The sequence below is a fragment of the Rhizobium sp. BK456 genome, from assembly GCF_014194045.1.
Taxonomy (GTDB): domain Bacteria; phylum Pseudomonadota; class Alphaproteobacteria; order Rhizobiales; family Rhizobiaceae; genus Rhizobium; species Rhizobium redzepovicii.
Map to the genome: position 1 here is coordinate 883772 of NZ_JACIAO010000001.1, position 111601 is coordinate 995372.

114 protein-coding genes and 2 tRNA genes are annotated in these 111601 nt (G+C 61.9%); 54 read left to right on the forward strand and 62 right to left on the reverse strand.

Annotated elements, in window-relative coordinates:
- The first annotated feature begins 3 nt into the window (after positions 1–3).
- Positions 4–1188, forward strand: coding sequence for an O-succinylhomoserine sulfhydrylase (locus FHX03_RS04660; RefSeq protein ID WP_183852753.1), 1185 nt, complete (start codon positions 4–6; stop codon positions 1186–1188).
- Positions 1189–1440: 252 nt separating this feature from the next.
- The gene (gene apaG / locus FHX03_RS04665; protein ID WP_003588769.1) at positions 1441–1833 is read left to right on the forward strand and encodes a Co2+/Mg2+ efflux protein ApaG; all 393 of its coding nucleotides are present in this window, start codon (positions 1441–1443) and stop codon (positions 1831–1833) included.
- A 388-nt stretch (positions 1834–2221) separates the two neighbouring features.
- Here the strand turns inward: apaG and FHX03_RS04670 are convergent, their stop codons facing one another.
- The 4 genes from FHX03_RS04670 to FHX03_RS04685 form a co-directional block, all read right to left on the reverse strand.
- A complete protein-coding gene (locus FHX03_RS04670; protein ID WP_183852755.1) occupies positions 2222–2809 on the reverse strand; it encodes a hypothetical protein in 588 nt (195 codons plus the stop codon).
- 117 nt (positions 2810–2926) lie between these two features.
- Complete coding sequence (locus FHX03_RS04675; protein WP_183852757.1) at positions 2927–3919, reverse strand: Hsp33 family molecular chaperone; 993 nt, start codon at positions 3917–3919, stop codon at positions 2927–2929.
- An 87-nt stretch (positions 3920–4006) separates the two neighbouring features.
- Positions 4007–4921: an ornithine carbamoyltransferase gene (argF, locus tag FHX03_RS04680; RefSeq protein ID WP_003588772.1), complete on the reverse strand. Its 915-nt coding sequence runs from the start codon at positions 4919–4921 to the stop codon at positions 4007–4009.
- Between the two features lie 36 nt (positions 4922–4957).
- Positions 4958–6157, reverse strand: coding sequence for an aspartate aminotransferase family protein (locus FHX03_RS04685; RefSeq protein WP_097624773.1), 1200 nt, complete (start codon positions 6155–6157; stop codon positions 4958–4960).
- Positions 6158–6582: 425 nt separating this feature from the next.
- On the opposite strand from FHX03_RS04685, the gene FHX03_RS04690 reads away from it, so the two are divergent.
- The gene (locus FHX03_RS04690) at positions 6583–7116 is read left to right on the forward strand and encodes a GcrA family cell cycle regulator (protein WP_097624772.1); all 534 of its coding nucleotides are present in this window, start codon (positions 6583–6585) and stop codon (positions 7114–7116) included.
- A gap of 277 nt (positions 7117–7393) precedes the next feature.
- On the opposite strand, the gene phoB is transcribed toward FHX03_RS04690, so the two are convergent.
- The 7 genes from phoB to phoR form a co-directional block, all read right to left on the reverse strand.
- A complete protein-coding gene (gene phoB, locus FHX03_RS04695) occupies positions 7394–8077 on the reverse strand; it encodes a phosphate regulon transcriptional regulator PhoB (protein WP_003570612.1) in 684 nt (227 codons plus the stop codon).
- 137 nt (positions 8078–8214) lie between these two features.
- Positions 8215–8928, reverse strand: a complete 714-nt coding sequence (gene phoU / locus FHX03_RS04700) for a phosphate signaling complex protein PhoU (RefSeq protein WP_025415264.1) — start codon at positions 8926–8928, stop codon at positions 8215–8217.
- A gap of 44 nt (positions 8929–8972) precedes the next feature.
- Positions 8973–9788, reverse strand: coding sequence for a phosphate ABC transporter ATP-binding protein PstB (pstB, locus tag FHX03_RS04705; protein WP_049732262.1), 816 nt, complete (start codon positions 9786–9788; stop codon positions 8973–8975).
- A gap of 15 nt (positions 9789–9803) precedes the next feature.
- Positions 9804–11126, reverse strand: coding sequence for a phosphate ABC transporter permease PstA (pstA, locus tag FHX03_RS04710; protein WP_183852759.1), 1323 nt, complete (start codon positions 11124–11126; stop codon positions 9804–9806).
- Positions 11123–12604, reverse strand: coding sequence for a phosphate ABC transporter permease subunit PstC (gene pstC / locus FHX03_RS04715; protein ID WP_183852761.1), 1482 nt, complete (start codon positions 12602–12604; stop codon positions 11123–11125). Before pstC ends, pstA begins: the two co-directional genes overlap by 4 nt.
- A 168-nt stretch (positions 12605–12772) precedes the next feature.
- Positions 12773–13807, reverse strand: a complete 1035-nt coding sequence (locus FHX03_RS04720) for a substrate-binding domain-containing protein (protein WP_097624769.1) — start codon at positions 13805–13807, stop codon at positions 12773–12775.
- 295 nt (positions 13808–14102) lie between these two features.
- On the reverse strand, positions 14103–15326 hold the full coding sequence (phoR, locus tag FHX03_RS04725; protein WP_183852763.1) for a phosphate regulon sensor histidine kinase PhoR: 1224 nt from the start codon (positions 15324–15326) through the stop codon (positions 14103–14105).
- 241 nt (positions 15327–15567) lie between these two features.
- On the opposite strand from phoR, the gene ppk2 reads away from it, so the two are divergent.
- Positions 15568–16449 carry a polyphosphate kinase 2 gene (ppk2, locus tag FHX03_RS04730; protein ID WP_097624767.1) on the forward strand — a complete coding sequence of 294 codons (882 nt, stop codon included), beginning with the start codon at positions 15568–15570 and terminating at the stop codon, positions 16447–16449.
- Positions 16450–16511: 62 nt separating this feature from the next.
- On the opposite strand, the gene FHX03_RS04735 is transcribed toward ppk2, so the two are convergent.
- Positions 16512–17711, reverse strand: a complete 1200-nt coding sequence (locus FHX03_RS04735; protein ID WP_183852764.1) for a regulator — start codon at positions 17709–17711, stop codon at positions 16512–16514.
- Positions 17712–17997: 286 nt separating this feature from the next.
- Between FHX03_RS04735 and FHX03_RS04740 the strand changes: the two genes are divergently transcribed.
- The 5 genes from FHX03_RS04740 (at position 17998) to FHX03_RS04760 (ending at position 22154) form a co-directional block, all read left to right on the forward strand.
- Positions 17998–18957, forward strand: coding sequence for an NAD(P)H-dependent flavin oxidoreductase (locus FHX03_RS04740; RefSeq protein ID WP_183852765.1), 960 nt, complete (start codon positions 17998–18000; stop codon positions 18955–18957).
- Positions 18958–19078: 121 nt separating this feature from the next.
- A tRNA-Thr gene (locus tag FHX03_RS04745) sits at positions 19079–19154 on the forward strand.
- Positions 19155–19358: 204 nt separating this feature from the next.
- Complete coding sequence (locus tag FHX03_RS04750) at positions 19359–19832, forward strand: hypothetical protein (protein ID WP_183779273.1); 474 nt, start codon at positions 19359–19361, stop codon at positions 19830–19832.
- Between the two features lie 235 nt (positions 19833–20067).
- Positions 20068–20445, forward strand: a complete 378-nt coding sequence (locus tag FHX03_RS04755) for a hypothetical protein (RefSeq protein ID WP_183852766.1) — start codon at positions 20068–20070, stop codon at positions 20443–20445.
- Positions 20446–20663: 218 nt separating this feature from the next.
- Positions 20664–22154 (forward strand): MDR family MFS transporter, encoded by a 1491-nt coding sequence (locus FHX03_RS04760; protein ID WP_097624762.1) that lies wholly within the window; start codon positions 20664–20666, stop codon positions 22152–22154.
- Between the two features lie 19 nt (positions 22155–22173).
- Here FHX03_RS04760 and FHX03_RS04765 read toward each other — a convergent pair whose 3' ends face one another.
- Positions 22174–22563, reverse strand: coding sequence for a nuclear transport factor 2 family protein (locus tag FHX03_RS04765; RefSeq protein ID WP_097624761.1), 390 nt, complete (start codon positions 22561–22563; stop codon positions 22174–22176).
- Positions 22564–22683: 120 nt separating this feature from the next.
- On the opposite strand from FHX03_RS04765, the gene FHX03_RS04770 reads away from it, so the two are divergent.
- Together FHX03_RS04770 and FHX03_RS04775 are read left to right on the forward strand one after the other, a co-directional pair.
- On the forward strand, positions 22684–23145 hold the full coding sequence (locus FHX03_RS04770; protein WP_097624760.1) for a MarR family winged helix-turn-helix transcriptional regulator: 462 nt from the start codon (positions 22684–22686) through the stop codon (positions 23143–23145).
- 5 nt (positions 23146–23150) lie between these two features.
- Entirely contained in the window at positions 23151–23582 is a 432-nt protein-coding gene (locus FHX03_RS04775; protein WP_183852962.1) for a GFA family protein, read from the forward strand.
- A 49-nt stretch (positions 23583–23631) separates the two neighbouring features.
- Here FHX03_RS04775 and FHX03_RS04780 read toward each other — a convergent pair whose 3' ends face one another.
- Complete coding sequence (locus tag FHX03_RS04780; RefSeq protein WP_183852767.1) at positions 23632–25641, reverse strand: ABC transporter ATP-binding protein/permease; 2010 nt, start codon at positions 25639–25641, stop codon at positions 23632–23634.
- Positions 25642–25929: 288 nt separating this feature from the next.
- Positions 25930–26829, reverse strand: a complete 900-nt coding sequence (locus tag FHX03_RS04785) for a GntR family transcriptional regulator (protein WP_097624757.1) — start codon at positions 26827–26829, stop codon at positions 25930–25932.
- A 289-nt stretch (positions 26830–27118) separates the two neighbouring features.
- Between FHX03_RS04785 and FHX03_RS04790 the strand changes: the two genes are divergently transcribed.
- From FHX03_RS04790 to FHX03_RS04820, 7 genes are all read left to right on the forward strand, one after another.
- Positions 27119–28621: a UxaA family hydrolase gene (locus FHX03_RS04790; RefSeq protein WP_183852768.1), complete on the forward strand. Its 1503-nt coding sequence runs from the start codon at positions 27119–27121 to the stop codon at positions 28619–28621.
- 87 nt (positions 28622–28708) lie between these two features.
- Complete coding sequence (locus FHX03_RS04795) at positions 28709–29728, forward strand: aldo/keto reductase (RefSeq protein WP_183852769.1); 1020 nt, start codon at positions 28709–28711, stop codon at positions 29726–29728.
- A 9-nt stretch (positions 29729–29737) separates the two neighbouring features.
- The gene (locus FHX03_RS04800; RefSeq protein ID WP_097624754.1) at positions 29738–30184 is read left to right on the forward strand and encodes an RbsD/FucU family protein; all 447 of its coding nucleotides are present in this window, start codon (positions 29738–29740) and stop codon (positions 30182–30184) included.
- Positions 30185–30392: 208 nt separating this feature from the next.
- Positions 30393–31382 (forward strand): ABC transporter substrate-binding protein, encoded by a 990-nt coding sequence (locus tag FHX03_RS04805; RefSeq protein ID WP_097624753.1) that lies wholly within the window; start codon positions 30393–30395, stop codon positions 31380–31382.
- Positions 31383–31490: 108 nt separating this feature from the next.
- The gene (locus tag FHX03_RS04810) at positions 31491–33044 is read left to right on the forward strand and encodes a sugar ABC transporter ATP-binding protein (protein WP_097624752.1); all 1554 of its coding nucleotides are present in this window, start codon (positions 31491–31493) and stop codon (positions 33042–33044) included.
- A 120-nt stretch (positions 33045–33164) separates the two neighbouring features.
- Positions 33165–34139 (forward strand): ABC transporter permease, encoded by a 975-nt coding sequence (locus FHX03_RS04815; RefSeq protein WP_097624751.1) that lies wholly within the window; start codon positions 33165–33167, stop codon positions 34137–34139.
- Positions 34140–34202: 63 nt separating this feature from the next.
- Positions 34203–35222, forward strand: coding sequence for a zinc-binding alcohol dehydrogenase family protein (locus FHX03_RS04820; RefSeq protein WP_183852770.1), 1020 nt, complete (start codon positions 34203–34205; stop codon positions 35220–35222).
- Between the two features lie 329 nt (positions 35223–35551).
- On the opposite strand, the gene FHX03_RS04825 is transcribed toward FHX03_RS04820, so the two are convergent.
- Both FHX03_RS04825 and FHX03_RS04830 read right to left on the reverse strand, forming a co-directional pair.
- Positions 35552–36280: a copper homeostasis protein CutC gene (locus FHX03_RS04825; protein ID WP_183852771.1), complete on the reverse strand. Its 729-nt coding sequence runs from the start codon at positions 36278–36280 to the stop codon at positions 35552–35554.
- Positions 36277–37509, reverse strand: a complete 1233-nt coding sequence (locus tag FHX03_RS04830) for a LysR family transcriptional regulator (protein ID WP_183852772.1) — start codon at positions 37507–37509, stop codon at positions 36277–36279. Before FHX03_RS04830 ends, FHX03_RS04825 begins: the two co-directional genes overlap by 4 nt.
- 444 nt (positions 37510–37953) lie before the next feature.
- Between FHX03_RS04830 and FHX03_RS04835 the strand changes: the two genes are divergently transcribed.
- From FHX03_RS04835 to FHX03_RS04860, 6 genes are all read left to right on the forward strand, one after another.
- Positions 37954–38862: an ABC transporter substrate-binding protein gene (locus FHX03_RS04835; protein WP_097624747.1), complete on the forward strand. Its 909-nt coding sequence runs from the start codon at positions 37954–37956 to the stop codon at positions 38860–38862.
- 86 nt (positions 38863–38948) lie between these two features.
- Positions 38949–40115 (forward strand): ABC transporter permease, encoded by a 1167-nt coding sequence (locus FHX03_RS04840; RefSeq protein ID WP_183852773.1) that lies wholly within the window; start codon positions 38949–38951, stop codon positions 40113–40115.
- Positions 40112–41056 (forward strand): ABC transporter ATP-binding protein, encoded by a 945-nt coding sequence (locus FHX03_RS04845; RefSeq protein ID WP_097624745.1) that lies wholly within the window; start codon positions 40112–40114, stop codon positions 41054–41056. The genes FHX03_RS04840 and FHX03_RS04845 overlap by 4 nt, the downstream gene beginning before the upstream one ends.
- Complete coding sequence (locus tag FHX03_RS04850) at positions 41053–41802, forward strand: ABC transporter permease (protein ID WP_097624744.1); 750 nt, start codon at positions 41053–41055, stop codon at positions 41800–41802. Before FHX03_RS04845 ends, FHX03_RS04850 begins: the two co-directional genes overlap by 4 nt.
- A 47-nt stretch (positions 41803–41849) precedes the next feature.
- Complete coding sequence (locus FHX03_RS04855) at positions 41850–42245, forward strand: VOC family protein (protein WP_097624743.1); 396 nt, start codon at positions 41850–41852, stop codon at positions 42243–42245.
- Between the two features lie 84 nt (positions 42246–42329).
- The gene (locus FHX03_RS04860; protein ID WP_183852774.1) at positions 42330–44783 is read left to right on the forward strand and encodes a glycoside hydrolase family 2 protein; all 2454 of its coding nucleotides are present in this window, start codon (positions 42330–42332) and stop codon (positions 44781–44783) included.
- Between the two features lie 205 nt (positions 44784–44988).
- Here FHX03_RS04860 and FHX03_RS04865 read toward each other — a convergent pair whose 3' ends face one another.
- Entirely contained in the window at positions 44989–45381 is a 393-nt protein-coding gene (locus FHX03_RS04865) for a PRC-barrel domain-containing protein (protein WP_003588818.1), read from the reverse strand.
- A 58-nt stretch (positions 45382–45439) separates the two neighbouring features.
- Positions 45440–45640, reverse strand: coding sequence for a hypothetical protein (locus tag FHX03_RS04870; protein ID WP_183852776.1), 201 nt, complete (start codon positions 45638–45640; stop codon positions 45440–45442).
- On the opposite strand from FHX03_RS04870, the gene FHX03_RS04875 reads away from it, so the two are divergent.
- The 3 genes from FHX03_RS04875 (at position 45630) to otsA (ending at position 51296) form a co-directional block, all read left to right on the forward strand.
- Positions 45630–47330: a long-chain fatty acid--CoA ligase gene (locus FHX03_RS04875; protein ID WP_183852778.1), complete on the forward strand. Its 1701-nt coding sequence runs from the start codon at positions 45630–45632 to the stop codon at positions 47328–47330. The two genes, FHX03_RS04870 and FHX03_RS04875, sit on opposite strands and share 11 nt — an antisense overlap.
- A gap of 492 nt (positions 47331–47822) precedes the next feature.
- The gene (gene pgi, locus FHX03_RS04880; RefSeq protein WP_183852780.1) at positions 47823–49448 is read left to right on the forward strand and encodes a glucose-6-phosphate isomerase; all 1626 of its coding nucleotides are present in this window, start codon (positions 47823–47825) and stop codon (positions 49446–49448) included.
- A gap of 438 nt (positions 49449–49886) precedes the next feature.
- Complete coding sequence (gene otsA / locus FHX03_RS04885; protein WP_183852782.1) at positions 49887–51296, forward strand: alpha,alpha-trehalose-phosphate synthase (UDP-forming); 1410 nt, start codon at positions 49887–49889, stop codon at positions 51294–51296.
- Between the two features lie 299 nt (positions 51297–51595).
- Here the strand turns inward: otsA and FHX03_RS04890 are convergent, their stop codons facing one another.
- From FHX03_RS04890 to FHX03_RS04900, 3 genes are all read right to left on the reverse strand, one after another.
- Positions 51596–52522: a carbohydrate kinase family protein gene (locus tag FHX03_RS04890; RefSeq protein ID WP_097624738.1), complete on the reverse strand. Its 927-nt coding sequence runs from the start codon at positions 52520–52522 to the stop codon at positions 51596–51598.
- A gap of 62 nt (positions 52523–52584) precedes the next feature.
- Entirely contained in the window at positions 52585–53274 is a 690-nt protein-coding gene (locus tag FHX03_RS04895; RefSeq protein WP_097624737.1) for an orotate phosphoribosyltransferase, read from the reverse strand.
- Positions 53275–53345: 71 nt separating this feature from the next.
- Positions 53346–54002 carry a TetR/AcrR family transcriptional regulator gene (locus tag FHX03_RS04900; RefSeq protein ID WP_097624736.1) on the reverse strand — a complete coding sequence of 219 codons (657 nt, stop codon included), beginning with the start codon at positions 54000–54002 and terminating at the stop codon, positions 53346–53348.
- Positions 54003–54102: 100 nt separating this feature from the next.
- On the opposite strand from FHX03_RS04900, the gene FHX03_RS04905 reads away from it, so the two are divergent.
- Complete coding sequence (locus FHX03_RS04905; RefSeq protein WP_183852784.1) at positions 54103–54585, forward strand: DUF1772 domain-containing protein; 483 nt, start codon at positions 54103–54105, stop codon at positions 54583–54585.
- Positions 54586–54819: 234 nt separating this feature from the next.
- On the opposite strand, the gene FHX03_RS04910 is transcribed toward FHX03_RS04905, so the two are convergent.
- From FHX03_RS04910 to FHX03_RS04940, 7 genes are all read right to left on the reverse strand, one after another.
- Complete coding sequence (locus FHX03_RS04910) at positions 54820–55356, reverse strand: glyoxalase superfamily protein (protein ID WP_097624734.1); 537 nt, start codon at positions 55354–55356, stop codon at positions 54820–54822.
- 201 nt (positions 55357–55557) lie between these two features.
- Positions 55558–56736, reverse strand: coding sequence for a GGDEF domain-containing protein (locus tag FHX03_RS04915; protein WP_183852786.1), 1179 nt, complete (start codon positions 56734–56736; stop codon positions 55558–55560).
- A 180-nt stretch (positions 56737–56916) separates the two neighbouring features.
- Complete coding sequence (gene pyrC, locus FHX03_RS04920) at positions 56917–57957, reverse strand: dihydroorotase (RefSeq protein ID WP_097624732.1); 1041 nt, start codon at positions 57955–57957, stop codon at positions 56917–56919.
- Positions 57958–58030: 73 nt separating this feature from the next.
- Positions 58031–58663, reverse strand: a complete 633-nt coding sequence (locus FHX03_RS04925; protein WP_097624731.1) for a nucleoside triphosphate hydrolase — start codon at positions 58661–58663, stop codon at positions 58031–58033.
- A complete protein-coding gene (locus FHX03_RS04930) occupies positions 58660–59442 on the reverse strand; it encodes an ATP-binding cassette domain-containing protein (protein WP_097624730.1) in 783 nt (260 codons plus the stop codon). Before FHX03_RS04930 ends, FHX03_RS04925 begins: the two co-directional genes overlap by 4 nt.
- Before the next feature lie 2 nt (positions 59443–59444).
- Positions 59445–60509, reverse strand: a complete 1065-nt coding sequence (locus FHX03_RS04935) for an ABC transporter permease (protein WP_064836250.1) — start codon at positions 60507–60509, stop codon at positions 59445–59447.
- A 156-nt stretch (positions 60510–60665) separates the two neighbouring features.
- Positions 60666–61685 (reverse strand): sugar ABC transporter substrate-binding protein, encoded by a 1020-nt coding sequence (locus tag FHX03_RS04940; protein ID WP_097624729.1) that lies wholly within the window; start codon positions 61683–61685, stop codon positions 60666–60668.
- A gap of 225 nt (positions 61686–61910) precedes the next feature.
- Between FHX03_RS04940 and FHX03_RS04945 the strand changes: the two genes are divergently transcribed.
- Together FHX03_RS04945 and FHX03_RS04950 are read left to right on the forward strand one after the other, a co-directional pair.
- Positions 61911–63158 carry an ROK family transcriptional regulator gene (locus tag FHX03_RS04945; protein ID WP_097624728.1) on the forward strand — a complete coding sequence of 416 codons (1248 nt, stop codon included), beginning with the start codon at positions 61911–61913 and terminating at the stop codon, positions 63156–63158.
- Positions 63142–63618 carry an RbsD/FucU family protein gene (locus tag FHX03_RS04950; RefSeq protein ID WP_097624727.1) on the forward strand — a complete coding sequence of 159 codons (477 nt, stop codon included), beginning with the start codon at positions 63142–63144 and terminating at the stop codon, positions 63616–63618. Before FHX03_RS04945 ends, FHX03_RS04950 begins: the two co-directional genes overlap by 17 nt.
- A gap of 14 nt (positions 63619–63632) precedes the next feature.
- On the opposite strand, the gene FHX03_RS04955 is transcribed toward FHX03_RS04950, so the two are convergent.
- The 6 genes from FHX03_RS04955 to FHX03_RS04980 all read right to left on the reverse strand — a co-directional run bounded on the left by FHX03_RS04955 (position 63633) and on the right by FHX03_RS04980 (position 69131).
- Complete coding sequence (locus FHX03_RS04955) at positions 63633–64856, reverse strand: FAD-dependent oxidoreductase (protein WP_183852788.1); 1224 nt, start codon at positions 64854–64856, stop codon at positions 63633–63635.
- Position 64857: 1 nt separating this feature from the next.
- Positions 64858–66081 carry an Atu1372/SO_1960 family protein gene (locus tag FHX03_RS04960; RefSeq protein WP_183852790.1) on the reverse strand — a complete coding sequence of 408 codons (1224 nt, stop codon included), beginning with the start codon at positions 66079–66081 and terminating at the stop codon, positions 64858–64860.
- Positions 66082–66098: 17 nt separating this feature from the next.
- Positions 66099–66758, reverse strand: a complete 660-nt coding sequence (locus tag FHX03_RS04965; RefSeq protein WP_097624724.1) for an amino acid ABC transporter permease — start codon at positions 66756–66758, stop codon at positions 66099–66101.
- Positions 66755–67414 carry an amino acid ABC transporter permease gene (locus tag FHX03_RS04970; protein ID WP_183852791.1) on the reverse strand — a complete coding sequence of 220 codons (660 nt, stop codon included), beginning with the start codon at positions 67412–67414 and terminating at the stop codon, positions 66755–66757. The genes FHX03_RS04965 and FHX03_RS04970 overlap by 4 nt, the downstream gene beginning before the upstream one ends.
- A gap of 5 nt (positions 67415–67419) precedes the next feature.
- A complete protein-coding gene (locus FHX03_RS04975) occupies positions 67420–68172 on the reverse strand; it encodes an amino acid ABC transporter ATP-binding protein (protein ID WP_097624722.1) in 753 nt (250 codons plus the stop codon).
- A gap of 80 nt (positions 68173–68252) precedes the next feature.
- Entirely contained in the window at positions 68253–69131 is an 879-nt protein-coding gene (locus FHX03_RS04980) for an ABC transporter substrate-binding protein (protein ID WP_097624721.1), read from the reverse strand.
- Between the two features lie 162 nt (positions 69132–69293).
- Between FHX03_RS04980 and FHX03_RS04985 the strand changes: the two genes are divergently transcribed.
- From FHX03_RS04985 to FHX03_RS05000, 4 genes are all read left to right on the forward strand, one after another.
- A complete protein-coding gene (locus FHX03_RS04985) occupies positions 69294–70349 on the forward strand; it encodes a GlxA family transcriptional regulator (RefSeq protein ID WP_183852792.1) in 1056 nt (351 codons plus the stop codon).
- Positions 70350–70520: 171 nt separating this feature from the next.
- On the forward strand, positions 70521–71102 hold the full coding sequence (locus tag FHX03_RS04990) for a TetR/AcrR family transcriptional regulator (RefSeq protein ID WP_183852793.1): 582 nt from the start codon (positions 70521–70523) through the stop codon (positions 71100–71102).
- A complete protein-coding gene (locus FHX03_RS04995) occupies positions 71099–71461 on the forward strand; it encodes a nuclear transport factor 2 family protein (RefSeq protein WP_183779248.1) in 363 nt (120 codons plus the stop codon). The genes FHX03_RS04990 and FHX03_RS04995 overlap by 4 nt, the downstream gene beginning before the upstream one ends.
- On the forward strand, positions 71454–71834 hold the full coding sequence (locus FHX03_RS05000) for a TfoX/Sxy family protein (RefSeq protein ID WP_183852794.1): 381 nt from the start codon (positions 71454–71456) through the stop codon (positions 71832–71834). Before FHX03_RS04995 ends, FHX03_RS05000 begins: the two co-directional genes overlap by 8 nt.
- A gap of 38 nt (positions 71835–71872) precedes the next feature.
- Here the strand turns inward: FHX03_RS05000 and FHX03_RS05005 are convergent, their stop codons facing one another.
- The 9 genes from FHX03_RS05005 to FHX03_RS05045 form a co-directional block, all read right to left on the reverse strand.
- Positions 71873–72910 (reverse strand): 4-hydroxyproline epimerase, encoded by a 1038-nt coding sequence (locus tag FHX03_RS05005; protein WP_183852795.1) that lies wholly within the window; start codon positions 72908–72910, stop codon positions 71873–71875.
- Between the two features lie 53 nt (positions 72911–72963).
- Positions 72964–74214 (reverse strand): NAD(P)/FAD-dependent oxidoreductase, encoded by a 1251-nt coding sequence (locus tag FHX03_RS05010; RefSeq protein ID WP_183852796.1) that lies wholly within the window; start codon positions 74212–74214, stop codon positions 72964–72966.
- Positions 74215–74296: 82 nt separating this feature from the next.
- Positions 74297–75574, reverse strand: a complete 1278-nt coding sequence (locus FHX03_RS05015; RefSeq protein WP_097624714.1) for an alpha/beta hydrolase — start codon at positions 75572–75574, stop codon at positions 74297–74299.
- Positions 75575–76167: 593 nt separating this feature from the next.
- On the reverse strand, positions 76168–77049 hold the full coding sequence (locus tag FHX03_RS05020) for an aldo/keto reductase (RefSeq protein WP_097624713.1): 882 nt from the start codon (positions 77047–77049) through the stop codon (positions 76168–76170).
- 212 nt (positions 77050–77261) lie between these two features.
- Complete coding sequence (locus FHX03_RS05025; RefSeq protein WP_183852797.1) at positions 77262–77897, reverse strand: TetR family transcriptional regulator; 636 nt, start codon at positions 77895–77897, stop codon at positions 77262–77264.
- 19 nt (positions 77898–77916) lie between these two features.
- Positions 77917–78588, reverse strand: a complete 672-nt coding sequence (locus tag FHX03_RS05030) for a class I SAM-dependent methyltransferase (RefSeq protein WP_097624711.1) — start codon at positions 78586–78588, stop codon at positions 77917–77919.
- Positions 78589–78871: 283 nt separating this feature from the next.
- Positions 78872–79168 carry a hypothetical protein gene (locus tag FHX03_RS05035; RefSeq protein ID WP_097624710.1) on the reverse strand — a complete coding sequence of 99 codons (297 nt, stop codon included), beginning with the start codon at positions 79166–79168 and terminating at the stop codon, positions 78872–78874.
- Between the two features lie 154 nt (positions 79169–79322).
- Entirely contained in the window at positions 79323–79694 is a 372-nt protein-coding gene (locus tag FHX03_RS05040) for a cell surface protein (protein ID WP_183852799.1), read from the reverse strand.
- Between the two features lie 191 nt (positions 79695–79885).
- Positions 79886–80206 (reverse strand): hypothetical protein, encoded by a 321-nt coding sequence (locus tag FHX03_RS05045; protein WP_097624708.1) that lies wholly within the window; start codon positions 80204–80206, stop codon positions 79886–79888.
- Positions 80207–80476: 270 nt separating this feature from the next.
- Between FHX03_RS05045 and FHX03_RS05050 the strand changes: the two genes are divergently transcribed.
- A complete protein-coding gene (locus FHX03_RS05050; RefSeq protein WP_183779232.1) occupies positions 80477–81226 on the forward strand; it encodes a class I SAM-dependent methyltransferase in 750 nt (249 codons plus the stop codon).
- Between the two features lie 30 nt (positions 81227–81256).
- On the opposite strand, the gene FHX03_RS05055 is transcribed toward FHX03_RS05050, so the two are convergent.
- Positions 81257–81844 carry a hypothetical protein gene (locus FHX03_RS05055; RefSeq protein WP_183852801.1) on the reverse strand — a complete coding sequence of 196 codons (588 nt, stop codon included), beginning with the start codon at positions 81842–81844 and terminating at the stop codon, positions 81257–81259.
- A gap of 269 nt (positions 81845–82113) precedes the next feature.
- Between FHX03_RS05055 and FHX03_RS05060 the strand changes: the two genes are divergently transcribed.
- A complete protein-coding gene (locus FHX03_RS05060; RefSeq protein WP_183852803.1) occupies positions 82114–83583 on the forward strand; it encodes a hypothetical protein in 1470 nt (489 codons plus the stop codon).
- 33 nt (positions 83584–83616) lie between these two features.
- On the opposite strand, the gene FHX03_RS05065 is transcribed toward FHX03_RS05060, so the two are convergent.
- Positions 83617–84225: a pyridoxamine 5'-phosphate oxidase family protein gene (locus tag FHX03_RS05065; RefSeq protein WP_183852805.1), complete on the reverse strand. Its 609-nt coding sequence runs from the start codon at positions 84223–84225 to the stop codon at positions 83617–83619.
- A gap of 8 nt (positions 84226–84233) precedes the next feature.
- Complete coding sequence (locus FHX03_RS05070; protein ID WP_183852807.1) at positions 84234–84938, reverse strand: SDR family oxidoreductase; 705 nt, start codon at positions 84936–84938, stop codon at positions 84234–84236.
- 116 nt (positions 84939–85054) lie between these two features.
- Between FHX03_RS05070 and FHX03_RS05075 the strand changes: the two genes are divergently transcribed.
- Positions 85055–85930: a LysR substrate-binding domain-containing protein gene (locus FHX03_RS05075; protein ID WP_183852809.1), complete on the forward strand. Its 876-nt coding sequence runs from the start codon at positions 85055–85057 to the stop codon at positions 85928–85930.
- Positions 85931–85957: 27 nt separating this feature from the next.
- On the opposite strand, the gene FHX03_RS05080 is transcribed toward FHX03_RS05075, so the two are convergent.
- The gene (locus tag FHX03_RS05080) at positions 85958–86254 is read right to left on the reverse strand and encodes a hypothetical protein (protein ID WP_183852811.1); all 297 of its coding nucleotides are present in this window, start codon (positions 86252–86254) and stop codon (positions 85958–85960) included.
- A gap of 15 nt (positions 86255–86269) precedes the next feature.
- Positions 86270–86449 carry a hypothetical protein gene (locus FHX03_RS05085; protein WP_097624700.1) on the reverse strand — a complete coding sequence of 60 codons (180 nt, stop codon included), beginning with the start codon at positions 86447–86449 and terminating at the stop codon, positions 86270–86272.
- Positions 86450–86661: 212 nt separating this feature from the next.
- Here FHX03_RS05085 and FHX03_RS05090 point away from each other — a divergent pair, with 212 nt between their 5' ends.
- From FHX03_RS05090 to FHX03_RS05100, 3 genes are all read left to right on the forward strand, one after another.
- Complete coding sequence (locus FHX03_RS05090) at positions 86662–87183, forward strand: hypothetical protein (RefSeq protein WP_097624699.1); 522 nt, start codon at positions 86662–86664, stop codon at positions 87181–87183.
- 129 nt (positions 87184–87312) lie between these two features.
- Positions 87313–87558 (forward strand): DUF982 domain-containing protein, encoded by a 246-nt coding sequence (locus FHX03_RS05095; RefSeq protein ID WP_025415228.1) that lies wholly within the window; start codon positions 87313–87315, stop codon positions 87556–87558.
- A 366-nt stretch (positions 87559–87924) separates the two neighbouring features.
- A complete protein-coding gene (locus FHX03_RS05100; protein ID WP_097624698.1) occupies positions 87925–88350 on the forward strand; it encodes a hypothetical protein in 426 nt (141 codons plus the stop codon).
- Between the two features lie 55 nt (positions 88351–88405).
- Here the strand turns inward: FHX03_RS05100 and FHX03_RS05105 are convergent, their stop codons facing one another.
- The 4 genes from FHX03_RS05105 to FHX03_RS05120 all read right to left on the reverse strand — a co-directional run bounded on the left by FHX03_RS05105 (position 88406) and on the right by FHX03_RS05120 (position 93094).
- Positions 88406–89062, reverse strand: coding sequence for a DNA methyltransferase (locus FHX03_RS05105; RefSeq protein WP_097624697.1), 657 nt, complete (start codon positions 89060–89062; stop codon positions 88406–88408).
- Positions 89063–89217: 155 nt separating this feature from the next.
- A tRNA-Arg gene (locus tag FHX03_RS05110) sits at positions 89218–89294 on the reverse strand.
- Between the two features lie 122 nt (positions 89295–89416).
- A complete protein-coding gene (locus FHX03_RS05115) occupies positions 89417–90937 on the reverse strand; it encodes an ATP-binding protein (protein ID WP_097624696.1) in 1521 nt (506 codons plus the stop codon).
- 159 nt (positions 90938–91096) lie between these two features.
- The gene (locus FHX03_RS05120) at positions 91097–93094 is read right to left on the reverse strand and encodes a methyl-accepting chemotaxis protein (protein ID WP_097624695.1); all 1998 of its coding nucleotides are present in this window, start codon (positions 93092–93094) and stop codon (positions 91097–91099) included.
- A 414-nt stretch (positions 93095–93508) separates the two neighbouring features.
- Between FHX03_RS05120 and rpmH the strand changes: the two genes are divergently transcribed.
- The 3 genes from rpmH to yidC are packed head-to-tail and all read left to right on the forward strand — an operon-like array spanning position 93509 to position 95859.
- Entirely contained in the window at positions 93509–93643 is a 135-nt protein-coding gene (gene rpmH, locus FHX03_RS05125) for a 50S ribosomal protein L34 (RefSeq protein WP_003570740.1), read from the forward strand.
- Between the two features lie 21 nt (positions 93644–93664).
- Positions 93665–94066 (forward strand): ribonuclease P protein component, encoded by a 402-nt coding sequence (gene rnpA, locus FHX03_RS05130; protein WP_003588909.1) that lies wholly within the window; start codon positions 93665–93667, stop codon positions 94064–94066.
- On the forward strand, positions 94066–95859 hold the full coding sequence (yidC, locus tag FHX03_RS05135; protein WP_097624694.1) for a membrane protein insertase YidC: 1794 nt from the start codon (positions 94066–94068) through the stop codon (positions 95857–95859). The genes rnpA and yidC overlap by 1 nt, the downstream gene beginning before the upstream one ends.
- Before the next feature lie 103 nt (positions 95860–95962).
- On the opposite strand, the gene FHX03_RS05140 is transcribed toward yidC, so the two are convergent.
- Positions 95963–96619: an O-methyltransferase gene (locus FHX03_RS05140; RefSeq protein WP_097624693.1), complete on the reverse strand. Its 657-nt coding sequence runs from the start codon at positions 96617–96619 to the stop codon at positions 95963–95965.
- Positions 96620–96708: 89 nt separating this feature from the next.
- Here FHX03_RS05140 and FHX03_RS05145 point away from each other — a divergent pair, with 89 nt between their 5' ends.
- The 6 genes from FHX03_RS05145 to FHX03_RS05170 all read left to right on the forward strand — a co-directional run bounded on the left by FHX03_RS05145 (position 96709) and on the right by FHX03_RS05170 (position 100598).
- Positions 96709–97341 (forward strand): TetR family transcriptional regulator, encoded by a 633-nt coding sequence (locus FHX03_RS05145; RefSeq protein ID WP_097624692.1) that lies wholly within the window; start codon positions 96709–96711, stop codon positions 97339–97341.
- A 120-nt stretch (positions 97342–97461) separates the two neighbouring features.
- Positions 97462–98115 (forward strand): ribosome biogenesis GTP-binding protein YihA/YsxC, encoded by a 654-nt coding sequence (gene yihA / locus FHX03_RS05150; RefSeq protein ID WP_003588913.1) that lies wholly within the window; start codon positions 97462–97464, stop codon positions 98113–98115.
- Positions 98116–98475: 360 nt separating this feature from the next.
- Positions 98476–98685: a cold-shock protein gene (locus tag FHX03_RS05155; protein WP_003588915.1), complete on the forward strand. Its 210-nt coding sequence runs from the start codon at positions 98476–98478 to the stop codon at positions 98683–98685.
- A gap of 131 nt (positions 98686–98816) precedes the next feature.
- Positions 98817–99041 (forward strand): hypothetical protein, encoded by a 225-nt coding sequence (locus FHX03_RS05160; protein ID WP_097624853.1) that lies wholly within the window; start codon positions 98817–98819, stop codon positions 99039–99041.
- A 44-nt stretch (positions 99042–99085) separates the two neighbouring features.
- Positions 99086–99361, forward strand: coding sequence for a hypothetical protein (locus FHX03_RS05165; protein WP_097624691.1), 276 nt, complete (start codon positions 99086–99088; stop codon positions 99359–99361).
- Between the two features lie 160 nt (positions 99362–99521).
- Positions 99522–100598: a sensor histidine kinase gene (locus FHX03_RS05170; protein ID WP_097624690.1), complete on the forward strand. Its 1077-nt coding sequence runs from the start codon at positions 99522–99524 to the stop codon at positions 100596–100598.
- A 102-nt stretch (positions 100599–100700) separates the two neighbouring features.
- On the opposite strand, the gene FHX03_RS05175 is transcribed toward FHX03_RS05170, so the two are convergent.
- The 3 genes from FHX03_RS05175 to FHX03_RS05185 all read right to left on the reverse strand — a co-directional run bounded on the left by FHX03_RS05175 (position 100701) and on the right by FHX03_RS05185 (position 102653).
- On the reverse strand, positions 100701–101255 hold the full coding sequence (locus FHX03_RS05175) for a fasciclin domain-containing protein (protein ID WP_097624689.1): 555 nt from the start codon (positions 101253–101255) through the stop codon (positions 100701–100703).
- A 142-nt stretch (positions 101256–101397) separates the two neighbouring features.
- Complete coding sequence (locus FHX03_RS05180; RefSeq protein WP_097624688.1) at positions 101398–102117, reverse strand: anti-sigma factor domain-containing protein; 720 nt, start codon at positions 102115–102117, stop codon at positions 101398–101400.
- Entirely contained in the window at positions 102114–102653 is a 540-nt protein-coding gene (locus FHX03_RS05185) for a sigma-70 family RNA polymerase sigma factor (protein WP_183852813.1), read from the reverse strand. Before FHX03_RS05185 ends, FHX03_RS05180 begins: the two co-directional genes overlap by 4 nt.
- Before the next feature lie 143 nt (positions 102654–102796).
- Between FHX03_RS05185 and argB the strand changes: the two genes are divergently transcribed.
- Complete coding sequence (gene argB / locus FHX03_RS05190; RefSeq protein ID WP_003570750.1) at positions 102797–103684, forward strand: acetylglutamate kinase; 888 nt, start codon at positions 102797–102799, stop codon at positions 103682–103684.
- A 91-nt stretch (positions 103685–103775) separates the two neighbouring features.
- Here the strand turns inward: argB and FHX03_RS05195 are convergent, their stop codons facing one another.
- Both FHX03_RS05195 and FHX03_RS05200 read right to left on the reverse strand, forming a co-directional pair.
- On the reverse strand, positions 103776–104210 hold the full coding sequence (locus tag FHX03_RS05195) for an NUDIX domain-containing protein (protein WP_183852815.1): 435 nt from the start codon (positions 104208–104210) through the stop codon (positions 103776–103778).
- A gap of 137 nt (positions 104211–104347) precedes the next feature.
- Entirely contained in the window at positions 104348–104713 is a 366-nt protein-coding gene (locus FHX03_RS05200) for a metalloregulator ArsR/SmtB family transcription factor (RefSeq protein ID WP_183852817.1), read from the reverse strand.
- Between the two features lie 168 nt (positions 104714–104881).
- On the opposite strand from FHX03_RS05200, the gene FHX03_RS05205 reads away from it, so the two are divergent.
- A complete protein-coding gene (locus tag FHX03_RS05205; RefSeq protein ID WP_183852819.1) occupies positions 104882–105829 on the forward strand; it encodes an acyl-CoA desaturase in 948 nt (315 codons plus the stop codon).
- A 106-nt stretch (positions 105830–105935) separates the two neighbouring features.
- The gene (locus FHX03_RS05210) at positions 105936–107084 is read left to right on the forward strand and encodes an alpha-hydroxy acid oxidase (RefSeq protein WP_097624686.1); all 1149 of its coding nucleotides are present in this window, start codon (positions 105936–105938) and stop codon (positions 107082–107084) included.
- Between the two features lie 69 nt (positions 107085–107153).
- Here FHX03_RS05210 and FHX03_RS05215 read toward each other — a convergent pair whose 3' ends face one another.
- Positions 107154–107924, reverse strand: coding sequence for an isocitrate lyase/phosphoenolpyruvate mutase family protein (locus FHX03_RS05215; RefSeq protein WP_183852821.1), 771 nt, complete (start codon positions 107922–107924; stop codon positions 107154–107156).
- Complete coding sequence (locus tag FHX03_RS05220) at positions 107921–108994, reverse strand: bifunctional transcriptional activator/DNA repair enzyme AdaA (protein ID WP_183852823.1); 1074 nt, start codon at positions 108992–108994, stop codon at positions 107921–107923. The genes FHX03_RS05215 and FHX03_RS05220 overlap by 4 nt, the downstream gene beginning before the upstream one ends.
- A gap of 103 nt (positions 108995–109097) precedes the next feature.
- Here FHX03_RS05220 and FHX03_RS05225 point away from each other — a divergent pair, with 103 nt between their 5' ends.
- Complete coding sequence (locus FHX03_RS05225) at positions 109098–109811, forward strand: pyrimidine 5'-nucleotidase (protein ID WP_097624683.1); 714 nt, start codon at positions 109098–109100, stop codon at positions 109809–109811.
- 131 nt (positions 109812–109942) lie between these two features.
- Positions 109943–110578 carry an EF-hand domain-containing protein gene (locus FHX03_RS05230; protein ID WP_097624682.1) on the forward strand — a complete coding sequence of 212 codons (636 nt, stop codon included), beginning with the start codon at positions 109943–109945 and terminating at the stop codon, positions 110576–110578.
- A 92-nt stretch (positions 110579–110670) separates the two neighbouring features.
- On the opposite strand, the gene FHX03_RS05235 is transcribed toward FHX03_RS05230, so the two are convergent.
- Positions 110671–111537, reverse strand: coding sequence for an LOG family protein (locus tag FHX03_RS05235; protein ID WP_183779192.1), 867 nt, complete (start codon positions 111535–111537; stop codon positions 110671–110673).
- Positions 111538–111601 lie beyond the last annotated feature (64 nt).

Below are 111601 nucleotides of genomic sequence, written 5' to 3' on the forward strand. Positions count from 1 at the left end.
GGCATGAGCAAGACCTGGCGCCCGGCAACCCAACTCGTCCACGGCGGAACCTTGCGTTCGCAATATGGCGAAACATCCGAGGCAATCTATCTCACGCAGGGCTTCGTCTATGAGACGTCGGAGGCGGCCGAAGCCCGCTTCAAGGGCGAGACGGACGGCTACATCTACGCCCGCTACGGCAGCCCGACCAACGACATGTTCGAAAAGCGCATGTGCATGCTCGAAGGCGCCGAAGACGCCCGCGCCACCGCTTCCGGCATGGCGGCCGTCAGCGCGGCCATCCTCTGCCAGGTCAAGGCTGGTGATCATATCGTTGCCGCGCGCGCCCTCTTCGGCTCCTGCCGCTGGGTGGTGGAAACTCTGGCGCCGAAATACGGCATCGAGTGCACGCTGGTCGACGGCCGTGATCTGGAAAACTGGGAACAGGCGATCCGGCCGAACACCAAGGTGTTCTTCCTGGAAAGCCCGACCAACCCGACACTCGAAGTGGTCGATATATCAGGTGTCGCCAGGCTCGCCAACCAGATCGGCGCCAAGGTCGTCGTCGACAATGTCTTTGCGACGCCGCTCTTCCAGAAGCCGCTGGAACTCGGCGCCCATATCGTCGTCTATTCCGCCACCAAGCATATCGACGGCCAGGGCCGCTGCCTCGGCGGCGTCGTGCTTGCCGACAAGGACTGGATCGACGAGAACCTGCACGACTATTTCCGCCACACCGGCCCGGCCATGTCGCCGTTCAACGCCTGGACGCTGCTGAAGGGCATCGAGACGCTGCCGCTGCGTGTGAAGCAGCAGACGCAGAATGCCGCGAAGATCGCCGATTTCCTGGCTGAGCAGAGCAAGGTCGCCAAAGTGATCTATCCCGGCCGCAAGGACCATCCGCAGGCCGACATCATCGCCAAGCAGATGACCGGCGGCTCGACCCTCGTCGCCTTCGAGCTGAAGGGTGGCAAGGAGGCGGCCTTCGCGCTGCAGAACGCGCTCGAGATCATCAAGATTTCCAACAATCTCGGCGACAGCAAGAGCCTGATCACCCATCCTGCGACGACGACGCACAAGAACCTCACGGAGGAGGCGCGCGCCGAACTCGGCATTTCCCCGGGCACGGTCCGCCTTTCGGCCGGCATCGAGGATACCGACGATCTGATCGAGGATTTCGCCAAGGCGCTTGCCAAGGTCTCGGCCTGATCCCACCCATGGCGGCCGGACCCCTCGGGGGTTCGGCACGCCACGATGTGATAGGCCGGACCTCACTGCGGTCCGGCCGGGGAACAAGTTCGGCGGTGCCGGCGTTCGGAAGTGAAATTAACACTGTCAATTAGGCTTAACGATCGAAACAGCTTGGATCAGGACCGTTTTAGTCACGATCAACGTTCCGTTTCTTGACGGACAGCGCCTCTTATAAGATACGGGTAACATATCTTGACTAAGGTGCAAGGCATGTATCGCGCCCTCACAAAAGATATCGAAGTCGTCGTCGAGCCATTCTATCTGGAGGAGCAATCCGATCCAGAAGACGATCGCTATGTCTGGGGTTACCGGATTGTCATCAGCAACAATTCCGCCATCGCGGTTCGCCTGGTCAACCGCTACTGGAATATCACCGACCAGAACGGACAGGTGGACGAGGTGACCGGCCCCGGCGTCGTCGGCGAACAGCCGCGTCTCAGCCCCGGCGACACCTACGAATACTCCTCCGGCTGCCCGCTCGACACGCCGTCCGGCCTGATGTTCGGCCATTACCAGATGGAAACGGATGAAGGCGAGATGTTCGATGTCGACATTCCCGCTTTCTCGCTGGATTCACCGGGGCTGTTGCGCGTGCTCAACTGACGGGTTGCTTGTCAGTTCGAACGCGAACGCCGTGCTTGCCGCATGGGTCCTCGGGTCAAGCCCGAGGACGACGGAGGGTGGGGCAACGACCGGCAAGAGGCGAGCGGCCGGCAGCAAATTCATCAAAAGTGTGCAGCGGTTTTGTTGGATGTGGGTTCGCTTTACGTGCTTCTTACGCAAAATCGTTTGCGCATTTTGCTGGAATTCCGAGACGTCCCGCCTCTTGCCGCTCGTTTCTCCCAACGCTCCGTCGTCCTCGGGCTTGACCCGAGGACCCATGCGGCAAGCACTGCGCTCGGACGCGGCCGGCTGCAGCCTTCCAGTCAGTACCAACATGGGCGCCGTACCCCCCGCCGTGGATCCTCGGGCTTGCCCAGTCAGCAATCAACTAAAGGTCAAAAAGATCCGAGGCTTGGGTGCCTGGCTTTGATTCGAACGGATCTTTTGATTGTGGCGGCCCCGGCTGTTTCATGACCGCATCGTTTACCGCCTTTTGGCAAGCGAGCAACTCATCCGCTGCCCTCTCGGAATCTTTCAAACCGAGGGCAACAATCTCTTTTCCGTTAAAGCGGGCGCGGAAACTCAGTTTACCAGCGAACTCCTCAATCAAGTCGGTATCGTCGGTATCGATCCACAATGATTTGAGGCCATCGAGATCAAGACCTCTCGCATCAGCCGTCCATCGAGACTGGTCTAACGAGAGTTCGATGGGATAATGCTTACCTTTCTCCAAGGATTTCCAGTTCGGATTTCCAAGCAGAATGTACAGAGGTTTGTCCTTTTTTCGGAAATTGAAACCGAGACGAAAAATGGTGTCATCATCAAAGGAAGTCAGAACAAAACAGCCATTGTCTAAAGTCGGGTCGACAGCCACGGTCCAGCCCCCGACCTCTTTCCATTGGATTGCCTTATCATCAGCCAAGCCAATTCGTGGCATCGCAGCCATGAGTGCGACTACGACATAAAAAATACGCATGAAGTCCCCATCCCCGAACCAATTGGATAATTGGTGCACAGTGACTACCGAAAGTCGAGTCACCGTGCTGCATCATCGCTAATCTTTTGTATTCGTTCTGTGCGTGCTCAACCGCGCCTATTCGGCCGGCTGAAGTTCGGCCGGCTCGAAGCGGTAGGTGGTCGAGCAGAATTCACAGGTGACTGCGATTTCTCCGTCTTCCTGGCTGGCCTCGATCTCCTCGGCGGTAAAGCCTTTCAGCACGCCCTTGATCTTGTCGCGCGAACAGCTGCAGCGGTCGAAGACCGCCCGCGGTTCGTAGACGCGGACGCCGCGTTCGTGGAACAGGCGAAACAGCAGCCGCTCGGTGCCAACCAGCGGGTCGGTCAATTCATCGGCGTCGATGGTCTCGACCAACGATCGGGCTTCGGTCCAGGCGTCGTCCTCACCATGCGGGCGGCCGCCGGTGTCGCCGTCGCCGCCGTGGAGATCCGGCTGGCGCATGCGCTCCGGCGCCTCAGGCAGGAACTGGGCGACAAGGCCGCCTGCCCGCCAGCGATGGCGCGGCTTGCCGGCATCGTCGCGGTCGAAGAGTTCGGCCGCGGCCAGGCGTACGCGCGTCGGGATCTGCTCCGACTGGCGGAAATAGACGCCGGCGATGTCCTCGAGCGAGGTGCCGTCGAGTTCGACGATGCCCTGGTAGGGCTGGCCGAACTTGCCCTGATCGATGGTGAAGGCGAGCACGCCCCGGCCGAGCAGCTGCTCCGGCTCGGTTTCCCCAGCTTCAATGGCCTTGTTGAGCAACGCCTGATCGAAACGGGCATAGGCGCGGACATTTTCCGGCGTCGAGAAATCGGCGACGAGAAGGTCGACCGGGCCATCGCCCTTGGTCTGCACGGTGAACTTGCCGTCGAATTTCAGCGAGGTGCCGAGCAACACCGTCAGCACCACGACTTCGGCAAGCAGCCGGGCGACGGGTGCGGGGTAATGATGGCGCTCGAGGATCGCGTCGAGCATCGGGCCGAGCTGGACGGCGCGGCCGCGCACGTCCAGACCCTCCACCTGGAAGGGGACGACATGGTCATCGCCGGCGAAATCGAACTGGCCGAGGGCGGCTGCAGCTTCTGCCATGGATTCACTCCTAGTTTTCAAGCGAAAGGACAGGGTGCCCTTCGCTCGCGCGGCCGCGCGTTTTCACACGCGGCGTCCGATTGTGGTTCAGATCGCGCCCAGGCACCAAGCAAGAATCGACTTCTGCGCATGAAGACGGTTTTCCGCCTCATCGAAGACCACGGATTGCGGGCCGTCGATCACCTCGTCCGTCACTTCCTCGCCGCGATGCGCGGGCAGGCAATGCATGAACAATGCATCGCTGCCGGCCTTGGCCATCAAGGCCGCGTTGACCTGATAAGGCTGGAAGACGTTGTGACCCCGGGCCCGATGTTCCTGATTCATGGAGACCCAGGTATCGGTCACCACGCAATCGACGCCGTCGACCGCACGGTCGGCATCATGGCAGAGCATGATTTCGGCGCCCTCATTGCGGGCCCAGTTCAGATAGTGATCCTTGGGCTCCGAACCAAGGGGCACGGCCATGTTCATGCGGTAGCCGAAACGCGCCGCCCCTTCGACCAGCGAATGCAGCACATTGTTGCCGTCGCCGGTCCAGGCGATGGTCTTGCCCTTGATCGGGCCGCGGTGCTCTTCGAACGTCATGATATCGGCCATGATCTGGCAGGGATGGGTGTCATCCGTCAGCGCATTGATCACCGGCACGGTCGCATGCTCGGCAAGCTCCTTCAGCCTGGAATGTTCGGTGGTGCGGATCATGATCGCATCGACATAACGCGACAGCACCTTGGCGGTGTCGCCGATCGTCTCGGCGCGGCCGAGCTGCATCTCGGTGCCTGATAGAAACAGCGTTTCACCGCCGAGCTGGCGCATGCCGACATCGAAGGAGACGCGGGTGCGGGTCGACGGCTTTTCGAAAATCATCGCCAGCATCTTGCCGGCGAGCGGCTTGTCGCCCTTGCCGGCCTTGAAGGCCTGCTTGCGGGCGAGCGCATCGTTCATGATGGTTCTGAGGTCGGCTGAGGTGACCGCCGAAAGGTCGAGGAAATGTTTAGGAGCCATGTTCTTACCTGTCGTGCGCCCGCAGGCGCAATCCTTTCAAGCCGTCTTCTTGACCTTGGAGGCGCGGATGCTCTCGGCGGCGCGCTCGATGCGGGCAAGGCCCTCGCGGGCTTCCTCGGCGGTGACGACGAGGGGCGGAAGAAGGCGGATGACGTTGTCGCCGGCGGGCACGCCGAGCAGATGCGCGGCGCGGATCGCCTGCAGCAGTTCGGCTGAAGGAACCGCCGCCTTGACGCCGAGCAGCAGCCCCTCGCCTCTGATATCCTCGATCACATCGGGATAGCGGTCCTTCAGCGAGGCCAGTCCCTGACGGAAGACGAGTGCTACGTCGCGCACCTGCTGGAGGAAGCCATCGGCGAGGATGATGTCGAGCACGGCACCGCCGACGGCCATTGCGAGCGGATTGCCGCCATAGGTCGAGCCGTGCGTGCCGGCCTTCATCCCGGAGGCGGCCTCAGCGGTCGCAAGGCAGGCCCCGAGCGGGAAACCGCCGCCAATGCCCTTGGCGACCGCCATGATATCGGGCGTGATGCCCGACCATTCATGAGCAAAGAGCTTGCCGGTGCGGCCGACGCCGGTCTGGACCTCGTCGAGGATCAGCAGCAGGCCGTTTTCGTCGCAGAGCTGGCGAAGCGCCTTCATGAACTCAGGCGTGGCCGGGCGGACGCCGCCTTCGCCCTGCACGGGCTCGATGAGAATTCCAGCCGTCGCATCGGTGATGGCGGCGCGGACGGCTTCGATGTCGCCGAAGGCCACCTGATCGAAGCCCGGCGCCTTGGGGCCGAAGCCTTCGAGGTATTTCTCCTGGCCGCCGGCAGCGATGGTCGCGAGCGTGCGCCCATGGAAAGCGCCTTCGAAGGTGATGATATGGAAGCGCTCGGGATGGCCCTTGGAAAACTGGTAGCGGCGCGCCGTCTTGATCGCGCATTCCAGCGCCTCGGCGCCTGAATTGGTGAAGAACACCTTGTCGGCGAAGGTGGCGTCCGTCAGCCGCTTCGCGAGGCGCTCCTGGCCGGGGATCTCATAGATGTTGGAGAGGTGCCAGACCTTGTCGGCCTGTTCCTTCAGCGCGCCAACCACATGCGGGTTGCTATGGCCGACCGAGGTGACGGCGACGCCGGCGCCGAAATCGAGATAACGCTCGCCGCCTTCGGTGATCAGCCATACGCCCTCGCCTCGCTCGAACCGCAGTGGGGCACGAGAATAGGTGTCATAAAGCGGCGCGGCTTCAGCCATGGCGCGGGTCTCCCGATCAGCGTTGTCAAACATGGGACTCCGGCTAAGAAAACCAGGCCCGAAAAATCAAAAATGCCGCCTTGCGGCGGCCAGCGGTACTATTTCCTTTTCGCGCTGCAATGTCAACAAAACTGCGCCCTTAGCGCATGCAGCAAGCTTGTACAGCGGTGTTTTCGGCCTTCAACAGGCAATATTGCAGAAATGCCACGCAGCGGAAGCAAGTTGGGGAAAACTCCGAATTCGATTCATCCTGATTCATGCGACTCTTGTCACGGAGTCAGGCTCACACTAGGTTAAAGTTCAATTACTAGACTGCATGCGGCGGAACTAGTCACCAAAATTGATCAAGCGTTTCTTGTTTCGGAGGCTTCCGGGACAACGGTGAGGGATTCTGCCATCACCAACGCAGAAGGTGGAGACAGGGCATGAACTGGACAGACGAGCGGGTCGAGAAACTCAAGAAGCTCTGGGCCGAAGGACTGAGCGCCAGCCAGATCGCGGCGCAACTTGGCGGTGTCAGCAGAAACGCTGTGATCGGCAAGGTTCACCGGCTGAGCCTTCCCGGCCGCGCCAAGGCCGGCGGCACGGCCGCCGCGGCGCGCACGCCGAAACGCAATACATCGGCACCGCGCGCACCGAACTACGCCTCGCGGATCGCTACCCGCACCGTTACCCGCCAGCAGGGCGCGACGATGCTGAAGGAAGAGATCGAGATCGAAACGGTCGAGGAAATGGAATACGTGCCGAAGGGCAACGTGGTCGTGCCGATCTCGCGCCGCCTCGGCCTGACGGAACTGACTGAACGCACCTGCAAATGGCCGGTCGGCGATCCGCTGAAGGACGACTTCCACTTCTGCGGCTGCGAATCCCCCGACAACTCGCCCTATTGCAGCTATCACCAGAAGCTCGCCTACCAGCCGGTGAACGAACGCCGCCGCGCCGCCGCGCGGGCGAGCTGAGCGGGCGACATTGCAGAGAATTCGAAAACGGGCCGAGTGGCCCGTTTTTTTATGCGAGTGGGCTGGGTGTGGCTGCCCCTCATCCGCCTGCCGGCACCTTCTCCCCGCTTGCGGGGCGAAGGGGATATGCCGCGACCTCTCGGTCCCTCTCCAACGTCACGTAGGACACGTCTCCTCGCCCCGTTTAAGGGGGTCCGAAGGACGGGTCGAGACGAGTGGCTCGACCCCGGTCGGGTTAGAGTGAGGGGCCGACACCGGCACAAAAGATGGAAACCCCTCAGGCTTCCATCGAATAGCCGGCGCCGCGGACGGTGCGGATGACGTCTTGCATGTTGGAGAAGTTCAACGCCTTGCGCAGGCGGCCGACATGGACGTCGACGGTGCGTTCGTCGACATAGATGTCGTGGCCCCAGACGCCGTCGAGGAGCTGCGAGCGGGAGAAGACCCGGCCGGGCGACGACATCAGGAATTCCAAGAGGCGGAATTCGGTGGGGCCGAGGCGGACTTCGCGGCTCTTGCGGTGGACGCGGTGGGTTTCGCGGTCGAGTTCGATATCGCCGCATTTCAGCACGGTCGACAACACCTCGGGGCGGGCGCGGCGCAGCATCGCCTTGACGCGGGCGACGAGTTCCGGGGTCGAGAAAGGCTTGACGACATAATCGTCGGCGCCCGTCGACAATCCGCGGACGCGCTCGCTCTCCTCACCGCGCGCCGTCAGCATGATGATCGGCAGGCGCTCGGTTTCCGGTCGCATGCGCAGTCGCCGGCAAAGTTCGATGCCGGAGACGCCGGGCAGCATCCAGTCGAGGATAAGAAGGTCGGGCGTGCGCTCCTGAAGCCTGATTTCGGCCTCGTCGCCACGAAGGATGGTATCGACCTCGAAGCCCTCAGCTTCGAGATTGTAGCGAAGAAGCACGCTCAGGGCTTCCTCGTCTTCAACAACTGCAACTCTCGGGATCATGCGTGTCGGTCTCCTCGCGCATGATCCTTAAACCGGGGGTGATTTAAGCAATGCATCCTGCGCAAATTCACAAAAATTGGCTGCGACCTTTTCGCGCGCCCCACATGGGCGCGCGCGCAATCGTCTGGTTTAGGCGGTTATTCCGTGACCGCGCCGACGGTGTTGGCGCTGTCGTCCTTCGGACGGTCGCCTTCCGGCTGTGCTCCGGTCGCCATGTAATAAATGGTCTCGGCGATGTTGGTGGCGTGATCGCCGATGCGCTCGATGTTCTTGGCGCAGAAGAGAAGATGCGTGCAGCTGGTGATGTTGCGCGGATCTTCCATCATGTAGGTCAGGAGCTCGCGGAACAGCGAGGTGTACATCGCGTCGATCTCGTTGTCGCGCTCGCGGATCGCACTCGCCTTGTCGGCGGCGCGTGTCGTGTAGACGTCGAGCACTTCCTTGAGCTGGACGAGCGCCAGCTCGGACAGATGCTCGAGACCGCGGGCGAGCTTGCGCGGGACGCCGGTACTCTGCACGGCGATGACGCGCTTGGCGGTGTTCTTGCCGAGGTCGCCGACGCGTTCGAGATCGGCGGCGATGCGGATCGAACCCATGATTTCGCGCAGGTCCGAGGCCATCGGCTGACGGCGGGCGATGGTGACGATCGCCTTGTCGCCGATTTCGCGCTCGGCGTGATCGAGGATCACGTCGTCGGAAATCACCTTCTGGGCCAGCGCGGTATCGCCGTTGACCAGCGCCCGGACGGATTCGGCGACCATCTGCTCGGCCAGGCCGCCCATTTCGGAAATCCGCCTGGACAGGAACTTCAGATCATCATCATAGGCAGAATAAATATGTGTCGATGCCATGGGGCTTTATCCTCGAATAACGGGAAGGCTTGGTGACGCCAAAATCAGCCGAAGCGACCCATGATGTAGTCCTGGGTGCGCGGATCGTCGGGATTGGTGAACATCTTATCGGTGTCGTTCTCCTCGACCAGATTGCCGAGGTGGAACATGGCGGTGCGCTGCGAGACGCGCGCGGCCTGCTGCATGGAGTGGGTGACGATGACGATCGTATAATTCTCACGCAGTTCGTGGATCAGCTCCTCGACCTTGGCGGTGGCAATCGGGTCGAGCGCCGAGCAGGGCTCGTCCATCAGGATGACTTCAGGGCTGACGGCGACGGCACGCGCAATGCAGAGGCGCTGCTGTTGGCCGCCCGACAGACCGGTGCCGGATTCATGCACCCGGTCCTTGACCTCGTTCCAGAGGCCGGCGCGCTGCAGGCTGGTCTCGACAATCTGGTCGAGATCGGCCTTCGACTTGGCCAGGCCATGGATGCGCGGGCCGTAGGAGACGTTTTCGTAAATCGTCTTCGGGAACGGGTTCGGCTTCTGGAAAACCATGCCGACGCGGGCGCGAAGTTCGACGACGTCGATATCGGGATCATAGATATCGTCGCCGTCAAGGGTGATCTTGCCGGCGACGCGGCAGCCGTCAATCGTGTCGTTCATGCGGTTGAGGCTCCGCAGGAAGGTCGACTTCCCGCAGCCGGACGGGCCGATCAGCGCGGTTACGGTGTTTTCGCGGATGTTCAGGTTCACATCGAAAAGCGCGCGCTTCTCGCCGTAATAAACCGAGACATCCTGACCGATCATCTTATACGGGACGTTGCTCATCTTCTGATCCAGCGCCTTTTCAACTGCAGCTTCCGTCAACATGTTCATGATCTGTAACTCCGTTTACCAGCGGCGCTCGAAGCGACGACGCAAGAGGATGGCGCCCATGTTCATGACGATCAGGAACAGGAGCAGGACGATGATGGCACCCGAAGTACGCTCGACGAAGGCACGTTCGGCCTCGTTCGCCCACATATAGACCTGCACCGGCAGAGCCGTCGAGGGATCGAGCGGTGTCGTCGGCGCGTTGGCGACGAAGGCGACCATGCCGATCAAGAGCAGCGGCGCGGTTTCGCCGAGCGCATGCGCCAGGCCGATGATCGTGCCGGTGAGGATGCCGGGCATGGCGAGCGGCAGAACATGGTGGAATACCATCTGCATCTTCGAGGCCCCGAGGCCAAGCGCTGCGGCGCGGATCGACGGCGGCACGGCGCGCAGCGCGGCGCGCGTCGCGATGATGATCGTCGGCAGGGTCATCAGCGTCAGCACCAGGCCGCCGACCAGCGAGGCCGAACGCGGCAGGCCGACGAAGTTGATGAAGACGGAAAGGCCGAGCAGACCATAGACGATCGAGGGAACCGCGGCGAGGTTGTTGATGTTGACCTCGATCAGATCCGTCAGCCTGTTCTTCGGCGCAAACTCCTCGAGATAGATCGAGGCGGCAACGCCGATCGGCAGAGCCAGCACCAGCACGATCAGCATCAGGTAGAGCGAGCCGATGAGCGCAACGCCAAGGCCCGCGGCCTCCGGACGGCTGGAATTGCCGTTGACGAAGAGGCCGGTGTTGAACTGCTTGTGCAGAGCGCCGCTCGCCTTCAGCTCGTTCATCCAGCCAACCTGCTTGTCGTTGACCTTGCGGTTCTTCTCATCGACCGAGAGGTCGATCTGGCCCTTGTTGGCGCTGTCGACGTTGGCGTCGGCGAGCACGGTGACATTGACGGTCTTGCCGATGATCGACGGGTCGGCGACGACCATGTCGCGCAGCTGGATCGGCGCACCCTTGGAAAGCATGGCGGATGCATCGCGCACGTCAGGCTTGCTCGAGGCGTTGATGTTCAGGTGCTTGACGATCGCATCGCGCAGCAGAACCGGATAATTGGCGGCAACCAGCACCGAAGGGTCGGTCGCACGCTTGTTGCTAGGGTCGATCGTCTTCTCGGAGAATTCGATCGGCAGGGTGATCGCCGTCTGCTGGAAGGCGGTGTAGCCTTTGCCGATCACCGTCCACAGGAGGATGAACAGGAAGACGAGACCGAAGCTGATGGCCGCGATGCCATAGGCCTGGAACCGGCGCTCGGCGGCGTAGCGGCGCTTGATGCCGATATCGCGGCGCGCCGGAGCCTTGGAGATGGTGACGCCTGTTGTGGGAGAAACAATATCCGTCATTCGTACTGCTCCCGGTATTTGCGCACGATGTAGAGCGCATAGATGTTGAGGCAAAGCGTGATGCAGAACAGGGTGATGCCGAGGGCAAAGGCAACCAGCGTCTGCGGCGAGGTGAATTCGAGGTCACCCGTCAGCTGATTGACGATCTTGACGGTCACCGTCGTCATCGGCTCGAAGGGGTTGATCTGGATGCGGGCGGCGACACCGGCGGCCAGCACGACGATCATGGTTTCGCCGATGGCGCGCGAGGCCGTCATCAGCAATGCGCCGACGATGCCTGGCAGAGCGGCCGGCAAGACCACTTTCTTGATGGTTTCGGAGCGTGTGGCGCCGAGACCGAGCGAACCGTCACGCAGCGCCCGCGGCACGGCGGTGATGATGTCGTCCGACAGCGAGGAGACATAGGGGATCAGCATGATGCCCATGACGATGCCGGCGGTCAGGACGCTCTGCGCCTGGATGAAGTTGGTGTAGCTGCCGGAGAGCAGGCCGCTGATCTGAGCGGAGAAATCGCGCAGGAACGGGCCGACGGTGACAAGGGCGAAGAAGCCGTAGACGATCGTCGGAATGCCGGCGAGCACTTCGAGCAGCGGCTTTGCGACCCCGCGCAGCTTCGGCGAGGCGTATTCGGCCATGTAGATGGCGGCGAAGAGGCCGACGGGAACGGCGACCAGCATGGCGACCAGGCCGATATAAAGCGTGCCGAGCAGCAGCGGGATGAGGCCGAACTGGCCGAAGGACGAGCTGCCGGCACCGGCAAAACGCGGATCCCAGACGGTGCCGAAGAAGAAGTCGGCGGCAGGAACGACGGCAAAGAAGCGTGCTGCTTCCGACAGCATGGAAAGCACGATGCCGATCGTCGTCAGGATGGCGATCGAAGAGGCGAGCAGCAGGCCCCAGAGTATGACGCGCTCGACCCGGTTGCGGGCGCGGAAGCGGGGCGCAATCGCGCGCAGCGCATAGAAGGCGCCGGCAACGGCGAGAGCAAAGACCACCGCCGTCATGGCGAGGCGGCTGGTCATGCTCATGGTGTTGAGCTTTTTGGCGGCGTCGAGCATGTAAGGCTGCGGCTGGCCGGCAAGCGGCACGCCCTTCTCGCTGAGCTTGGCCTGCAGGGCGGCCGGATCGCCGGCGACCGCTGCGGCTTCGTCCGCGCTCAGCATCGTCAGGCCGCGGGCAACGGTTGCCACCATCGAATAGCCGAGATCCTGCTCGACGGCGGCTTGCGCCTTGACGTCGGCAGGGAAGCCACTGCGAACCGAGGTCTGGATGATGCCGGGGCTGACAGAAAGCCAGACGCAAAGCACGATGAGGGCGGGAAGAACCGCCCAGATCGCCGCATAGGCGCCGTAATAGGCCGGCCGTGAATGCAATGCGGAGGATCTGCCTCCGGCAAGTGCTGAGGCCCGGCTGCGCGCGACCAGATAGGCGGCGGCGCCGATCACCACAAGGCACAAAAGTATGATGGATGTGCTCATTCGTTACGTCCCCAGGCCCGTAGCCCCCAAAGCCCGGCAGCCTCATCAGCCTGCCTTCAGCTTCCAATCATGCGGAATGAATTCAACCCTGCAGCACCGGAAACGCCGGCGCGCAAAGGGAAAAGGCAATGCCGGCGCGGGCTTTGCAGCGCCGCGCCGGCAAAGTCATCACATAGATTTACCGGCTTCGACGTCCTTGCGGATCGCGTCACGCTCGGCATCCGGAGCGGCAACCAGGCCGTATTCGACGAGCGGGCTGTCGGGGCCGATCATCTGGTCGGATACGAAGAAGTTGACGTATTCCTTCAGGCCCGGAACGGCGCCGAGATGTGCCTTCTTGACGTAGAAGAACAGCGGGCGGGAAACCGGGTAGGTGCCGTTGGCGATCGTTTCCGTGGAGGGAACGATACCGCTCATGCTGGCAACCTTGAGCTTGTCAGCATTGTTTTCATAGAAGGAAAGGCCGAATACGCCGACGCCGGTCTTGTTGGCGGCGATGCGGGCGAGCGTTTCCGGATAGTCGCCGTCAATGTCGACAGCAGCGCCGTCCTTGCGGACTGCGACGCAGGCCTTCGTCTGAGCGGCCTTGTCGGCGATTTCCTTGGCGATCACGTCGAGTGCGCCAGAGGCCTTGCAGCCGGCAGCGAGGACGTTCTGTTCGAAGACTTCGCGGGTGCCGTGCTTTTCGCCCGGGATATAGGCAGCGATATCAACAGCCGGAAGCTTCGGGTTGACGTCCGACCACTTCTTGTAGGGGTTGGCGACGAGCTTGCCGTCGACGACGACCTGGGCTGCGAGGGCCTTGTAGATGTCTGCGGGAACGTAGGCGACATCCGGGTTGGACGAGTCGGTTGCGAAGACGATGCCGTCATAACCGATCTTGACTTCCTGAATGTCCGTCACGCCGGCAGCCTTGCAGGCTTCGGCTTCGTTCTTGTTGATCGGACGCGAAGCGTTTGCAATGTCGATGGTGTCTTCGCCAACGCCCTTGCAGAATTCCTTCAAACCAGCGCCCGTGCCGCCGGATTCAACGACCGGCGTCTTGAAGTTGGTGAAGGTTTCGCCGAAGGACTCGGCAACGATCTTTGCGTAAGGCAGGACGGTGGACGAACCAGCAACCTGAATCTGGTCGCGGGCGACGGCAGCGCCAGCGAAAGCGGCGGTTGCAGCGAGCGCGGCAACGGTGAGCTTGAAGGTGTTCATTAGAAATCTCCCGGCATTGGGCTTGTGTGTGTGCGGCCTTCAGAGAGGCCCTCGCAGTGCCTTTTTTCATCGGCGAGACTCTCTTAGCGCTGTAAGCACCGTCCTTTTATGTCAAAGGCGTGAAACATTTGTGACAGGTTAAGTATTTGATATAAAATATAAATTTTAAAATGGTCCGAACACATGCGTCAACAACGCCATGAACTTTGAGCGCCACTCCACTTTGTGTTGCAAAATCTACCTCAGCATCATTATGGCGAGCCGGGTAGAAGGCACCGCGGACAGGCAATGCGCATTAAAAGCGGACCGTAAAATCGGTGCCCTTGCCGACCTCGGACTTGACGATCAGCCGCGCCCTGTGGCGGGTGAGGATGTGCTTGACGATGGCAAGGCCGAGGCCGGTGCCTTTTTTCGATCGGCTGTCCTCGATGCTGACGCGATAGAAGCGCTCGGTCAGGCGCGGCACATGTTCGGCCGGGATGCCCGGGCCCTGGTCGACGATGCTGACCTCGACAGGCTGGCCGGCGCCGTTCTTCAGCCAGACGTCAACGGTCTTGCCCTCCTGGCCGTATTTGCAGGCATTTTCTATCAGGTTCTCGAAGACCTGGACGAGCTCGTCGCGGTCTCCCAGCACCTCGACCTTGCCGTCGGGCAGATGCAGGTTGATGTCGACGCCGACATCGCTTGCCAGCGGCACCAGCGCATCTCTGACATGGCCGAGCAGCGGCACCAGGTCGATCTTTTCATCCGGCGCGATGTGCGATTTCAGCTCGAGGCGCGACAGCGACAGCAGGTCGTCGACCAGCCTGCTCATGCGCGTCGTCTGATCGAACATGATGGCGAGAAAACGCGCCTGCGCCTTCAGATCGTTCTTCGCTGGCCCCTGGATGGTCTCGATGAAACCGCGCAGCGAAGCAAGCGGCGTGCGCAGCTCATGGCTGGCATTGGCGACGAAATCTGACCGCATGCGGTCAATGCGGCGGACCTCCGAAATATCGCGGAAGGAAAGGATGAAATACCGCTCATGCGGCCCGCCGTCGGCCGCGAATTCGACGGGGGCGCTGCGCACGATATAGACTCGCTCGGAGGGCAGCCGCTCGGCATGCTCGATCTGGTTCGGCGCGTTGGTGGCGATGGTTTCGCGCACCATGTCGAGCACGCCGGGCGAACGCATGCGGCCCGATATATGGGCGCCGAGCGCCACCTCGCCGAAGGCCTTTTCGGCAGCGCGATTCTGGAAGAGCACCGAGGCGTCGTCCGACAGCACCATGACCGGGATATCGAGGCCGGAGAGCGTGGCGGAAACCTCAGGCAGGCGGCTCGGCGGCACCTGCGGCTTGATTTCAATGGGCTCGGCGGGTTCGTCCTTGATGACGGGCGCCTCATTGAAAAGCGCGGTGACGATCATGACAAGCAGGAGGCCAAGCACAACCCACTTGTTCATGCCGGCGGCAAGCGCGGCGAGCGCGCTGAGGATCGCCGCCAGCAGCACTGGCCGCTCGCGCCGGATGCGCGCCAACAGGCTCTTTCTCCACGGAGTTTCGTCTTCCAAGTGCCCTCGCGGCGTCGATTCGTTTTTCTTAGTATTGAACTCTGCCTGATAGCGGCAATTCATGACAGAAGTTTTCGGCTGCCGCGTCTCAAGCGAAAGGCCGCAGTCGAAACCCGCGAAAAATTATCGGCCGAATGCGAAAGATTTGATTTCCAACGGTAAATATGTTCGCCTGAGAGAAAGAACCGATCGGGCTTAGGAGGAGCATATGGCCGAGACCGTCGAAAGCAGGGCCGTGGAGCTGGAGATCCGCGGAAAGAAACGCACCTTCGATGTCGACGATCCCGTCCTGCCGGACTGGGTGGATGAACACGCGCTGGAATCCGGCGACTTTCCCCACAAGAAGAAGCTGAAGGAAGAGGACTATGTCGAGCAGCTGGAAAAGCTGCAGGTGGAACTCGTCAAGGTACAGTTCTGGCTGCAGGCATCAGGTAAGCGGGTGATGGCGCTGTTTGAAGGGCGGGATGCGGCCGGCAAAGGCGGCGCGATCTCGGCCTCCTCGGAGAATATGAACCCCCGCCTTGCCCGCGTCGTGGCGCTGACCAAGCCGACCGAGCGCGAACAGGGGCAATGGTATTTCCAGCGTTATGTCGCGCAGTTCCCGACCGCAGGCGAATTCGTGCTATTCGACCGCTCCTGGTACAACCGCGCCGGCGTCGAGCCGGTCATGGGCTTCTGCACGCCGCAGCAATACGAGGATTTTCTCAAGCAGGCACCACAGCTCGAAAAGATTATCGCCCATGAGGGCATCTTCTTCTTCAAATTCTATCTCGATATCGGCCGCGAAATGCAGCTGAAGCGCTTCCACGACCGCAGGCACGATCCGCTGAAAGTCTGGAAACTGTCGTCGATGGATATCGCCGCACTGACGAAATGGGACGACTACAGCGAAAAGCGCGACCGGATGCTGAAGGAAACCCATACGGATTTCGCGCCTTGGACTGTGATCCGCGCCAACGACAAGCGGCGGACGCGCCTCGAACTCATCCGCCACATGCTGAACAGAATGGATTATGACGGCAAGGACAGACAGGCGCTCGGCACGGTCGACGAGCAGATCATCGGCTCAGGGCCTGGCTTCCTGAAGTAGGCGGCGAGCCGGAGCCACCGGCTTTGCCGAGGCTGGGGCCATCGGCTTTGCCGAGGCTGGGATCATTGCCCCGGCAGGATGCGGATGGCGAAGAGGTTGATGCCGCGCGCCTTGCCGTCGAGATCGCTGTTGATCGTCAGCGTGCCCGGCGCATTCGGCGCCAGTGAACGGTCGAACTTCACCTGCAGCAGCGCATCCGACTTTTCGCGGGTGACGTTGAAGCGATGGCGGGCGCAATTGCCGAGCGACTGGAAATTGCATTCGACGGTGACCTGCGTCGGCTCGTCGGTTGTGGATTGCAGCGTCAGCGCGATGGTCGAGGATTTGCCGGCAAGCTGCTGCAGCACCGAGGCGGGAACGCTGATCGAGATATTGCCGTCGGCCGCACCACTTTGCGAAATCAGGCGGACGGCGGGGCCGTCATTCTCGGCGATCTTTTCGGTGCGCGCCCGCGGGCCGCTCTGGACCTTGTCGGCGTCATCGGGCTTGAAGACGGGGATCCAATCGGCCGAAAAGCTGTTCTGCGGATCGATGGTCACCGGCTCGTCGGTATGAGGGGCCGCATTGCCGGCGCTGTCGTCATTGCCGGTGAAATCCTCCGGCTGGGTGCTCGCCGGCGGATTGGCGACGCTGGTGTCGCGCTCGGCGGCCGTCAAAAGCAGGCCCGACGTATGCGCCCACCAGGCGCCAATGCCGATGAAGGCGAGCAGGACGCACCAGACGAGAAGCCTGGAAAAGAACTTGCGCGGCTTGCGGCGGCCTGCCGCCCGCTCCGGGCGGAAATCCATGTCGTTGGCGCGCTGGCCGCGGGCAAGCCGCTCCTCGCCGACGGGGGCGGCAGCGAGATGGTCGGCACTGCCGGCACGCACGTTGTCGAGGCTGAAATCGTCGCCGCGGCTATGGACTACCTCGGGAGCACGAGTCTCGCCGGTGGCCACGGGGCTGTCGATATGGTTGTCGATATCACCCGCATCAGCTTGATGGACCGGCGGCGCCGGCATTTCGACGACGGGCGGCACCGGCACCTCAGGCGGCCTCTGGCGCGGGTGAAGGCGGTCGCGCTCTTCGCTTTCGATGGCGTGGATCGTGCTTTCCAGGCGATGGCGATGATGGGCGACCACCTCGGTATCGGTAATATCCTGCTTGCGCAGGCCGGCTTCAAGCGCCTGGCGGGCCGACTGATAGATCCTCGCTCGAACCTCCGGATTGTCGCGATCGGAATTATCGAGCGCTGTTCTGATGGCCGTTTCTAATCCGCTCACTTCAAGTCCTTCACCTTGAACCCGGCATCGGACTGCAATCCCCGCCGTTCTCCATCAAAATTCGGTAGCGGCAAGCGCGTCAAACCGCAAGCCTTGCAGGCCCGGCTGCAGCGGATCGGCGGGGATAATCGCGAGGTTTCACCGCTTGCGGACCTTATTCTAATGGCTCTGTCGGCTGCATATATTCCGGCAGAAATCGACGAAGGCGTGGCAGCCGCTCTTTTATCGCCTTTTCTTCTCTGTTAAGAGATTGACGTTTTCGTAAACGTCAATGGATGCATGAACCATGGCCCTGCCCCCGATCCTGAGGGATAAATTGAGACTGCCGGTCATCGGCTCGCCGCTGTTCATCATCTCGCATCCCAAGCTGACGCTGGCGCAATGCAAGGCGGGTGTCATCGGCGCGTTTCCGGCGCTGAACGCCCGGCCGGAGAGCCAGCTCGACGAATGGCTGGCCGAGATCACCGAAGAGCTCGCCCGCCACGACGCCGCCCATCCCGACAGGCCGGCCGCCCCCTTTGCCGTCAATCAGATCGTCCATATGTCGAACAAGCGTCTGGAGCACGATCTGTCGCTCTGCGTCAAATACAAGGTACCAATCGTCATCTCCTCGCTCGGCGCCGTGCCCGAGGTCAACGCCACCGTGCATTCCTATGGCGGCATCGTGCTGCACGACATTATCAACAACCGCCACGCCCATTCGGCAATCCGCAAGGGCGCCGACGGGCTGATTGCGGTGGCGGCCGGCGCCGGCGGCCATGCCGGCACATTGTCGCCCTTTGCGCTGATCCAGGAAATCCGCGAATGGTTCGACGGGCCGCTGCTGCTTGCCGGCGCGATTTCCACCGGCGGCGCCATCCTCGCCGCAGAGGCGATGGGCGCCGACATGGCCTATATCGGCTCGCCCTTCATCGCCACTGAAGAGGCGCGCGCCACCGAGGCCTACAAGCAGGCGATCGTCGAAGGCGCTGCCGGCGATATCGTCTATTCCAACTATTTCACCGGCGTGCACGGCAACTATCTGAAACCCTCGATCGTGGCTGCCGGCATGGACCCGGACAACCTGCCCGCCGCCGATGTCTCGAAGATGGATTTCGAGCAGGCGGTCGGCGGCGCCAAGGCCTGGAAGGACATCTGGGGCAGCGGCCAGGGCATCAGCGCTGTCAAAGCCGTCGAACCGGTTGCCAAACTCGTCGACCGGCTGGAGGCCGAATATAAGGCCGCCCGCGCCCGGCTGGCACTCTGAGGGCAGTCTTCCACACCCTGCCCTCTTTTTTGCCAAAGCCATGACAGAGCGCTTGAAATCTTCGGACAATGGCTGTATCAGCGCCATGCAAATCGCGGGCCGCATGCTTCGGCCGTGAAATGCCGCTTTAGCTCAGGTGGTAGAGCACATCATTCGTAATGATGGGGTCGCAGGTTCGAGTCCTGCAAGCGGCACCATTTTTTCCTCAATCGCGTGCTAACAACCTCCATTATAAGCCCCTTTTAATATCCTGCGTCCACCTTTAGCTACGTTTGGGCGCTCGGCAGGCAAGCTTCGACAGGTGGTGGGCATCTTCTCTCAACGCGGTCGGGCTGCCCTTCAGTTCGCATGAGCGGCTGGATGTCGATCGAGCGCGTGCAGGCCAGCAATTAGGAGGATTTATGCGGATATCGCTTTTGAGTATGGTAGTTTTCACCTTTGCTATGTCCTCGGCACAGGCCGAGGATTTCCCTCTTGCCTCATGTGCTGGGTGGGACGGAACGCTGGTCAGCAGGACCGGCACCGATTCACGCGCTGCGGTTATGGAAGGGAACGTCAATCAGGCCAACTTTCAGGAATATTGCGAGCGAGATCCGGGATACGAGACGGTCGCACATGGCGGGAAACTGACTGTTGAGCAGTGCGTGGCGATGTATCTGAAGGAAAATGGCAAAGACACTTACCGTTCCACCGCCGATTGCCGCAAGGGCACCCTGTCCTTCGTTCCTCCTGGCGGAGAACCGCTGCGGGCCACTTTCCCATTACCGGAGGATGCAGATGTGTCGTGCTCCTCAGGCATGCCGCCGCTGATCAAGCAGTTCACGATGCTTTGCCCTAAGGCGGCGCGAAAGTTTAAAATGCTGCAGGGCGAATGACTGTCCTGCGTAGGCTATAGATTCATTGAGCTGCCGGGTAGGCATAGACGGTCGGGATGGTCACGATCAGCGCCCCTAGCCGGCGCCTCGGATTGCTGAGGGCGGCATCGTTGATCAGCCAGGGATGACGGGCTGCATGATGAGCAGGTGAAGCGGCCGCGCGACCAATTCCGCTCGGAACAATGCCGCCGCCGAGCCGGTTCTCCCCTTGAGACAAACGAGCATGGAGAACATCATGTCCTGCAAACTCATCGCAATATCCCTCCTTTCCATCAGCCTTGCCGGCTCGACCATGGCGCAGACGGCTGGTGGTGCAAATTCCAGCGGGCGGCTTTCGGTGGCGCCTGTTATCGGCGGCTCGGCAAGTTCCGGCTCAGGCTCGGCGGGCACCGGATCCGGCGGCACTGGTTCGGCGGGCAGCGGTTCCGTCGGCACCGATACCGGCACCACCGGCAGCACGAGCGGCAATGCCACGGGCACTGGCGGCGTCGAACTCAACATCGACCGCAGCACGATCAATCCCGGCGGGGTCAATCCTGATCTCAAGCCGACGCCGGGTTGCACCGCCGGCTCCGGGGATACCGGCTCGGGCGGCGAGGCCTGCCCGCAGTGAGGATAGGGCGGATGTCCGCCTGATTGGATAAGGGCCTGGGGCTGGGCGCCGGGCCTTCGTTTCGCTGCCGTCAAACCGCATAAGACAACGGTTGCCGTGAGAACTGCTTTACCGGCCGGTTTCCAGGACGTAATAGTACCACATCCCTCCGCAAGCGGCGATCGCCCTGCCCAGCCTGCCGTTTTCCGGCATCTGCGGAGCACCCGAAGAGGATCGTCATGTCGAATGCAGCGCATCGCTCGAACCGCGTGCTTGTCGTCGCCACCATCATGCTCGCCACTTTCATGGTGGCGATCGAGGCGACGATCGTGGCGACCGCGATGCCGCGCATCGTCGGGGAGCTCGGCGGCTTTTCCTATTACAGCTGGGTGTTTTCAGCCTTCCTGCTGGCACAGTCGACGACCACGGTTATCTACGGCAAGCTTTCCGACATCTTTGGGCGCAAGCCGGTGCTGATCGGCGGCATACTGATCTTCCTGGTCGGCTCTTTGCTCTGCGGGCTTGCCTGGTCGATGATGTCGCTGGTGCTGTTCCGGCTGCTGCAGGGGCTGGGCGCCGGGGCCATCCAGCCGGTGACGACGACGATCATCGGCGATCTCTTCAAGCTCGAGGAGCGCGGCCGCGTCCAGGGCTTCATGGCGACCGTCTGGGCGACATCGGCCGTCGTCGGGCCGCTGGCCGGCGGCATCATCGTCGACAATATCTCCTGGGCCTGGATCTTCTGGATCAACCTGCCGATCGGCGTCATCTCAATCATCGCCTTCATGCTCTTCCTGAAGGAGGACGTGGCGCACAAGCAGGCAAAGATCGATTACCTCGGCTCGGTGCTGTTTTCGATCTCGATCGTGGCACTTCTCGTCATGCTGACGGAAACCGATGCCAGCGCCTGGATCCTGCTGTCGCTTTTCGCCGTCTTCGTGGTCTCGGGCATCCTTTTCCTGGCCCAGGAGAGGCGGGCGCCGGAGCCGATCATCTCGATCCCGCTGTGGAGCCGAAGGCTGATCGCGACCAGCAATGCGGCGACGCTGCTGGCCGGCATGGCGCTGATCGGGCTTTCGACAATCCTGCCGCTCTATGTGCAAGGCGTGCTCGGCCGCTCGCCTCTTGTCGCCGGCTTCACGCTCACCATGCTCGTCGTCGGCTGGCCTTTGGCGGTGATGCTCTCCGGCCGTTTCTACAGGGCCTTCGGCATCCAGCGCACCTTGCGCGTCGGCAGCCTGATGTTTCCCTTCGGCGCCTGTTTCCTGTTGTTCCTGACCCCCGACAGTTCGCCGATCGTTGCCGGCGCCGGCTCCTTCTTCATGGGCTTCGGCATGGGTCTCATCAGCCTCACCAGCATCGTGCTGGTGCAGGACAGCGTCGAATGGTCGATGCGCGGCAGCGCCACTTCGTCGATCATCTTTTCCCGCAGCCTCGGCAATACGCTCGGCGCCACCGTGCTGGGCGCCATCCTCAATGCCGGCATCAATCATTATGCGGGCGGCGAGGCGGCGGCCGGCCTGCATGCCGCGCTGAACCAGCCGACCGGGCTGTCGGCGCTCGCCGCCGACCCGGCGATCCGCGCCGTCTTCAATGCGGCGCTGCATTGGAGCTTCTGGGGCGTTGTGGTCGTCGCGGTGCTGACCTTCGTCACCACCTGGCTGATCCCGGTCGCGCATGGCCGGAAAAGCGGGGGCGCGGCTGTCGCAAGCGAGGCGACCTCGCATTAAACGATTCGGCTCTCGACGCTCAAGCCGGGCCTGACACGCCATCCCGGATATCGAAGCGAATAATCTTATCTGCTTCGATGCGGAAGACATGCGTGACGATCTTGTCCCGCAGGCCGTGGGTTTGCCCCTGCAGCGGCCGGCTGTCCAAGTCGAAGACCGACTGGATCACCTCGACGGCAAGGGCGCCGTCTTCGGTTTTTTCGAATGCGACCGGCTCGACATGCGGACTGATGACAGCCCACTGACGAGTCCAATAATCGCGCACGGCCTCACGGCCATGGATATGGCCGCCCTCCATGCCGTTGGCCCAGGTGACATCATCAGAAAGGACGGCAAGGACCGCGTCGATGTCTCTCGCATTGAAGCTGGCATAGATGCGCTTGATCATTTCGATGTCATTCTGCGGCATATCGCTTCCCCGATGGTGATTGAAACATTCGGTGTCGAAACGGCATTGTCGAAGACCGCTCATGGAGATATATACGTACATATATATCTTGTGGTCAAGCGCATGAGAACGGGGAAGCAGATGGGCGAAGACGTGCTGTCAACACCGGGGCATCTCATCAGTCTTGCGGCGCGGGGCTTTGCTCGGCTGAGCGAGATGCGCCTCAAACCGCTCGGCTTCGGTGTCGGCCAGTTGCCGGTGCTAGTGGCGCTTGGAGATGGCACGGCAAGCACGCAGCGAGACCTCGCCCGCTTTGCCAGGGTCGAGCAACCGCCGATGGCACAAATGCTCGCCCGCATGGAGCGGGACGGCTTGATCGAACGGACGCGCGACCCGGCTGACGGGCGCAGCAGCCACATCGTGCTGACGAAGGCGGCGCGGGAAGGCATGCCGGAAGCTGTTGCGGCCTTGTTCCAGGGAAACAGCGAGGCATTGGCAGGGTTTACGGAGGCGGAAGCGGCACAGCTCGTCGATCTGCTCAAGCGGCTGATCGACAATCTGGATCGGATTGCCGGCGCGGAGGCTTCGGCGGGCGAGCGGTAACCGCCATATCCTGGGCACAGAATTATAGGCAATATGGGACTTATGAGAGGAACGCTTATGCACAAGGATCCTGTTTGTGTGGCGCCGTAACTTTTGAGATCGAGGGCGGTTTGCAAGCGCCAGACGCCTGCCACTGCTCCAAATGCCGAAAACAATCCGGGCACTTTTTCGCTTCAACCGACGTACCTCGACGTCAGATCACGATCCAAGGAGACAAACATATCACCTGGTATCAATCCTCGGAAAAGGTGAGGCGTGGATTTTGCACGATATGCGGATCATCTTTGTTTTGGGATCCACCGCATCGAGACTGGATTGCTGTCGCGATGGGTGCATTTGATAGCCCGACCGAAACCAAACTAAAAATGCATATCTTTGTCGCTGATAAGGGCGACTACTACGATATCACCGACAACCTCCCCCAGAATGAGCAATAGAAAACGAAGGCCCACCGGGCACCGCGACCAAGCGAAAGCCAGGTTCTCTTCAGGGGCTGCGCGTCTTGTTCGAGGCCGTGCGGGCCTTTCGCGGGGAGCGACGGTTCTCTAGAACGCGTGACAGCAAGTTCCGTTTTCTCTTGCGCTTGATGAGGTCGATATCGCTGACGAGCTTTGCGCCGCCCTCGCGCCGTTCCAGGGTGATCTTGCGGCTATGGAAGACTTCGAGCTCGGCGCGATGCGCGACGCTGATGATGGTCACCTCCGGCAATTCATGGATCACCATCTGCATCATCTTATCCTGGCTCTTTTCGTCGAGTGCCGAGGTCGCTTCATCGAGCACGATGATATCCGGCGTATGCAGCAGCAGGCGCGCAAAGGCGAGCCGCTGCTTTTCGCCGCCCGACAGGGTCTGGTCCCATGGCGCGTCTTCCTCGATCTTGTCGTTCAGGTAAGCCAGTCCCACCTTGTCGAGGGCCGCCTTGATCTCATCGGACGTCCAGCTATCGGCAGCGCCGGGATAAGCGACTGCGCGGCGCAGCGTCCCGGAAGGAATGTAGGGTCGTTGCGGCAGCATGAACAAGCGGCGGTCGGCGTGGAAATTGACGCTGCCGTCACCCCAGGGCCAAAGACCGGCGATGGCCCGCACCAGCGTGCTCTTGCCAGAACCGGATTCTCCGGAGACGAGCACCCGCTCGCCGGGTTCGATCGCCACCCGGGTTTCCGTGACCACGGCGGTGCCGTCGTCGAGCGAGACGGAGAGATCGTTCAGGCTGAGCATCGCCTCGCCTTCCGTTTCGCCGCGCTTGATGCGGCCGAGCGCGTCGCTCTGTTCGGCCCGCTCCAGCCCGTCGAGCGACATCATCAGCGACGCGATGCGGCGGGCGCAGGCGTTCCAATCGGCAAGGCGGGGATAGTTGTCGACCAGCCATCCGAACGCGCCCTGGACGATGGCGAAGGCTGAGGCTGCCTGCATGACCTGTCCGAGCGTCATGCTGCCTTCGAGAAATTTTGGAGCGCACAGCAACACCGGCACGACCGGGGCAATCAGCATGGATCCATGCGACACCAGCGTCGTGCGCATGTGCTGGCGGGCAAGCAGCGCCCATTGCCCGAGCACATTGGCGAAGGTCTTGTGGAGGTCGTTGCGCTCCTCCTCTTCGCCGCCGAGCAAGGCTATGCTCTCGCCGTTTTCGCGCACATGCGTCAGCGTATATCGAAATTCGGCTTCGGTTTGATTTTTGGCCTCGGAGACCTGGACGAAACGGCGGCCGATGAATGCCATCGAACTGGAGGTGATTGCGGCATAGAGGACTGCGGTGACGACGAGAAAGCCGGGAATGGTGACGGTGAAGCCTGCGATCGGCAGCGTCAACGCCCCGCCGATCGTCCAAAGCACGACAATGAAGGTGGAGGCCGCCAGGAATGCGGAAATGACCCCGGCGATGAAATCGACAGGGGCTTCGGTGGCAATCCGCAAATCCTCCGAAATACGCGCTTCGGGGTTCTTGTGGTCGCCGCCGATCAGGTTCAGCTGATAATAGCGGCCGTTTGCCAGCCAGCGTCCGATGACGGCGGTCGTCAGCCAGGACCGCCAGCGGCGCTGGATCATCATGCGAAGCGCGACCTGGGTGGTGACGACCGCGACGGTGCCGAGCACCAGCGGCACGAAGACGGCGCTCAGAAAATAGACGGTGCCGGCATCATGTCGCTCGATGGCATCGAAAATCCCCCGATTCCACAGATTGATTCCATATTGGAAGCCGACATTGATGCCGATCAGCGCCAGCAGCCCGAGTGTGCACGGCCAGGCGAACTTGTCGCCGCCGCGGCCCCAGTAATGGCGCGCGCTGATCCAGAAACGCTTGAGCAGATACTTCTTGCGCGCCTGCTCCGCCTCCTCGGGCGTGAGTTCCGGACCGGGTTCGACGACATCTGGAGGTGGAAGATCTGGCGGCGGCACGGCCTCGGCAGTCGATGGCTTATCCTCGGCCGTCGTCTCGGAACCCTGCGGTTCGGTGTCGTCGACCGATTTCGGTTTAAGTTTTGCGCCGCTCATAAGCACGATAACGGCTTATGGATCAGAAGGTTTCATCGTGCCGAAGTTTGGCGTTGTGCCGTATGGCCCCTCATCCGCCCCTGCGGGCCACCTTCTCCCCGTTGGGGAGAAGAGGGAGCAAGATGCGCCGACACTGCCCAAACGAACGCGCCTGTCCAAAGACACCCCATTCAATGGAATCGTTGGCGAAGCGGCATTCTCCCCTCTTCTCCCCAGCGGGGAGAAGGTGACCCGAAGGGTCGGATGAGGGGGCTGCACGGCACGCCCTTTGTCGATTTTCGCTTACGCTCAGCCACTGTCGGTCGCCATCTGCGGCAGGGATTGCAGCAGGGTCTGGCGGGCGGAGCGCAGGTGGATGCGGCAGGCTTTCTCGATTGCGGCCTGGTCGCCGGATTCGAGCGCTGCGATGTAATCCAGATGTTCGTGGATGGCGCGCTCGTTGCGTTCGCGGGCGGCGGTCTTGTTCCACTGGTAGTGATAGTGGAAGACGATGGCGATGGCGTCGTAGAAATCGGCGATGAAGCGGTTCTTCGAGGCGCGGTGGATCAACAGGTGGAAGCGTTCGTCGAGGACGGAGAAATCCTTGAAGCGCTGGTTGATGTCGGCAAGCATGGCGTGATGTTCGTCACGGATGGCGGCGAGATCGGTCCAGGCCTGGCTGTCCCTGGCAAGCCGGCCGAATTCGGCAGCGGAATGCAGCTCGAACATCTCGCGCACATCGGCCAATTCGAGGGCGAATTCGCGGGTGAAGCCTTTCAGCGTCCAGTGGCTGTTCGGCCGTTTCTCGATGAGGCCGAAGCGGGAAAAGCGGATCAGGAACTCGCGCACGCTTGTCGTGCCGGTGCCGATCTCGCGGGCAAGTTCCAGCTCGTTGATCTGCATGCCGGGGGCGGCATCATCGGCAAGGATGCGCTGCATGAAGCTGCGCTCGATGATGTCATGCAGGGAGTCGGTTTCTTCGGAGGGAAAGAGGTCGCGGTCTGTGGGCTGGCGCAGTACGATCTTCTGGCGCTTGTTCCAGCGGATGATGCCTTCCTCGCTGAGGCGGGTCAGGATGGCGCGCGCGGTGGAGCGGCTGACGCCGAGCTGGGCGGCGATCTCCGGCTCAGAGGGCAGTGCGGTATCCGTGCGCAGAGCCACGGCATACCTGTTGTAGGCTTCCTTGAAGACCGTATTCTGCCTTGCCACCAGACCCCCGCTTTCCGCCCTCGTGCGCAATCGCCTCTGCATAGCAGGGCAAACAGACCGGGGCTTGTTCAAACGACCTTTAGCTTATTTCCAGTCGCCTGCGGCTCATTGCCTCCCTCGTCCACAGGATCAATATTCCCGTTGACTTGAAAATGTTTATTGTAGATAAAAAACAAAATCAATGCGCATTCGCCGGTGCAGCGAGTGTTTCCTGAATTCAAGAGTTGGAGCATGATGTCGTCCGAAAACCGCTTAGATTTTTCGGTGTCATGCTCTGGGGAGAAGAGACTTGGACAAACTGCCTTGGATCATCCTGTCGGCCGGTGACAATGTCGCGGTCGCAACGGCGGCCATCGCGCCGGGTTCGACGGTTGCCGGCATTGAAACCCGTGAAAAAATCGACCCCGGCCACAAGGTGGCGATCACCGATATTCCGCTCGGCGCCGCCGTGGTGAAATACGGACAGGCGATCGGCCGCACGACGGCGGAGGTCAAGGCCGGCGACCATGTGCACAGCCACAATCTGCATTTCGAAAACGACCGGCTGGCTGCGACCGCCAATTCGGCGCCGGAGACAGCGTCGAGCGAAGACAAGGCGCGCACCTTCATGGGCTATCGCCGCGCCGACGGGCGGGCTGCAACGCGCAACTATATCGGCATCATCGCCAGCGTGAACTGTTCCACCACGGTCTGCCGGGCGATCGCCGACGAGGCGAACCGGACAATCCTGCCGCATTATGACGGCATCGACGGCTTCGTGCCGATCGTGCATGACCAGGGCTGCGGCATGAGCTCGACCGGCGACGGCATGAACGTGCTGCACCGGACGCTGGCCGGCTATACAAGACATGTGAATTTCGGCGGCGTGCTGATGATCGGCCTGGGTTGCGAGGTCAACCAGTTGACGCTTTACGGCCAGAGCGGTGCGGGTGCCTCCAAGCGGCATTTCAACATTCAGGATGCCGGCGGATCGCGCCGCGCGGTCGAGCGGGCCATGGGCATGCTGCGCGAAATCGCGGCCGACGTCGGCAGGGAAAAGCGTGTGCCGATGTCGGTCAGCGAGATCATCATCGGCTTGCAATGCGGCGGCTCGGACGGCTTTTCCGGCATCACCGCCAATCCGGCGCTGGGTGTCGCGGCTGATCTGCTGGCAGCCGCCGGCGGCACGGCAATCCTGTCGGAAACCTCGGAAATCTATGGCGCCGAACATCTGCTGCGCAGCCGCGCCGTCAGCGACGAGGTGGCCAAGAAACTCGACGAGAAAATCGCCTGGTGGGAGGATTATGTCGCCCTGCACGGCGCCTCGCTCGACAACAACCCCTCACCCGGCAACAAACGCGGCGGCCTCACCACCATTCTGGAAAAATCGCTCGGCGCCGTCGCCAAGGGCGGCCGCTCGCCGCTGACGGCGGTTTATGGTTATGCCGAGCGGGTCACCGCCCCCGGCCTCGTCTTCATGGACACTCCAGGCTACGACCCGGTCTCGGCAACCGGCCAGGTGGCCGGCGGGGCGAACATGATCGCCTTTACCACAGGCCGCGGCAGCTGCTTCGGCTGCCGGCCGGCGCCGTCGCTGAAGCTTTCCAGCAATTCGGCCCTCTATGCCTCGATGGAAGAGGATATGGACATCGATTGCGGCACGATCGCCACCGGTGACGCGACGATCAGCGGCAAGGGCCGCGAGATCTTCGAGCTGATCGTCGACACGGCCTCCGGCAAGAAGACCAAGAGCGAACTCTTCGGCTATGGCGACAATGAATTCGTGCCCTGGCATCTGGGGGCTACGCTCTAGTCCTTTGTTTTACGCAATTCCCGGAAAGCCCGCTTCGCGGTTTCCGGGAATGGCCAGAGAATTTCACGTTCTTCGCCAGGAGGCATGATGAAAACGAGACGGATCGGCAAGACCAAGCTTGAGGTGACCGAAATCAGCTTCGGCGCCGCAGCGCTCGGCGGCCTCTACCGCGCCTGCCCGCGCCAGCAGGCGATGGACACGCTGCAGGCGGCCTGGGACAGCGGCATCCGCTATTTCGACGTGGCGCCCTGGTACGGGCTCGGCCTGGCCGAACGCCGCGTCGGCGATTTCCTGCGCGACCAGCCTGATGGCTCATACGTGCTGTCGACCAAGGTCGGCCGGCTGCTCAGGCCGGTGCCGACCGGAACCGTGCCCGATTACAGCTATGTCGATCCGCTGTCCTTCGATGCCGATTACGACTATTCCTATGACGGCATCATGCGCTCGGTCGAGTTCAGCTATGCACGCCTCGGCCTCAACCGCATCGACATTCTCTACGTCCACGATATCGGCGTCTATACGCATGGCGCGGCGAAGAATGCCGTCTACCAGAAGCAGCTGCTCGATTCCGGCATCAAGGCGCTGGAAGAACTGAAATCCTCGGGCGCGATCTCCGCCTTCGGCCTCGGCGTCAACGAAGTGCCCGTCTGCCTCGACGTCATGCGCAACGCCGATCTCGACTGCATTCTGATGGCCGGCCGCTACACCCTGCTCGACCGCTCGGCGGTCGCCGAACTTTTGCCGCTCTGCCGGCAGAAGGGCACGTCGCTGGTCGTCGGCGGCGTCTTCAACTCAGGCATTCTCGCCACCGGCCCGGTGCCCGGTTCACATTTCGACTATATGCCGGCCGATGACGAGGTGCTTGCCAAGGTCGGCGCCATGGAGGCGATCGCCAAGCGCCACGGCGTGCCGCTGGCAGCACCCGCCCTGCAGTTTCCGCTGCTCGAACCGATCGTCGCATCGGTGCTGATCGGCACGGCCAAACCGTCGAGCCTGACGCGCAACGTGGAAATCGTCGAACCACGGCTTGCCGACGAGATCTATACCGAATTCGAACCCTATACGCTGGTCGCGCCGCCGCTCGGCGCCGAAGCGGTCCGAGTCTGAGGAGACATTATGCTGAAGGGTATTCATCCGCTGCTCGGCCCCGACCTGCTCCATGCGCTGAAGACGATGGGGCATGGCGACGATATCGTCATTTCGGACGCGAATTTTCCCTCAGGCTCGATGGGCCCGCCGGTCATCCGCGCCGACGGCGTCAGCGCCACCGCGATGGCTGAAGCGATCCTCGCCCATATGCCGCTCGACACTTTCGTGCCGGAAGCGGCCTGGCGGATGGAGGTGGTCGGCGACCCGCACGCCATGCCGGAGGTGTGCGCCGAGTTCCAACAGATCGTTGCCAGGCGCGCCGGCGATTTTGCGATCGTGCCGGTCGAACGCTTCGCCTTTTACGCGATGGCCCGCAAGGCTGCCTATATCGTCGCGACGACGGAATTCCGGCTCTACGGCAACCTGATTTTGAAAAAGGGCGTCGTGCATCCGCATGAGGTCGATCTCGGCTGATACCTACTTTAGGTTATCGTTGTATTGAAATGAAATCAGTTGCTTGGCAGGAGTTTACCAAAGCAAAAAAGCCGGATCGGCGCTCTTGCAATTTGATTGCGCCTCAGCTAGCTTCTGCCTGCAAATGTTTTTTATCGATAAAAATCGTCCGCCTGCGTTCAGCGGCCGATTTATTCGGAGGAGAACGCATCTTGAGAGGAGAACCCTTATGACCATCATGAAATCCCTTCTGTCGCGCCGCGCCTTTACCGCGCTTGCCGGCGCTGCCGTTATCGCCACGGCGATGCCGGTCACGTCCTTTGCCGCCGATGTGACGATCCCGATCATCGTCAAGGACACGACGTCCTTCTACTGGCAGATCGTTCTGGCCGGCGCCCGCAAGGCCGGCAAGGATCTCGGCGTCAACGTGCCGGAGCTCGGCGCCCAGGCCGAATCCGACATCAACGGCCAGATCAGCATTCTGGAGAACGCCGTTGCCGGCAAGCCGGCCGCCATCGTCATCTCGCCGACCGAATTCAAGGCGCTCGGCAAGCCGATCGATGAAGCCGCCAAGTCGGTACCGATCATCGGCATCGACTCAGGTGCCGATTCCAAGGCATTCAAGTCGTTCCTGACGACGGACAACGTCCAGGGCGGCCGCATCGCAGCCGACGGTCTTGCCGCCGCGATCAAGGAGATGACGGGCAAGGAAGAAGGCGAAATCGTCATCCTCACCAATCTTCCCGGCGTCGGCTCGCTGGAACAGCGCCGCGAAGGCTTCCTGGATCAGATCAAGACCAAGCATCCCGGTCTCAAGGTCATCGCCGACAAATACGGTGACGGCCAGGCAACCACCGGCCTCAACATGATGACCGACCTGATCACGGCCAATCCGAAGCTCGTCGGCGTCTTCGCCTCGAACCTCATCCTGGCACAGGGCGTTGGCCAGGCGATCGCCGAAAACAAGCTCGGCGACAAGATCAAGGTCATCGGCTTCGACAGCGACGACAAGACGGTTGGCTTCCTCAAGGACGGCGCCATTGCCGGCCTCGTCGTCCAGGACCCCTATCGCATGGGCTATGACGGCGTGAAGACCGCGCTTGCCGTCTCCAAGGGCGAAAAGGTTCCGGAAAATGTCGATACCGGCGCCAACCTCGTCACCAAGGCGAACATGGCCGATCCGAAGATCGACGCGCTCCTGAACCCGAAGATCAAGTAATCCGACAAGAACGGGCCGCGCCGGCTTTCTAAAAACCGGCGCGGCCTTTTCCATCCATGCTATGGTTTGCCAGGGTGGAAATGAGACGACCAAGAAGAGGAGAGGTCCATGATCGGACTGGAAGAGGTCAGTCATCGCCATGATGACAGCGCCACGCTGAAAGAAGCCAATCGCATCCCGACCGGATCGCCTATCCTCGAACTCAAGGGCCTGCAAAAGAATTACGGTCATGTCCAGGCGCTGAAGCCGGCGACGCTGACCTTTCTGGCCGGAGAGATCCACGCCATCGTCGGCGAAAACGGCGCCGGCAAATCCACCCTGATCAAATTGCTCACCGGCGTCATTACCCGCACGGCCGGCGAGGTCCTGTGGTGCGGCCATCCGGTAGGACTGTCGACCCCAAACGAGGCGATCGCCCGCGGCATCAACGCCGTCCACCAGGAAGTCGTGCTCTGCCGGCACCTGACGGTCGCCGCCAACCTCTTCCTCGGCGACGAGGTCAACCGCTACGGCCTGATGCGCAAGAAGCAGATGGTGAAAATGGCGCAGGCCGTGCTCGACGATCTCGGCTTCGGCCTGCCGGCGGCCGCGCTTCTGAGCTCACTGACCATCGGCCAGCAGCAGTTGGTGGCAACCGCGCGGGCGGCAATGCGCGGCACCCAGTTCCTGATTTTCGACGAACCGACAGCCTATCTGACGCGCCAGGAATCCGCACAGCTGTTCAAGCTGATCCGCCGGCTGCAAGGCGAAGGCGTCACCATCGTCTATATCAGCCACCGCATGGAGGAAGTCTTCGAACTGGCCGACCGTGTCTCGGTGCTGCGCGACGGCACGCATGTCGGCACGCGGCTGATCGGCGAGACCAACGATGCTGAGCTGATCGCTTTGATGATCAACCGCTCGATCGAGCAGATCTACCACAAGGAAGAGATTGCGATCGGCGGGACGATCGTCGAGGTCAAGGGGCTTTCGGGTCCGGGCTTCGAGGACGTGTCGCTCAGCGTCAAAGCCGGGCAGATTGTCGGGCTCTACGGGCTGATCGGCGCCGGACGCAGCGAATTCGCGCTCGGCCTCTACGGACGCCAGCCGATCAGCGCCGGTGACATCGAATGGATGGGCAAGCGCGTCGATATCCGAAACGAACGCACGGCGATGGAACTCGGCATTGCGCTGGCGCCGGAAAGCCGGCGCGACCAGGGGCTTTGCCTCAACCTGCCGATCGGCCTCAACATCAACCTGCCGGTCTTCGGGCGCCTTAGCCAAGGACCGGTGATCAGTCATACGCGCGAAGCGGCCAATGCCGACAAGCAGATCCGCGATCTCAGCATCAAGACGCCGAGCCGGCGCGTGCCGGCCTCCAGCATGTCGGGCGGCAACCAGCAGAAGATCGTCATCGGCAAGTGGCTGAGCCACGGCGCAAGACTGTTCATCTTCGACGAGCCGACCGTCGGCGTCGACGTCGGCACCAAGGCGGAAATCTACAGGCTGTTCGCCAAGCTTCTGAAGGAGGGGGCGGGCATCATCCTGATTTCCTCCTACCTGCCTGAAGTCTACGAACTGGCCGACCGGCTGCACGTCTTCCGCGGCGGCAAGCTCGTCGCCAGCCATGATTTCCACGCGGCGACGCATGAACAGGTGCTCAGCGAAGCGATCGGCGTCTGAGCACAAGCAATTCCAGCAAAAGTGCGCTGCGGTTTTGCGTTCGGAAATTGCGTGAGAACAAAGAGATAGAGAATTTCCGTCATTCGGAAAAACGAAAATTCTCTAAGAGGGAGAAAATTCATGACTGCCACCCCCACCGAAATCGTCGCGCCGCCGCCGCGCCGGAAGATGAACATCCTGTTCGGCCTGACCCTGATCGGGTTGCTGATCTTCCTCTGGATCGTACTCGGCTTCGTCACCGCCAGCTTCTGGACGCCGCTCAACATTTCCAACCTGCTGCGCCAAGGCGCGATGACGGCAATCCTCGCACTCGGCCAGACCTTCGTCATCATCACCGCCGGCATTGATCTGTCGGTCGGCGCGATCGTCGGCTTTTGCACCGTCATCATCGCCTGGCTGTTGCAGGCGGGGGTGCCGCTCTGGGGAGCGATCGTGCTGACGCTCGCCATCGGTGTGGCGATCGGCGCCTTCCACGGTTTCGGCATTGTCCATATGGGCCTGCCGCCCTTCATCATCACGCTGGCAACGCTGACATCGCTGCGCGGCATTGGCCTGCTGATCACCAACGGTTCGACGATCAGCATCACCGATGAGGGTTTCAGCAATTTCGCCCGCGCCGATTTCCTCGGCATTCCGAGCCTGTTCTGGATGGTCATCCTGGTGGCGGTGCCATCCTTCGTCTTCCTGCATCTCAGCCGCTGGGGCCGTTATCTCTTCGCCGTCGGTTCGAATGCGGAAGCTGCCCGCCTTTCCGGCGTCAACGTCAAGGGCATGATCTACCTCGCCTATATCCTGTCGGCCGGCTTTGCCGCCTTCGTCGGCGTGCTGCTCGCCTCGCGCATCGCCATCGGCAATGCGACGCAGGCCGACGGCTGGGAACTGCAGGCGATCGCCTCCTCGGTCATCGGCGGCACCAGCCTGTTCGGCGCGGTCGGCTCGGTGCACGGTCCGCTGATCGGCGCCTTCATCCTCGCCACCATCAACAACGGCGCCAACCTTCTGAACGTCAACTCCTTCTGGCAGCGCATCATCACCGGCCTCTTGATCATCGTGATCGTCTTCTTCGACCAGCTGCGCCGCCGCAAGAGCAATTGAGAAACTCAGAGAAGCCGGTCGCACAGGCCGGCTTCTTCAATTTCCAGGAATGCGAGATCTGTCATGAAAGCAGTTGTTTGCCGCGAACCCGGCGTGCTCGAGATCGTCGAGCGGCCATCTCCCGCCGCACCGGCGCCCGGCTGGGTGCGCCTGGCGGTCAGCCATGTCGGCATCTGCGGCACGGATTATCATATCTTCGAGGGCAAACACCCTTTCCTCGAATATCCCCGGGTGATGGGGCACGAGATCTCGGCGACGGTCATCGCAGCCGGCGACGGCGTAACGCTTGCGGCCGGCACACCTGTTATCGTCAACCCCTATCTCTCCTGCGGCCAATGTGTCGCCTGCCGCCAGGGCAAGCCGAATTGCTGCACCAACATCAAGGTGCTCGGCGTCCATACCGACGGTGCCTTCTGCGAGGAGATTTCTGTTCCGGCAGGCAATCTCTATCCCGCCAAGGGCCTCAGCCTGGAGGCGGCGGCGACAACGGAATTTTTGGCGATCGGCGCCCACGCGGTGCGCCGCTCGCTGGCCGGCGCCGGCGCGCGCGCCCTCGTCATCGGCGCCGGCCCGATCGGCCTCGGCGCGGCGATCTTCTCGCGCATTGCCGGTCACGAGGTGACGCTGCTCGATACCAGTGCCGAACGACTGCAGATGGCATCGGAGCGCTTCGGCTTTACCTCCGGGATCGTCGCCGGTGAGAAAACCTTAGAGGCTGTGCGGGAAAAAACCGATGGCGACGGTTTCGACGTCGTCTTCGACGCCACCGGTTACGGCCAGTCGATGGAAAAAGCCTTCTCCTTCGTCGCCCATGGCGGCGCATTGGTGCTGGTCAGCGTCGTCAAGGACGATATCCGCTTCTCCGACCCGGAATTCCACAAACGCGAGATGATGGTCATCGGCAGCCGCAACGCCACCCGCGTCGATTTCGAGCATGTGGTCGATTCGATCGCCAAGGGGCTGGTGCCGGTGGATAAACTGATTACCCACCGGACGGCGCTGGCCGATACGCCGCAAGATCTGGCGCGCTGGGCGCATGAGAAGAGCGGGTTGATCAAGGCGGTGATCAGGGTTGGAGATTAGGGTAAGACGGTAGCATGCACGTGGAGTGCGTCGTGGATACTCGGGTCAAGCCCGAGTATGACGGAGGGTGGGGAAACCACGCGGCAAGGGCCGGGACGCTTGGAGCAATTCCATAAAAGGTGGGCGCCCGTTTTACGTCCGGGATGGCGTAGAAATAGGGAAAACCCGCGGTCCCAATTTGCGTGTCGTTTGGTGTCTACGGCACTTACTTGCCGCAGCGCCCACACCACACTCCGTCGTCCTCGGGCTTGACCCAAGGACCCATGCCGCAAGCACTGCATTCGCGTTTCAAAATCGCAAAACGCTTTCCGTCCGGAATTGCGGGACCGCTAACGCTCCATTGACGCAATCGCCCTGCACATCTCCCTGACCACCGCACTATCCGTCCGGTTCGCGCTTTTCGCCTCGAAACCAAAGGCGACCGCGCGGGGGTCGGCGCTTTCCACAGGTGAGCTGCAGGATCCATGGACCTCGCGGGCGCCGGTTGCCTGCAAGATGGCGGTGACATTGGCGGGGCGGATGCCGCTGCCGGGCATGATGGATATGCGGCCGGCGGCCTTTGCCGAGAGGCGTTTCAGGGTTTCGGTTCCGTCGGCCGCCTTCGGCGCGCAGCCGGATGTCAGGATGCGCTCAACGCCGAGTTCGACCGCCTGTTCCAGCGCCTGATCGGCATCCGGCACCAGATCGAACGCCCGATGCAGCGTCGAGCCGAGGCCTGTCGCATGCGCCTTCAGGCGGTGGATCAACGGCATGTCGAGCGTACCATCAGGCCGGTTGGCGCCGATGACGACCCCGGCTAGGCCTGCGGCGCGCACGGCGTCGATATCGAGCATCATCGCTTCCTCGTCCGCCCTGTCGAAGATGAAGGGACCGGCATGCGGGCGGATCATCGCGTAGACGCGAATACGCGCCCTGGCGGCGATCCGCATCAAGCTCGGCAGCGGCGTCAGACCGCCGAGCTCCAGCGCCGAACAAAGCTCGATGCGGTCGGCGCCGCCCTCGATGGCGGCGGCGAGGCCATTGGCGCTATCCACGCACACTTCCAGCAGGATCGTCATGCCGCGCTCTCCCTAACTCTTTCGGTCTGCGCGACAGGCTCAGACGTGATTCTCGCCGCCGCCTCGATGATGACGGCGCAGGCATCGGCGGCGGCTTTGCGATGATTGAAGGCGACGTGATAGGACATCGGCAGATGTTCGTCGAGATTGACGATGCGCACCTTGTCGGCGATCGGCATGGCGCTGACGCGGCCCAAGAAGGAAACGTAGCCGTGATTGGCGACGAGGTCGACGATCACGGGCAGCGAATCCGCCGCAGTGATATCCTGGCTGCGGAACCGCCGGTTTGGGCCACGCTCATAGCTGAAGGCCATGGCAGCGTGGCCGAGGCCGGTGCGCGGGCTCGGCATGCAGATGGCATGGCCGGCGACGAGATCGGCGACATTCGTTTCGGTGCTATCCGGCGGCGCGATCACCACCATGTCGGTCTGCAGCAGCTCGCGATGGCGGAAGCTTTCCAGCCCGAAGACCGAATCCAGGATGGCTACATCGATGCGGCCACTCTTTAGCGCCTCGCGCAGATCGTCGGCGGTCATCGAGACCAGCGATATCGCATTGTTGCTGCGCCGCGCATTCCATTCCGAAACCAGCGAACCCAGGCAGCGCGCCACCCAGCTTTCCGATCCCGTGGGGATGATCGAGCCGATGCGCAGCGACCGGGCGGTGCGCCGATATCGCTCGTCGGCCGAAGACTTCAGATCGTTCCAGGCCTGGCTGATCGCCGTGAAGACCTGGTAGGCGCGCCTGCCCTCCTCCGTCAGCACCGAGCCCTGCGCCTGCCGCTCGAACAGGCGGCCACCCAAAAATTTCTCCAGATTGGCAAGCTGAAGCGAAAGCTGCGGCTGACCCAGGCGAAGACGGCGGGCGGCGCGATTGATGCTGCCCTGATCGGCGACTTCGAGAAAGCGCTCCATCGTGACGATCTTCAGGGGAATGCGCGATGCCCAGGCCTCGTGGGCATCGGCGGCCGCAACGTCATGACCGGTGAATTGACCGAGTTCGCCGATTGCCGCCGTGATCGGCACCAGTCCCTCCAGCACCCTGCCGCTGGCGAGCAGCGTCACCAGCTCGCCGGAGGCGCGTTCCGTCAGCTTCATCGCCAGCTCTGTTTCGAGATGGCGGATGGCCGTCGAGACAGTGGAGGGCGACAGCTGGAAGCGCCGCGCGGTCTCGCGCACCGAACCGGAGGTGAGGACATGGTGGCTTATGAACAGGGCGCCGAGATGCAAAAGGGCTGGCTCCGGAAAGCGCTGGAAAAACCGGACGATATGATGTGTTCACGAAAAAAGATATCCCTGCAACGTAAGAGGCGGGCTATCGTTTCCGTCATAGAAAAATCCGGGCGGCGGCAATCCGCAACAGAGCACCGGACCACCGCGGAAACACGCAAGGGGACAAAAACAAATCGCGCCGGCCCTGGAAAAGGGAATGCGTTTCCACGCGTAGAGATGCATTCGCCGCCATAATCGTGCCGCGACTGCAAATACTGGAGGGGGCTTGCATCGATTTTTCGGGCGTGCACGCTATTTCCATGACGCACGCAATTCCGGCATGGTGGCGACGTCGTCGCGCTGGCTGGCGAACTTCTGTGCGCAGAGCTCCCGCTCGGAGCTTGCGCACCTGCATAATGCAGCAATTCAAAGTGCTAACAGTGTCAACCAAGGGGATATTCCATGCTGAAGAAACTCGCACTCGCCGTCTCGCTCTCCGCCTTCGCGGCGGGTGCGTCTCACGCCGCGGATGTCGTCGTCTCGTCGAAGATCGACACGGAAGGCACGCTGCTCGGCAATGTCATTGCGCTTGCGCTCGAAGCCAACGGCATCAAGACGCAGGACCGCATCGCGCTCGGCGCCACGCCGGTCGTGCGCAAGGCGATCACCGCAGGCGAAATCGACATCTATCCGGAATATACCGGCAATGCCGGCTTCTTCTTCAACAAGGCCGACGATGCCGCCTGGAAGAATATCGACCAGGGTTACGAGCTGGCGAAGAAGCTCGATTACGACGCCAACAAGATCGTCTGGCTGACGCCGTCGCCTGCCAATAACACCTGGGCGCTCGCCGTGCGCAGCGACGTCGCGGAACCGAACAAGCTGAAGAGCCTCACGGACTTCGGCAAATGGGTCGCCGGCGGCGGTGCCGCCAAGCTGGCGGCGTCTGCCGAATTCGTCAATTCAGCCGGCGCGCTTCCCGCCTTCCAGACGACCTACGGCTTCCAGCTGAAGCCAGACCAGATGGTCGTTCTCTCCGGCGGCGACACGGCGGCGACGATCAAGGCGGCCGCCGACCAAACCAACGGCGTCAACACCGCCATGGTCTATGGCACGGATGGCGCGATCGAAGCGGCCGAGCTCACCGTTCTCGAAGACGACAAGAACGTGCAGCAGGTCTATGCGCCGACGCCGATCATCCGCGAAGAGGTGCTGAAAGCCAATCCGAAGATCGAGGAAGTGCTCTCGCCGATCTTCAAGAGCCTGACCGCCGACGAGTTGCGCAAGCTCAATGCCAAGATCCAGGTCGACGGCGAGCCGGCGAAATCCGTCGCTGAAGCCTATCTCAAGGAAAAAGGCTTCCTGAAATAATCATCACTCGCTCCGCCCGATTGCGGGCGGAGCCCCCTCTGCTGATAGGGTTGGCCGGACGGGATTGCTCAGACAGGGTTGATTTGATGGAAGAAACCTCAGCGGTCCGCAGGCTGGACCGGCTCGGCGTGGTTCTGGTGGCGGGCGGCATTGCGGCGACGGCACTGATGCCGTTCATCTATGTCAAGGCGAACCGCATCGCCGCCGGCAAGCCGATGCTGCTGACGCAGCTTCTTCCCCAGCCTTCCGTCATCTTCCTGACCGTGCTGCTTATTCTCACGGCCTTGGCGACGCTGTTTCTCCGCAATGCTCTCGCCCGGCTCGTGATCGCCACACTCTGCCTTGCGGCGCTGGTCGTTGCGATCGGCCTCGTCTCGACGGCGGCGACACCGCCCGGCAGCACGGTGGCGCGGATGACGCCCGGCGGCGGCTTCTGGGTGCTGTTTGCGGTGATCGGGCTCGTCATCTCGGATGCGCTGGTGAAAATAAGGCTGGCGCCCTGGATGCGGGTCGCGGCCCTTGCGGGCTACACCGCGCTGCTCTTCATCTCGCTTTCCTCAGGCCTGCTCGACAGCCTGTCGATCATGAAGGAGTTCTCGACGCGGGCGCCGCAGTTCGAGACGGAAGCGATCTCGCATCTGCTGCTGGCCTTCGGTTCGCTCGCCATCGCCATCATCCTCGGCCTGCCGCTCGGCATCCTCTGCTTCTGGGTGCCGAAGCTGCGCGCCATCGTGCTGCAGGGCCTCAGCCTCATCCAGACGATCCCCAGTCTTGCGCTCTTCGGCCTGTTGATGCTGCCGCTCGGTTATCTCGCCACCCATGTGGCGCTGGCATCGGCCATCGGCATTCGCGGCATCGGCACGGCGCCCGCCTTGATCGCGTTGGTGCTCTATTCGCTGCTGCCAATCGTTGCCAACACCGTCGTCGGCCTGCAGGGCGTCGACCCCTCGGTGCGCGATGCCGCGGCCGGCATGGGGCTGACGCGCCGGCAGATCCTCACCGGCATCGACATGCCGCTTGCCTTTCCGGTCATCCTCACCGGCATCCGCATCGTGCTGGTGCAGGCGATCGGCATGGTGACGATCGCCGCGCTGATCGGCGGCGGCGGCTTCGGCATCTTCATCTTCCAGGGACTCGGCCAGACGGCCATGGACCTCGTCCTGCTCGGCGCCGTGCCGACCGTCTTCTTCGCCTTCTCATCGGCCGTCATCCTCGATGCGGTCATCGACAGTATCCGGGGATCCGCCGCATGAGCATGATCGAGATCAGGAACGTCACCAAGCGCTATGGCACGGCCACCGTCGTCGACAATGTCTCGATGCAGGTCGAGAAGGGCGAGATTACCGTCATCGTCGGTACCTCCGGCTCCGGCAAATCGACACTGATGCGGATGATCAACCGGCTGGTGCCGATCACCGAGGGCGAGATTTTCGTCGGCGGGCAGAATGTGATCGACGTCGAGGTGACGGAGCTTCGCCGCAAGATCGGCTATGCGATCCAGGGGCACGGGCTCTTCCCGCACCGCACCGTGGCGCAGAATATCGCCACCGTGCCGCAGCTTCTCGACTGGGATTCGGCCCGTATCGCCAGACGGGTCGAGGAACTGCTTGGATTGTTCAACCTCGATCCGGCAACTTTCGCCGACAAATATCCGCACCAGCTTTCCGGCGGCCAGCAGCAGCGCGTCGGGGTCGCCCGGGCACTGGCGGCCGAGCCGGAACTGCTGTTGATGGACGAACCCTTCGGCGCGCTCGACCCGGTCATCCGCGGCAAGGCGCAGGACGATCTCTTGGCGATCCAGAAGCAGTTCGGCACCACCATCATCCTCGTCACCCATGACATGGACGAGGCCTTCCATCTCGGCAACCAGATCGCGGTGATGAGCCAGGGCCGGCTGCTGCAATGCTCGACGCCGGAAAAGATCCTCACCGAACCCGCCGACCCCTTCGTCCAGCAATTGACCGGCACCTCCGACCGGGCGCTGAAGCTGATGTCGCTGCTGCCGCTGAAAGAAAGCATGGAGCCGGCCAAAAGCGGTCTCGCCTATGCCCTGTCGCAATCGCTCAGCCTGCGCGATGCGCTCGCCGAAATGATCTGGCAGGGCGTCGACGAGGCGGCGGTGCAGGATGGCGAGAAGGCGCCGGTGGGATCGATCTCGATGAGCCGGCTGCTCGAACTGGGCCGCAAGGCATGAAACTCGTCGTCGCCAATCTCTTCCGCCTGGCGGCGCTCGCCCTTCTGCTCATCCTGCTGTTCAGGACCGAGTGGCTGTCCTTCCTGCTCGTGCCGCTGACCAGCAACAATGCGCCCGCCGTCTATACGCAGAACAGCCTTGCCTCGCTCGCCGTCGGCCATCTGCAGCTGGTGATCGGATCGATTGTCTGCAGCGCCGTGCTCGCCGTTGCCGGCGGTATCTTCGTCACCCGCGAGAGCGGCGCCGACTTTCTGCCGCTGTCGCGGGCGATCGCCAATGCCGGGCAGACCTTTCCGCCGGTCGCGGTGCTGGCGCTTGCCGTTCCGGCCACCGGCTTCGGCGCCATGCCGACGCTGATCGCGCTGTTTCTCTACGGCCTGCTGCCGATCTTCGAAAACACCGTCGCCGGGCTGAAGCAGGTGTCGCCGCAGGTTCTCGACGCCGCCGACGGCATGGGCATGGGTGCCACGCAGCGGCTGTTGCGGGTCGAGCTACCACTTGCCCTGCCGCTGATCCTCGAAGGGCTGAAGGTTGCCACCGTCATCAATATCGGCACGGCGACGATCGGCTCGACGGTGGCGGCCAAGGGCCTCGGCGAGGTGATCATTGCCGGACTGATTTCCGACAATACCGCCTTCATCCTGCAGGGCGGGCTGATCGTCGGCCTGATGGCGGTGCTGATCTATGACGCCATGGGCCTTGTCGAAGCGGCGATCACCCGAAGAATCGGCTTGCGCCCGGCGTGAAAGGACCGCTACCAAGGCTGCGGTGATCGATTCCACGGGAGGACGCCATGGCGAAGATGATCCACTCGATGATCCGTGTTCTCGACGAGGCGCGCTCGGTCGAATTCTACAGCAAGGCCTTCGGCCTTTCGGTCGCCGACCGCGTCGATTTCGAAACCTTCACGCTGATCTATCTCAGCAATGCCGAGACCGGCTTCGAACTGGAGCTGACCGTCAACAAGGGCCGGACCGAACCCTACGATCTCGGTAACGCCTATGGCCATCTCGCGGTCTCGGTCGAAGAGGTGGCGATCGAGCGCGAGCGGCTGTCAAAGCTGGGGCTGAAGCCCGGTCAGCTGGTGGAGCTCAACCGCGACGGCAAGCTCTTCGGCCTGTTCTTCTTCATCAGCGATCCCGACGGCTACAAGATCGAAGTGCTGCAGCGCCACGGCCGGTTTCTCTGACCCACAATGCGCCGCGACCGATTGCGGCGCCCTTCCGACGACACCTCACCCCACAGTTTCGAGCGGCATAAATCAGGAGCCCGCATGATCGAGAAGACCACGCTGAATTCCGGCTGGACACTCCACTGCAACGATACAGGAAGGCCCGGCCTGCCGGAATCGATCCCTGCAACCGTGCCGGGATGCGTGCATCTCGACCTTCTCGCCAGCCGGCTGATCCCCGACCCCTATATCGACGTCAACGAGATCACCAACGACTGGATCGGCAAAACCGACTGGGCCTATCGCTGCACGTTCGAGGCCGCGCCTGAGGACGGCAAGATCCAGGAGCTGGTCTTCGACGGGCTCGATACCATCGCGGTGATCGCGCTGAACGGCGAGGAAATCGGCCGCAGCTTCAACATGCACCGCACCTATCGTTTCGATGTTTCCGGGCTGCTGAAAACAGGCGCCAACGAACTCACGGTCACCTTCCGCTCCGCCTATGCCTATGGCGCGGAGATGGAGAACCATTACGGCTACCGGCCCAACAACTATCCGGGACCGGGCAATCTGATGCGCAAGATGGCCTGCAATTTCGGCTGGGACTGGGGCCCGACGCTGGTGACGGCGGGCCTGTGGAAACCGGTCAGGCTGGAAAGCTGGGATCGGGCGCGGCTCGGCGAGATAAGGGTTTCGGCAAGCCTTGCCGGTGGTGACGGGCTGGTGAAGGTCCATGCCCGGCTGGCGCGGCATGGCGAGGGGGCGGCCTGCCGGCTCACCGCTACAATCGGCGACGTGACCAAAACGGTGGCGATCGGCGCCGGCGAAGACGAGGTTTCTTTCGAGCTTACCCTCCCCTCGCCGCAGCTCTGGTGGCCGCACCATCTCGGCGCGCAGCCGCTTTATTCCCTGACGCTTGAGCTCGTCGACGATGCCAGCGGCGATCTGCTCGACGCTGACGAGCGCGAGCTGGGTTTCCGCTCGCTGAGGCTCGACACCTCGGCCGACGCGCACGGCTCGGCCTTCACCTTCGTCATCAACGACGTGCCGCTGTTCATCGCCGGCGCGAACTGGATTCCCGATGATTGTTTCCCCTCGCGGGTGACGGCTGAGCGTTATGGCGCGCGGATCGAGGAGGCCAAGGCCGCCAATATCCATATGCTGCGCGTCTGGGGCGGCGGCATTTTCGAGCGCGACGAATTCTACGAAGCCTGCGACCGCATGGGCATGCTGGTCTGGCAGGATTTCCTGTTTGCCTGCGCGGCCTATCCGGAGGAGGAGCCACTGAGGAGCGAGGTCGAGGCAGAGGTGCGCGACAATGTCGTGCGGCTGATGCCACATGCCTCACTGATCCTCTGGAACGGCAACAATGAGAACATCTGGGGCTTCGACGAATGGGGCTGGCGGCCGATCATCAAGCCGGGTGAAAGCTGGGGGCTCGGCTATTATCTCGACCTGCTGCCAAGACTTTGCGCCGAACTCGATCCCGACCGGCCCTATTATCCCGGCAGCCCCTATTCCGGCTCGATGGAGATCGAACCCAATGCCGACGCCCATGGCTGCAAACATATCTGGGACGTGTGGAACGATGTCGGCTACGAGGTCTACCGCAACTATATCCCGCGCTTCTGCTCCGAATTCGGCTGGCAGGCGCCGGCCGCCTGGGCGACGATCGCCGAAAGCGTTCATGACACGCCGCTGACGCCGCAATCGAACGGCGTCTTCCATCACCAGAAGGCGACGCAGGGTAATGACAAGCTGATCCGCGGCCTCTCAGGTCACCTGCCGGAACCGCAAACGATGGACGACTGGCATTTCGCCACCCAGCTCAACCAGGCCCGCGCCATCCGCTTCGGCATCGAGCACATGCGCTCGCATCGGGAGATCTGCAGGGGTGCGGTGGTCTGGCAGTTCAACGATTGCTGGCCGGTGACCTCCTGGGCGGCACTCGATTCTGCCGGTCGCCGCAAGCCGCTCTGGTATGCGCTGAAGGCCGCCTATGATCCGCGTCTCTTGACCATCCAGCCACGCGGCGACGGGCTTTCGGCGGTGGCGGTCAACGAGAGAACGCTGTTCTGGCGGGCAAAGATCAGCGGAAGGCGTTTAAAGCTCGACGGCACTGTGTTGGGCGAATTCGAATTCTGGCGTCTGCTCTGCGACCGCTTCGCGGCGAAGGAGTTTCCGCTGCCCGAAGATATCGTCAGGCCCGGCTTACCGAACGAGGAAGTCATCGTCGTCGAGATGCTCGACAGGCGGGCTTTTCACTATTTCGTCGAGGATATCGCGCTTGCCCTGCCGGCGCCGCGGCTGAGCGTCGATGTCGCAGCGATCAATGGCGGGTATGCCGTGAAGGTGACGGCTGATAATTTCCTCAAGGATCTCTGCCTGATGGCGGATCGATTGGACCCGGATGCGGTGGTCGACACGATGCTGGTGACGCTGCTGCCGGGCGAGAGCCATGTGTTTGCGGTGAAGACGGGCAAGACGATCGTCGCTACGGAGATCACGATCGGCACAGTGCTGCGTTCGGCCAATGATCTTGTGGCGGGGCGCTGAAAAGGGCTGCCACAACATCTCGATTCCCTGAGGGTGTGCCGTGTAGCCCCCTCATCCGCCTGCCGGCACTTCTGCCGACGGGAGAAGAGGACATGCCGTGATCTCTCCGTTCCTCGCACCCTTTGTAAGGCAGGTCTTCTGCCGCCAAACAGCAAAAAGGCCCCGCATCGCACGGGGCCCTTCCAGCTCAGCCTAGCGGACGACGTTACATCCAGTAGGGCGGCACGCCATAGTAATCGTAAACTCGGCGGCCATTGTCGTTGTACCAGCTGTCGTCATCGTCCGCATAGCTCGGGGCGCCTTCGATCTGTTCCTTGGTCAGGTCGATGCGATAGCCATCCAGCTGCGTGTCGTAGTTCAGCTTTTCCCAGGGCAGCGGATAGTGATCGTGACCAATGCCGAGGAAGCCGCCAAAGCTCAGCACGGCATAGGCGACGCGGCCGTCAAGCTTGCCGATGATCAGACGTTCGATGGAGCCGATATGCCTGCCATCGGCACCATAGACACGGGTGCCTTCGACGCGGTCGCTGGCGATCAGCGAATGCGTGCTTTTGGCGTCCGGGTCACGGCGGTTGGCGTCAGTTTCCTGATTGAGCATGATGCATCTCCTTTGGGTTTCCTCGGATTGGGTATGCAAGATCAACGTCATCGCGGGTTCAAAGTTCCCGCTCTCCGGCACGATTGCGCAATCGGCGAATGTTGACGTTTACGTCAAGGTTAGTATAGCTTTCATTCGGCTTGAACCATTCGAGCAATGGCATAAGCTGCCGGACTGGAAGATGGAGGATCTTTCGGTCAATCTGCCGACCGATCGTCGGCGCGGCGGCCGCAAGGGAGAGAGACACGATGAACAGCATTTCCGTCCATCCGAACGGAGCCAAGCCTGAAAAACCCTGGCTTGCCGCCTATCCGGATGTGGTTCCGGCCGAGCTTCCGCCGCCGGAACATGCCTCGCTGGCGGAACTGCTCGAAAAATCCTGCGCCCGTTACGCCGACCGCACCGCCTTTGCCAGCATGGGCAAGGCGATGAGCTACCGCGAGCTGGAGAGTCAGACGCGCAAAGTCGCCGCCTGGCTGCAGAGCACGGGCCTTCAAAAGGGCGACCGCGTCGCGGTGATGATGCCGAACGTGTTGCAGAACCCGGTCGCCACCTATGCCATCCTCAGGGCCGGTCTCGTCGTCGTCAACGTCAATCCACTCTATACGCCGCGCGAACTCGAACATCAGCTGCGCGATTCCGGCGCCAAGGCGATCTTCGTGCTGGAGAATTTCGCCCGCACGGTGGAGCAGGTCCTGAACAAGACCGACCTTCGCCATGTCGTCGTCACCTCGCTCGGCGAAATGCTGGGGCTGAAGGGGCTGATCGTCAATTTCGCGGTGCGCAAGGTGAAAAAGCTCGTTCCCTCCTGGTCGATCCCGCAGCACAAGAGCTTCGGCCAAGTGCTGCGCGAAGGGGCGAAAAAAAACCTGCAGCCGGTCACGCTTGCCGGCGGTGATATTGCTTTCCTGCAATATACCGGCGGCACGACGGGCGTTGCCAAGGGCGCGGTGCTGACGCATGCCAATCTGCTTGCCAACAAGCTGCAGCTGTCGCTCTGGCTCAGATCGGCCTTCGAGCGCAAGAAACAGCCCGAGGTGCTGAATTTCCTCTGCGCCCTGCCGCTCTACCACATCTTCGCGCTGACGGTGAATTCGCTGATGGGCATGTCTCTCGGCGCCCGCAATATCCTGATCGCCAATCCGCGCGACATTCCCGGTCTGGTCAAGGAATTCGGCAAGTCCGATGTCCATATCTTTCCTGGCCTCAACACGCTGTTCAATGCGCTGATGAACAATGCCGAATTCGCCAAGCTCGATTTCTCCCCGCTGATCATGTCGCTCGGCGGCGGCATGGCCGTGCAGCGTCCGGTCGCCGAACGCTGGCTGAAAATAACGGGCACGGCGGTGACCGAGGGCTACGGCCTTTCCGAGACATCGCCGGTCGCCACAGCCAACCGCTTCGATTCGCCGGAATTCACCGGCTCGATCGGCCTGCCGATGCCCTCAACCGATCTCGATATCCGCGACGAAGACGGAAAATCGCTGCCGCTCGGCGAGGTCGGTGAGATCTGCATTCGCGGGCCGCAGGTGATGGCCGGCTATTGGCAGAAGCCGGAGGAGACGGCGCGGGTGATGACCGAAGACGGTTATTTCCGCTCGGGCGATATGGGTTTCATGGATGCGCGCGGCTATACCAAAATCGTCGACCGCAAGAAGGACATGATCCTGGTTTCGGGCTTCAACGTCTATCCGAACGAGATCGAGGAAGTCGCCGCCATGCATGTAGGCATCCTCGAGGCAGCCGCCATCGGCGTGCCGGACGGGCATTCGGGCGAGGCGGTCAAACTCTTCGTGGTCAGGAAGGATCCGAACCTGACGGAGGCCGAGGTGAAGGCCCATTGCATCGCCAACCTCACCAATTACAAACGCCCGCGCTTCATCGAATTCCGCACCGAGTTGCCGAAGTCGCCGGTCGGTAAGATCCTGCGCAAGGACCTGCGCGGCTGAATTTGACGATCTGATGAAATTAGAGCCTTTCCTGGTCAGATTGAAGCATTCTGTTGGCGCAAACGGAGTCGGATGGTCGACCGGCCGGCGCGCGTCGTAGCCCAGTTCTACGGCCAAGCCGGCCGGTCGATCAGCCGGCCCGTTTCAGCCAACCCTCCCGCAGATTTGCCAGGCAAATCTGCAAGACTTTAAAGCGCCGGACGCACGTATCGCTTCGCCACGGCGAAGCGGTGCGGCCGGTGGGCCGGGCATGTTTCCGCCAGGATCAGAGGCGATCGGCTCGGACGTACCTTGCGGTATGCCCATCGCCAATCGCCTCTGCCCTGACGAAAACCTGCTCCGGCAGAATGCTTCAAGCTGACTAGGAAAGGCTCTAAAAGCCAGCCGCTTGCCGCGGGTGGCTTTTTTCATATTGGAGCGGCGGCTGAACTTGATTTAGGCCCGATAAAGCGAATAGTTTCCGCAACCTTTCCGCCTCCAAAGGAGCCTCCCATGAACGCCATCGTCGAACAGCTGAAAAGCACCGCCGCCGCCACCAAGGCGACCGATCTTCGTGCGGCCTTCGCCGCCGATTCCAAGCGTTTTTCGCGCTTCTCCGTCTCGCTTGATGACCTGCTGATGGATTTTTCCAAGACGGCAGTGAACGACGACATCCTCAAGCTGCTGGTGAAACTCGCCGAAGAAGGCGGCGTCGAGAAGAAGCGCGAGGAGATGTTCTCCGGCAAGGCGATCAATTTCACCGAGGACCGCGCCGTTCTGCACACTGCACTGCGCAACCGCTCCAACACGCCGGTTCTGGTCGACGGCAAGGACGTCATGCCGGATGTCAACGCGGTGCTGGCCGCCATGGGCAAATTCGCCGGCGGCGTCCGCTCCGGTGCGCTGAAGGGCGCAACCGGGAAGGCGATCACCGACGTCGTCAATATCGGCATCGGCGGCTCGGATCTCGGCCCCGTGATGGCGACGCTGGCGCTTGCTCCCTTCCATGACGGCCCGCGCGCCCATTTCGTCTCCAATATCGACGGCGCCCATATCGCCGATATCCTCAAGCTGGTTCAGCCGGAAACGACGCTGTTCATCGTCGCCTCGAAGACCTTCACCACCGTTGAGACAATGACCAATGCGCAGACGGCGCGCAATTTCATCGCCGAGGCGCTCGGCGAAGCGGCCGTGCAGCACCATTTCGCCGCCGTTTCGACGGCGCTCGACAAGGTCGCCGCCTTCGGCATCGACAGCGCCCGCGTCTTCGGCTTCTGGGACTGGGTCGGCGGCCGCTACTCGATCTGGTCGGCGATCGGCCTGCCGCTGATGATCGCCGTCGGCCCGGAGAATTTCGGCAAGTTCCTCGACGGCGCCCATGCCGTCGACAATCATTTCCGTCAGGCGCCGGTTGCCGAAAACCTGCCGATGCTGCTCGGCCTGATCGGCTTCTACCATCGCAATGTGCTCGGTTATCCCACCCGCGCCATCCTGCCCTATGACCAGCGCCTGTCGCGCTTTCCTGCCTATCTGCAGCAGCTCGACATGGAATCGAACGGCAAGGGTGTGACCATCGACGGTACGCCGGTCGAGGGCAATTCCGGGCCGGTCGTCTGGGGCGAGCCCGGCACCAACGGCCAGCACGCCTTCTATCAGCTCATCCATCAGGGCACGAGCATCATCCCCGCCGAATTCATGATCGCCGCCAACGCCTTCGAGCCGGAGCTGCGCCACCAGCACCAGCTGCTGATCTCCAACGTTCTCGCCCAGTCGGAAGCGCTGATGAAGGGCCGCACCTTCGATGAAGCCAAGAAGCAGCTAACCGACAAAGGAATGGACGACAAGAAGGCCGATTTCATCGCCCCGCACCGCGTCTTCCAGGGCAACCGGCCGTCGATCACCTTCGTCTACGACAAGCTCACCCCTTACGCCCTCGGCCGCCTGATCGCGCTCTACGAACACCGCGTCTTCGTGGAAGGCGTGCTCTTCCGCATCAACTCCTTCGACCAGTGGGGCGTCGAGCTCGGCAAGGAACTGGCGACGGGCCTGCTGCCTGTCGTCGAGGGCAAGGAGAGCGCGGCTGGCCATGATTCCTCGACGCAGGGGCTGGTCGCAGCGCTGTCGAAGCTCGCGAAGTAAGCACTCGAGGCAGCCGCCTCATCTTAACGCAAGAGGCCGGGCAGACGTTTATGCCCGTCCTCCGACGGCCCCATTCCTGGGAGCGGCGTCCCGCGGCGGGCTGTGACCCGCGCAGGCCATCCACGGGCCGACATCGCGACGAGCGCCGACATCATCATCACAGCCGCAAATGTTGAACCGATATCAGTAGGGTCTGGTGCGCCGCCGCACAGACGCCCGTCGTGCGGAAGCGGATGAAATGTTCTTCTAATGGAAAATTATAGAAGGAATTCTTTCATTTCTCGGCAATCACCCTAGATTTAAGCAAATTCTGTGCAGGGGCTGCTTCCCAAGACATGGCCTATCAAGCCTGGGACGACGCTCCGTTCCATCACTCCCATCGGCCGATGAGCAGGCGCTTCCATAAAAAGCTGAACCGCTCTCAGGCAAAGGAACTCCATGAGCCGTCTTGTCGTCGTTTCCAATCGTGTTCCCGTGCCGAGCAAAGATGGGGGTGCTGCTGCCGGCGGCCTTGCCGTCGCGCTGCAGGCAGCCTTGCAGGAGCGCGGCGGCATCTGGATGGGGTGGTCGGGAGAGTCGAGTGGCGACAGGGAACCGGGCGCGCTGTCACAACTGCAGAAGGGCAACATCACCTATGCCCTGACCGACCTCACCGACACCGACGTCGAAGAATACTATCGCGGCTTTGCAAACCGCGTTCTCTGGCCGATCTGCCACTACCGCCTGGATCTCGCCGAATATGGCCGGAAGGAAATGGCCGGTTATTTCCGCGTCAACCGCTTCTTTGCACACCGGCTGGCGCCGCTGATCGAGCCTGATGATATTATCTGGGTTCACGATTACCACCTCATTCCACTGGCGGCCGAACTGCGCCAGATGGGGCTGAAGAACCGGATCGGCTTCTTTCTGCATATCCCCTGGCCGCCGGCGGACATTCTCGTCACCATGCCGGTCCACGAGGAAATCATGCGCGGGCTCTCGCATTACGATCTCGTCGGCTTCCAGACCGACTACGACCTGCAGAACTTCGCGGGCTATCTCAGAAGGGAAGGCATCGGCGACGACCTCGGCAACGGGTTGTTCGATTCGCACGGGCGGGTTTTCAAGGCCGGCGCCTATCCGATCGGCATCGAAACCGCTGGATTCGCCGAATTCGCCGAAAAAGCCGCAAACAACGTCATGGTTCAGAAGACCCGGCGCAGCATTGAAGGCCGCGACATGATCATCGGCGTCGATCGGCTCGATTATTCGAAGGGCATCATTGAACGGCTGGAAGCGTTCGAGCGCTTCATCGCCAGCAATCCGGCCTACCAGAACAAGGTGACCTTTCTGCAGGTCACGCCGAAATCGCGATCCGAAGTTCCCGAATACGAGCAGATGCAGAAGATGGTCGCCGAACAGGCCGGCCGCGTCAACGGCGCCATCGGCACGGTCGACTGGGTGCCGATCCGCTATGTCAATCGATCGATCAGCCGCAATGTGCTCGCCGGGCTCTTCCGCTTGGCGACGATCGGGCTGGTCACGCCGCTGCGCGACGGCATGAACCTCGTCGCCAAGGAATATGTCGCCGCCCAGGATCCGGATCGCCCGGGCGTGTTGGTGCTGTCTCGCTTTGCCGGCGCGGCCAGGGAGTTGAAGGGCGCGCTGCTGGTCAATCCCTACGATGTCGAAGGCACCGCCAATGCGATTGCGCGAGGGCTCGCCATGTCGCTTGAGGAGCGCCGTGACCGCTGGAGCATGATGATGGAACATCTGCTTTCGCACGACGTCTCGCTCTGGTGCGAAAATTTCCTGCGGGACCTGGTGACCGTTCCGAGTTCCGACCGGAGCGGGGCTGGCGTGCCCTGACCGACCAGCCGGGCGCGCCCCCGCGCTTGGCGCGAGAGACAGGATGTCGAGACGTTGCGGCATATCCTCTTCCCCCCTCGGGGAAGAAGGTGCCGGCAGGCGGATGAGGGGGCCGCCCGGCACAATATAAAACTTATCGCGAAACGCCGTGCTCTAGGCTTGAACAAGGTCGAAACGATTCCAACGCCGCCGATCCCGCAGCAGCGTTGTGAAGACCGGCTTCGCCGGCCCCTTTCATCCGCCCTACGGGCACCTTCTCCCCGCTGGGGGGAAGAGGGAATCGAGAGGTGGGCCCTGCCTTAAAGCCCGATCTCACGCGCCCAAGGCGGGTTGGCGCCGGCACGCGACACGGTGACGGCCGCCGCCTTCGCACCCAGTGTCAGGGCGTTGCGCACCGCCTGTTCGTCGAGCGAGGCGACCTGCGGCTTGGTCAGCAGGCCGTCCATCTTCAGCGAGGCCAGGACGCCGGCATCGAAGGTGTCGCCGGCGCCGACGGTGTCAACGACCGTGACGCGTTCGCTCGGCACCGTCACCTTGCGATCCCTGGTATAACCGCAGGCGCCTTCGGCGCCCTTGGTGATGACGACGAGCTTGGCGCCGTGGGCGAGCCAGTGGGCGGCGAGCGTGTCGTGGTCGCCCGAAAGACCGAACCAGTCGAGATCCTCATCGGAGAATTTCACGATGTCGGATTTTGCCGCCATGCGCTTGATGCGGGCCATATGCGCCGGCTTGTCCTTGATGAAACCGGGGCGGATGTTCGGGTCGAGCGAAATGACACGTTTGGCTGCCTCGCGGTCGAGCAGCGCTTCGTAGGTTTCGCCGCAGGGGCTCGGGATCAGGCTGATGGCGCCGAAATGCAGCGCTTCGCAATCGTCGCCAAGGGTCGGCAGGTCGGCCGTGGTGATCATGCGGCCGGCCGTGCCTTCGTCGTAGAAGGCATAGGTCGCCTGGCCGTTGACGAGCTTGACGAAGGCGATCGTCGAGGGGCGCTGGGTGATGGCGCAGGGGCTGTAATCGACATTGCTCGCCTTCAGGGTCGCAAGCAGGATTTCGCCCATCATGTCGTCGGCGATGCCGGTGAAGAAGGCAGTGGGAATGCCGAGGCGGCCGAGCGCGATGGCGGTGTTGAAAATCGCGCCGCCAGCATAGGGCGCAAAGCCCTTTTCGCCAAGGGTCGTATCCCTCGGCAGCATGTCGATCAAGGCTTCGCCGCAGCACAAAATCATCGAATTTCTCCCAACAGCACTGATATGTTCATCAACCGATTAAGCGGGCTTTTGTCAACCGCTTAGAGCGAAAGCTCGCTGACGCCACCGTTGCGTCCCGACCAGGCGAGCGGCGCATCGAGGAAAGCCTCGACCTCTTCAAGCGTCTTGTCGTCGAACAGCTGCCGCTCCTTGGCAACAGCCAAAACATTGCGCCAGGTGGCGATATGATGCAGCCGGACCTTGCCGTCGTCAAAGCGCTGTTGGCCGAAGATGCCGTAGAAGAACAGCGCAATGCCGTGATCGACAATGCCGCCCGCGGCCCGCACCGCATCGATGAATTTGAACATGCTGCCGCCGGCCGTCGTCAGATCCTCGATGACCAACACGCGCGACCCTTCCGGCATATTGCCTTCGATCTGGGCATTGCGGCCATGGCCCTTCGGCTGTTTGCGGACATAGATCATCGGCAGGCCGAGGCGGTCGGCAAGCAGGGCGGCGAAGGGAATGCCGGCGGTCTCGCCGCCGGCGATGCAATCGAACTGCTCGAAACCGGCATCGCGCAGCAGGGTGCTGGCGGCGAAATCCATCACCGTCGAGCGGATGCGCGGAAAGGAGAGCAGCTTGCGGCAATCGATATAGACCGGGCTCGCCATACCGGAGGCAAGTTTGTAAGGCTGGGCGGCATTGAAATGCACCGCCTTGATCTCCCAGAGCATCTTGGCCACCAGTTCGGCCATCACGGCACGGTCGGGAAATGTCGTCTGGATCATGCGGGCTCTCCTTCAGCTTTGTGTCACCGGCAATAGCAGCAAGAGCCCATCGTTTCCAGACGCAGGCGCGGCTATTCCAGCAACAGACGGCCGATATCGGGGCCCTGCATCTTCTTGAAGAGGGCAATCGCCGCATCGCCCTCCTCCGGATCCAGCGAAACGGCATAACGCACGGCAGCGGCGATGAGCTGCATGGTCAGCCGGGCGATCGCCAGAAGCTTGCTGCGGTCACGCTCCGGCCACAGGCGGACGAGCACGGCGAGCAATGCCTGGGCATGGAATTCCATGTCCTCGGCATCGATCTGCTGCAGCTGCTTGTCGGTATGGGTCGCATGCCAGATGTCCCGCATCACCGGCTCGCGGCGGAAAAAAGCGTAATATTCGTCGGCGATGTTGGCAAGCGCGCCGGTGAGCGCCGCAGCGTCGGTCACCTCAGCCAGTTCCGCCTCCACGCAGCGCCTGCCCTCCTCGTTGAAGCGCTCGGCCAATGTGCGGATGATCGCGCTCTTGTCGGGAAAATATTGGTAGAGCGCGCCGAAGGAGAGGCCGGCCCTTTCGACGATCTCGCTCATCTTCAAGCCATCGCTGCCATGGCTTTCGATCAGCTCGGAGGCGACGGCGAGGATCTTTTCGAAGCGGTCACGACCGCGCTGCTGGCTCGGGATCCGGCGCGGCTGGCCGGAATGCTGCTGATTGCGCCTGCGCGTTGCGACCGGCTGTTCCGACATCCCCTGCTCCTTCGGCGGTTGACAAATAAAATAAGAGAGTTTATCTCATTTTGCAAATAAGAGAGTTTCTCTTGTTTTGTTCCTTGGAAGGAGCTTCGACATGCAGTTCGTCCTCATCCTCTCGCTCGTCGCCGCAGCCATCGGCAGCGGCCTCGTCGCCGGCATCTTCTTCGGCTTCTCGACCTTCATCATGACCGCCTTCTCGCGCATCCCGGCCGAGCAGGGCATTGCGGCGATGAACTCGATCAACGTGACGATCGTCCGCTCGCCCTTCATGGCGCTGTTCGTGCCGACGGCAATCCTCTGCATCGTCATCGCAGTGCTGGCGCTGATGAACTGGCGCGGCAGCGCATCCGCGCTGATGCTGACAGGCGCCGCCCTCTATGTCTTCGCCTCCTTCCTCTCGACCATCATCTTCAACGTGCCCATGAACGATGCGCTGGAAAAGGTCAGCGGCAGCGGGCCGGAGGCAGTCGGGCTCTGGGCGACCTATCTCAGGGACTGGACGTGGTGGAACCATGTGCGGACCGTGGCCTCGCTGCTGGCTTCGATGGCCTTCGTCAGGGCGTTGATGGTCGTTTGAGAAGGCGGCATTGCGACACGTCTCTTCTCGCCAGCGGGGAGAAGGTGCCGGCAGGCGGTTGAGGGGGTGAGCGGCAAAGCCCCGAATGCACGGAGCGCACGCGAAGGGCAATAAATGCTGTGCCCGTGTAGCCCCCTCATCCGACCCTTCGGGCCACAGACCAGGGTCGAGCCACAGGTCTCGACCCGTCCTTCGGACCCCGGCTGGGGAGAGGAGGGAGTCCAGCGCCCGCGCCTATCTCTGCTCGCAAAAGGCGATGCGGTTGCTGAAGGGGTCGGTGACGGTCATCTCCAGGCCCCAGGGGGCTTCCTCCACGCCGGGCTTCATGTAGCGGTAGTCCTTGCCGGCGAGCTCGGCGTGGTAGGCCCGGACATTGGCGACGCGGACGAATGCTTTGGCGCCGGGGCTGGCGTCGCCGGAATGTTCGCTCAAGTGCAGCGCCATGCCATCGCGGGAGACCTGGCAATAGAGCGGGAAATTCTCGCCGAAGCGATGCTCCCAGTCGAGATGGAAACCGAGAAAGCCGCAGTAGAACTCCATGGCTTTCTCCACCGAGAAGATGCGGAAGATCGGCATCGGCGGCTCGATGCCGATTGCGGAGCGGGACGCACCCGCCGCATCGATCCTTGCCGAGAGGATATTCCATTGCTCGAGCCCGAATTGCCGGGCGACGATTTCGAGCGTCTCGCTGTGGGTGAGGGAAATGTCGCGGTCGGCAAGGGCCTGCCGCAACGTCTTTGCCATGAGTTTGGCATCGCGAAAATCGCGCATATGTCATCCTTCCATCGGCGGCAAACAGGACGATCAGTGCCCGCGTCTGCTGACCCGTTCGCCATCGATCGCCAAACGGCAAGGGATGTGAAGGATGGTTTGGATGCATTCACCATAACGCCAAACTGTCAAACGTCGGGCGTCGCGGGGCGGCTGGCCGCATCCGGCCAGGGGCGATACTATGAGGGGAGAGGTCAGGAATCAAGACGCCGTGCGCGACGCCTCGACCGGAACCGCCTGAAGGTGGCCGGCAAGCTCGACCCGGTTGCGGCCGCCCCGCTTGGCAGCGTAGAGCGCCTTGTCGGCGGCACTCAGCATGGCGTCGAAATCCAGGCTCTTGGCGCGCCCGGGCGCAACGCCGACGCTGACGGTGCATTTCAGCACCTCGTCATCGATATCGATCTCGCGCGCCTCGAAAGCCCTGCGGATGCGCTCGGCCGCCAGTTCGGCCCGGCCGGGCATGGTTTCCTTCAGCACCAGCGCGAACTCCTCACCGCCCAACCGTGCGGCGATGTCACCGGCGCGGCAATGGGTGGCGAGTTCGCCGGCGAAGGCCTTGATCACTCGGTCGCCGCTCGCATGGCCGAAGCGGTCGTTGACCGATTTGAAGTGGTCGATATCGAAGACGATGACGGCGGTGGTCGAGCCCATCGGGCGCGTGCCGTATTGATCGAACAGGGCGCGGCGGTTGAGCAGCCCGGTCAGCGGATCGGTGATCGCCTCGAGACGATGGCGGGCGGCAAGCCGCCACTGATGCAGCGCCAGCGACAGGGCGCCGATCCCGGTCATGCCGGCGATGCAGACGGCAAGGCTCAGATCTTCGGCCCAGTTGCTCGGCGCCTTGCCGAGCACCAGCTTGCCGTCGGAGATCAGCACGGCGGCGCAAAGCACGAAGGAGATCCCCGTCAGCGTATAGAGCGCCGTGATCCCGAGGATCGGCGCCGGCGCCTCGGCGCGGGCGAGCCAGTATTGCTGGGCGGTGGCAAAGAGCAGCAGGGCAATGGCAAGATTGTCAGCGATGAAGGCCAAGCCGTCATAACCCAATATCAGCGGCACGATGGAGAAGGTCATCGCCGCCACGGCGCGGATCGCAATGCCCGGCAAGGGCAGACGGCCGGTGAGAAACTGTCGGCCGGCACCCCAGATGGTGGCGAAACCGGCATGGAACAGTACGAAATTGGCAATGCCAAACCCTATCTCCGGCCTGTCCACGTAGGCGCTGTAGACAAAAATGCCGCTGACGACGAAGACCAGGCCGACGGTGGCGGTGAGCAGCACGGTTTCGGCTCGGCGGACGAGCCAGCCGCCCATCAAGGTCACGGCAAGGCATGCCGTCGAGACGCCGAGCGCCAGCAAGAGGGAGTTATAGTCAAGCATCATGCTTTTCAGTCTCCGCAGGTGTTTTCCCGCCGGATGATCGGCAGCCTATGTCCGCGTGAGAAATGTCTTATGCATCCGTTAACAAATGATGCATTGCACAATGAAAATGTTATGCGCCTAACGTCGGCGCACAACTTTAATGAATATTCTATTTAAAATTGATTACGCGGGCTGCAACACCTACGCCACGACGTGCCAATGCAGCGGATACATCGGATCGAACACCGTCACCGGACCGGCGCCCGTTTCTATCTTGGCGGGAAAAACGACCGGCTCGGCCTGCTTGGACAGGGTGATGCGTTCCTCGTTCGGCTGAAGCCCGTACCAGGCCGGTCCGTTGAGCGAGGTGAAGGCTTCGAGCCTGTCCAGCGCGCCCTCCTCCTCGAAGACATGCGCCAGGCAGCTCATCGTGTTGATCGAGGTGTAGATGCCGGCGCAGCCGCAGGCACATTCCTTCAGCGGATCGACATGCGGGGCGGAATCGGTGCCGAGGAAGAAGCGGGCGTCACCGCTCACGGCGGCGGCACGCAGTGCCAGGCGATGGCTCTCGCGCTTGGCGACCGGCAGGCAATAATAATGCGGGCGGATGCCGCCGACGAGGATGGCGTTGCGGTTGATGATCAGATGATGGGTGGTAAGGGAGCCGGCAAGATTGCCTTTGGCGCCTTTGATGTAATCGATGCCGTCCGATGTCGTCACATGCTCCATCGTCACCTTCAGCTCGGGCAGGCGCCGGCGCAGCGGATCGAGCACGGTGTCGATGAAGACGGCTTCGCGATCGAAGATATCGACCTCAGGCGTCGTCACTTCGCCATGGACGCAGAGGGGCAGGCCAATCGCAGCCATGCGCTCCAGCACCGGCATCGCCTTTTCCATGTCGCGCACGCCGCCATGCGAATTGGTGGTGGCGCCGGCCGGATAAAGCTTGACGGCGGTGATGAGGCCGCTCCTGGCGCCGGCCTCGACATCGTCGGGGCTCGTATGTTCGGTGAGATACAGCGTCATCAGCGGCTGGAAACGATGGCCGGCCGGCAGCGCCTTCAGGATACGCTCGCGATAGGCCGCCGCATCCGCCGTGGTGACGACGGGCGGCACCAGATTGGGCATGATGATGGCGCGAGCGAAGGTGTGGCTCGTATCGGCGATCACGCCCTCCAGCATGGCGCCGTCGCGCAGATGCAGGTGCCAGTCGTCAGGGCGGCGGATGGTGATCGTTTGCATGGCAGGCCTCCGAAGCGATGCGTCTGCGGGCCTCGATAACACTATACCTCAGGTGAAAACAATCGTCGCGGCCTTACGCCAGCGCGATCTCCAGCGTCACATCGGCCGGACGGCGGTTTTCGAGGATCAGCCGGCCGTTCGGCAGGTCGTTGCCGTAGACCTTGGCGCTGGCGGCCTCCTCGCTCAGATTATAACCGCGCCAGCGCGCCCAGAGCCGCTCCTCGAGCACCTCCATCGGCGGCGCCAGCATGATCGTGTAATCGAAGATCCCGTCGAGTTCAGCCCATTTTCCCTCTGTGAAGAGCAGATAGTTGCCCTCGACGATGATGAAACGGTCGTTCGGATCGATCGGCCGGGCCGATGCGATGGCCAGTTCGCGGGAGCGGTCGAAGACCGGCACGAGAACCTCCTGATCCGCCGGCCTGACGGCGCGGACGATATCGAGGAAACCGCGGACATCGAAGGTCTCGGGAATGCCCTTGCGGGCCAAGAGGCCGCGTTCGATCAGGATGGCGTTGTCCATGTGGAAGCCGTCCATCGGCAGGACCGCGGCGCTTTCGCCTCTGGCCTTCAACGCCGCCGCCAGATTGTCGGCCATGGTCGACTTGCCGGAACCCGGCGGGCCGGCAATGCCGATGAGGAAGCGTCTGGCATCACCGGCGCGGTTGATGACCTCGCCGGCGATTTCCTCGGTGCTGACCGTCATGCCGCAACGGGCTCCGTCGGCACTGCCTTGGCGCCGGTCATGAAGGCGACGGCGTCGGACATGGTATATTCCTTCGGATCGATCACTGTCAGGCGGCGGCCGAGGCGGTGGATATGGATCCGGTCGGCAACCTCGAAGACATGCGGCATGTTGTGCGAGATCAGCACGATCGGCAGGCCGCGGGCGCGCACGTCGAGGATCAGCTCCAGCACGCGGCGGCTTTCCTTGACGCCAAGCGCTGCCGTCGGTTCGTCCATGATGATGACCTTGGAGCCGAAGGCGGCGGCACGGGCAACCGCGACACCCTGGCGCTGGCCGCCCGAGAGCGTCTCCACCGCCTGGTTGATGTTCTGGATGGTCATCAGGCCGAGTTCGGAGAGCTTGTTGCGCGCCAGCTTTTCCATGGCCGGCCGGTCGAGCATGCGGAACATCGAGCCGAGCACGCCCGGTTTGCGGATCTCGCGGCCGAGGAACATGTTGTCGGCGATCGACAGCGCCGGCGACAGAGCCAGGTTCTGATAGACGGTTTCGATACCGGCCTCACGGGCTTCCATCGGCGAGCGGAACTGCACCTGCTTGCCTTCGAGGGTGATCACCCCCTCGTCGGGGGTGACGGCGCCTGAAATCGCCTTGATCAGCGAAGACTTGCCGGCGCCGTTATCGCCGATGACGGCGAGGATTTCGCCCGGGTAAAGATCGAAATCGGCATTGTCGAGCGCGGTCACGCGGCCGTAGCGCTTGACGAGACCGCGGGCGGTGAGAAGGGGTTCGCGAGCCATGATTACACCGAAACCTTTCTGATCCACTGGTCGATGGCGACGGCGGCGATGATCAGCACGCCTGTCAAAAGGACTTTCCATTGCGGGTCGGCGCCGAGCATATTGAGGCCCATCGACACGACGCCGACGATCATCGCGCCGAACAGCGTGCCGAGAATGGAGCCGCGGCCGCCGAAGAGCGAGATGCCGCCGATCACCGTCGCGGTGATCGCCTGCAGGTTATAGTCGGTGACCGCCGAGGACGGCGAGATCGAGCCGTTGCGGCCGATCGAAACCCAGGCGGCGAAGGCGGCGATGACACCCGAGATGGTGTAGACGGTGAGCAGCACCTTCTTGGTCTGGATGCCGGAGAGCTTGGCGGCCTCAGGATCGTCGCCGACCGCATAGACGTGCCGGCCCCAGGCGGTGTGATTGAGCACATACCAGAGCAAGAGGACGAGCAGCACCATGGCGATGACGCCGAGGGTGAGCACGGCGCTGCCGAGCCTGAAGCTCGCAGCGAAAAGATGCAGCAGCGGCGCCTGTTCGTCGACATCGGTGTCGCGGATCGTCTCATTGGCGGAATAGATGAAATTCGTCGCCATGACGATATTCCAGGTGCCGAGCGTGACGATGAAGGGCGGCAGTTTCATGAAGGCGACGAGGAAGCCGTTCAGCAAGCCGCAGAGCCCGCCGACAAGGAGACCACCGATAACGGCGATCGGCGTCGGTATGCCGTAGGTGATGGCGACATTGCCCATGATGACAGCCGAGATCACCATGATGACGCCGATCGAAAGATCGATGCCGGCGGTCAGGATGACCAGCGTCTGGGCGGCGCCGAGAATGCCGACGATGGCGATCTGTTGCAGGATCAGCGTCAGCGTATAGGACGAGAAGAACCGTCCGCCGATCGTTGCCCCGAAGATGATGATCGCCAGCACCAGCACGATCAGCGGCACGGCGGCCGGCGTCGAGTGCAGAAAATGCTGGGCGCGCTTGATCAGCGAGACGTCCTGGTGCTCGAAGGAGGCGACGCTCTTGTCGCTGCCGTCGAGGACACGTTCGAATTCCTGAGTTCCGGTCATGGTTCCTCCTCCGCATCCGTGCGCCGAACTCGCACGGGGGCCGTCACCGATATCCTTCCGGTCTATTCTGAGCCGGTTCGTGGGGGCGACGGTACATCGTCCGTCGAAAACGGCCGGGGATCAAGCCCCGGCCGCTCTAGTTTCAAGAGATTGGGCTCAGCCCCAGCACTTGTCCGTGCCTTCCTTGGTGTCGATCGACTTGACGCCGGAAACCGGCTTGTCGGTGACGAGCGAGACGCCGGTGTCGAAGAAGGACTTGCCTTCGGTCGGCTTCGGCTTTTCGCCGCTATCGGCGAACTTCTTGATCGCCTCGATGCCGAGCGACGCCATCAGCAGCGGATACTGCTGCGAGGTGGCGCCGATGACGCCTTCCTTGACCGACTTCACACCCGGGCAACCGCCATCGACCGAGACGATCAGCACGTTCTTTTCCATGCCGACGGCCTTCAGCGCCTGATAGGCGCCGACAGCGGCCGGCTCGTTGATCGTGTGGATGACGTTGATGCCCGGATCCTTCTGCAGAAGGTTTTCCATCGCCTTGCGGCCGCCTTCCTCGTTGCCGTTGGTCACGTCGTGGCCGACGATGCGCTTGTCGTCTTCGTCGCCGATCTTGTCCGGATTCTTCGGGTCGATGCCGAAGCCCATCATGAAGCCCTGGTCACGGAGAACGTCGACCGTCGGCTGCGACGGCGTCAGGTCGAGGAAGCCGACCTTGGCGTCCTTGGCCTTGTCGCCCAGCGTTTCCTTGGCCCACTGGCCGATCAGCTTGCCGGCGAGCAAGTTGTCGGTGGCGAAGGTGGCGTCGGCGGCATCGGCCGGCTCGAGCGGCGTGTCGAGAGCGATGACCAGCAGGCCGGCGTCGCGGGCCTTCTTGACCGCAGGCACGATGCCCTTGGTGTCCGAAGCCGTGAGCAGAATGCCCTTGGCGCCGTCGGCGATGCAGCTTTCGATCGCTGCCACCTGGCTTTCGCTGTCACCGTCGATCTTGCCGGCATAGGACTTCAGCGAAACGCCGAGTTCCTTGGCCTTGGCCGTCGCACCTTCCTTCATCTTGACGAAGAAGGGGTTGGTGTCGGTCTTGGTGATCAGGCAGGCGGCAACGTCCGCCGCCATGACGGGGGCGGAAAAGGTGACACCAAGCGCGAGCGCGCCGAAAGCGAGAACAGATTTCTTCATGGAACTCCTCCCAGAGTTTGCCGGCGCCGCCCGTGCGGGCCGGAATTTTAAGATATGACACTTCGCCGTGGATTGTTAAGCTTCCAAAGCCGTCCCGTGCCCTTGACGAGGGCAATTAAGAGCGAAAGAAATCGGCTTGTCAATAAATAAATCCAATTGAATTATTAATTCGATGTGGCATGCTCGATCGAATTGGGCATAGGCCAACAATCGGGAGGAGCGGCCATGTCGTCTTTGGATGGACCGGAACACACGCCGGTCCCGCCGCCAATTCTAAATCCGGCCGGAGGTGCGAACCAGGTCAGGGTCCGGGCCTATAACGAACGGCTCGTGCTGTCGCTGGTGCGTCTCTACGGTGCGCTGTCGAAGGCCGATATCGCGCGCCGCAGCGGACTGTCGGCCCAGACCGTCTCGGTGATCATGCGGGTGCTTGAGAAGGAAGGTCTGCTGTCGCGCGGGGCGCCGGTGCGCGGCCGTGTGGGACAGCCGTCGATCCCTATGCATCTCAATGCCGACGCCGTCTATTCCTTCGGCCTGAAGATGGGCCGGCGCAGCGCCGATCTTGTGCTGATGGATTTCGTCGGTCGTATCCGCATGCAGCTGCACCGCACCTATGCCTATCCGCTGCCGGAAGAAATCCTCGCCTTCGTCACCTCGGGCATCCAGGAACTCGAAGACCGGCTCGACGACAAGCAGCGCGGCCGCATTGCCGGCCTCGGCATCGCCGCCCCCTTCGAACTCTGGAACTGGGCCGAAGAGGTGGGCGCGCCGCCTGGAGCCATGGAGGTCTGGCGCGATGTCGACCTGCAGGCCGACATCGCCGCGCGCGTCTCCCATCCGGTCTTCATGCAGAACGATGCGACCAGCGCCTGCGGGGCCGAACTGGTCTTCGGTGTCGGGCCGTCCTACCCGGATTTCGTCTATTTCTTCATCGGCTCCTTCATCGGCGGCGGCATCGTGCTCAACTCGGCGATCTTTTCCGGCCGCACCGGCACGGCCGGCGCAATCGGCCCCCTGCCGGTGCGGGGAAAGAACGGCGAGACGATGCAGTTGCTCGAAATCGCCTCGATCTTCGTGCTCGAAAACATGCTGCGCGAGCGCGGCATCGATCCCGAGCCGCTGTGGTATTCGGCCGACGACTGGGTGGATTTCGGCGAGCCGATGGAGACCTGGATCCAGGATAGCGCCAAGGCGCTGGCGCAGGCGATCGTCGCGGCCGCCTCGATCGTCGATTTCAGCGCCGCCGTGATCGACGGCGGTTTTCCCCATTGGGTGCGCAGCCGCGTTGTGCAGGCCACCATCGACGAAGCCGCCAAGCTCGACCTGCAGGGCGTCGTCATGCCCGAAATCATCGAGGGCGCGGTCGGCGCCCAGGCGCGCGCCATCGGCGGCGCCAGCCTGCCGATCTTTGCGCGTTACCTCACCGACCAGAACGTACTCTTCAAGGAGGTAGACAATGCTGAAAGGACTTGATCCGCTGTTGAGCCCGGAGCTGCTTTTTACGCTTCGGGCCATGGGCCACGGCGACGAGATCGCCATCGTCGACGGCAATTATCCGGGCGTCGAACATGCGCGCCGGTTGATCCGGCTCGACGGCCACCACCTGATCCCGGTCCTCAATGCCGTGCTCAGCGTGCTGCCGATCGACGATTTCGTGCCGGAAGCGATCTTCCGCTCGACCGTCAAGGCTGAGCGCGACAAGCTCGACCCGGTGCATGAGGAGATGATCGACTGCTGCGCCCGTCACGAGCCGCACCGGCCGGTGGTGCCGCTCGTCGGCCCGGATTTCTACGGCCGGGTGAAGGCCGCCCATGCGGTGATCCAGACCAGCGAACCCAGGCTCTATGCCAACATCATCCTGCGCAAGGGCGTGATCTATCCGAAAGAACCGGGCACACCGTCGGCGGCCGGGGTGGATCCGTTCGTTTACTAGCTATCGTCTAGTCATCATCTCGTCTGTGTGGCGATCAGGTCCACCATTTTTCGGGCCGAGCCCAATGCCAAGGTCCAGCCGAGCATTCCGTGGCCGGTGTTGATGTAAACACCTTTCAGATGCTCGCAGGGCCTGATGATCGGGCGGGATGACGGGGTCATCGGCCGCTCGCCTGACCATCGCATCAGAACGACGCTGTTCTTGAAGAGGGCCGGCAGGACGCCGACGGCTGCGCCGCGCAGCGCTTCGAAACGCGCCGGGTCGAAGCCCGCGCCCGGGCGGTCCATATCGGCAAGACCGGCGACGCGGAAACGATCCCCGATCGATGCGAAAGCCAGCTTGCGTTTTACGTCGGTGAGGCTGATGGCGGGTGCGGCAGCGGTCCGCGGCACGGTCAGCGAATAGCCTCTCACCGGACGCACCGGGCGGACCTCCGGCAGCTCCGCGGCAAGCAGACGGACCTGAGCGCCCGCAGCGACGACGGCGGTATCGACCGCGAGTTCCTCCCGGTCGTCGAACCTCACGGCCGCAAGCCTGTCCGCCTGTCGTGAGAAGCCAGCCACTTTCCGGCCGAAGAGCAGCGACACCCGGTGGTGCTGAGCAATATGGTGTGTCAGCTGACGGCAAAAGCCGGCTGCATCGCCGAGCGCATCACCCGGCGTGTAGACCGCACCGGCGATTTCGCCTTGGTAGCCGGCAAGGGCAGGCTCGATCTCCTGGGCTTCCGCGCTCGAGAGCAGCTGCTGCTCGAATCCGAGTGCATTTTTCCGTGAGACGGCTGATTGGGCCGCGGCAAAGCTACGCTGATCCGGATAGAGATGCAGCTTTCCCGCAAGCCGGTAGTCGAAGGACAGACCGGTTTCCGCCACCAGCAATGCGAGTTCGCGGCGGGACTCTCCGGCGAGTTCCAGAATGGCCCGGGTATTGCTCCACCATCGCGAAAATGACGCGTTGGCGAGGAAGCGCAGCCCCCAGAGAAAAAAATCCGGGTCGAGCTGCCAGCGTATCCGGAAGGCGGGGTCGCGGCCGAGAGCGATGGCCGGCAGATGCCTGAGCAGTCCGGGAGATGCCATCGCATCGCCATAGGCCCAGGAGAGCTGCGCGGCATTGCCGGCGCTGGCGCCGCTGCCGGGTTCGGCTGCTGCATCGATAAGCGTCACATCGTGCCCTGCCTTGGCCAATAGATAGGCCGAGGAAACGCCGATCACGCCTGCGCCGATGACTGCGATGCGCGCCATGTCAGACCTCGCTTCCCACAAGCGCGGTCAGCTCGATTTCGACCGGAACGCCCCGCGGAAGAGATGACACGCCGATCGCAATGCGGGCGTGCTCCCACCGATCCGGAAACAGATCGCGCAGCAGCTCGGACGCGCCGTCGACGACCGCCCCATGGCGGGTAAAATCATCCGTTGCGGCAACATAGCCCGCAAGCCGCACGAAGCCGCGCACCTTGTCGAACCCATCACCGGCGCGCTCAAGCTGAGCAAGCAGGTTGAGAAGGCAGATCCGCGCGCATTCGCGGCCCTCCTCGATCGAGACATCCGCCCCGAGCCGACCGGTCCGCCAAACAGCTCCACCGGTCACCGGCACCTGACCGGACATGGTGACGATATTGCCGGTTCGCACAGCGCCGGCGAAAGCCCCGGGCGGTATTGCGGCTTCCGGCAAGCTGAGGCCGAGGACGGCAAGACGCCTGTGCACGGCATCGCTTGCGCTCATGCCGGGATCAGCCCTTCTGCTTTTGCCGGCTTCGGCGCTGCGCGCGACGAAAGCCTTGAGAATTTCCAGATCGAGGGCCGTCAGACGGTATTCCGGATGCCACTGGATCCCCAGGCAAAATGCCTCGGTCTCGCCCTCGAATGCCTCGATGATCCCATCGGGTGCCCGCGCGATGATGCGAAAGCGCCCGTGACCGGACAGCGCATGGCGATGCAGGCTGTTGACCCGGGTCGGCCCCGTCCCGACCCAGCCGGCAAGCAGGCTGCCGGGCTCGACGATGATCTCGTGCGCCAGTTCATCGGGGAGGTCCTGCGGGATGTGCGAAATGCCGGCGGCCGGAAGCTCGCTGAGGAACTCGCCGCCGAGGCACTCGCCGATCAGCTGCATGCCATGGCAGATACCGAGCAGCGGTTTGCCTGCCGTCATCGCCTTGGCCACCAGCTGACGCTCGAAGTCGCGGCGCCGATCGGCCACTTCGGCCCCCGGCCGGGAGCCGGTCAGGACGATCCCATCGGCAAGCGCCAGCGCCGCCTCGATGTTTTCGGCGTCATAGGGCAGGATCAGCGGCACCCCGCCGGCGCTGGTGATGGCCTCGGCATAGTTCGAGCGCACCACATATTCGCATTCCGTCGGCTGTTGCGGCGTCTCGTCGAGATCGGGCGTTATGAGAATGAGGGGGCGGGCCTTACGTGCCGGCGCGGCGGGAAACGCGGTGACCGCGGCAACGGTCATATCGGTGGTCATGGTCTGAACCTTATGATTTAGCGGGCGGGCACGGCAAGCCGGCGGGAGAAGACAGAAAACGGCCAGGCGATCGCGAAGTAGCAGAGGCCGACCGCCACATAGATCTGCAGCGGCAGGAAATACTCGGTCGCCATCGCCCGGCCGGTCAGAACCAGTTCGTTGACGGTGATCAGCGATGCAAGCGAGGAATCCTTGAGAAGCGCGACGAAGGTGACGATCATCGGCGCCAGGATGACGCGGACGACCTGCGGGAAGATGATCAGCCGGAAGCTCTGAACCGGCGTGAGACCGACAGCCAGGGCCGCCTCGCGCTGCCCCGCCGGGATCGCCTTCAGCCCGGCCCGGAAGAGTTCGGCGATCTGAGCCGCAAAACACAGCGCCAAACCTGCGATCGCCGCGCCGAAAGCATCGAAGACGATCCCAATGCCGGGCAGGCCGAAGTAAAGCAGAAACAGCACCGCGAGCAGCGGCACGCCGCGCACGACCGTCACATAAAGGGCCGCGAAATGCCGTAACGCCTGGAAATCTGATCTCTGGCACAGCGAAAGCAGCAAACCGAGCACGAGCGCCAGAGCAAAGGCACATACGGAAAGCACTGCCGTATTCACCATTGCCCGCAACAACAAGGGCAGCCATTCGCCACCATAGTCGCGGTAGGGTGCGAAAAACCCGATCATCCTTTCAGCCTCCCGTAACGTCTTTCGAGGAATCGCGTCACCTGCATCAATGGCAGGCTCAGCAGCAGATAGAGTGCCGCCGCCGTCGCGTAGATCATCGTTGTCTGGAAGGACGAGGTGACCATGGAGCGGGCGAAGAACATGATTTCAGGCGCCGCGATGGCCGAGACGACTGAGGTGTCCTTGAGGAGCTGCACCGCGTAATTCCCGAGCGCCGGCAGCGCGATCCGCATGGCCTGCGGCGTCAAAATCTCGAAAATCGTCTGGAGCGGCGTCAGACCTGCGGCAAGCGACGCCTCCGCCTGGCCCTTTGGCAAAGAGGCGAAACCAGCGCGGAAGATCGATGAGGTAATGGCTGCGCCGATCAGTCCGAGGCCCAGAATGGCGGCAGCAATCGAGGTCAGCCTCACGCCGATGCTGGCAAGCCCGAAATAGAGGATGAACAGATGCGTCAGGGCCGGCACGTTGCAGAGGATTTCGCAATAGGCGTCGATCGCCAGATTGACGACCCTGATGGCGGTGAATTGCCTGACGAGGGCAAGGAGGAAGCCGACGCCGGTTGCAAAAGCCAGCGAGGCCAGCGTCACCAAGACGGTTACCTCAAGCCCGGCGGCGAGCCCTTCAACGACGGAGAGGAATAGCGAGAATCCGCTCATGGCGCCTAGTGCCGGATCTTGTTGAGAAAGGCTTGCGTGCGTGCCTCGCGCGGCGCGGTAATGACCTGGCGCGCCGGCCCGGCCTCGACGATCTTTCCGCCGTCGAGGAACAGCACCCGGTCAGCGATGTCGCGGGCAAAGGCAATCTCGTGCGTAACGATCAGCATCGTGCGTCCTTCGGCAGCGAGCTCTTCCATCACTTTCAGAACCTCATGGACCAGTTCGGGATCCAGAGCTGAGGTCGGTTCGTCGAAAAGCATGAGTTTCGGCTTCTGGGCGAGCGCCCGCGCGATGGCCACACGCTGCTGCTGGCCGCCGGACAGCTCCAGCGGCGAGGCATCGGCGCGGTGCGTCATGTGCACTTTCGCCAACATCTCCAGGGCCAATTCGCGCGCCTCGCCGGCAGACAGGCCGCGGACCTTGCGTGCCGCGATCGCAACGTTTTCCGTCACAGAGAGATGCGGCCAGAGATTGAAGAGCTGGAAGACCATGCCCATCTCGGCGCGCTGTGGCGCAAGCTGCCGGTCTCTCATCACCTGGCCGTTGCGAACGCCGATCCGCTCGCCATCGAGGCAGATCTCACCGGCACTCGGTTTCTCCAAAAAATTCATGCAGCGCAGACAGGTCGATTTCCCGGAGCCCGAGGGGCCGATCAGGGCAATCTTCTCACCGGGCGCGACGGTAAAATCGATCCCCTTCAGGACTTCGACAGGGCCATAACTCTTGCGCAGGCCCGCCACGCTCAAAAGCGCATTCATCGCCGTTTCCTTATGCTGTTGTGTCGTGGCGAAGAGGTCGGATGAAGGCCGCTTGCCCCAGCCTTCATCCGTCAGCCCGGTCAGCCGCCGGCTGCGCAGGAGGGAAGCTTGTAATCGCCGGGGCGGTCGACGCCGGCACGGAAGTTTGCACCCACCGGCTTGAACCAGACATCGGCGGACAATCCGTAGCGTGCGCCGATCTCTTTCATCTCACAGCTCTTCCACATATCGGCGATGATCGCGTCCATCTTCTGACGCAGATCGTCGTTCTTCTGGTTGAGACCATAGACGACCTGACCGAGCCCGGTGAGCAGCGGGAAATCCGCGCTGTTATCCGTGAAGGCAAGGAAGTGCATGTTCCAATCCGGATTCTGCTTGATGGCGTAGGAAACCACCGGGGGGTCGCCGATGACGGCATCGATACGCCCGGCAATGAGATCGCGCACGGCAGCGTCGGATGTGTCGTAGAGCGAGAGCTCAATGCCCTTGATCATCTTCAGTTCCGGGACAAAGGAGAAGCCGGTGATCGTGCCGACCTTCTTGCCTTCCAGGTCGGAAAGCTTATCCCAGTTGGTCTTGTTCGATTGCATGATGCCGTTCTTGAAATAATGGATCGGTTCGGACAACGTCATGATCTTCGTACGCTTCTCGGTCCAGCCCATCGTGCCGAGCATCACGTCGACGCGACCGGATTGCACGGAGGCGATCGTACCCGACCATTCCATCAGCGCCGGCTGTATCTTGAGGCCGAGCTTGTCGGCGATGCGCTGCATGATCTCGCCATCGTAGCCGATCAGCTTGCCGTCCTGCCAGCCGGAGCCCGGCATGTCTCCCGTAAAGGCGACCGTCAGCTTGCCCTGCTCGGCAAGTTCGAATGCGTTTGCGAGCGGTGCCGATGCCATGAAGCTGCCTGCCAGCAGCGCGCACATCACCACCCTTCTCGAAAGAGAAAGTGCCATTGTTCTGATCCTTGATTTGTTTTTGGTTCCCCGGTCCGGTGGGTCTTGTCGCCGGATGTCGAGTTCGACGAGAGTGAGCTTGCCACCGAAAGGCGGCGTTGAATTTTAGAAATCGGACATTTTCTTTGAAATAGCGACATGGCTGACTTAAGGTCGGCCGCCATGAACACAGACGCCACCCCTTCAGATGCACCGGCCATCGAGCCGGACTATGTCCGCTGGCTCGACAGTTTGTGGGCCGAACGGCTTTTGGCCGCCCGAGACCGCAAGGCCGATCTCTCCATCGGTATTCTGCTCTGGCCGAGCTTCCCGATGATGTCGCTGACCGGGATCGTCGAGCCCTTGCGGCATGCCGCCGATTTCGCCGACAACTCCCGACCCCTGCATTGCCGCTGGTCGATCATGGGAGCGCCGGGCCACGTCGCGGTGGCGAGCTGCGGCATCCGCGTGCAGGCCGATGCGCCCTATATCAACCCGACGGACTTCGACTATATCGCCGTCATCGGCGGTCTCCTGCCGCATCTACGCGCGGCACCCAGCAAGCATCGCGACTACCTTCGGGTCGCCGCATCCGCCGGAGTCCCGGTGATCGGCGTCTGCACCGGCGTCTTCGTACTCGCCCAAGAAGGTCTGTTGACCGGGCGCAAAGCCTCGGTTCATCCCTTCCATGCCGAGGATTTCAAGATCGCCTTTCCGCGCCAGGCATTCTCGACGCGCGACGACTTCCTGATCGAGAACGGCCGCATCACCGTTCCCGGCGGCGTCTCGATCCTGTCGTTGATGACGGAACTCATTGGCACCCATTGCGGCCCCGACCGGGCGGCCAAGGCAGTTCACCAGCTGTCTTTGACCGAGCACAAGGGCTTGAGCGCTTTCGACCAAGGCCGGGTTTCCAGCTTTCGACATGTCGAGGATTCCCGCATTCAGCGCGCGGTCGTTTTGATCGAGAGCCGCAAGGGCCGCGACGTATCACCCGAGCAGGCAGCCAGCATGATCGGGCTGTCGCCGCGTCAGTTCGGGCGCCTGTTCCAGCAAGGCATCGGCATGACCCCGAAGCGGTTCATCATCGAGACCCGCCTGCGTTATGCCCGCTTTCTGGTGGAGAACAGCACGCTCTCGATGACGCAGATCGCCTTCGAGACCGGCTTTTCGGATGCCGCACATTTCGCAACGGCTTTCCGCCAGAAATTCAACCAGTCGCCGCGGCAATTGAGATAAGGGATTTCGATTTCGGCTACGCGGCCTATCCGCGACGGAATCCTTAATCTCGTCACGTTGCCCATCTCGTCAGCGACATCGGAGGCATGATTGGTGAAAGTTTACGAAAGGTCTTGCACTCGCATTCTTGATCGGTCATTCTAGAATGATCAATAAAGAATCGAGGCGAGTGTGGGCAGAACGCGGGAATTCGATGAGGAGGCGGTGTTGAAGGGGGCGATGCACGTCTTTCGCAAGCACGGCTATCAAGGTGCGTCGATCCGAGACCTGGAAGAGGCTACGGGCCTCAAAGGCGGGAGCATCTATCACGCCTTCGGCGACAAGGCCGGGCTCTTCGACGCGGCGTTCAGACATTACAATCGGGCGGTCCTGGAGGCGCGGCTCGAGCGATTTGCGCCGCCGGGGAGCGGCCTTAAAGGCTTGCGCGAACTGTTCCTTTCACTGCTGCATGAGCCCGACAATGGCTCCCTCGGCTGCCTGATCACCAACATGGCTGTGGAATTTGGCGGTGACGTCAAAACGCATCCCCGTGTCGAGGCAGCGCTCGGTCTTCTTCGCAGCACGTTCCGCTCGAGGCTCGGCGAGTCGTCGAATGTGGCTCGAGACGCGGACGAAGCCAAGGCGGACCGGACAGCCGTCCGTCTTCTTGCCCTCTATCAAGGCCTACTCGTGCTTATTCGCGGCGGCGAAGACAAAGCCAGCCTGCTGCAGGCGATCGAAGACGAATTCAATCAACTGGAGACACTGTTATGACGCCTGAGGCGCTATGGAATCGATATGCGGCCATCTGGTCGCTGGACGCTGACGCACGCGAGCCGGAAATGTTGGCATGCCTCGCCGACGATGTGACCTATTGCGATCCGAATGGAGCGATCGCCGGGCGAGCCGGCCTCTCGGCTTACATGGCCGGCTTCAAGGAGAGTATGCCGGCAGGCAGGTTCATAATATTGAGTGTCCTCCATCACAATGAACGTTCGCTGGCACGCTGGGAACTGCGCCACGACGACGAGACCGTCCTACAGACGGGGACAAGCTTCGCGGCGATGTCCGATGGCCGGCTCAGCGCGATCACCGGCTTCTTTGATCCTTCGGCGGGGCAGCCCCATGACTAGCGAGGCGACACGCCAGTTGGCGCTCGAATTTGCGAGCCAGATCGCCCCACCGGGCGCCATCGATGTAAGGCGGTTCTTCGGCGGATCCGCCCTCGTCCGAAACGGCGCGCAGTTCGGATTCGTCATGAAGGGCACGTTGTATCTGCGCGTCGACGCCGCAATGCGCGCGGAGTTCGAGGCAGATGGCTCAGAGCCGTTCAGCTACCGCGCTGCCGGCAGGGACGTGACGGTTCGCCGCTATTATGCGGTGCCGGCGCATGTGATCGACGATTCCTCGCTGCTGCGCAGGTGCTCGGAGCGGGCAATTGACGCGACCCCGCTGCCCGGTCGGAAACGCTCAAACGCCAACCTCGCCGGCAGCATATCTGGTTGATGCCCATATCCACCCCGGCCCATCGTGGCCTTGGGCGTTCAGATCTCTCCCGCCGACGACCCCCAGACATCCGTCAGCGCGAAGCCTGCGGGATGCGGGTCGAAGGGGTCGAGGGCCACTTGGGTCAGGCCGAAGGTGAAGCCGCGGCCGGTGATAGTGGGGATGACCGCGGGGCGGCCGGCCACCTCGGTCACCGCCTGCAGCCCGACCTCGAACTGCGAACCGATGATCGATTTCGAGGTGAAGACGTCGCCGACTTTCGCCCTGCCGCGGGCATGGAGCGCGGCGAGATTGGCGGAATTGCCGGTGCCGCAGGGCGAGCGGTCGGCCCGGCCCGGCCACATGGTGGTGCAGGTGCGCACCGTGCCGTCGGCTTCGCTATCGCGGAACATCACATAGGCAACGCCTGATATCGCCGGGATCTCGGGGTGGACAACCTTGATATCGCGGTTGATCAGCTCCTTGAGGATCATGCCGGCCTGGACGAGGCCGGCGGCATTGGCCTTCTCGATCGTCAGACCGATCTGGCCGACATCGACCAGGGCGTAAAAGATGCCGCCATAGCAGAGATCGGCCTTGATCCTTCCCCAATGCGGCGTGTCGATCTCGACGTCGAGTTCGTGCACGAAGGAAGGCACCATGGTGAGCTTGACCTTCTCGCAGCGCCCGTCGCGGCAGGTTGCTGCCGCCTTGACGAGGCCGGCCGCGGTTTCGAGCGTCACGATCGTCTCCGGCTCCTGCATCTCGACGATGCCGGATTCGAGCAAAGCCGTCGTGACGCAGATCGAGTTCGAGCCGGAGCTCGCATGCGCCTGATCCGGTTGCAGGATGATGAAGGCGGCATCCGCCTGCGGATGCCTTGCCGGCAGCAGCAGGTTGACCGAGCCGATCGGGGCGCCGCGCGGCTCCAGGCAGAGGAAGCGGCGAAGCTCGTCGCCCTTCGGATCGGTGTTCAGCCAATGCAGCTGGGCGGCGATGCTATCGCCCGGGATTTTCGGCACGCCGCCGATCGCGACGCGGCCGATCTCGCCCTCGGCATGGACATCCAGCAGCTGGATCGTGCGTTTCCATCTCATGTCGTAAACTCCAGTTCGGATGTGACGGCCGAGGCCGCCATCGACAGTAAATCCTAATATCGGTCCATGCGGAACGGGGTGATGTCGAGAGGTGGCTTGAGCCCGGTCACCATATCGCCGATCAGCCGCGCTGTCGTTGCCGCATAGGTCAGGCCGAGATGACCGTGGCCTGTCGCATAGAAAACCCCCGGCATTTTCGAGGACGGCGAAATGATCGGGATCGTATCGGGCAGCGCCGGGCGATGGCCCATCCAGTCCGTCGCCTCCTCGAGTTTGAGACCCGGTAGCGCGCGCTGGGCATGGCGCACCAGCACCCGCGGTCGGCGGAAATCCGGAGCTGCATCGAGGCCGGCAAGTTCGACATTGCCGCCGACGCGGATGCCGCCCGCCGTCGGCGTCACCATGAAGGCGCGCGCCGGCCAGATGATCGAATAGCGCATGGAGATGCCGGGTTTCATGATCTGCGTGTGATAACCGCGCTCGGTTTCAAGCGGGATCGGCTCGCCGAGCTTTTCGGCGAGGAAGCGGGTGTGGACGCCGGCGGCCAGCACGACGGAATCCGCCTCGATGCGGCTGCTGTCTTCAAGCAGCACGACGGCGGTGCCATCGCCATTGCGCTCGATATTCCGCACCATACCGGAGACGAAGGCCGCGCCCGCGGCCTTGGCCGCCTCGGCAAGTTTGACCACCAGCTGATAGGGATCGCGGATCGACTTGTTGTCGGGCAGCAGCACGGCCTTGGCGATCGAAGGGGAAAGCGCCGGCTCATAAGATTGGATGGCGCCGTTGCTCAACACTTCGAATTCGAGGCCGTAACGCTGCATCATGGCGAGATGGCCGCGGTCGGCGGCAAATTCCGCCTCGGTCTCGTAGATCGCCAGACACCCTTCCTCGGTCATCAGCTCGGGCGCGCCGATCGCCCCGAGCATCTGCCTGAAATCGCCGAGGGCGCGCTGTGAGAGGCTCATGCCGGCATCCTCGATCGCGCGGAGGCGCGACGGGCGGCCGGCCGCGAGGAAACGCAGGAACCAGGGCAGCATCTTTGCCGCATAGGAGGGCCGCAGCCAGACCGGGCCTTCGGGATCGAGCAGCCAGCCAGGCATTTTCTTCCAGGTCGAGGGGCCGGAACCGGCGACGAAATCGAGCGCGATGCTCGCCATATTGCCAAAGGAGGTGCCGCGTCCCGGCTCGCCCTTGTCGACCAAGGTCACCGCAAGGCCGCGCCGCTGCAGCTCGAAGGCGATCGAGGCGCCGATCACGCCTGCGCCGACGACAACAACCCTCTTCTTCGTCTCTTCAGCCATGCCATCAACCCACCCATACTGCAGACAGAATTGCCGTTCGCCACTCTGATATATCAGATCGGTAGTGATGCCTATGGATTTTTTACTGGCTTTCCGGCAGGCCGGCGCCGACGCTGTCGCCGACCGAGCCGACGGTATTGTCGACCGACCGGCCGAGGCGCTTCAGCTGGGCGTCGTAGTTGCGGCGGGTGCGCGGATCGAAGATGGCGATCGGCGTGCTGACGGCGACGCTGACGGCACTTCCGGCCGTCTGGGCAGCGCCCATCGCCACTGCGCCGACGGCTTCGCCGAGGCCGACATTGGAATCGGTGATCGTCTGGCCGGCAATCAGCCGGTCGCCGATCAGCTTCACCACTTCGGGGCTCTCGGCGAATTTGCCGTGGTTCAGCCGGTCGCCGCCCTTGAGCTTGGTGAGATCGAGCACGGTGATGCCGGCCGCCTCCAGCTTGCTGCGGTAGGGCTCGACCGAAGGATCGATCTGGCCGAGGCGATCGACATTGCCGGAAATGCGCCGCGACAACGCCAGAGCCCGGTCATCCCTGGAGACGAAGATGGTGAAATGCGGCCGGTCCTTGCCGAGGCTTGCGAACTGGCGGCCGAAGACGTCGACATCGAGATCCGGCGAGGCGAGGATGACGTTGTTGATCTTGGACGCGACATGACCATTGCGGATCGCCATCTGCCTGAGCGCTTCGACGGTCAGCCATGTGCCCATGGAATGGGCCATGATGGTGACGTCGCTGACGGCGGGATTGGCGGCGGTGCGGGTCAGCAATTCCTCCAGCGCGTCGCGGGAATAGTTGGTGCTTTCCTTGTCGTAATTGTAATCGAAGATGCTTGCGCGTGAGGGCCAGGTGAAGACGACGGGAGCGACGTCGGCATGCGAATCATGGACGATCTGGGCGAAGCGGTAGACGGCATCCTCATACCGATTGTTGAAGCCGTGCACGAAGACCAGCACCCGGCGGCTCTTAGGCATATGGCCCTTCAGCCAGGTCTCGCCCGCCCGCTCGCCTTCGAGCGGATCGACCGACACGGTGACGAAATCGCGTAAGGGATCGGCCGGCAGCCGCGTTGGCCATTGCACCTGGCCGACCTTGCGATTGGCCTCCGGCGGGATCGAGACATCGACGGCATTGACGGTAAGCCCGGTGCCGCGTTCGCCTGAGAAAAGCACGGCCGGATTGTCGTCGGCAGCGCGCGTTGTCGCGACGAGAAGGTCCACCTTCGACGTACCCGGGGGAACGCTGCCCGCCGCCTGCATGACGCCGACCGGCCTGCCGCCGCAGCCGGCAAGCGCGAACGCCGCGAGCAGAAGACCTGTCAGAGCCGCCCGCGGGCCGCGCCATCTGCCGATCATGACCAAACTCCAATCGGTTCGCGCACCGACAGGCGGCGCCCGTTCAAATAGGCCGACGACAGCCGCAGAGTCAAATTGCCTAGAAGGAAGAGCTTGATTGGGAAAACGAAAAGAGCCTGGCGCGGGAGGAGGTGCGCCAGGCTCTTGATCCTGACTGACAACTGGGAGGAGGAGTGTTGTCAGTCCGATGTAAGAGCGCTGGGAGGAGGAGTGCGCTGCTTACGAAGATAGTGATACCCCATTCATTTGATCGGGAACAGCGAAAATACCGCAATGCAGCATTGCACTCAGTGCAAGGCTTGCCTAGGAAACAGCAGGGAGGCGCCTCATTTTGCGGCATGTTTGACCAGGTGGTCAAAATTGTGCCGAAAAATCTTGCTGCAACTCAGAGGTCGCCGCCTACCGCTCATCCTCCCGCCCTTTCCCCTCCCCAACCCCTCCCACAAGGGGGAGGGGCTAAAGACGGTGAAGGTCTTTGTCTGTTGTTACCGTTCGACGGATTGGTGCGATCGACGGTTACTTGAAGCGGTGCAGCAAGTTGGCCCCTTCCCCTTGTGGGGAGGGGTTTTGGATTGGCTCCGCCGGTCAGCTCCTCAAGCCGCCTTAAAGACCTTCCGGCCCTCGGCATCGAGTGCGGAGAATTCCTCGTCCGACAGCGTGATATCCACAGCCGCGACGTTTTCTTCTAGATGCTTGACCTTGGAGGTGCCGGGGATCGGCAGCATCACCGGGCTGCGCTTCAGAACCCAGGCGAGCGCAATTTGGCTTGGCGCGGCATTGTGTTTCTTGGCGATCGTGTCGAGCAGCGAGCCGGGCTTGGCGAGATCGCCGGCGGCCAACGGGAACCAGGGGATGAAGCCGATATTGTGCTTGGCGCAGTAATCGAGCACGTCTTCGCTGGTGCGGTCGACGAGATTGTAGCGGTTCTGGACGGTGGCGACCTTGAAGTGCTTCGAGGCCGCTTCGATGTCGGCGACGGAGACTTCGCTCAAGCCGGCATGGCGGATAAGACCGGCATCGAGCAGCGATTTGATCGCATCGAATTGCTCCTTGGCCGGCACCTTCGGATCGATGCGGTGCAGCTGCCAGAGGTCGATCTGCTCGAGCCCCAGATTGCGCAGGCTCTTATGCGCCTGCTGGATCAGATATTCCGGGCGACCGACCGGCAGCCAGATGTCGGGGCCATGACGGGTGAGGCCGCCCTTGGTGGCGACGATGGATTTGCCGCCATAGGGATGCAGCGCCTCCTTGATCAGCCATTCGGAAATATCGGGACCGTAGGAATCGGCGGTATCGATGAAGTTGACGCCGAGTTCCGGCAGGCGCCTCAGCGTGCGGATGGATTCGGCATGATCGTCGGGCTCGCCCCAGATGCCCTTGCCGGTGACCCGCATGGCGCCGAAACCGAGACGGTTGACGGCGATCTCGCCGCCGATCTTGAAGGTGCCTGACTTGGCTGCATTATGACTGGACATGATCTTTCCTCTCCTGGTCAATGAAATCGTTAAAGTGGGTGGCGCAGCGCGGTGCCGGGTTCACCGCTCATCGGCGCGCGGTGATGATCCGCCGATCACGGTGATATCGAGACTATGGCCGTTATGACGCTTGCACATATAGGAGGGAGCCGCGGGCACGGACAGGGACGGAACCGAAAATGCCGCAGGGTGCGCGTATTGAGCGACCGACATCAAAGCCTGGTCTTCGCCTCGTCGCCGAATTCCGCCAGTATCCTCCAGAGCTCGGCGAAGATTTCCCTGGCAAAATCCTGCGGCGCGGCATCCGGCGGGCGCTGCTGCCAGAGTTCGGCCCCGACGCGCAGCGCGCCGATGACGACCGCGGCAAGAATGCGCATGCGCGACCGCTCTGCCGGATCATTTCCCTTGCGAAGAAGCAGCGCCTCGGCAAGCTTCTGCTCCAGCCTGGCATATTTCAGCTGGTCGCGGGCGTTCAGCGCCGGCGTGCGATGAATGAGTTCAGCGAGCGCCAGGCCGCGCTCGTCGACAGCGGCGATGACGGTGGCGATGATCGCCGCCTCGACCACGGCCACCAAGGGCTCTTCTGCCGGCCTTGCGGCGATCGCAGCCATCAGCCGATCGGCGAAACTATCCTGCCAGGCAAACACCACCTCTTCCTTGGAGGGGAAATAGTCGAAGAAGCTGCGTTTGGAGACGTCGGCCGCTTCGGTGATGTCCTCGACGGTCGTGGCCTCGAAGCCGCGCTGGAGAAAGAGTGTCATCGCCGCCTGCTCGATGCGCTCGCGCGTCTGCCGCCGCTTGCGTTCCCGCCTGCCTTCCCCGGTCGCCGTCCGTTTGCTGTCAGCCATGTCAGCCCGGCATCATCACTCAGCCGCCGGTTTCGTTGGAAAAAGCGGCAATATCGTCGAGTTCGGCTTCGCTCTCACGATAGCTGAAGCGCTCGCGCGACAGCTCAAGCGGTTTGCGGCGGGAAATCCTGTAGACGGAGGCCGGCGGCAGGTTGCGCACCGTGCCGCCGATGCGCACCGCCTTCAGGCCGAGACGGTCGAGGATCGGCCGCGGCACCGGGCAGCGCGGCCCATAGGTAAATTGATAGACGGCCCCGCCCGGCCGCATATAGGCGAAGGCTCCGGCCAGGATCGAGGCGATCTTGCGCGGCGACATCGATAAGAGCGGCAGGCCGCTGACAACGGCGCCGACCGGTTCGCCCTCGAAAATATCGGCATGGGCGAGCTGGGCCGCATCCATCTGCAACACACGCGCCATAGGGAAACGCGCCTGCAGCGCGGCGATGAATTCCGGGCCGTACTCGATCAGGGTCAGATCCGCCTCGCTGACGCCGCGCGTCAACAGCGCCCGGGTGAAGACGCCGGTTCCGGGGCCAAGCTCGATGATCGGCCCGTCGAGCGCGGCAATTTCACTGGTCATGATCCTGGCAAGCGAATCGCCCGACGGCGCGATGGCGGCGACACGAAGCGGGTTGCTGATCCAGGAGCGAAAAAAATGCAGGAAATCGGAGCATGCAGCCTTTGCGGTCATGACTATCCCACCTGTCTGAAATTCGATTGATTATGAAATGCGACCATCGCGGCGAGCATGGCAATTCCAAGGCAGACGCATCAAACACCTGTGCGAACAGGCGATTTGCGCGGTTTTTTCTGTCGAAATCTCTGTTGATTTTTCACTTATTGCATTTTTGCAGTTGATGCAAGATTTGTGGAAGACGGTTGTACCGGTCCCTACAGCAAAAGGCGGCCCAAAAAGGCCGCCTCCATATTGCCGACAAAGTCTGCCAACTTGGCCGCGAACGGCGGGGCGCTCGTCAATAGTTGCAGCTGGAGCTGCTCGTGGGGTTGAAGCCGAGTTTGCAATCCATGTTGAGGGGCTTCTTCGGGTTCATCATATAGTGTGTCGAACCCATGCTTTCCGCGCGCTCGCCGATCGAACCGGTCGTGCGCCTGTCATGTTCAACCTTGGTTTCCTGAGCAACCGGGCGCGCTGTCGCACCTTGCTCCGTCGCGCTCGACTGGAGGGGAGCTGCCGTGGCCGAAAAGGCAGAGAGGCCGAGGATTGCACTGAAAGCGGCGGCGGTCAGGCCGCTCTTGAAGGTCGTGGTCATAATCGTCTCCTTGGGAGGATTCAGGGAATTTGCGCCCCGGAGTTAGGAAGGCGATCTGTCACATACTACGGCGCCAAAATGGAGGTCACGGATATGTGAGCGGCCCCATGATCGAGAAAGAGGCGGCTCAGGGCCGCCTCTTTCATTTGCCGGCTCAATAGCCGTTATCACAAGGCATGCTGCCGGGACCGATCGATCCGGAAAACGTAGGGTTGCACATTTCCGGGGCTGCCGGTCTGTTCACCGGCTGGCGAACGATGGAGCCCGTGGTGCCGGCTTCGACGCCGAAGGCGGCAAGCGGATACCAGTAACCGTCGGAATGGCGGCGGGTGCCGGGGCGCTCGGTGCGAAAGCCCTGATATCCATGCCAGGACCCGGCATGTGGTTTATATTGCACCATTTTTACGGCTTGGAGATCGGGCGGCCGAACTGCCTGGACAGGTGCTGCCTGCGCCGGCGCGATCGACGCGAGGGCAAGAAAGGCACTGAGCACCGTGGTGGAAGGGGTCAGTCTGAGCGTCTTCATGATAAACCCTCCTTCGTGGATTTACCTGATGAAAATGCCTTTTCCAGCTGCCTGGTTCCTCGCTCACATGCAGCTTCCAAAACTCGTGATTGCAGGCGATCCGGCGTGACCAAAGCGCCGAAAAACGTGAAAAGTCGCGATCGGCAGACGGGCTCAAACGGCGCCAGGGTGGAAATCTGAATTCTCTGTTCTCAATTCGCGTATAATGTCCGGTAGCCTTGGCCGGAGAGGCAGGCGACATATTGCCGGTGGGCCGCAGCGCGCGCTATCGTTTCCGCCTCCAGCTCGTCGGCCTGAGCATAGCCGGTCAGCTGGGCCCGCAGCTGATACTGCTTCCTCGCCTCGTCATACATGGCGTTGCCATCGGTCATGCAGATGCCGTGCGCAACAGCAGGCGGATTGACCGGCACGCCCACCGCCAGGAGCACCGGATCATTGGCATGGTCGATGCAGCCGGCAAGCGCCGTCATCATCGCAAGGACCGCCAGAGCCCGAAAAATACCCACCATCATGCAATCCTCCGGCCGAAGCGCCTCTGAGACTCATCAGACCTGCGGGTACATCAGCAAGGTTGCGCGAAACTAAAGCATGTCGCGCAAAAGTGTGCCGCGGTTTTGCGGCAGCGACATGCGTGAAAACAAAGAGCTAAAGCGCGTCGCATGAATCAAGTTTGACGCGACGCGCTTTAGGCACACCGGCATCGAAAGTTTAAATATTGCTTAAACGTTATATTAATGCTTACTTATAGTCGCAGACGCTAATCTCTCCTGGGGAGGAAGATTATGGCTTCGCCGTGGGTAAACGATGCGCTGTCACACGCGCGGTCAGCCTTTTCCAGCAAGATCAACACGGATATTCTCGAGGTTGGCGGCGGCTCTCGCACCCATATTCCCTTGGAGGGCGCCAGATATACGGTGCTGGATATCTCGAAGGAGCAGCTCGAGAGGAACCGGGACGCTTGCGAGCGGATCCTCGGCGATGCGCAGACCATCGACTACGGAGACCGCCGCTTCGACGCCTGTGTCTTTTGGGACGTACTCGAGCATCTGGAAAGCCCGCGCGCCGCCTTGCTCAGAGCCCACGACACCCTGTCCCCCGGTGGCCTGGTCTTCGTCAAGGGCCCGATCCTGAATTCGGCCAAAGGGATCTTCACCGACCTCACGCCCTGGTGGACCCACGTCCTGTTCTACCGCTACGTGCTGCGGCAGAAAAACGCGGGAAAACCGGGTTATGCCCCGTTTCGCGTCGAGCACGCCGCAGAGGCATCGCATTCGGAGATCGCCGGGACACTGAAGGAACTCGGCATGGATATCGTCTTCGTCGGCGAATATGTGTCGACCCAGGTGCATGCGCTCAAGGACCGAATTCCTCCGCTTTATTGGCTCTATGAAGCCTTCGGCCTTCTGCTGCGCACGGTTTCGGCCGGAAGGATCGGCGGGCGGGAGACGGAGTTCCTGATCGTGGCAAAGTGCCTTCGTCCCCACCAAACTCTATATAGCACTTCGGAATCCCGAAATTGGCTGCGGCATTGAAATCCCTCAATATTTTCCGAGGGTCATAGCTCACGAAGCGCGGCGAATTTCGGGATGCCGAAGCGGTGGGATTTCGGGATTCCGAAGTGGCGTTTTTTTCTTCCGGCCGACGCGCCCGCGTTTGTCGGCGGCAAGTTTGCGGTCGGTCTCGGACCATTTCCGGCATCTATCGGCCGTGCATTGTTTCCACTCGTCGGTGGCCGGCGCGCCTTCATGGTCGCCGACAAATGTCAGGGTGAAGCGGTTGGGATGCGCGACCCCGCTGCCTGCGCGGCCGCGGCGAACTTTGACCAGCCCCTTATATGCCAATTCATCAAGCGCATCGGCGACATATTCGCCGGTGACGCCGTAGGACACGAACTGGGGATGGGTCACGACAAGCTTGCCGTTTTCCAAGGCGGCATGGGCGGTGTGTTCGATGATGATGCGGAAGAAGGCGCGGCAGGCATTGGCGCTCAATGTCGTGAATGCCGGCGATTCCAGCAACTGGATCGTCAGCCATTGCCAGCGAAGGCTGCCGTCATCGCTCCTGCCGGGCGGAGCGGTATGTTTTCGCACCATCGCCCGCGTCTTTCCGGCACTGGTTCGGCTCTTGTCGCGCGGGTTGAATTCCACCATCAGCCCCTAACCCTCGTTGCCAGCCGATCCTTCGGCAAGACTCCCACCTTGCGAGGCCGGGAATTCTGCGGGCGACAGCGGAAGTTCGTCCGGACGATCATTTCGCCAACGGGAAAAAATTTGCTCGACATTCAGCATTCCATGGTTGCAATTGCGTGCAACATATCGCAAGCACGATCCACAGGATAGGAAAATATTCTTAGTTTTGATCTTATATCACCGAGGCCTTCCTGCTAGGATCTCGGCAGGAATGTCAGAGGCCAGCCAGCATGAAATCACCGCACTGGAGAAGACTTGTCTGGTTTTGCGTCTGTGTCACGCTCTCCGGTCCGGCGTGGTCCGATGACGGCGTCACAATCCCCAGCTATGCGCCGGCGACCGGCGCCGAGCGCGGCTACAGCGTTCAGAAAGCCACCGAAAGCGATATGTCGTTCTGGTTCGACAAGCCAGGTGCCGCGGTGACGGCGCGCGGCGTATTTCGCCAGCGCATGACGGTTCTGTCGCGGGATGAAAGCGGCATGCGGGCCCGCTGGTCCCTCAACGCCGAATTGCCGGAAGGCACTGCTGGCCCTACCGACAGCTATCAGATGAACCTGCTCTATCGGAACTCCCTTGCAGTCTATGGCACCAGCACGCTCGAGCTGGAAACGGACCTGAACGGCTTTCCCACCAACCTCTTCGGCGTCGATGGGATCCTGGCGCATATGCAGGAAATGGCCGCCAATGGACCAGGTGGGACCGCGCCCGCGGAAAATCGGGTCAATGGTATCATCGGCAAGATAGAGCAAAACCCGCTGCTGATCGTCACCGCCTTGGTGCCGGAGGCGCAGCTGCTTGCGACCGGACAATTCTATCAGGATCAGGTCATGCAGATCGGGCAGCCCGCGGCGGCGTCGCGGATCGAGGATTATAGCGGCGTCAATGTCCCCGTGGCGTCGACCTGGACCCTTGAGTCCACCGACGCTGCCTCCCACACGGCAACTCTTTCCCTCTCGGAAGAATTCGATCCCGCAGTGTTGAGTCAGTCGCAGCAGCCGGCGACGGCAAAGATGATGGCGGCCTTTCCCGAGCGGGTAAAGAACCTTACCGCCGATCAGCTGGCTTCCATCAAACGCGCCGGCAAGACCCGAAGCGCCAAATTCGTCGTGTCGCTGGACGATGGTTCGGCGGTCGAAGCCACCGAGATCGTCAGCGTGACCACAGGCGGATTTACGCTGCGCACCTACACCCACATATTGCGGGACGACATGCCGGCGCGCTTGCCGCTCCCCCCCGTGGTGACGGCCAAGGTATTGCAGACGCCCGATCTGCATGTCGAGCCGCTGCCATCTGCCAAGGCCGGGCCGGGCATCCTGGACGAGCTTTCCACGCCGCCTTCGTCGCCGGAATCGCAGGAGACGGCGGTGGCGACGGAAAAAGACGGGGCTGAAGCGATCGCGCCCGTCTCGCTTGAGGTGAAGAGCGCCGAGGTCGCCCGGTCTCCCATCTCTTACGACCGGGGGCTGACTATCGTGCTCACGCCGGAAAGCACCGCCAAATTCCGCGATTTCACGCAAGCCGCATTGGGACGGCAAACGCAGTTGCTGATCAACGACCAGGTCGTCATGGAACCTTGGATGAGGGAGCCGATCATGGATGGCCACATTGTTCTGGCGGGCACCGATGGAAAAGATCTGGAAGCGATGGCGGAACAGTTGAGGGTTCCGGGAGCTTCGATCGTCGTCCGGCTGCGCCCATGAGGGTGCGCCCATTCCATATCATGGCCTCCCAGATTATGGATTGACCCATCGACAGGCGGCAAGAGCGCCCGTCTCGTCATAGGTCGACAGCGCCCTTCGATTGCCCTGCCGGCGCAACTGGAACCAGTCCAGCATGCGGGCGCGAAAGATCAGCAGGCCGAAGTGCGGCTTTCCCTCCGCCTCATCCGCAGGTTTTGGTAGAACCGCCTCATCGATCATGTCAAAACCACACTCGTCGCCGGGCGGACCGCCGGTGTAGGTCGTCCGCGTCCAGGGGGAGAGCGTGTCCCAGGCGGCGTTCGCCTGATCGCTGCCGGAGGCATACAGTTCGACCGTTCCCTGAAGGCGAAACTGCAGCCGCGTCTGCGGGCAGAAGCCGAGGACTACGACATGGGGATTTGCCGAAAGCTCCCGCCATTTCGGGCTGCGGCTATCGGTGTGAAATTCCAGAACCCGCAATGACCCGTCGGCGCGCCGCAAGACCACCATGCGCGCCTGCGGCCTCGCCTCTGAATCCACCGAGCAGAGGTTCACGAACCGGAAACCCGACTGCGGATTTGACGCAGCCGTTTCAAGCTCCCGCCATGCGGACGCGTCTATATCCGCGAGGTTCGGCGGCACGGCCTCATGATCTGTTTCCATGGCCTGACTCAGACGGAACGGGTAATGCCGCCGTCGACGCGGATGTTCTGGCCAGTGATGTAGCCGGCGCCCTCGGAGAGCAGGAAGGCGACGGTCGCGGCGATTTCCTCGGCTGTGCCATAGCGGCCCATCGGCACGCTGTCGCGCCGCGCGTCGGTGGCCGGCAGGCTGTCGATCCAGCCGGGCAGGACATTGTTCATGCGGATGTTCTTCGCCGCATAGGTGTCGGCAAAAATCTTGGTGAAGCTTGCCAGCCCCGCCCGGGCGAAGGCCGAAGTGGGAAACATCGCCGATGGCTCGAAGGCCCATGCCGTCGAGATGTTGACGATGCCGCCGCCGCCCTGGGCCTCCATGATCGGCGCGACCAGCCGGATCGGCCGCACGGCGCTGAGGAAATAGACCTCCATGCCCTTGTGCCAATCCTCGTCGGTAATTTCGAGGATCGGCGCACGCGGCCCATGGCCGGCGGAATTGACCAGCGCATCGATCCGCCCCCATCTCTCCATCGCCAGATCGACGAGCCGCTTCACATCGTCATTGACCAGGTTCGAGCCGGTGACGCCGACACCGCCCAATTCCTTGGCGAGCGCCTCGCCCTTGCCCGACGAAGAGAGCACCGCAATGCGATAGCCGTCCGCAGCCAGCTTCCGTGCGGCGGCAGCACCCATGCCGGAACCGCCTGCGGTGATGAGAGCGACTTTTTCTTTAGACATCGAAGCCTCCAATCGTTGAATTGCGAAGCAGTATGCCAGAGACAGCGCCGACTTTCGCCTCAGAAAGAAACGTGTCAGACTGTAGAAAATCTACTGGAGAGCCTCCGGAAATCTCAATGGTCCAACCCCGCCGCAAGCTGCCGCCGCTGAATGCGCTCCGCGCCTTCGAGGTCTCGGGCCGCAGGTTGAATTTCCGCACCGCCGCCGAGGAGCTGGGAGTGTCTCAGGGTGCGGTGGCGCAGCAGGTCCGCGCGCTGGAGGATCAACTCGGCCTGATGCTGTTTCAACGCCTGCCGCGCGGTCTGGCTCTGACCCCGCAAGGCGCAGCCTATCTGGCGGATGTGACCCGCGCCTTCGACACGCTCGGCGAGGCGACCGGACGGCTTCTCGCCCGGCCGGACGCCGTGACGATCAGCGTCACCCCGACGGTCGCCGCCAAGCTGCTGATCCCGCGTCTCGCCGAGTTCAAAGCCGCCCTCCCCGACGTGGAACTGCGAACGGTCGCCACCGAGGCGCTCTCGGACTTCGACCGCGATCAGGTGGACATTGCGGTGCGGCTGACCCGCGGGCCCTTCCCAGCCTCGCTGGAAACAAGGCTGCTGTTCCGCCAGGAACTGGTCGCCGTCGCCAGCCCATACCTCGTCAAGGGCCTACCCCTTCCGCTGACGGCCGATGCGCTTCGCAAGCTGCCGCTTCTGCATGACGCGGTCAGCCCCTGGCCGCTCATCCTGCGATCGCGCGAGAAGCTGCCGGGCGCGGTGTTCAACCACACCACGCTGGCCCTCGATGCCGCGCTCGCCGGCCAGGGCGTCGCTTTGGCCTGCCGGGCGTTCGTGGCGGCGGATCTCGAGGCCGGGCGGCTGGTGCAGGTGACGGATGCGACGACGCTGATCGAACCGGACTATTTCCTTATCCGCAAACGCGCGTCATCGCCGCGAAAGGCGGTCGATGCGGTATGGCACTGGTGCGCGGCGCGGCTGTCGCTGGGCTAAACCCATAAACCGACGCGAAGTCGGATTTCAATCCTTGGGTTCAGGGATCAGGCGTATCAGCGTTCCGTTAGACGCCGCGCCGCTGATTGTCGTTGCGATCTGCCGAAGCGGTCCGCGAGCGATGAGCATCTCTGGCGCAAGGTGTTTTCCGGGCCCCGGATCGGCAAAGGCTGAAAACGCGTGATCCGACTCGAGCATCGCCATGAATGATGTCGCGACGATTGCTTCGCCGCAGGCGGCGCATCGAAGAATGTACGAACCGAAGTGCACAATCGATTCTGTTTCGTCCAATCCGCACGATGGGCAAGCCAACATATTGTTCATTTGTTCACTCCAGCCCTATGAGGCGGCGGCCAGGACGATGGCGATGACGAGCAGTATGGGCCCCATCCACTTGAAGTGACGAACCAAAGGCGGATTGGCGGAGTAGCCGGGCAGCGGCAGATAACCAAAGCCGACCGAGGTCATCCACAGGCCTGCGCAAAACATGATGATTTCGTCGATATAGGCTGCGATCATGGCTCTCCCGCCGTCGTAGGGACTGTGATGCTCTGTCTCGACAAGCGGAGCCGCTCTATCCGAGCCGGACAGCGATCTCCAATTAAACATCTGGCGGCACTTTCGAAAAGACCGAAAGCTAAACCTAAGGTGGCAATGCCGTTCCGAATCCCCTAAGCATCCGGACTTATCATCGAACGCGGCCCGCTACTGCCAACTCGTGGAAATATCACATGCATAACGCCAAATTCATGCGCACCGCTGCCATCTCGCTATTCGTTGCTTTTCAGACATTTCAGGCCGAACACGCCCTGGCCGCTTCGGCCAATGAAAAGTTCTTCGATGCCGCCCTTTGCAAGCCGCCCTATTCGATAACATCGGCAACCGAAATCTATGATGCCGCGGAAGCTCTGGCCAAGCCGGACACGTCGTCGCTGGGTGCAGCGATCTACAAGATCCCGAGCCAGATCGGCCACGACGGCTTCAAGTCGACGGAGGTTTTCTTTGCCAGCAATGCGGTCGGAATTCTGGTCGAGGGCCAACGCGCTGACGATCTGGCGAAAAAATACGGGTTGAAGCCGGAGACCTCGGACCTGCTTGGAACCTCCACCAAGGGCTATGCGCGCGAGCTTCCAGCCGATCAGCAGCCTGAGCCCGGACTTGCCGGGCCTGGAAAAGTTTCCATCGCCGCCCGCCAGGGGGATGCCTTCAAAGGCAAGACATTGCTGGCGTGCGAATTCGCCCAGGATTTCTAAGAGGCGCCGCATAAGCCTGCAGTCGGCTTTGCTGAAAAAAACATCTCGCTCTAGCCGTCGCCTCGCCACGCGGGATAAACCGCCTTATGTGAGGAGACGGCAGAGAGCACGCAGCGGAGGTCCTGAGACATGCAAACCATTTGGAAGAAGCCGGTGACGTTAGCCCTTGAAGGCCCGGATCAGTGGGTGGTCATCCAGACGACCCAGGCGGCAACATGGGCGTTGATCGAAGACTGGCCGACCGAAGAGGGGCCGGCCCTGGATCGGGCCTGCGCGGTTTGCGCGGATGTCATGTCGGGCAAACGAAACCGGGAAGAGGCGCGGCAGGCCTTCATCGAGGCTGCGATCGAAGCCGGAATCCCGATCAAGGAGTAGGGCCAGGCATTTTGGACGCTGTTGGGCTTGATGCTTCCACCGAGAGGCGCGAGCCGGCGGCTTCCGGCACTGGGGCGGCTTTTGTCCTGCGGGTTGAACTCCCCTATCAGCCCCTCAGCTTGGCCGCCAGCGCCTCCTTCCGAGAAACGACAGAAGAACTCGTTTTTCACAGATGCGGAGGGAAAGACCAGGCGCCGACATTGCCAATCGCCACAATATTCTCCGGAATTCAACATTCCATGGTTGCAACGGCAAGCAATCTAGCGTAAGAACATTCCATGAACTAGGAAAAAAATCTTAGGGCATTTTTGAGGTCACCTGATCCCGTCAGACGGTGGCAGGTAATTGAAGGTGGTGGAGGCCAGGATGCGAAAGGTCGGCATGAGGAAGAAGGGCGCGATGGTCTATGGCCAGCGGCTACTGGCTTTGGTTTCGATCCTGCTGGGAAGCGCCGTCCAGGCCTTTCCCTGCGATCAGCCGGTCGTGATTTCCAACTGGTCGCTCTGTGCGACCGGCAATGTGAGCGCTGAGGGTGGCGCCGCGGATTGGAAAGTCGTTCCGGCATGGACACGCCAGAAAGCCATAAGCGCGTATTTCGGAAATGAGCCGCGGCTCTTGGCAAACCACGGCCTTTGCAACGAAAAATTCCAGCGCGTGGTTACCTGCCTGCCGGGATGGGAAATGGGCGATCCGGATGAGTGCTCATATCTGATTTGCAGTGGCTATTACTCATCCGCGTACGGCAAGAAAGAAAAGGAAGACTTTGAAAGAGATTTCCCGGCCGAGCAATAGTTTTTCGCTTGGCTGCCTTGGGGCACAGACTGTAACGGCTATCGCGGCGAACTTTTCATCCGCCTGTATTCTTGAACACGAGGCATTGGGTGAAGCGGTTGCCGCTTTCCACCGCTTCAGACCAATTCACCACAATTTCCCCTTCAAGCATCATGACCTTTGACAAAGCTCTTCCCAGATCCCAGGCAAGGGGGGAGAATTTTTCGTTGGTCAGATTATCGGCCTGAACGACAAGATAGGCATTCGTCTTCATGCGTTGGCAGATCTGGCCGTATATTTCCTGCATGCGTTTCAGATAAACGTCATAGCCGTCATAATCGGGATCGCCGTTGTAAAGCGGGTTCCATTTATGCCAATGGGGCATGTATGGTGGCGATGTGATGCAGAAATCCATCTCGGGAAGGCCGAAGGCTGCCAGCCCCGCGCTATCACCGCAGAAGAGATGATCCTTTGTCGTGATGCGTTCCCTGACCCATTCATATCTCTGCCGGTCGGCTTCTATCCCATAAGGGATTCTGCCATTCTGCTCGCAGACAAAGAAGGTCGTCCCTAAGCCGACAAAGGGATCGAAGACGGCGTCTCCTGATTTTGTGAACCGATCAAGCAATGCCGACACCAAAGCGCCGGGAAACCTTATTTCATCGCCGTTCTGAAAATCCGGCAAGGGAAACTGATGTCGGTTGGAGACGGTCAATAATTCTGAAATTGTCACGGCAAATTTCCTCCGCAGGCAACTGCCACCGGACACAGTTCCTCCGATGGGACCATAGGAAAAGATGCTGGTCAGTTACGCACAATATCAGAGAGCCACGTCAGATGACGTTGCCCATCCGGCACTGAGTGCAATTAAAGCTGCTAAAAAGGAAGTGGCGCACCCGAAGAGATTCGAACTCCTGACCCCCAGATTCGTAGTCTGGTGCTCTATCCAGCTGAGCTACGGGTGCGTGCAATTGCGGCGGTGCCGCTTGCGTGGGCGATCCTCTAAAGCGTCCTTCGGGACAATGCAAGAGCATTTCGGAAAAAATCGCGCGTTTCATAATTTGCGGCCGCGGCTTTCGAAATCCGGTCACTTCTCAAGGTGCGTCCGGCTGCGGTAATCCTCCAGCGAAACCGGGCGATCGGGAATCTCGATGCGGAACTGGGTTCCCACCGTCGGTTTTTCCACCAGCGCGATCGTGCCGCCATGGGCGAGCACCAGCTCGCGGGCGATCGTCAGGCCGAGGCCGGTGCCGCCGGAGCGGGCGGAGCCGCGGAAGGCGGCAAACAGGTTCTGGCGCGCCTTCAGCGGCATGCCGGGGCCGGTATCATCCACAGTGATGCTGACGACGCTGCCGACGCGCTGGGCGGCGACGGTGATGCGCCTGACGGCGCCAGGGGCAGCCTCGCCCGGCGCCGTCAGCGCCTGCAGCGCGTTGCGGCAGAGATTGTGGATGACCCGGAACAGCTGCTCGCCATCGGCATCGACCTTGAGATCGGCGCCGATCTGCTCGGTGAATTCGATGCCGCTTTGCGGATCGATCGCCAGCATGTCCTTGACGTCCTGGGTGAGTTCCAAAAGCGGGATATGGCGGCGGCGCGGGGCGGATTCGCTCGCCTTGCCGTAGGACAGCACCTCGGTGGTATAGCCGACGGCGCGGTCGATGGTGCGCAGGAGCTTCGGGGCGAAGCTCTTGACCATCGGATCGTCGACATCGACCAGCCGGTCCGACATCAGCTGCGCCGAGGCCAGGATATTGCGCATGTCGTGATTGATCTTGGAAACGGCGAGGCCGAGAGCGGCGAGGTTCTTCTGCTGCTTCAGCGTCTTCTGCAGCTCCATCTGCATCGAGGTGAGGTTGCGGCCGGCAACCGCCAGTTCGTCGCGGCCGCCCTCGCCGATATAAATATGCGCGGGGTTTTCCGGATCGGAGGAGAATTGCTGCATGCTGCCGGTCAGCCGGCGGATCGGGCCGATCAGGATGCGGTTGATCGCAAAGAAGATCAGCGTCGCGGTGAAGAGCGAAATCAGCACCGATAGCAGGAGAACGTTGCGGGAATAGGCAAACATCGCGGTGCGCAGCTGCCTGTCCTTCATCACCACCTCGACGCCGGTATTGGTGTCGCCGACCGGGCCGTAGACGCGGATCATCCGGCTGCCGCCGAAGATCAAGGTGTCAAGCGCATCGCGCATCGCCGTTGCCGGCGGCACGTCGGTGAGATCATAGGCTTCATCGACGGAGGTCGGCATATCGGTCGTCGCCAAGAGCCGCGAGGTGCCATCCTTGCGCAGCACGATTGCCTTGGTGCCGGTGGCCTCGAGCGTCTCCTTCTGCAGCGCGCGCGGCAGCTCGACCGGCTGCAGCCCATCGATGACGATGGCGGCGGCAGCGGCCGTGTTCAGCCTGTCCTCCAGCCAGCGTATGCGCATGCTGGCGACCGAGGGGAAGAAGATCAGGATTTCAGCGAGCATGATAAAGAAGACAGTCAGCCAGAGCAGCTTGCCCGACAGTCCGCCGAACATACCGGCAGACGGGCACGGCGCCCTTGCGGTCTCGCCGGTCGCGGGGGTTTCGGCCGAAGGATTGTCGCCCTGATCTTGTACCGGCATTTTTGTCTCGCCCGATCGGCAACCTTCCAGCCGCCTTCACCGTTGGAGCTTTATATTAGACCAAAAGGCTCCGCTTTCAAATCTTTGCGAGCAGCGTCATGTCGTCACAAAGAAACGCCGCCCGGAGGCGGCGTTTCAAAGCGCATGATCGATAACAGATCAGAACTCTTCCCAGCTCTGTTCGGCGGCGGCCGTATTGCCGCCGAAGGCGCGGGCGACCTTGGCGATCGCCCGGCGGGCGGGCGAGGCGACCGGCCTTTGCGGCTCGTTGCGGACAAGCGCCACCGGTGCCGGCGCGTCATCCGACAGCCTGAAGCGGGAGATGAGGCGGACCAGTCCGCCGGCCTCGGCCGAAAGCCTGTGCGTGGCGGCGGAGGTCTCTTCGACCATCGCGGCATTCTGCTGGGTCACCTGGTCCATCTGGTTGACGGCGGTATTGACTTCCTTGAGGCCGGTCGACTGTTCGGTGGCAGCCGTGGCGATCGAATGGATATGATCGTTGATGGCGATGACGCGGGTGCCGATTTCCGCGAGCGCCTCGCCGGTCGCCTGGACGAGTTTGACGCCGACCTGGACCTCGTCGCCCGACTTGGTGATCAGCGCCTTGATGTCCTTGGCGGCCGTTGCCGAACGCTGGGCGAGTTCGCGCACTTCCTGGGCGACGACTGCGAAGCCCTTTCCGGCCTCGCCGGCGCGTGCCGCCTCGACGCCGGCGTTCAGCGCCAGCAGGTTGGTCTGGAAGGCGATCTCGTCGATGACATTGATGATTTGGCTGATTTCGCGCGAGGCCTGCTCGATGCGGCCCATGGCTTCGACGGCGTTGCGCACGACGACCCCGGAAGCGCCAGACTTGTCCTTGGCTTCGGAGACCATGACGGTTGCTTCATGCGCCCGCTCGGTGGAGTTCTGGACGACGGCAGTAATCTGGTCGAGCGCTGCCGATGTCTGTTCGAGGGCGGCCGCCTGCTGCTCGGTGCGTTTCGACAGGTCGTCGCTGGCATTGCGCAGCTCGGCGGTGTTGCCGTTCATGGCCTCCGTCGTCTCGCGCACTTCGCGCATGGTCGCCTGCAGGGTGACGAAGGTATTGTTGACGTTCTGCTGCAACTCGGCGAAGGCGCCCTGGAAGCTGCCGCGCATCGTCTGGGTCAGATCGCCTTCGGCAAGGCTTGCGATGACGCGGCGGGTTTCGCCGATGCCGGCATCGACGCTCGACAGCAGCGTGTTGATGTTGCCAGCGAACTGGTTGAGGTTCTCGTCCTCATAGTCCTTGTCGATGCGGTGGCCGAAGTCGCCGGCCGCAGCCGCGGCGACGACGACGGACATGCTCGACTGCAGGTCGTCGCTCTTGGCGCGCATCGCCGCCTCCTGAGCGTTCAGGCGCTTGACGGCTAGGCCGTTCGCCTTGAAGACCGCAACGGCGGCGGCCATCTCGCCGATTTCGTCCTGGCGTCCGGCAAAGGGAACCTCGGCTTCGAAATTGCCGCTGGCGACCTCATTGATCGCCCGGGTGACGCGCTTGATCGGGCGGCTCAGATGGCTGGTGCCGATATAGAAGCCCATGCCGATGCCGACCGCGATGCCGATGCCGGTGATGCTGAGGACGAGCATCAGTACCCAGGTGCGGAAGCTTTCGATCTCGGTATTGACGGTTTCGAGCGCTGCCTTGTCGGTGGCGACGACCGCGTCGATTTCGGCTTGGAACGCCTTGCGGTTGGCGCGGTTGGCGTCATTGTTGCCCTGGGCGCTGGCGGCCTCGGGGCCGACTTCGGTGCCGAGACGGGCAGTCTCCATACGGAAGGTGCGGAATTCCGCAGCGCGGGCGACGAGCTTGGCGAAATCGCCCTTCTCGTCTTCCGGAACCAGCGGCGCCCAGCCCGCGATAACCTTGTCGATCTCGTCGAGGCCGGCCAGCAGGCCCTTGGCGAAGTTCGGCGTGTCCTTGATCGACTTGGCCGCATAGATGCCGCGCGCTTCCATGACCACGGCCGTGACGAAGCGGTTGAGGCGTTCGCCGGCATAGGCGCGGGCGGCAGCCTGCTCGTAAGCCGTCAGGTTGCGATTATATTCGTGCATGGCCGAGAGCGCCGTTGCGCCGATCAGAAGCGCCACCGCGCCCATCACGCATACCAACAGATTAATTTTGCCGCGGATCTTCAATGCTGTCTCCTGAGGTACGCCACTGCCTGGAAAGCAAATTCCAGCCGATGACCTGAATATCGGCGAAATTTATTAAAGTTAGATTTCCATTATTTACGATTATGGCTGGGGAAATTATCCATGTGGACCCTGGCCGGGACGCACAAAGCCCTGAAAACCGGGCGATCGGTCTGCCGCGCCGACAAATCACAACCAGTCGGCGCAGATCGAATTTATTAATACCGGAGTGCGAAAATACTTGCCGAGTTGGTGCTTGCAGCGAAATTATCCGGTATAATTGACTTTCACCGGCTTCATCCCTATAAGCCGCCGCACGTCCGGTCACTCAGCCTTTTATGGCCCGCCCGTTCGAAAAATAACGCTCCTTGCATTATGCAAATTCAAGAAGGGCCGCACTCCGCGGTGTTTAAATAAATGAAGCGTACCTACCAACCATCCAAGCTTGTTCGCAAGCGTCGCCACGGCTTCCGTGCGCGCATGTCTACCAAGGGTGGCCGCAAGGTCATCGCCGGCCGCCGCGCGCAGGGCCGCAAGCGTCTTTCGGCTTAAGGCCGGGTTGCCCGAAAAGAGATGGCGGGCGAATTGACGACCAAAAAAGAAAAACACGCTGTCGGGCGGCTGAAAAGCCGCCCGCAGTTTCTTGCCGTGCGCGAGGGCGAAAAACGCCGCGGCGGCCTCTTTCTTCTCGAAGTCCTCGACCGGAAGGAACCCGACAGCCAAGCCCGCGTCGGATTTACAGTCACCAAAAAACATGGCAACGCGGTTGAACGCAACCGCATGCGCCGCCGCCTGAAAGAGGCGGTGCGGCTTCATGCGGGGTTTGCAATGCAGCCCGGACACGACTATGTGGTTGTCGCGCGCAGGGACGTGCTTGAGGCGTCCTTCAAAGAATTGGCCGCGGAACTGAAATTTCGCGTGGAAACCAGGCCGAAACCCCGGCGCTCCGGAGACGGACGCCCCAGGAACGTATGATGGAAAAAAACCGCAATTACTTCATTGCGATCGCTCTCTCGGTGCTGATCGTCCTCGGCTGGCAGTTTCTCTATATGAATCCGCGCATCGAGGCCCAGCGCAAGGCGCAGGAAGCCCAGAAGGCGCAGCAGAAGACCGAACAGGTGCAGCAGCCCGCAGCCAACGGCGCGGCGCCGGCCCCGACGAGTGGGACCGCCCCTTCCGGTCAGGCCGTCGCCACGGCAACGCTGGAACAGGCGCTGGCAAAGAACCCGCGCGTCGTCATCGATACGCCTGCGCTTTCCGGCTCGATCAACCTCGCCGGCGCCCGGCTCGACGACCTGAAGCTCAAGGGCTATCACGAGACCGTCGACGACTCGAGCCCGACCATCACCCTGTTCAGCCCGGCGGAAACCAAGGATGGTTACTTCACCGAGCTCGGCTATATCGGCAGCGACGCCACGGGCAACGTTCCCGGCGCCTCGACGCTCTGGACGGCGCCCGAGGGCGCCAAGCTCACCGACAAGACGCCGGTGACGCTTTCCTACACCAACGACAAGGGCCTGACCTTTACCCGGACGATTTCCGTCGACGAACGCTACATGTTCACCGTCGCCGACAAGGTCGAAAATACCGGCCAGGCTCCCGTATCACTGTCTTCCTACGGCCGTGTGACGCGTTACAACAAGCCGACGACGCCCTCCGTCTACGTGCTGCATGAAGGATTCATCGGCGTCATCGGCGATGACGGGCTCGTCGAAACCAAATATACCGCCGCCGAGAAGGAAGCCGTCATGCCGCCGAAATCCACCGGCGGATGGCTCGGCATTACCGACAAATACTGGGCCGCGACGATCATTCCGCCGCAGACCTCGGCCTATGAAGCACGCTTCTCGCATTTTGCCGATGGCCAGCCGCGCTATCAGGCCGACTACAAGGACGATGCCTTCACCGTTGCGCCCGGCCAGTCGATCGAGCTCAAGAACCTCGTCTTCGCCGGCGCCAAGGAAGTGCCCGTCATCGACGGCTACGAGACCAGCTATTCGATCCCGAAGTTCGACCGGCTGATCGACTGGGGTTGGTTCTATTTCATCACCAAGCCGATGTTCAAGCTGATGGACTTTTTCTATCGCTTCTTCGGCAATTTCGGCGTGGCGATCCTGTGCACCACCATCGTCGTCAAGGCGCTGTTTTTCCCGCTCGCCAGCAAGCAATATGCTTCGATGGCGAACATGAAGCGCATGCAGCCGAAGATGGAGGAGCTGAAGGCGAAATTCGCCGATGACCGCATGGGGCTGCAGCAGGCGACCATGCAGCTCTACAAGGAAGAGAAGATCAACCCGATCGCCGGCTGCTGGCCGGTGGCGCTGCAGATCCCGATCTTCTTCTCGCTCTACAAGGTGATCTACATCACCATCGAGATGCGGCACGCGCCGTTCTTCGGCTGGATCAAGGACCTTTCGGCCCCCGATCCGACGACGATCGTCAATCTGTTCGGCCTGTTGCCCTTCGAAGCGCCGACCATTCTGCATCTCGGCGTCTGGCCGCTGATCATGGGTGTCACCATGTTCCTGCAGATGCGCATGAACCCGACCCCGCCCGATCCGACGCAGGCGATGATCTTCAACTGGATGCCGCTGGTGTTCATGTTCATGCTGGCAAGTTTCCCGGCCGGCCTGGTCATCTACTGGGCCTGGAACAACACGCTCTCGGTGATCCAGCAGTCGGTGATCATGAAGCGCCAGGGCGTCAAGGTCGAGCTGTTCGACAATCTGAAGGGCCTGTTCCGACGAAAAACGGCGCCGTCGAAATGACGCAGCTGCCTATTGCAGCAGGTTAATGTGCTACAGAAAAGCCCCGCTCCGACGGGGCTTTTCTGTTCGTATCGGTGAGCAATCACCCTGCGCCGACGCGGCTTCAACAAGCGCGCATGGAAAGCTCGATATCTTCGGAAAACGGCGTCGACATGTAACCGCGGCCAGGCGCGCGCACGTGGCCGAGGTATTCCGGGCAGGCGTCGGCATCGTCGGCGATGACAATCGCTCCCTGCCGGAGGCGGCCTTCCAAGATGTACAAAATCTCCAGATAGAGCGACTTTGCGCCGTCCATCAGGACCAGATCTATGCTGCCGGGAAGATCGGCGACGAGGGTTTCAAGCGCATCGCCCTGCCGAAACTCGACGAGATCGGCAAGCCCGGCCGCCGCAAGGTTCTGCCGTGCTCTGGAGATCTTGTCGGGCTCGAACTCGGTGGTGATCAGCCGGCCGCCGCCGTTATCGCGCAATGCGGCGGCGAGATAGAGCGTGGAAATACCGAACGACGTGCCGAACTCGACGATCTCACGTGCTCCACTGGCGCGTGCCAGCATATAGAGCAACTCGCCGGTCCTGCGCGACACGGGCAGCCACAGGTCCTTTATCAGGCCGTAGAAATTGCGGTATTCCGTCTTGCTGTGGAAGAGGCGATCCCGCTCCTCCCGCGACAGTGCCGCCAGGCCGGGGCTCGTCGCCTTGTCGGCCTGTTCGAACAAATGCTCGAGCAGCGGCGCGAGCGGTGAGGTCGTTAACGTGGTCATGGCAAATCCTTTGTCGAGAGCGTTGTTGTGCCGATCGAAAAAATACGATTAATTCGTCGCATTCGCTAATCGCATCCGGGAGCCTGGAAATGGCCGATCGCCCAAGCTCTGAAATTTCCTCACGAAAACAGCCCAAACAGGCGCGGTCGAACGAGCTCGTTTCGGCCATTCTGCAGGCTGCTGTTCAGGTTTTGGCGCAGCAAGGCGCGCACCGCTTCACCACCGCGCGCGTGGCTGAGAAAGCAGGCGTCAGCATTGGGTCGCTCTACCAATATTTTCCGAACAAGGCGGCGATCCTGTTTCGGCTGCAGAGCGACGAGTGGCGCGAGACCACCGGTCTTCTGAGTGAGATCCTCAACGACCGATCGGAGCCGCCGCTTCGCCGGGTGCGCAGATTGGTTCAGGCTTTTATTCGCTCGGAGTGCGAAGAGGCCGCCGTCCGTGTGGCGCTCGGCGACGCCGCTCCGCTCTACAGGGATGCGCCGGAGGCCCGGGAGGCGCGACAGGCTGGCGATCCGGTGATCGAGGCGTTCCTGAGGGAGGTGCTTCCCGCCCTCCCTGAGGCAGCCCGAGTGCTCGCCGGCGACGTTATGATGACAACCCTGACGACCGTCGGAAAGGATTTCTCCGAAAGACCGCGGAAGAGCGAAGACATGGAAGCCTATTCGGAGGCAATGGCCGATATGCTGTGCGCCTACCTTGTCAGCCTGGGCGCGCGATGAGACGCAGAGCCGTCAGCCGTGGGGACCGCAATGGGCTGTTAACCGCCTCAAAGCTTGACATCTCCCCTCAAAACCACGAAGCCCGGTGAAGAGACAGAACCCGGAGATTGCAGAGCCCGCATGCCCGAAACCGAAAAGCCGCTCTTCGGCCACCCATGGATCTTCATCCGCGGCGTACCCTCGCTCAATTTCCTGCCGCCGGAAGGGCCCCTGGAAGTGGCCTTTGCCGGCCGTTCCAATGTCGGCAAGTCGTCGCTTATCAATGCGCTGGTCGGCCAGAAGGGGCTGGCGCGCACGTCGAACACGCCGGGGCGAACCCAGGAGCTCAATTATTTCGTTCCGGATGGCTATTCCGGCGAAAGCGGCGACATGCCGCCGATGGCGATCGTCGACATGCCCGGCTACGGTTATGCGCAGGCGCCGAAGGAGCAGGTCGACAAGTGGACCAAGCTGGTTTTCGACTATCTGCGGGGCCGCGCGACGCTGAAGCGCGTCTATGTGCTGATCGACAGCCGCCACGGCATCAAGAAGAACGACGACGACGTGCTCGATCTGCTCGACAAGGCGGCCGTCTCCTATCAGATCGTGCTGACCAAGACCGACAAGATCAAGGCGCCGGCCGTGCCGAAGCTGCTTGCCGAGACCGCGGAAAAGATCCGCAAGCGCCCGGCCGCTTATCCCGGCGTGCTGTCCACCTCGTCGGAAAAGGGCGACGGGCTGGACGATCTGCGCCAGGCGATCGGCGAAACCGTCGGCGTCGCCCGCTGGAAATAGAGCGGCGCTAGATGGTTCAGCGCTCGCCGATAGCTGCGGCAATGTTCGGCGACGCGCGAATCCGGCCAGTTCCGAAGCTCCTTCCCACATTTTCGGATCCGCGGCTTTTCAGTCGGCCGAGTCCCCATTTGGTGCAAAGGCCACCGACGCATCCAAAGATTGAATCGACCGGCGATGAAAAACTAACGGTTGACGGCGCGCGTCCTTTGCGCTACATGACAACTATCGAATTTTGCTTGCTGGCTTGGTTATCGCGCGATTAGCACCGCGGCCTGAACGAACTTCCTTTCAAAAATCGCTATCACCATCCGTATCGCCCTGGCGCTGCGGTTCTTCAATATTGCTATGAAAGGGTTCATCATGACCACTGGCACCGTTAAATGGTTCAATTCCACCAAGGGCTTCGGCTTCATTCAGCCTGACAATGGCGGCGCTGACGCCTTCGTTCACATCTCCGCCGTCGAGCGCGCCGGAATGCGCGAACTCGTCGAAGGCCAGAAGATCGGCTTCGATCTCGAGCGTGACAACAAGTCGGGCAAGATGTCCGCTTGCAATCTCCAGAACGCTTAACTCGATATCTGCTTTCCTTTGACCACGGATGTACTGGCACTGCCGGAAGCACGTTATCCATGCAAGGCCAGGCGAACTGCCTGGCCTTTTTGTTTTCGCTCGCCCATCGAACTCTCAGTATCGGACCCGACATGACAGAGACATACAGCAAATCCCGCCAGCGGGCGGAGATTGCCTTCGGCAACGTCCAGAGCCAGTTCTTTGCAAAGAACAAGGCGGCCGAGGAACTCGAATCCGACGTCCAATCGCAACAGGCAAAGACCTTGCGGCTTCGCGAGGCGCGGCTTTCCAGGGAACGCAACGACCGGGCAACAACAACGGCCGCGCTCGTTGCAAAACGCACCCGGGCCGGCTGACCTCACACTGCGCTCACCGTGAACTCATCCTGAAGGAAGCTTGAATGGCGGACGATATCAAGGAACTCCAGTCGATCAATACGGCTTGGCAGATCGCCATTCAGGAGATTCTCCGAATGGTTATCAGGGACATGTATCATGGTGGCGGCGAGGCTTCGTTCAGGACGCACATCAAGCGTATCGAAGAGGCAGCGGTGGACAGCATCTACACGGACTTGCGGCTGCGCGGCACGGATGAATGGACGGAGGTCCTGGTCAAGGAACGGGCGAGCAATTTCGTGACGACGCTGCTGACCTCGTTTACCTATGACCGGGCATAGCCTTGCCGGGTTTGGCCCCACGGGTTCGGATCCTTATCATCGCATCATGAAACTGCTTGCGTAAGCGGATCAGCGGCGATTGCACTTGCGTCCCCGCAGTATTTGAAGCAACCCTCCATCCCAGGCGGTGCAAGAGCAGTCCGCGTGCGCGAGTAATGAGATGACCGATAGCAAAGACCAGCCGCTGTCGCCGGAAGGCGTCGGCAACCTGCCCCATCTGGCCGAAGCCCTTGATGACGATCGGTTTCGACACTTTCTCGATCACGTCCCTTTTGCCGTGGCCGTCTCCGAACTCGGCGACCGCGAGGCGCTGATCTATGTCAATCTCGAATTCGAACGGCTGACGGCGCTGAGCGCAAAGCAGGTCGAGGGAAAGACCTGGTCCGAGATCGAATTGAATTCCACCGCCATTTCGGGAGGAGCGACGCTCACGGCCGCCGTGACCTCTGCCGAGGAGTATATTGGCGCGTTCTCGCTGGTGGCCGAACCCGAGAGCACTGCCATTATCGATGTCTGGTCGAATACCATCGTCAACGATGATGATACCCCGCTGTTCCGATTGGTGGCCTTTGCGGCGCGCAATGAGGCGGCGGCCGATCAAAGCTTCGGTGAACTGCTGACGGAGAAGGATGTCCTTCTGCGCGAACTTCAGCATCGCGTGAAGAACAACCTTCAGATGATCACAGCGCTGATCCGGATGGAGGCACGCAATGCGCAACAGAGCGAGGAAAGCGAAAGGTTTGCACGGCTTGCCGGGCGGATTGAGGCCCTGGCGCTGCTGTATCGCTCGCTGTCGGACGAAGAGAAAGGTGCCACAGTCGATCTTGGAACCTATGTGAGCCAGATTGCCGCCTCGGTGATGGCGGCTCACGCCGTGGAAGGGATCCGGCTGGACATGAAGGTCGACACCTGGCCGGTTTCGGTCGATGTGGCCATGCCCGCCGGCTTGGTCATCAACGAACTGCTCACCAATACGCTCAAACATGCCTTCGTGGGGCGTGATGGCGGAGAAATCACGCTCCGTTGTGTCGTCAGCGATACAGGGTGCAGGATCACCGTCGCCGATAACGGGGTCGGGCTTCCTCAAGATGTGACTTGGCCGCACCCGGGTAAACTAAGCGCAATGATCGTACAGTCGCTGAAACAGAACGCCCGCGCCAAGGTCGAAGTCACCTCGTCCCCCGACGCCGGCGTGAGTGTCTCGCTCGTTTTCCCAATAGCCGAAGCGACCCGATAGCCTCATCGCTAAAAAACTGGTCGGAAATCACAAGGCAAGTCATTCTCGGCTACTTTCGGGGCGCCCCGAAGAGCGCCCCGGGCCCTGCCAAGATGGGCGGGCTTACATCTTCGGCAGCAGCACCTTGTCGACGACGTGAATGACGCCGTTCGACTGTTTGACGTCGGCGATCGTCACATGCGAGACGCCGCCGTTTTCGTCGGTCAGGGTGATCTTGCCCATGCTTTCCTTGGCTTTCAGCACGCAGCCGCCGACGGTCTTGATGTCGTGCTCACCGCCGTCATCCTTGATCATCTTGGCAACCGTCTTGGCCATCGCGTCGGCAGCAACGACATGGCAGGTCAGAACCTTGGTGAGCGTCGCCTTGTTTTCCGGCTTCAGCAGCGTGTCGACGGTGCCCTTCGGCAGGGCGGCGAAGGCTTCGTTGGTCGGCGCAAAGACGGTGAAGGGACCCTTGCCCTCCAGCGTGCCGACCAAGCCGGCTGCCTTGACGGCGGCGACCAGCGTCGTGTGATCCTTGGAATTCACGGCGTTTTCGATGATGTTCTTGGTGGCGAACATCGGCGCACCGCCGACTTCAGGGTTCTTGGCGGCGGCAAAGGCGACGGCGGACAGGGCGGTGGCGAGCGCAAAACCGCGCAATACGGACTTGATCATGATTTTCTCCTCACCGGACACGATCCGCGGGCTTTATGCCTGAGCGTCGTCCGGACATTTCGAACTACGGCGGCTTGCGCCAAAGAGTTTCAGACAGGAGAAAATGATTTCATGGCCGACGCGATTTACGGCCGGCGCCCGATCATGGCCGGCGCAATGCGCCGCTTGCGATCACCGGACCGGTCGCCTGGCCGGTCGGCGAGCCGCCGAAGGGTTCGAGGCTGACGGCAAGCGTCGCGCCATCGGCGAGATTGCTGCGCAGATCGGCGGGAATGACGAGTTCGCCGCTCTCGCCCGGCTGGAAGACGCCGAGCGATTTCGGCAGGCCGCTGCCCGGCACCAGCCAGAGTTCCAGCGACTTCTCCTCCGGCTTGCCGGCGGCGACCGGCACGATCTTCAGCCGTCCACTCTGCAGCTCGTAGGAGGCAAGAAGATTGATGGCGCTGTTCTGGCCGGAAAGCGAGGCGACCAGCGGTGTCGGTCCCTGCGGCTCAGGCACGACGCCCGAGGCGAAGATGACGGCGCTGACGGCGACGACGACGCAGGCAAAGCTCAGCGAGCGCCAGAAGACTGCCGAATTCCAAAGGCCTTGCGAAAAGGATGCGGGTTTTTGAGCATCGCCGAATAGCCGCGCCTCGATCTGCTTGAAGGTTTCCCGGTTCGGCGAGGCGGTTTCATATTCGTCATTGAAGGCAGAAAGGTTGGTTTCCCAGCGGCTGACGATCGCGGCAAAGGGCCGATCGTGGCGCATGCGCTCTTCCACCACCCGCCGATCCTGCAGCGACAGGACGCCAAGCACATATTCGCCGGCGAGTACCTCGTCGCGGGAGCGGTCTCCCTTGCTTTTGTCGGGCGATGTCATCGTTCCATGCACTCTCTCAGTTTCAACAGGCTGCGCCTGAGCCAGGTCCGCATCGTGTTCAGCGGGACACCAAACTGATCGGCCAGTTCCTGATAGCTCAGCCCTTCGACATAAGCCCGTTTCACCGCGACCGCACGATCAGCTTCCAACTCTTCCATGCAGGTGTCAATCCGCCTTCCTTCATCCTTCGTCACCGTCTGCATTTCCGGGTCGGGTGCGGTGTCGGCAAGATCATAGGCACTGTCGATTTCGTCGGCGACGGGCTTGCGCGACCGCAACGCGTCGATCGACCGGTTGCGGGCAATCGCCGAAAGCCACGCTGCCGACGAACCTGTCGCTGCCTGGTAGCTTCCGGCCCTTTGCCAGATGCTGATATAAACTTCCTGCAGGGCTTCTTCGGCTTCCGTGCGATCCTTCAAGATACGCAGGCAGATGGCAAAAAGTTTCGGCCCGGTCTGATTGTAAAGGGCAACAAAGGCCCTGCGGTCGCCGAGCGCGACGCGGCCGATCAGGTCTGCAATCTCATCGCCTTGCATGCCGTTCCTCATCTCATGCTTGGGTGCGCCGGACGCTAAAGGCCACCGGCTCCGCGCCAGATACGAAAAACTATTGCCCTCTGGATTATTCCCTCTGTCGGAAACTTGCGATAAAAGGCCGCGAACAATTCCGCGGGGTCCCCATGAACGAGTCCGAAAGCGAACTGCAGGCACGGCTTCTGGCCAAGGCGCTGCCCTTCATGCAGCGTTATGAAAACAAGACGATCGTCGTGAAATATGGCGGCCACGCCATGGGCAATCCCGAACTCGGCAAGGCCTTTGCCAGCGACATCGCCCTGTTGAAGCAATCCGGCGTCAACCCGATCGTCGTTCACGGCGGCGGCCCGCAGATCGGCGCCATGCTGAACAAGATGGGCATCGAATCGAAATTCGAGGGCGGGCTGCGCGTCACCGACCAGAAGACGGTCGAGATCGTCGAGATGGTGCTCGCCGGCTCGATCAACAAGGAAATCGTCGCGCTGATCAACCAGACCGGCGAATGGGCGATCGGCCTTTGCGGCAAGGACGGCAACATGGTCTTCGCCGAAAAGGCGCGCAAGACCGTCAAGGATCCGGATTCGAACATCGAGCGCGTGCTCGATCTCGGCTTCGTCGGCGAAGTGGTCGAGGTCGACCGCACGCTGCTCGATCTGCTCGCCCGCTCGGAGATGATCCCGGTGATCGCGCCCGTCGCACCCGGCCGCGACGGCGCCACCTACAATATCAACGCCGACACGTTCGCCGGCGCCATTGCCGGCGCGCTCAACGCCACCCGGCTGCTGTTCCTGACCGATGTGGCCGGCGTGCTCGACAAGAATGGTCAACTGATCAAGGAGCTCTCCGTCGCCGAAGCGCATGCGCTGATCGCCGACGGCACGATCTCGGGCGGCATGATCCCGAAGGTCGAGACCTGCATCGATGCGATCAAGGCCGGCGTCCAGGGCGTCGTCATCCTGAACGGCAAGACCGCCCATTCCGTCCTGTTGGAAATCTTCACCGAGCACGGCATTGGGACGCTGATCGTTCCCTGATGGAGAGTGCGCCCGGGAAAGAGGGGCGCATCTTCCTCACGTCAGCGTATCGGCTGGGAACCGAATGCGATCTGCTCTGCGCTGGAAATGCCTAAGCAAACAGTGTCGGAACAGGATAGGGCAACGCCAGGGACGGCATGTCGTCCTTGGCAAAATATCGAACCGATCTTGTCTCGGTGTCCATCCAAGCTCCGCCGCCTTTTAGCACTTGGCATTTGAACAGTGTCACCACGTATTCGACTTGATGACCATTCGGGTAGATGTACCTAAATTCGCGTCCGCCGAAGACGCCTAGAATGCTGGTCAAGCAGACTACAAGACCAGTCTCTTCCATAACCTCGCGAATGACAGCTTCCTGCGGCGTCTCGCTAGGCTCGATCGCACCAGCAGGTAGGCTCCATCCTTCTGACGCCTTCTCTTGCAGGAGAAGATTGCCCGCATCGTCATGAATGACGGCGGCCACGGAAGGGACCAGAAGTAAGCGGTTTCCAATCAAACCGCGAAGCTCCATGATATGGGATGTCATTCAGGGTGCTTTCTCTCAAAGAGTTACAGCGTCCTTTCGCTGCCCGCAAACAGGCGCGCTGTAGAACATTTCTGACTTCTCTCCAGTCACGGAAATGCTCTTGCCCTCAAAGCTGGCTTTAAATCGCCGCCCGATGCTCAAGGCAATTCTTTCGCGCGGGCGCGTGCCTGGCTTTCCTTCTTGATCGGTCGGCTGACCGGGCAGACCTCCTGCACGAAGCCATTGAGCGTATTGACCAAATTATTCTCGATCAGGGAATAGTGAACGAACTGGCCCTGCTTCTCCCGTCTGATCAGCCCCGCCGTTTCAAGAATGGAAAGATGCTGCGAAACGGCCGGCTTGGACATGCTGAAGCGGTCTGCGATCTCGCCGGCGGTCAAGCCGGATGCCGAGAGATAGGCAAGAATCTTCCGCCGCGGCGCACTGGAAAGTGCGTGAAATACCCGCTGGGCGGCGCTGACTGAGCTACCTTCTGCAGCGTCGTCGAGGGTTTCGTCTTCCAAGTCCGGTCTCCCTGTCCGCGGCATCATCCGTCGATCCATCAACAAATTAAGCAATTAACGTATTGCTTAATTGTTTCGATTGACGCAAAGTAATTAGGTAATTTCTTAATTAATGAATTGACGGGCGATATTCAAGCGGAGAATGCGCCCGATAGGAGGGAGTTTGCCATGAGCAGCATTTCCACCGGGCGCATGATCGACAACAGCAGCGATGCGGTGACGGGCAAAGTGGTGTGGATGCCGGCAAAGTCTATCTGGATCGCCGCCATGACTCTGATCGCCATTATCGGCGGACCGCTGACCTTCACCTGGAGCGCCTTTGCCGTCTTCATCCTCCTGACCGCCATCACCATCTGCCTCGGTCATTCGGTCGGCATGCACCGACTGTTGATCCACCGCTCCTTCAACACCCCTCTCTGGATCGAGCATGTTCTCGTCTATCTCGGTACGCTGGTCGGCATGGCCGGCCCCTTCGGCATGATCTATGCGCACGATATTCGCGACTGGGCGCAACGGCAGCGCGAATGCCATGGGCTCTATGCCCATCGGCGGCCTTTCTTTATCGATGCCTTCTGGCAGATGCATTGCATAGTGACGCTGAACCATCCGCCCCGTTTCGTCCTCGATGAGCGCGAGCGGCGCGACCGCTTCTATCGCTTCCTGGAGGCGACATGGATGGGGCAGCAGATCCCCTTGGCACTCGTTCTCCTCGCGCTTGGCGGACTGCCGTGGGTGGTCTGGGGCATTGCCGTGCGGGTATCGGTGTCGCTGACCGGACACTGGCTGGTCGGTCATTTCGCCCACCGAGCCGGTCATCAGGGATGGCGGGTCGATGACGTCGCGGTGCAGGGTTACAACCTGCCGCATTTCGGGCTGGTGACCTTTGGCGAGAGCTTCCACGGCAACCATCACGCCTTTCCGGAATCGGCGCGGCTCGGCATCGAGCCGGGGCAGTTGGACCTCGGTTGGTATTTCATCCGGCTGCTGGCGGGGATCGGCCTGGCTTCGGCGATCAAGCTCCCGCACATGATCGTGCCACGGCGAGGGTTGAAGCGCGTCGACACATCCGCTTCCGGTGGCAATCAGCCGCAACATCAGGCGGAATCGCGCCCCTGACTGCGATATCCGCTCGAAGAAGCCGCAAATCGCCCGATCTAGCCTTGGCAAGATTTCGAATCGTGCTTTAGGTTGCGCCCCGAAACTTAACGGGTCGAGCAAACAGATGCGCCTTACAGACTGCTATAATTTCCACGATTTCCGGCGCATGGCCAAACGGCGGCTTCCCGGGCCGATCTTCGATTATATCGACGGCGCTGCAGATGACGAGGTGACCTATCGGCGCAATAGCGCGGCGTTCGAAGCTTGCGATCTGGTGCCCGACGTCTTGCGCGGGGTGGCCGAGGTCGACATGTCGGTAACCGTCATGGGGCAGAAGCTGGCGATGCCGGTCTATTGCTCGCCGACGGCGCTACAGCGGCTTTTCCACCACCAGGGCGAGCGGGCGGTCGCGGCGGCGGCGGGAAAATACGGCACGATGTTCGGCGTCTCCTCGCTCGGCACGATCAGCCTGGAGGAAGCGCGGCAGATCAGCGCCGGGCCGCAGGTCTATCAGTTCTATTTCCACAAGGACCGCGGCCTCAACCACGAGATGATGGCGCGGGCGAAGAATGCCGGCGTGCAGGCGATGATGCTGACGGTCGACAGCATTACCGGCGGCAACCGCGAGCGCGACAAGCGCACCGGCTTTGCCATTCCCTTCAAGCTCAATCTCGCCGGCATGATGCAGTTTGCGATCAAGCCGTCCTGGGCGATCGACTGGATGACGCATGAGGCGTTCCGGCTGCCGCAGCTCGAAAACCACGTGAAGATGGACGGCGGCGCCCTGTCGATCAGCCGATATTTCACCGAAATGCTCGACCCCTCCATGTCGTGGAACGACGTGGCTGACATGGTGCAGGCCTGGGGCGGGCAATTCTGCCTGAAGGGCATCATGTCGGTCGAAGACGCCAAGCGCGCGGTCGAGATCGGCTGCACCGGCATCGTGCTTTCCAATCATGGCGGCCGCCAGCTCGACGGTTCGCGCAGCGCCTTCGACCAGCTGGCTGAAATCGTCGACGCGGTGGGCGACCGGATCGACGTGATGATGGATGGCGGCGTGCAGCGGGGCACGCATGTTCTTAAAGCGCTGTCGCTGGGGGCGAAGGCGGTCGGGCTCGGCCGCTATTATCTCTTCCCGCTTGCCGCCGCCGGGCGGCCCGGCGTCGAACGGGCGCTGGAGACGATGCGCACCGAGATCGAACGGGACATGAAGCTGATGGGTTGCACCTCGGTCGACCAGCTGACACGGCGCAATCTGCGCTTCCGTTCCTGAGCGGAGTGGGATGTCATTTTCGGGCCGCAGTCTTTCATCTGAGAGCTGCGGCCCGCGCACATCTCGGCCTCAGAGCGTGCTGTAAATCGCCGCCGCCTCCTGTTTCAGCTTTTCCATCATCGACCGGTAAGGCCCCGGTCCATAGCTGATGCGGCCGACACCGAGCTTTGCCAGGGTTTTCACATCGGGAGCGCCCGCCCGAATCATGATATTGACCGGCAGCGACGATGCGGCGCAGATCTTTTCGATCAAGGCGGGATCGATCAGGCCGGGAACGAAGAAACCGTTGCCGCCGGCCGCCGCATAGGCCCTGCCGCGCTCGATCGCCTCGTCCACCAGACCGGCATGTTTGGCAAGATCGCCTTCGGCGAGGAAGAGATCGGTGCGGGCGTTGATGAAGAAGGGGATGTCTCTGCCGTCGGCCATGGCGCGAATGGCGCGGATGCGGGCCGACTGGCTCTCGACGGGATAGAGCCCCTCGCCGGCAACCACCCGATCTTCGAAATTGATGCCGATGGCGCCGACATCCACCAGCCTGGCGGCATTGGCCGCCGCCCCCTCGGGCTCCGCCGAATAGGCGCCTTCGAAATCGACCGACAGCGGCAGGTCGATGACGGCGGTGATGGATTTCGCCGTCTCCACAAGTACCTGCATCGGGAGTTTCTCGCCATCGGCAAACCCGTGGGCTGCGGCGACCGACCAGCTTCCGGTCGCGAGCGCCTTGGCGCCGGCTTCCGTCACCGCCTTCGCCGTGCCGGCATCCCAGATATTGTAGAGGACGATCGGATCGCCCTTCTTATGCAGCGCGGCGAATGCCTTGGCCTTCTCAATCTGGTTCATGTTGTCTCCTCCATCTTCGCCTGTGTGCTGATTTTCTCTTCATGGCGCAGCAGCCACTGTTTGCGCCAGAGCCCACCGCCGTAGCCGGTCAGTGAACCATCCGCGCCGAGGATACGATGGCAGGGCACGATGATGGCAAGCTGGTTGGCGCCATTGGCGCGGCCGACGGCCCGCACCACCTCCGGCCTTTCCATCTCCCTGGCAAGATCGCCATAGGCGCGCGTCTCACCGACAGGGATTTCCATCAGCTTTGCCCAGACATGTTTTTCGAAGGGCGTACCGCCAAGCGCCAGCGGCGTCGTGAAAACGGTGAGCCGGCCCTCGAAATAATCCCGGATCTCCGCCTCGATCTGGTCGATGACAGGGGTGCGGCCGATTGCGACCGAGGATCGGACGCGCTTCTGCAGCGCTTCGAGCTCAGTCGGCAGCGCCTTACGATCATGAAATTCGAGAAGGTGCAGATGCGTCTTGTCGGCAACCGCGATCATCGGCCCGAGCGGGGTGGCGAACCAATCGGCAACGAGCAATTCGCGGTTTTGCGAGAGCGCCGGCGCTTTACCGACGAGCCGCTGGAATGCCGTGCGAAAGCCGCTCGGAGACTCGTATCCGGCGTCGATCTGCGCATCGATGACGCGCGCGCCGTCGGCCAGCTGCCGGGCCGCTTCGCCGAGCCGGCGATAGCGGACGATGTCATGGAAGGTCATGCCGAGCGCCCGCTTGAAGGCGCGGCGCACCGTCGACGGATCATGGCCACGGCGGACAATCTCCTCCTCGGTCCAGCGAACCTCCGGCTGAGCGTCGAGTGCCGCAAGCAGTTCGTCGACGATCGGCTCCCTGCCCGGCTGTTCCAGCGGCCTGCAGCGCCGGCAGGGACGAAAGCCGGAATGCATGCAAGCGGCGATCGTCCCGAAGAACAGGGTATTTTCCCGCTTCGGCTTGCGCGCCGGGCAGGTCAGCCGGCAGAAGATGCCCGTCGTCTTGACGCAGACATAGGCCTGCCCCTCATAATCAGCGCTGCGCGCGATCAAGGCGTCATAGAGCGTATCGTCGTCGGGGCGTTCGAAAAGCATATCCGCTTTCTAGCATCCCGCGCATGCGCCGTCCGCCGAAAATCGGGCGTCTATTTTATTCTTGTCGATTTCCTTGCGGCCGCGCCCATGCCATAAGACCGCCATGACAAAGATCGACCGCACGCCTGATAAAGCCGATTTCGCGCACGTCACAGACTGGGTCTTCGACCTCGACAACACGCTCTATCCGCATCATGTCAATCTCTTCGCGCAGATCGACAAGAACATGACCGCCTATGTCGCGGCCTTGTTGCAGATGGAGCGGGAAGAGGCGCGCAAGCTGCAGAAGCAATATTACCTCGAGCATGGCACGACGCTGCAGGGCCTGATGATTCATCACGGCATCGACCCGAACGACTTCCTCGAAAAGGCGCATGCGATCGACTACACGGCGCTGACGCCGCAGCCGGAACTCGCCGCAGCGATCAAGGCGCTGCCCGGGCGTAAGTTCATCTTTACCAATGGCAGCGTCAAACATGCGGAAATGACGGCCGGTGCGCTCGGCATTCTCGAGCATTTCGACGACATCTTCGATATCGTCGCCGCCGACTATGTGCCGAAGCCGGCGCAGGCGACCTACGACAAGTTCACGGCGTTAAAATGCGTCGAAACGAGCAAGGCGGCGATGTTCGAGGATCTGCCGCGCAATCTGACGGTGCCGAAGGCGCTCGGCATGCAGACAGTGCTGTTGGTGCCGCGCAATCTGGAAGACACGCTCGTCGAATGGTGGGAAAAGACCAGCGGCGAAGAGGATCACATCGATTTCGTCACCGACGACCTCGCCGCCTTTCTCGGCAAGATTACCGCTCGGAGCTGATCTGGCCCCTGGGTTGGCGGCGACTGACGGATTACCAAAGTTTCATTCAGCTTACCGATGTTTAACTGGGGCTTTCCGCCCTGCTGCCGTAGCTTTCTTCGTGAGGGGACACCTCACGAAAGGCAAATACGATGTACCGCAACAAGCTGATACTGGCAGCGCTTTCCTCCACCCTCATCTTCGGCGCAGCCGCCGGGGCAGGCCATGCCGCACCCGGTGACGCGCCGCGCCAGCACCCCGGCATGCACGGTCCGGGGCCTGCCGCCTTCCGCGAAATCACCTATGTCAGGATGCTCAAGCAGTTCGACGCCAACAAGGACGGCAAGGTCTCCAAAGAAGAAGCGACCGCCGGCCTCGACAAGGTTTTCGCTGCGATCGACACCAATAATGACGGCTCGCTGACGCCCGGTGAAATCAGCGCATACCAGAAGACGCAGATGCAGGCGATGAGAGATCAGCGCAAGCAGGAGGCCAGCGAAAACAAGGATACCGATACCGCAGCCGCGACGCCAGGCAATGACGACCAGGGCCGGCCGCCACGCGACGGTCACGGCGGGCATGATGGTCATGACGGGCACCGTTGGATGCGCCATGGCGGCAACTTCATGCGCGCCTCGATGATGATGCACCGGGTTGATACCGACCAGAACGGCCAGATTTCCAAACAGGAAGCCGTTGCCGCCTTCGACAAGCTGTTTGCGCGGATGGACCGCAACAAGGACGGCGTCATCTCGATCGACGACATGCCGGACCGGCCGCTGCTGTAGGCCGCGGCTGCAAGGTTGGGCGAACCATCGCCTCCGCTCTTTCCCCGCCCGGCGGGGAAAGAGCCACGTCTTACGAACGGGATGCCGAGCCGCTATTCGCGATGCTCATAGAAATCCTGGATGATCTTCCACGCGGCTTCGGCCGTGTCGACGAAGCTGATCAGCTTGACGTCGTCGGGCGCGATCGTGCCGAATTCGGCCAGGGCATCGAAATTGACGATGCGGCGCCAGAAGGCTTCGCCGAAGAGGATCAGCGGCAGCCGCTCCATGCGGCCGGTCTGGATCAGCGTCAGGCATTCGAAGAATTCGTCGAGCGTTCCGAAGCCGCCGGGAAAGACGGCGATTGCCTTGGCGCGCACCATGAAATGCATCTTGCGAATGGCGAAATAGTGGAAGTTGAAGCTGAGTTCCGGCGTCACATAGGCGTTCGGCGCCTGTTCGTGCGGCAGCACGATGTTGAGGCCGATCGAGGGTGCGCCCTCGTCGGCCGCGCCGCGATTGCCGGCCTCCATGACGCCGGGACCGCCGCCGGTGACGATGACATATTCCTGGAACCCGAGGGTCGCCGAATATTTCGAGCAGAGCCGGGCGAATTTTCGCGCCTCCTCATAATAGACGGAGGCCGCCTCCAGATTGGCGCGCTGGATGTCGTTGCGTGCCGCCCAAGCGCTCTGGCCGGGGGCGGGAATACGGGCGCCGCCGAACATGACGACGGTCGAGCGGATGCCGCGCTCCGTCAGCATCATCTCCGTCTTCAGCAGCTCCAGCTGCAGGCGGATCGGCCGCAGCTCCTCACGGCAGAGGAAATCCTCGTCGACATAGGCAAGGCGGTAGGCGGGCGACATCGTCTGCGGCGTCTTCGGCACAGCCTCGGCGCGCTGCCTGTCGGTCGAGCTGCTCTTCAGCGGGTCCCATACGCCATCCTTGCGCCGCGACCCGCCGTTTCGTCCCTTCGCCATGTCGAAATGCCTTTCAGTCTTGCCGGCTTCAAAGCCGGATATGTCGCTATAACGCCTTGAATCC

Coding starts and splice junctions, on each gene's coding strand:
- FHX03_RS05185 (WP_183852813.1), bottom strand. CDS start 102,653: ATGCAAGGCGATGAGATTGCAGACCTGATCGGCCGCGTCGCGCTCGGC.
- FHX03_RS04780 (WP_183852767.1), bottom strand. CDS start 25,641: ATGAGCGGCGCAAAACTTAAACCGAAATCGGTCGACGACACCGAACCG.
- FHX03_RS04935 (WP_064836250.1), bottom strand. CDS start 60,509: ATGACCGGAACTCAGGAATTCGAACGTGTCCTCGACGGCAGCGACAAG.
- pgi (WP_183852780.1), top strand. CDS start 47,823: ATGAACGCCATCGTCGAACAGCTGAAAAGCACCGCCGCCGCCACCAAG.
- FHX03_RS04900 (WP_097624736.1), bottom strand. CDS start 54,002: ATGTCGGAACAGCCGGTCGCAACGCGCAGGCGCAATCAGCAGCATTCC.
- pyrC (WP_097624732.1), bottom strand. CDS start 57,957: ATGCAAACGATCACCATCCGCCGCCCTGACGACTGGCACCTGCATCTG.
- FHX03_RS04975 (WP_097624722.1), bottom strand. CDS start 68,172: ATGAATGCGCTTTTGAGCGTGGCGGGCCTGCGCAAGAGTTATGGCCCT.
- apaG (WP_003588769.1), top strand. CDS start 1,441: ATGTATCGCGCCCTCACAAAAGATATCGAAGTCGTCGTCGAGCCATTC.
- FHX03_RS05035 (WP_097624710.1), bottom strand. CDS start 79,168: ATGACCACGACCTTCAAGAGCGGCCTGACCGCCGCCGCTTTCAGTGCA.
- FHX03_RS04845 (WP_097624745.1), top strand. CDS start 40,112: ATGAGCATGATCGAGATCAGGAACGTCACCAAGCGCTATGGCACGGCC.
- pstB (WP_049732262.1), bottom strand. CDS start 9,788: ATGAACATGTTGACGGAAGCTGCAGTTGAAAAGGCGCTGGATCAGAAG.
- FHX03_RS05055 (WP_183852801.1), bottom strand. CDS start 81,844: ATGGTGGAATTCAACCCGCGCGACAAGAGCCGAACCAGTGCCGGAAAG.
- FHX03_RS04960 (WP_183852790.1), bottom strand. CDS start 66,081: ATGACCACCGATATGACCGTTGCCGCGGTCACCGCGTTTCCCGCCGCG.
- FHX03_RS04750 (WP_183779273.1), top strand. CDS start 19,359: ATGCGGATATCGCTTTTGAGTATGGTAGTTTTCACCTTTGCTATGTCC.
- FHX03_RS04895 (WP_097624737.1), bottom strand. CDS start 53,274: ATGATCCAGACGACATTTCCCGACCGTGCCGTGATGGCCGAACTGGTG.
- argB (WP_003570750.1), top strand. CDS start 102,797: ATGAACGAGTCCGAAAGCGAACTGCAGGCACGGCTTCTGGCCAAGGCG.
- pstC (WP_183852761.1), bottom strand. CDS start 12,604: ATGAGCACATCCATCATACTTTTGTGCCTTGTGGTGATCGGCGCCGCC.
- FHX03_RS05220 (WP_183852823.1), bottom strand. CDS start 108,994: ATGCTTTTCGAACGCCCCGACGACGATACGCTCTATGACGCCTTGATC.
- FHX03_RS04995 (WP_183779248.1), top strand. CDS start 71,099: ATGACGCCTGAGGCGCTATGGAATCGATATGCGGCCATCTGGTCGCTG.
- FHX03_RS04770 (WP_097624760.1), top strand. CDS start 22,684: ATGGGCGAAGACGTGCTGTCAACACCGGGGCATCTCATCAGTCTTGCG.
- FHX03_RS05140 (WP_097624693.1), bottom strand. CDS start 96,619: ATGACCACGTTAACGACCTCACCGCTCGCGCCGCTGCTCGAGCATTTG.
- FHX03_RS05010 (WP_183852796.1), bottom strand. CDS start 74,214: ATGGCTGAAGAGACGAAGAAGAGGGTTGTTGTCGTCGGCGCAGGCGTG.
- FHX03_RS04765 (WP_097624761.1), bottom strand. CDS start 22,563: ATGCCGCAGAATGACATCGAAATGATCAAGCGCATCTATGCCAGCTTC.
- FHX03_RS04835 (WP_097624747.1), top strand. CDS start 37,954: ATGCTGAAGAAACTCGCACTCGCCGTCTCGCTCTCCGCCTTCGCGGCG.
- FHX03_RS05005 (WP_183852795.1), bottom strand. CDS start 72,910: ATGAGATGGAAACGCACGATCCAGCTGCTGGATGTCCATGCCGAGGGC.
- FHX03_RS05230 (WP_097624682.1), top strand. CDS start 109,943: ATGTACCGCAACAAGCTGATACTGGCAGCGCTTTCCTCCACCCTCATC.
- FHX03_RS04865 (WP_003588818.1), bottom strand. CDS start 45,381: ATGCTCAATCAGGAAACTGACGCCAACCGCCGTGACCCGGACGCCAAA.
- FHX03_RS04675 (WP_183852757.1), bottom strand. CDS start 3,919: ATGGCAGAAGCTGCAGCCGCCCTCGGCCAGTTCGATTTCGCCGGCGAT.
- FHX03_RS05225 (WP_097624683.1), top strand. CDS start 109,098: ATGACAAAGATCGACCGCACGCCTGATAAAGCCGATTTCGCGCACGTC.
- ppk2 (WP_097624767.1), top strand. CDS start 15,568: ATGGCCGAGACCGTCGAAAGCAGGGCCGTGGAGCTGGAGATCCGCGGA.
- otsA (WP_183852782.1), top strand. CDS start 49,887: ATGAGCCGTCTTGTCGTCGTTTCCAATCGTGTTCCCGTGCCGAGCAAA.
- FHX03_RS04805 (WP_097624753.1), top strand. CDS start 30,393: ATGACCATCATGAAATCCCTTCTGTCGCGCCGCGCCTTTACCGCGCTT.
- FHX03_RS04970 (WP_183852791.1), bottom strand. CDS start 67,414: ATGAGCGGATTCTCGCTATTCCTCTCCGTCGTTGAAGGGCTCGCCGCC.
- FHX03_RS04840 (WP_183852773.1), top strand. CDS start 38,949: ATGGAAGAAACCTCAGCGGTCCGCAGGCTGGACCGGCTCGGCGTGGTT.
- FHX03_RS04965 (WP_097624724.1), bottom strand. CDS start 66,758: ATGATCGGGTTTTTCGCACCCTACCGCGACTATGGTGGCGAATGGCTG.
- FHX03_RS04980 (WP_097624721.1), bottom strand. CDS start 69,131: ATGGCACTTTCTCTTTCGAGAAGGGTGGTGATGTGCGCGCTGCTGGCA.
- FHX03_RS05195 (WP_183852815.1), bottom strand. CDS start 104,210: ATGACATCCCATATCATGGAGCTTCGCGGTTTGATTGGAAACCGCTTA.
- FHX03_RS04670 (WP_183852755.1), bottom strand. CDS start 2,809: ATGCGTATTTTTTATGTCGTAGTCGCACTCATGGCTGCGATGCCACGA.
- rnpA (WP_003588909.1), top strand. CDS start 93,665: ATGGCGGGCGAATTGACGACCAAAAAAGAAAAACACGCTGTCGGGCGG.
- phoU (WP_025415264.1), bottom strand. CDS start 8,928: ATGGCATCGACACATATTTATTCTGCCTATGATGATGATCTGAAGTTC.
- FHX03_RS05165 (WP_097624691.1), top strand. CDS start 99,086: ATGGCGGACGATATCAAGGAACTCCAGTCGATCAATACGGCTTGGCAG.
- FHX03_RS05000 (WP_183852794.1), top strand. CDS start 71,454: ATGACTAGCGAGGCGACACGCCAGTTGGCGCTCGAATTTGCGAGCCAG.
- rpmH (WP_003570740.1), top strand. CDS start 93,509: ATGAAGCGTACCTACCAACCATCCAAGCTTGTTCGCAAGCGTCGCCAC.
- FHX03_RS04855 (WP_097624743.1), top strand. CDS start 41,850: ATGGCGAAGATGATCCACTCGATGATCCGTGTTCTCGACGAGGCGCGC.
- FHX03_RS05160 (WP_097624853.1), top strand. CDS start 98,817: ATGACAGAGACATACAGCAAATCCCGCCAGCGGGCGGAGATTGCCTTC.
- FHX03_RS05040 (WP_183852799.1), bottom strand. CDS start 79,694: ATGAAGACGCTCAGACTGACCCCTTCCACCACGGTGCTCAGTGCCTTT.
- FHX03_RS05085 (WP_097624700.1), bottom strand. CDS start 86,449: ATGATCGCAGCCTATATCGACGAAATCATCATGTTTTGCGCAGGCCTG.
- FHX03_RS04690 (WP_097624772.1), top strand. CDS start 6,583: ATGAACTGGACAGACGAGCGGGTCGAGAAACTCAAGAAGCTCTGGGCC.
- FHX03_RS04760 (WP_097624762.1), top strand. CDS start 20,664: ATGTCGAATGCAGCGCATCGCTCGAACCGCGTGCTTGTCGTCGCCACC.
- FHX03_RS04740 (WP_183852765.1), top strand. CDS start 17,998: ATGGCCCTGCCCCCGATCCTGAGGGATAAATTGAGACTGCCGGTCATC.
- FHX03_RS05075 (WP_183852809.1), top strand. CDS start 85,055: ATGGTCCAACCCCGCCGCAAGCTGCCGCCGCTGAATGCGCTCCGCGCC.
- FHX03_RS05090 (WP_097624699.1), top strand. CDS start 86,662: ATGCATAACGCCAAATTCATGCGCACCGCTGCCATCTCGCTATTCGTT.
- FHX03_RS04755 (WP_183852766.1), top strand. CDS start 20,068: ATGTCCTGCAAACTCATCGCAATATCCCTCCTTTCCATCAGCCTTGCC.
- FHX03_RS05175 (WP_097624689.1), bottom strand. CDS start 101,255: ATGATCAAGTCCGTATTGCGCGGTTTTGCGCTCGCCACCGCCCTGTCC.
- FHX03_RS04890 (WP_097624738.1), bottom strand. CDS start 52,522: ATGATTTTGTGCTGCGGCGAAGCCTTGATCGACATGCTGCCGAGGGAT.
- yidC (WP_097624694.1), top strand. CDS start 94,066: ATGGAAAAAAACCGCAATTACTTCATTGCGATCGCTCTCTCGGTGCTG.
- FHX03_RS05045 (WP_097624708.1), bottom strand. CDS start 80,206: ATGATGGTGGGTATTTTTCGGGCTCTGGCGGTCCTTGCGATGATGACG.
- FHX03_RS05115 (WP_097624696.1), bottom strand. CDS start 90,937: ATGCCGGTACAAGATCAGGGCGACAATCCTTCGGCCGAAACCCCCGCG.
- FHX03_RS05155 (WP_003588915.1), top strand. CDS start 98,476: ATGACCACTGGCACCGTTAAATGGTTCAATTCCACCAAGGGCTTCGGC.
- FHX03_RS05050 (WP_183779232.1), top strand. CDS start 80,477: ATGGCTTCGCCGTGGGTAAACGATGCGCTGTCACACGCGCGGTCAGCC.
- phoB (WP_003570612.1), bottom strand. CDS start 8,077: ATGATCCCGAGAGTTGCAGTTGTTGAAGACGAGGAAGCCCTGAGCGTG.
- FHX03_RS04915 (WP_183852786.1), bottom strand. CDS start 56,736: ATGATGCTTGACTATAACTCCCTCTTGCTGGCGCTCGGCGTCTCGACG.
- FHX03_RS04910 (WP_097624734.1), bottom strand. CDS start 55,356: ATGCGCGATTTTCGCGATGCCAAACTCATGGCAAAGACGTTGCGGCAG.
- FHX03_RS04795 (WP_183852769.1), top strand. CDS start 28,709: ATGAAAACGAGACGGATCGGCAAGACCAAGCTTGAGGTGACCGAAATC.
- FHX03_RS04940 (WP_097624729.1), bottom strand. CDS start 61,685: ATGAAGAAATCTGTTCTCGCTTTCGGCGCGCTCGCGCTTGGTGTCACC.
- FHX03_RS04820 (WP_183852770.1), top strand. CDS start 34,203: ATGAAAGCAGTTGTTTGCCGCGAACCCGGCGTGCTCGAGATCGTCGAG.
- FHX03_RS05215 (WP_183852821.1), bottom strand. CDS start 107,924: ATGAACCAGATTGAGAAGGCCAAGGCATTCGCCGCGCTGCATAAGAAG.
- FHX03_RS05210 (WP_097624686.1), top strand. CDS start 105,936: ATGCGCCTTACAGACTGCTATAATTTCCACGATTTCCGGCGCATGGCC.
- FHX03_RS05015 (WP_097624714.1), bottom strand. CDS start 75,574: ATGATCGGCAGATGGCGCGGCCCGCGGGCGGCTCTGACAGGTCTTCTG.
- FHX03_RS04905 (WP_183852784.1), top strand. CDS start 54,103: ATGCAGTTCGTCCTCATCCTCTCGCTCGTCGCCGCAGCCATCGGCAGC.
- FHX03_RS05205 (WP_183852819.1), top strand. CDS start 104,882: ATGAGCAGCATTTCCACCGGGCGCATGATCGACAACAGCAGCGATGCG.
- FHX03_RS05100 (WP_097624698.1), top strand. CDS start 87,925: ATGCGAAAGGTCGGCATGAGGAAGAAGGGCGCGATGGTCTATGGCCAG.
- FHX03_RS05180 (WP_097624688.1), bottom strand. CDS start 102,117: ATGACATCGCCCGACAAAAGCAAGGGAGACCGCTCCCGCGACGAGGTA.
- pstA (WP_183852759.1), bottom strand. CDS start 11,126: ATGACGGATATTGTTTCTCCCACAACAGGCGTCACCATCTCCAAGGCT.
- FHX03_RS05065 (WP_183852805.1), bottom strand. CDS start 84,225: ATGGAAACAGATCATGAGGCCGTGCCGCCGAACCTCGCGGATATAGAC.
- FHX03_RS05070 (WP_183852807.1), bottom strand. CDS start 84,938: ATGTCTAAAGAAAAAGTCGCTCTCATCACCGCAGGCGGTTCCGGCATG.
- FHX03_RS04810 (WP_097624752.1), top strand. CDS start 31,491: ATGATCGGACTGGAAGAGGTCAGTCATCGCCATGATGACAGCGCCACG.
- FHX03_RS05170 (WP_097624690.1), top strand. CDS start 99,522: ATGACCGATAGCAAAGACCAGCCGCTGTCGCCGGAAGGCGTCGGCAAC.
- FHX03_RS05145 (WP_097624692.1), top strand. CDS start 96,709: ATGGCCGATCGCCCAAGCTCTGAAATTTCCTCACGAAAACAGCCCAAA.
- FHX03_RS04720 (WP_097624769.1), bottom strand. CDS start 13,807: ATGAACACCTTCAAGCTCACCGTTGCCGCGCTCGCTGCAACCGCCGCT.
- FHX03_RS04950 (WP_097624727.1), top strand. CDS start 63,142: ATGCTGAAAGGACTTGATCCGCTGTTGAGCCCGGAGCTGCTTTTTACG.
- FHX03_RS04925 (WP_097624731.1), bottom strand. CDS start 58,663: ATGACGGTCAGCACCGAGGAAATCGCCGGCGAGGTCATCAACCGCGCC.
- FHX03_RS04815 (WP_097624751.1), top strand. CDS start 33,165: ATGACTGCCACCCCCACCGAAATCGTCGCGCCGCCGCCGCGCCGGAAG.
- FHX03_RS05020 (WP_097624713.1), bottom strand. CDS start 77,049: ATGTCCAGTCATAATGCAGCCAAGTCAGGCACCTTCAAGATCGGCGGC.
- FHX03_RS04825 (WP_183852771.1), bottom strand. CDS start 36,280: ATGACGATCCTGCTGGAAGTGTGCGTGGATAGCGCCAATGGCCTCGCC.
- FHX03_RS05030 (WP_097624711.1), bottom strand. CDS start 78,588: ATGACCGCAAAGGCTGCATGCTCCGATTTCCTGCATTTTTTTCGCTCC.
- FHX03_RS04685 (WP_097624773.1), bottom strand. CDS start 6,157: ATGGCTGAAGCCGCGCCGCTTTATGACACCTATTCTCGTGCCCCACTG.
- FHX03_RS04955 (WP_183852788.1), bottom strand. CDS start 64,856: ATGGCGCGCATCGCAGTCATCGGCGCAGGCGTGATCGGCGTTTCCTCG.
- FHX03_RS04800 (WP_097624754.1), top strand. CDS start 29,738: ATGCTGAAGGGTATTCATCCGCTGCTCGGCCCCGACCTGCTCCATGCG.
- FHX03_RS05080 (WP_183852811.1), bottom strand. CDS start 86,254: ATGAACAATATGTTGGCTTGCCCATCGTGCGGATTGGACGAAACAGAA.
- FHX03_RS04860 (WP_183852774.1), top strand. CDS start 42,330: ATGATCGAGAAGACCACGCTGAATTCCGGCTGGACACTCCACTGCAAC.
- FHX03_RS05095 (WP_025415228.1), top strand. CDS start 87,313: ATGCAAACCATTTGGAAGAAGCCGGTGACGTTAGCCCTTGAAGGCCCG.
- FHX03_RS04945 (WP_097624728.1), top strand. CDS start 61,911: ATGTCGTCTTTGGATGGACCGGAACACACGCCGGTCCCGCCGCCAATT.
- FHX03_RS04875 (WP_183852778.1), top strand. CDS start 45,630: ATGAACAGCATTTCCGTCCATCCGAACGGAGCCAAGCCTGAAAAACCC.
- FHX03_RS04985 (WP_183852792.1), top strand. CDS start 69,294: ATGAACACAGACGCCACCCCTTCAGATGCACCGGCCATCGAGCCGGAC.
- FHX03_RS05235 (WP_183779192.1), bottom strand. CDS start 111,537: ATGGCGAAGGGACGAAACGGCGGGTCGCGGCGCAAGGATGGCGTATGG.
- FHX03_RS05025 (WP_183852797.1), bottom strand. CDS start 77,897: ATGGCTGACAGCAAACGGACGGCGACCGGGGAAGGCAGGCGGGAACGC.
- FHX03_RS04930 (WP_097624730.1), bottom strand. CDS start 59,442: ATGGCTCGCGAACCCCTTCTCACCGCCCGCGGTCTCGTCAAGCGCTAC.
- FHX03_RS04660 (WP_183852753.1), top strand. CDS start 4: ATGAGCAAGACCTGGCGCCCGGCAACCCAACTCGTCCACGGCGGAACC.
- FHX03_RS05060 (WP_183852803.1), top strand. CDS start 82,114: ATGAAATCACCGCACTGGAGAAGACTTGTCTGGTTTTGCGTCTGTGTC.
- yihA (WP_003588913.1), top strand. CDS start 97,462: ATGCCCGAAACCGAAAAGCCGCTCTTCGGCCACCCATGGATCTTCATC.
- FHX03_RS04850 (WP_097624744.1), top strand. CDS start 41,053: ATGAAACTCGTCGTCGCCAATCTCTTCCGCCTGGCGGCGCTCGCCCTT.
- argF (WP_003588772.1), bottom strand. CDS start 4,921: ATGGCTCCTAAACATTTCCTCGACCTTTCGGCGGTCACCTCAGCCGAC.
- FHX03_RS04870 (WP_183852776.1), bottom strand. CDS start 45,640: ATGCTGTTCATCGTGTCTCTCTCCCTTGCGGCCGCCGCGCCGACGATC.